This is a genomic window from Veillonella sp. 3627, assembly GCF_003992195.1.
Lineage (GTDB): Bacteria > Bacillota > Negativicutes > Veillonellales > Veillonellaceae > F0422.
This window is the reverse complement of sequence record NZ_RQVG01000005.1, coordinates 1-115,343: the sequence shown is the minus strand read 5'-3', so window position 1 is coordinate 115,343 and position 115,343 is coordinate 1. Positions and strand designations below refer to the sequence as shown.

Below are 115,343 nucleotides of genomic sequence, written 5' to 3'. Positions count from 1 at the left end.
TTTAAGTTAGTGATGCAAACTATGTTCCCTCATGCACATATTGTGGCAGATCGTTACCATGTGTGTCGCTTGGTAGATTGGGCTCTCGAGCGAGTACGTAAGCGTGAGCAAAAGCAATTAGTAGCACACTCTAGGATGCTCAAATATAACCGAAGGATCCTTATGAAGAATCCGGATACATTAACTGAAAGCGAGCGAGTAAAGCTGCTAGAAATATTGCATATATCCGATGACTTACGACAGGCGTATGGGTTTAGATTAGCCTTTAGAAAGATATTTAAGATATACAGCATACCTAACATAGAAAGATATATACAATTATGGTTAAAAGCAGTAGAAAGCAGTCATCTACCAGAGTTTAGTAATTTTAAAGTCTCCTTTATTAGTTGGTTCCCTCAAATTGTTAATGCCTTTGTATTACCCTATTCCAATGGTTTTACAGAAAGATGTAATAATAATATTAAGGTGTTAAAGAGAATAAGTTATGGGTTACGTCATTTTGAACGCTTCAGAGTTCGTATACTTCTATTAAGCAAAAAGAATAGCACCAGCTATTTGAATAGCTAGTGCTAAGAACTTTTTATATGAGTAGCCCCAACATTTGACAAAGAGCCTATAAAAATAGAGAATGATTGCCATCTGACAAATCATTCTCTATCACTTCAAACAGGATCCTGCGATCCTATAAATCTCTCAAATTATTTTAAAACATGAGATAATTGTTTATTTGTTTCTTTTGCTGTTTGTTTTGCTGTGTACCAAACAAGTTCGTTAATATAAAAACGAAGCTCTTCACTATTCACAGTTAATGCATTTTTTTCTGCCGCATGTTTCATAGCGTTAACAATGTCTTCACCACGTGTGTCTTCACCTTTTTCGTCAAACACAGCTTTTACATTATCTAATGCATCTTGACGGACAGCACGCAATACATTCCAGCCATAGCTGTTGCTATATCCATTTACCGCTTCTTTCGCATGTTTATTGTGTTTGTTCAAGAATACTTGATAGTTCGCAGTGTGTTCGTATTTATTGTCCCCATTCCAATTATGAGCACGTTTAAAGAACTCCACGCGGTTTGTCAAGTTGCGATCTAGAACACGCAAGAACTCATGGTTCACATCATGTTCCGCATAACGATGTTGGCGATCTGTCAAACGCTCACCACGCTCGTGACGATACACCAAGTCTTTGTGTACTTCGTACACACGCTCTAAGGTAACACCTAATTCTTCTAAGGCTTCCACTGTTTCTGGTGTAGCCACTTCAATTTCGTAGCCTGCTGCTGGTGTTACGATATGAGCTGGGTTCTTTTGATCGAACAACGTATCTCCCATCGCAAAGCCAGATGTTGCTGTTGCTAACAACGCTGCTGTTAATACTAGTTTCTTCACGGTTCTATCTCCTATCTAATATACCTATTCATTTCTATAAGTACATACCTCTGTATTTTTTCATTATACAACAAGTGTAGTTATGTATACAATATCGAATCGATTCAATACCCATGGTAGGTCCTGTGAAAGCAAATGCTTTCACAGGTTCTACGCATAGGAACATCTATCTATTACCCTTTTTTAATATATTGAAGTACTTCCGCCAATTGCGCTTTTAATGTGTTAATTTCATCTTTTTGCACTTGGTTTTGTGCTTCTAAGGCTGATACTTTATCTTGTAAAGTATAAGAAGAACTGATAGGACCTTGACGGAATGTGTCTTTTACTGCCGTTTCATCTGCACGGGATCCAAATTTCCAGCTCACACCTGCGTTCGCCATTAATTCATCACCACGGCTACCGATAGATGCTCCTGCATGGAATAAGGTAGACTCATTTTTGTAATGTGCAATACCTAATGCTAAGGCAGCTTCACCTTTATATGTACCCACACCAGCCATAATTGTTGTTGGCTCTAATGGATCATATTGTAAGTGACGTAATGCACCCATAGCTGCAGCTTGCGCACCCATACGGTTCATACGCATATTGATGTTATTCGCTACACCTTTCAACTGAGATACGTTAACCGCATCTGTATCAAGGACACCTGGTGCCACATTCGCCATCACTTGACCACCTGCAGAGATGCCAGATTTCATCACTGGATCCCCAGTTTTTGGATCTACCATTGGTTTTCCTGTTTTAGGGTCAACCACGATAGTTGGAGAGCCGAAGGATACTACTTTCGTAGGATCTACCACTTCTCTACCATCTTTATCAAGGACAGGGTTGCCATTCGCATCTCTTACTTTAGCCGTTTCTGGAGTTACCACCAATCCATCTGGAGTAAATGCAGTAGATTGTGCCGGTTTTACAGGTTCAGGTTTTGCATCAGCTTTTGGTTTACCATTTTCTAAATTATCAGCTTTATAGTATTTGCCATCCACTAATACTAATGGGTTACCCTTTTCATCCTTAGGTGTTGGTGTATTGAAAGTCAATCCTGTACCAGTCAATCTAGATGTAGGACCGTCTTGTACTTGTTTACTATCGATTGGGTTAATCGGTGTTGCTTCTGTCGCCGGTTTACCGTTGTTCACCACTTTACCTGCTGCATCTTTTGTAGTGCCTGCTGGATATGGTTTGTTATCGATAATCACAGTACCTTCAGGATATACTTTGCCTTCTTTTACCACAGCCTTTTCAGGATAGTATTTACCGTCCACAACTTTCAATGGGTTGCCTGCTTTGTCAGTTTTACTTTCAAAGTTAGCGCTGTTCAATTTATCTAAGTCTTTTGCTAATTGAATAGACAATTTACCATCTGTATTGAATACGCCGATGTTGCCTGTTGTTGTAGCAGCTTTCGCTACTGGTTTACCAGTATCTTCACGGTTACCACCTGTAAATTCCATAGTAGAATTCAACGGTTTACTGATAGTTTCCCCATCATCACCTACAAAACGAAGGCCATCATCCATAGTAGCTACATTACGAGGTTTACCATCTGTACCTGTGTATTGGATACGATCCATAGTTGGTGCATTTGGAATCGGAGTTTTACCTGCTTTTGGTGTTACTACAGTTTTTCCATCTTTTACTTCTACTGTAACATCTGCAGGTGCATACCAGTTACCATCATTTGCACGAACTGCATCTTTTGGTGTATTTTCCAAATCAGCTGGTGCTTTTGCTGTAGAAATATTTACTTGAGAAGCATCTTTGCCATCTTTGCCAGCATCTTTCAATGTTAAAGTACCTTTACCATCTTTAGCTGTAGCAGATACGCCATCGTTACCTTTAGCGTCTTTCACAGTCATAGCACCGTCTTTACCAGGTGCCACGTTATCTACGTCTGTCGCTGTTAATGGTGTAACAGGTTGTACTTCTGGAGCTGGTTGACCGTCTTTCACAATTGCATTTGTTTTAGGATCTTTTGCAGAGCCTGCTGGATATGCTTTACCATCAATCATCACTGTATTTGCTGGATATGGTTTACCATCGATGAAAGTAGTACCTGCTGGATATACTTTTCCATCTTCTACCAACGCGTTTTCAGGATAGTATTTGCCATCTACTAATTTCAATGGGTTACCATCTTTATCTTTCGCTGGACCACCAGTTGTTACACTGTCAATATGAAGGTCACGGTTTACATCTACTTTCACATACGTTGTAGTAACTGTAGTACCATCTCTATCCTTTGCTGCATCCACTGCCATAGATACTGTTGTATTCGCACCATTTACATATTTTACGTTATCCTTAGGGTTAACTCTTTCATAAGTTTTAGCCTTTTCACTGAAAGCTTTATCTGTAGAGCCAATACCAATATTCCAACCAGATTTTTGGATAGCTGTCGCTACAGAATTACCAGTTACATACGCATTACCATCATTAGTTACAGTATCTGTAGGAGCTATTGTGATTTCAGTCTTCGTAGCTTTACCAGTTTTAGGATCTTTTGTGTAAATTTTACCATCTTCACCACGAACAGCATGTGTTTCAGTACCATCTGCATTCGTAATAATTACATCGTTTGTTACACGACCTTCTTTTAAAGCTACTGTAATTTCACGAGTACCATCTTTTAATGTTTTACCTGTTATTTGTACGCCGTTGCTACCTTTAAACTCAACTTTATTAGCATTACGCATTTGTTCAACATAGCCATTGTCATGCGCGGCTACTACAAAGCCTAAGTTTTGTAAATCACCTACTGTAGCTGCATTGTTAGGATTAGAGTTTTCAAAGTTTACGAGACCAGCTTTTTCAGTATTGTCTGGTTTCACCACTGGAGTTTGTGCATCAACATTAGGCTTAGGTTCACCATTTTCTAGATCACTAGCTTTGTACCAGTTACCATCATTACCTTTTTCAAGAATATCACCAGCTTTATTTTTAGTGGACAACGGGTTAGCTACTGGAGTTGGTTCTTTTCCATTGTTTTCTTCTGCTGTTTTTGGTGCTCCATTAGGTTTTACATCTGCTGCATTATACCATTTACCATCATTCGCTAATTTTACATCATCAGCAGGTTTGAATGTTTCCGCACCATTCGCTACATTACCTAATTGTGTTGGAGTCGTAGTTTGGTTATTTGGTGCACCTGCTGTATTAGCCACATTAGGGTTAACCATATTAGATTTCAATGGATTTTTTGCTGTATCAATTGGTTGAATTACATTACCCGCTTTATCCAATAAGTCACCATTTGGAGCTGTTTTAACAGCTGGTTTACCGTCTGGACCAATTGGTTGACCTTTTTCATTTACTGGGTAGAATTTATCGCCCACTTTAGATACTGGTTTACCATCTGCTGTTGTATATGTAATTGGTAAGCCTGTCACATTGAAAGTCACATCGCTTGTTGTGCCATCTGCTGCTGTAGTTACCACTGCAGTTGTATTGCCACCGTTTACGAAATTTACAGTATCAAATGGTTTTACAAAATCACGAGCTTCGCCGTTATTTTGTAAGTTCCAACCAGCATTTAATACATCGGATACTGTGGCTGCATTGTTACCAGCAAAGTTAGGATTTGGTTTTCCATCTTTTGTTGGGTTCAATAAATCAGCTGCTTCCGTTGCTGTCAATGGAGCTTTGTTGATATTGTTTACATCTCCTGCAGTTCCTTTTTCTGTACCATCAGGGTTTGTAACTTTTTTATCAGCATCATTCACTGCTGGGATATTGTTTTTCACATTATTCAATGTTGTTGGAGCGGTTGTACCTTCAGGACCATTTAGAGATGTAATCACATCACCTGCTGGTACTGTTTCATCTCCTTTACCTTTTCCATCTGGAGTTGTATGGTAAGTCACATTGCCATTTTCATCTTTTACTGGATATACTTTTTTACCATCTTTATTAGTATAGTTTACAGGTGTTTGTGCATTATTCGTAGATACTTGGTCGTCCACTTTCACAGTGATTGTACGTACACCATTCTTATCTGTTTCACCAGTGACTGTAGCTGTACCTTTACCTACGAATTTCACTTCATTAGCATTACGTACTTGATCAGAGTAGCTATTACCTTCTGCAGATACAATCCAACCTAAGTTTTGTAAATCACCTACCGTAGCTGCATTATTAGGGTTAGATTTGCTGAAGTCAATCAAACCTGCTTTACCAACATTATCTGGTTTGGCTACTGGTTGTACATTCTCTTTCAGTTGACCATTTGGAAGTACGTCCGCTGCATTATACCATTTACCATCATTACCTAATTTTTTATCCTCTACTGGATCGAATGTATTAGCACCATTCGCTACATTACCCAATTGTGTTGGACTTGTAGTTTGGTTATTTGGCTTCTCTTTTGTATTTTCTACATTAGGATTCACCAAATTAGATTGCAATGGATTTGCTTTTGTATCAATTGGCTCAATAACAGTACCATCTACTGTAACTGGTTTACCTTCTGCATTAGTTTTTACAGCTGGTTTACCATCTGGAGTAACCGGTTGACCTTTTTCATTCACTGGATAGTATTTATCACCAATTTTAGATACTGGTTTACCATCTTTATCTGTGAACGTTACAGGCAATCCTGTTACATTGTAGGTAACATTGCTTGTTGTGCCATCTTCATTAGTAGTTACTACTGCTGTTGTATTAGCACCGTCCACAAAGTTTACAGTGTCATATGGTTTTACGAAATCTTTCGCAGTACCGTTGTTTTGTAAGTTCCAACCTGCATTCAATACATCAGATACTGTAGCTGCATTGTTACCAGCAAATTTAGGATTTGGTTTTCCATCTTTTGTTGGGTTCAATAAATCAGCTGCATCTGCTGCTGTAATAGGAGCTGCTGTATTGTTTTTGCCATCGATTGGGTTACCATCTACATCATATGCTTTTTTATCAGCATCATTTACAGTTGGTAAATTACTTTTCACATTATTCAATGTTGTTGGAGTTGTTGTTTGGTTGTTTGGAGCTGCTTCAGAGTTAGCCACATTAGGGTTTACTAAATTAGATTTCAATGGATTTGCTGCTGTATCAATTGGTTTGATTACATTTCCATCTTTATCTACCAAATCACCATCATCATTTTTACCTACAACTGGGTTACCTGCTTCACTTACTGGTTCACCTTTTTCATTTACTGGGTAGTATTTATCACCAATTTTAGATACTGGCTTACCATCTTTATCTGTAAACGTCACAGGCAATCCTGTTACATTGTATGTAACATTGCTTGTTGTACCATCTTCATTAGTAGTTACTACTGCTGTTGTATTCGCACCATCTACAAAGTTTATAGTATCAAATGGTTTCACAAAATCACGAGCTTCGCCGTTATTTTGTAGGTTCCAACCTGCATTTAATACATCGGATACTGTAGCTGCATTGTTGCCCACAAAGTTAGGGTTTGGTTGTCCATCTTTTGTTGGGTTCAGCAAGTCAGCTGCTTCCGTTGCTGTCAATGGAGCTTTGTTGATATTGTTTACATCTCCGGAAGTTCCTTTTTCTGTACCATCAGGGTTTGTTACTTTTTTATCAGCATCATTTACTGCTGGAATGTTGTTTTTCACATTTTTCAATTCTGTTGGACTTGTTGTACCTTCAGGACCATTGATAGATGTAACAACATTATTATTTGGTACAACTTCATCATTATCACCTTTTCCATTTGGAGTTGTGTGATATGTTACAGTACCATCATCACCTTTAATTGGATATACTTTCTTACCATCTTTATCTGTGTAAACTACAGGTGTTTGTGCATTATTCGTAGACACTTGGTCGTCCACTTTTACAGTGATAGTACGTACACCATTCTCATCTGTTTTACCAGTAACTGTAGCTGTACCTTCACCTACGAATTTCACTTCGTTAGCATTACGTACTTGATCAGAGTAGTTGTTTCCTTCTGCAGATACAATCCAACCTAAGTTTTGTAAATCACCTACAGTAGCTGCATTATTAGGGTTAGAGTTGCTGAAGTCAATCAAACCTGCTTTGCCAACGTTTTCTGGTTTTGCTACTGGTTGTACATTCTCTTTTGGTTGACCATTTGGAAGTACATCCGCTGCATTATACCATTTACCGTCATTACCTAATTTTTTGCCATCTACTGGATCAAATGTGTTAGCACCATTCGCTACATTGCCCAATTGAGTTGGACTTGTCGTTTGGTTATTTGGTTTCTCTGTTGTATTAGCAACATTAGGGTTAACCATATTAGATTTCAATGGATCTTTTGCTGTATCAATTGGTTTAATTACATTTCCATCTTTATCTACCAAATCACCATCATTATTTGTACCTACAGCTGGATTACCTTTTTCACTTACTGGTTGACCTTTTTCATTCACTGGATAGTATTTATCACCAATTTTAGATACTGGTTTACCATCTTTATCTGTGAACGTCACAGGCAATCCTGTTACATTGTATGTTACATCACTTGTTGTGCCATCTGCTGCTGTAGTTACTACAGCTGTTGTATTAGCACCATTTACGAAGTTTACTGTATCATATGGTTTTACAAAATCACGAGCTTCGCCATTATTTTGTAAGTTCCAACCTGCATTTAATACATCAGATACTGTAGCTGCATTGTTACCAGCAAATTTAGGATTTGGTTTTCCATCTTTTGTTGGGTTCAATAAATCAGCTGCATCTGCTGCTGTAATAGGAGCAGCTGTATTGTTTTTACCGTCGATTGGATTACCATCTACATCAGATGCCTTTTTATCAGTATCATTTACAGTTGGTAAATTATGTTTCACATTGTCCAACGTAGCGGGAGTTTTTGTACCTTTTGGTCCGTTAATGCTTGTTTTCACTGGACCAGTTACAGTATCGCCAGTACCATCTGGATTTTTCTTGAAGATTGGGTTACCTTGTGGATCTTTTTCACCAGTAGGATATACACGATCACCATTTTCATCTGTGTATACTACAGGAGATACCGCATTATTTGCAGATGCTTGATCATCCACTTTTACAGTGATAGTACGTACACCTTTCTCATCTGTTTTACCAGATACTGTGGCTGTACCTTCTCCTACGAATTTCACTTCGTTAGCATTTTTCACTGTATCTGTATAAGGTGTATCTAGACTACCAGTTGTTTTATCAGAAGATACAATCCAACCCATATTACGTAAATCACCTACAGTAGCCGCTGTGTTATCGCTAACTTTTGGCTCACTACCATCTGCTGGTTTAGATAAATCTACTAATCCATTATTCGCCGGTGTAGATCCTGGTACTTGTGCACCATCAACTGTATCACCATATTTATTCAAACCAGATGTTACATTATTTAATGCTGTTGGATCTGTTGTATTTGTTTTATCTCCTGCTGGAGTTGGATTTACTAAGGCAGTTTTTAATGGTTTTGTAGTATCTACTGGCTCAATAACAGTGCCATCTTCTGTAACTGGTTTACCTTCTGCATTAGTTTTTACAGCTGGTTTACCATCTGGAGTAATAGGTTGACCTTTCTCATTCACTGGATAGTATTTATCACCAATTTTAGATACTGGCTTACCATCTTTATCTGTGTATGTTACAGGTAATCCTGTTACATTGTATGTTACATCACTTGTTGTTCCATCTGCAGACGTAGTTACTACTGCTGTTGTATTAGCACCATTCACGAAGTTTACAGTGTCATATGGTTTTACAAAATCTTTCGCAGTGCCATTATTTTGTAAATTCCAACCTGCATTTAATACGTCACCTACAGTAGCCGCATTATTAGGATTTACATAGTTAGGAGCTGCTGCATCTGTTGTATTAACAGGAGCATGTTCAGTAGTTGGCGCTTTTGTATCTTTTTTAGCACCATCCAAGTTACCTGCTACATTAGATAATGTAGTTGGTGCCTTAGTGCCTTCTGGACCATTGATAGATGCAATCACATTCTCTTTAAGAATCTCAGTGCCTTTTCCATCTGGCTCAGAATAGTATTTAACATCTTTAGTTCCATCTGGTTTTGTTACCGTCTTAGGATATACTTTCGTACCATCTGCAGTTGTATAACTTACAGGTTGCTCAGGCATTTCTTGAGCCTCTGCTTTCACAGTAATAGTACGAACACCATTTTCTGTTTTACCAGATACAGTAACGCCACCTTCTCCTACGAATTTTACTTCGTCAGCATTTTTTACTTGGTCTGTGTAGGCTTTTGTTAATTCACCTGTCGTTTTGTCCGAAGATACAACCCAACCCATATTACGTAAATCACCTACAGTAGCCGCTGTAGTATCAGGAACTGGAGTACCTGTAGCTGGTTTACTTAAATCTACAAGACCTGCTTTTGGTGTTCCAGGATCATAATTTGTCAAACCAGATGTAACATTTTTAATTGTTTTGCCACCATTATCTAAGCCATCTTTTGTTAAAGATACTGGCTTTGCTGACGCATCTTTTGGCGTGATTGTCATGCCATTGCCATCGATCACAGTGGTATCACCAGCAGTATTTTTGAAACCAGCACTCGTTAAACCTGTCAATTCAGGTTTTAAGGAATAGATAAAGTTTTTACCATCTTGTTTAATAGCAAGGTTGTCACCAGCTTTGAAAGTAACTACATCGCCAGCTTTAATCTTTTCTTCTGATTTACCTGTTTCTGTACCAGAATCAACGCTTCCAGCAGTTGCTTTCCAAGCAGCATTATTCACAGCATTTACCACTGTATCTACAGTGGCTAATTTATTTCCATCTCCTGTCTTAGGAGCTGCTTTTCCGTCATCACCAGTATTAATAGTACCAGTATTAGCTTTTAGTTTGCCATCTGTTGTTTTGCCAATTGTATCACCATCTGTATTCACAGAAATACCATTTGCATCTGATGTAATAGATCCATCTGCAGCGTTAACATCGAATTTTACATTCGCACCTTTAGCTGTAGTTACAGTATTACCATTTTTTACTTCTTCTTGTTTCGTAACAGTCACTGTTGTACCATTACCATTTACAAAGTTTACTTGGTCTTCTGTACCAATACCAGCCACTTTAGTTTTAGGATTACCAGCAATGTTCCAACCTGTAGCTAATTTTTTAGAAATAGAATTTAACTGAGAACCATTGATAGCATCTGTAGAATCATCTGCTACACGACCAGCTGCTACGTTTTTCAATTGACGTTCTGCCCCAGAACTACCAAAGGATACTACGTCACCTTCAGATGTGTTGGTGCCACCAGCCCAGTTGAACGTATACGCCTTATTTGGTGAGTTATCGTCAACAACATTGCCATCTTTATCGTAGCTTACACTTAATTGACGTGTACCTACTAAATCAGTAGTAGAACCAGTACCAATAGCCACCGCATTTTGACGATTAGCACGAGCGCCTACGCCTAAAGCTACAGATCCAATTGAGTCAGCACGAGAACCAGCACCAATAGCTGTACCTAAATCACCTCTAGATAATGCATGTACACCTAAGGATGTGGAGGCGTGACCATTTTTATATTTATCCTCCGCGAACTTAAGCTCACTCGTATCCATATCACGGCCAGTTAGTTCTTTAAAAGCTTCCGCTACGGTACCAGTAGTTTTAGTTGTACCGGCAAATGTGTATTTCCGTTTTACATCTTTACCATTGATTTTTTCAATGACTGTTTTTTCAGTTACTGCGCCATTGCTTTTTTCAAAGCTTGTATTTTGAGCCGCTGCAGAGGCGATATTTGCACCACCGATCATGATGGAAGAGTCACCTTGTGCATTCGTAGCACGACCCATAGCAATAGCACCATCTTTACCGCTTGCTTTCGCTTGGTAACCTAAGGCAATATCACCATATTCCGCCCAAGATGCTGTACCACCTGCTAACGCATAGGCACCATTCGCTACGGAACCCATACCGACAGCTACTGCGGCTTCTGCATTTGCTTGTACCGTAGAACCAGCACCGATAGCTGTGGCACCAAAAGCACCCATACGTACTACGGAGTTAGTACCGATAGCTGTACCCAAAGCCGTTGTGGAATGGGCTTCCATACCGATAACTACGGAACCAGATTGACCATACGTGGATCGATATCCAGTTGGCATATCACGATTTACAAGTTTTTTGAATTGTCCTGCTACTGTTGTAGTGCTTTCAGTATAGGCTAAATTATAGTCATCAATGGTATTTACATTCGTTCTGTTCACTGCATCGTCTGTTACCACCTGGTATTTATTATTACGCAATTGATCTGTATCATTACCACCTAAGGCAACAACACCGTCACCAGCAACCACTTGTCCACCGATAGCAATAGATTGGTCACCGATGGCACGAGCCTCCGCACCTATGGCAGTCGCTTCATTGATATCACTTTTACGATAGAAACTTAAACCGTTTGCTATATCAGTGCTTTTTCCACTATCCCCCGTTTTATCAAGTCCATTATGTGCAAATCCAGCTTGTAAAAAGGCTTTGGTTTTATCCATCTCAACCTTTTGAGCTGCATCTTTAATATCTTGAAGCCCATAGCCTGCTTTTACCAATACATTTTCATTACTATCGGCATTTGTATTATTGTCAACTAGTTTATTATTAGCTTTACTATCCACACGAATACCTGAACCGGCTTGGAAACCAAGAGCTGTAGACGCGTTCATACGATACGTCCCATTTGCACCAAATGCTGTGTAGGCACCACGACCCACTACTGTATTAGGGCGATCCGCTTTACCAGATCCTTCACTGAATGCATCACGGCCGATAACCACAGTACCTTCCGCATTATTTGTGGTTTTAGCATTTTTACCGATGACAATACTAGTGTTACCTTGTGCCTTAGTCTCAGTACCAATCGCAATGGTATCTTGACCACTACTAATTGTTGCCCCTTTACCTATAGCGACAGCACGTGCCTGATTCGCATTTGCCGCTTCACCAAGGGCTACAGCGTTATCAGAACCTGTACCAGCCTGATTCAGAGCTGCACCTACTGTACTTGTTAAAATAGGGCTTACTGCCATAGCCATAGCAGCAGAGCTAATAACAATCGCTTTCGCCTTATTACGACCTACACGCTTTGCTAATTCAGACACTACTACATAGCATCCCTTAGTTTTGTTCCAAACTACTTTATAAATCCGATTTAATCCCATATAAATCTCCTTTACAACATTACTTATAAACTAAGTCCTATACATCGACTACATAGAATAACTTATATTCCTCTCACCCAGTATTCTTCTACTATCAAAATAAACCTTCAGCTTCCTAAAGGTTCTTTCGTGGAAAGTAATATTTATACACGAACCATACACTCTACATACACTTGTTAGCCACGACCTAGCAAATAATCTGTTGTGTAAATCTAGTTCAAATTATTTCGATATCATTATACATGAATTTGTATACATTATCAACAACTAATTAAAAAAACTTTCACAATTTATCTGTAATCTATAGAATAACAATATTCTTACTATCTACCATTATCTTCATATACTATTTATTTATTACATATTAATTCATTTAAGTTTTAATTTTATGTATAAATAATCAATTTTAAGCAATAGTTCGCATTTTTATTCCTAAGTAAAATTAGACATCAACAGATATGTATTATTACATCCTAAGCTAACAATTTTACACCATTTATTCAAAATGTTTATAATTGAATTATTGTGTATATTATTGTAGAAGAATTTAGATATTATGTTTCTATTTTGCTGAAATTTCTTCATCAATTTACACGATTAAAATTTGCACAATATATTGTATATTGCATTCAAAAAAACTGTGTATTTATATAGTATAACTAGAGAAAACATTTATTGTCTTCCTTGAGGAACGCCATTACGAGTAGTAGCCTTTGTGGCGGGCCTTTCTACCTAAATCACACAAACGCAAGAAACCGCAACATGTTCCTGAACAAACCTAACCACTGTATCAGTTTGAGAAGGAGTATGTTGCGGTCTTCCCTTTTCCCTATTTAGTTACTAACGCCACAAGCCTGCATAGCGGAACAAAAGACGATTGTATTGTACCTATAACCTGTGCTATAATAAAGGCAACAAAAGAAGAGCCATCGACGTCTGCTAGCGTTAGGCTCATCTCAAAATAACGAAATCTGATAATGCCTAACGTGTATAAGTACTGGTTATACTTATCTTTACGTTAGGCATTTTCATTATCTATTTAAATAGATCTTTAAACAGGTCAATGATACTTACTATTACAGAAATTAGATAAAGCAATAAAGTATACTTTTCATACCTTCTCATAGTATCACCTCCTCCTAAATTAGGAAGAGACAAGCCTAACTCACATTAGTGACTCTCATACCACCATTATACACCTAGATATACATTATGCGAATTAACAATATTATGAATATCATCTTAAGGAACGCCGTTACGCGTAGTAGCCCTTTGTGGCATTTGTAATATTCCTATTAACTGTGCTATAATTAAACCAACAAAAGAAGAGCCATCGACGTCTGCTAGCGTTAGGCTCATCTCAAAAGAATAAAGAAAAATGGCCTAACGTGTATAAGTACTGGTAATACTTATTGTTACGTTAGGCTTTTTCATTTCTATTGAAAGAAACGATAAATATCTATAATCAACTTAAAAAACTTTATCAATAAAGATAACTTTCTAAAATTTGTCATAGCAACCACCTCCTCCCATAATAGGAAGAGATGAGCCTAACAACACGTTAATGACTCTTGTAATTTCAATTATAGCACAATCTATTTGTACTGTTTATATGAACTAAATACTCTGAGGAACGCCGTTATGAGTAGCAGCCTATGTGGCGTTCCTTTTTACCTAAATCATACAAATGCAAGAAGAGCACGACATGTTCCGGAGCAAACCTAACCACTGTATCAGTTCGGGTCGGAATATGTCGTGCTCTTCCCTTTGCTTCTATTTAGTTACAAACGCCACAAGGCTACATAGCGAAACAAGTTCCGTCACAAAAAGCCCCCAAAAGTAAATAGCCTTCTTTTCCTCTAAGTATTCTGTAAGCAAAAAGCACGCAACATGCTCCTGAGCAAACATTATGAAATACCGTTTGTGAAGGAGTGTGTTGCGTGCTTTCCTTATACTACTTCATGATTTATATGAAGGCTATTTACTTTTTACTTTTTGATCCAAGGCATCAATTTACGTAATTCGCCGCCCACTTCTTCTACTTGATGTGCTGCAGATTGTTTACGTTGTTCGTTAAGGTATGGGTAGCCTGCTACATAGTCACCAAGGAATTGATCAGCAAATTTGCCATCTTGGATATCTTTTAATACACCACGCATAGCTTCTTTTGCAGATGCTGGGATTACTTTTGGTCCTGTAATATAGTCACCGAACTCAGCTGTGTTGGAGATGGATTTACGCATTGTTTCGAAACCACCTTCGTAGATCAAGTCGATGATTAATTTCATTTCATGAACACATTCAAAGTATGCGTTAACTGGGTTATAACCAGCTTCTACCAATACTTCAAAACCAGTTTGCATCAATGCACATACACCGCCGCAAAGTACTGCTTGTTCACCGAATAAGTCAGTTTCAGTTTCTTGACGGAAGTCAGTTTCCAAAATACCGGAACGGCCACCGCCTACACCAGATGCCCATGCTAAGGCCACTTCTTTAGTGTCTCCGCTTGGATCTGCATATACAGCGTACAAGCAAGGAACGCCAGAACCTTCTTGGAATGTACGACGTACTAAGTGACCAGGTCCTTTAGGAGCTACCATGAATACGTTTACATCAGCAGCTGGTTTAATTTTACCGAAATGAATGTTGAAACCATGAGCAAATGCCAAGTACGCACCTTTTTTAAGATTAGGAGCGATGGATTTTTCGTAAGTTTCTGCTTGCAATTCATCTGGAATCAAGATCATCACAACGTCTGCACCTTTTACAGCATCCCCTGTTTCTTTTACTACGAAACCAGCTTCTTCCGCTTCTTTCCAGGATTTGGAACCTTCACGAAGACCGATTTGTACGTCCATGCCGCTTTCTTTCAAGTTCAATGCATGCGCATGACCTTGGGAACCGTAGCCAAGAACTGTAATTTTTTTACCTACTAATGCTTGTAGATTGCAATCTGCATCATAAAATACTTGTGTGCCTAAAATGTTACCTGCCATTGTGATAACCTCCTACTTTGTAATACATGTGTTAATGTTTATAATTTACTAGATTTTCTAGTGAAATTCAACTGATTTTCAACCTTTCGGCTTACTGATTTACCATACTTAGTATGATAAATTGGTATAATTAAAAATATCTTTGTACACTCTATAAAAACATTTTATAAAAGTACTTGTAGCCAAGGTCGATCTTGGACCCAAGTCACTTTCACAGACAAACCATAGAGCGCCGATAAAATATCATCGGTAATGACCTCATATTTCGGCCCCGATTGAAAGATTTTACCTTCTTTTAATAGTGCCACATGGGTCACTGTGGGAAGGATTTCCTCGATTTGGTGCGTCACATAGATAAACGGACAAGGACTGTCCTGAGTCCCTCGTTGATTGAGATGACGGAGCAATTGTTCTCGGCTCGGTACGTCTAACCCATTGCATGGTTCGTCTAAGATGAGCAAATCTGGTCTCGTCATCAAAGCACGACCGATTAAAACACGACGTTGCTCCCCTGTGGAAAGTACCCCAAAGTGGCGATGTTGTAAATGTTGTAATCCCATACTTGCTAGGACCATATCACAGCATTGTTCTTCTTCCTCTGTCACTTCTCGATACACACCGATGGTACCATGCGCTCCAGATAGCAAAATTTGTCGCACCGTTTCATCTCGCATAGTACGTTCAAATTGCCCCAAGGTAGAGCTGACAAATCCAATACGATCTTTCACATCTTTCCAGACGCATTGTCCAAAGGTATGTCCTAGGACACGCACCTCACCGCGGGTGGCACAGGTGTAGGCCATAATCATGCCTAGCAAGGTGGACTTGCCTGCTCCATTAAGGCCGAGTAATGCCCAGTTTTCCCCTGTGTTCACATGCCAGTCCACACCTTGCAAAATCGCTTCCCCATTGCGGACAAAGGTAACTCCTTCATAATGTAACAACTCACCTTGCTTTGGTATAACCATTACATTTTTTCTCCACGACTCATAGCGGTGCAACCTGTTTTTGCAATTTCCAGAATACCATATTCTTTCATAATTTCTATGAAAGCATCTAGTTTCTGCGTTTCTCCTGTAATTTCCATCATGATAGAGTTAGGACCTACATCGAGTACATTACCACGATACACATCTGCTAATTGGATAATCTGCGGTCGCACAGACACATCTGCTTTCACCTTAATAAGCATCAATTCACGGCGCACCACTTGTTCTGGAGAGAAAATTTTGACCTTAATGACGTCAATCAATTTATAGATTTGTTTTTGAATTTGGTCTAATTGCACTTCGTCTGTTTCTACGGTCAATGTGATCCGTGCATGATGATTAGGAATAGATATGCCAGATGTCATTTGTGTAACGGAGTACCCACGACGATTAAAGAGGGACAGGATACGAGCCCCGATACCTGGTTTATTTTTTGTAATGACTAGCACTTGGTGTTGTCGTACTTTACTCATTGTCAGGGCCTCCTTTCAATCCAATCATATCTTTGGCACTGCAACCTGCTGGAATCATTGGGAACACATTTTCTTCTTTTTCCACAATGCAGTTAATCACCACTGGCTCATCGGATAAGATAAGGTCTCGTAATTGACTACGCAAGTCTTCGATGGTGGACAGTGTCACCCCTCGCACGCCATACGCTTGTGCCAACACTTCAAAGTCTGGACTAATGGATAAATCCACGAAGGAATAGCGATGGTTATTAAAGAGTTCTTGCCATTGGCGAACCATGCCCAAGAAACCATTGTTGATGATGACCACTTTCACAGGGATATTGTAAGCTTTTAATAGGAGCAATTCTTGGCTATTCATCTGTAGGCCCCCATCCCCTGTGATGAGCACTACTTTTGTATCTGGTTGTGCTACTTGCGCACCGATAGCTGCTGGCAAACCAAAGCCCATCGTACCAGCTCCACCAGATGTAATGATGGTATTCGGTTTCGAATAGGTGATGAATTGAGATGCCCACATTTGATGTTGCCCTACGTCTGTGACCACGATGGCATTGCCCTTCACAATATTATCGATTTCTTGAATTACTTTTTGTGGTAATAAAGACTCTCCCTCATGAGGACGAACGCGAATTGGGTATTCCTCACGCCATTCACGGATGCGTTCCAACCAATCTTCATGGGTTTGTGGTATTAGTTCATGATTCATTTCATTCAACACATGTTTCAAGTCCCCTACGATAGGTACGTCGATTAATTTATTTTTTTCAATTTCTGCTGGGTCAATGTCTACATGTACAATTGTTGCCTGTGGGCAAAATTCTTTTGGCACTCCTGCAATACGATCATCAAATCGTATACCCAATGCCAAAATTACATCCGCTTCATTGGTAGCATAGTTCGCATATACGGTGCCATGCATACCTAGCATTCCTAAGGATAATTGATGTTCTCCTGGGAAAGACCCCAATCCTAGTAAAGTATTTGTGACTGGAATTTGACAGGTAGTGGCTAATTTATATAACTCTTCTGTAGCGCCTGATATTAACACCCCATGGCCAGCGATAATCAACGGTCGTTTCGCTGCTTTTACAATTTCGATAGCCTTTTTGATTTGCTTTTTATGTCCAATATAATTTGGATCATAGCCTTCTAGGGAAATCGGTTCATTAAAGATTGCTTCAAATTCTTCATAAGAGATTTCTGCTAATTGCGCATCTCGTGTGATATCTACTAGCACAGGGCCTGGACGACCGGTTGTGGCCAAATAGTAAGCTTCTTTCACCGTTCTCGCAATATCTCGGATATCCTGTACCAAGTAATTATTTTTCGTCACTGGCATGGTAATCCCAATGATATCGGATTCTTGGAACGCATCTTTTCCTAGCAAGTGGCTAGCCACCTGACCTGTTATGGCCAAGAGAGGAATAGAATCCATATGCGCCGTCATAATGCCTGTCACAAGGTTCGTCGCCCCTGGGCCAGAGGTAGCTAAGCACACACCACATTTGCCAGAAGCACGAGCATAGCCGTCTGCCTCATGAGCCGCCCCTTGTTCATGGCGTGCTAAGTAATGGTTGATTCCCTCAAAATCATAAATTTCATTGTATATAGGAATTACGGCGCCGCCGGGATAACCAAATATGTCTGTCACTCCCAAGCGCTTCAATGTTTCTAGGAGTATGCGAGCTCCTCGAATCATCTTCTGTTCACTCATAGTTTATCCTCTTTCTATATCCATCTCATCCATTAGTCATGTTCATTAAATTCATTAGAACTGATACGGTGAATCGTATATCCACGGTCCGCCATGGCAGCCGTAATTTTTTTTATATGATCTTCCCCATTCGTTTCTACAGTCACCACCAACTCCACTTCATGGAAGCGATCTAGATTCTTAAACTGATTATGTTCTAGTTTAATGACATTCGCATTTTGTTCTGCTAAGATTTCAGATACTGCCACTAATTGACCTGGTTTATCTGATAAATTCACAGCAAATGTAAAAATACGACCTCGTACGACTAAGCCTTTAGTAATCATGGACGCAATGGTCAATACGTCGATGTTACCACCGCTCAAAATACTAACCACAGTTTTGCCTCGCACCCGTAATTTTTTCAAACCTGCCACTGAAAGTAAGCCAGCATTTTCACCGATGATTTTATGTTTTTCCGCCAATAATAGGAAAGCTTCCATCAATTCATAGTCCGATACGGTTACGATTTCATCCACATAATTTTGGATGTATTCCAAATTCTTGGAACCAATTAATTTTACGGCTGCCCCATCTGCAATTGTACTCACCGATGGAAGTGCTACTGGTTTTCCCTCTTCTACAGCAGCTCTTGCACTGGCTGCGCCCTCTGGTTCTACGCCTATAATCTTTACTTGTGGATTTTTTAGCTTAGCTGCTGCTGCCACGCCGGAGATCAATCCGCCACCACCAACTGGTACTAAAATAATATCTGCATTTGGTAATTCTTCTAAAATTTCTAAGGCAATGGTCCCTTGCCCTTCAATGACATCTTCATCATCGAAAGGATGGACGAACACATAGCCGTGCTTCTCTTGTAGTTCACAAGCCTTTTCATAAGCTTCGTCATAGACTTCGCCAGCGAGCACTACTTCTGCTCCGTATTGGCGCGTCGCCTCTACTTTAATGAGCGGTGTATGGCGTGGCATAACGATAACTGCTTTAATGCCCAATCGTTGTGCTGCTAGCGCCACACCTTGCGCATGGTTACCTGCAGAGGCGGCGATAACGCCACAGGCTTTTTCTGCTTCTGTTAATTTGGAAATTTTATTGTATGCGCCCCGTAATTTGAAAGACCCTGTGCGCTGTAAATTTTCCGGTTTAATATATACATGATTGCCTGTTTCTTGCGAGTACACAGAGCTATGAATTAATTTTGTTTTCACGGCGATAGTAGCCAATCGCTCCCTAGCCTCCATGAAATCGTATAATTTATGCATATAAACGTCCTTTCCTAAGTATATATTCTATCTACGGACCTGTACTTCCCTCATAGATATGTATTCTGACTGCATTCCCTCTTATGCTTCGTCTAAGATTTCGATGGCACCTTGTGCTGCAGAGGATACATGCATAGCATATTTTTTCAAGTATCCTGTGACATCTGATTTGTACGGTGCTAAGTTTGCTTTTCTTCGTGCAATTTCTTCCTCTGAAAGTTTCACATTCAAGGATCGATTTGGAATATCGATTTCGATGATATCTCCATCTTCTACGATGGCAATAGTGCCACCAGATGCTGCTTCTGGAGATACGTGACCAATGGATGCACCACGGGTAGCACCAGAGAAACGACCATCTGTAATTAAAGCTACGTCTTTACCAAGACCCATGCCTGTGATTGTCGCTGTTGGTGTCAACATTTCACGCATACCTGGACCACCTTTTGGACCTTCGTAGCGAATGATGACTACATCGCCTTTCACAATTTTATGACCCATAATTGCTTCTACTGCTTCTTCTTCACTGTTGAAGACTTTTGCTGGACCAGAGTGAACGAGCATTTCTGGATCTACAGCACCTTCTTTGACCACGGAACCGTCCGGAGCTAAGTTACCTTTCAATACAGCGATACCACCTGTGGTGTACACTGGGTCACTCCAAGGATGGATCACATCTTCGTCTAGGACTTTCATAGTTTTAGCAATCGTACCTTGATCCACCAGGCTCACAGATTTTGCACTTTCATGTAAATGTCCTTGTTCTTGCAAACGATGCATTACCGCATACACACCGCCTGCAGCATGTAAGTCTTCGATGAAATATTTACCAGATGGAGACAATTTAGCCAATTGTGGTGTCTCTCCTGCAATGCGATTGAAATCGTCCAAGGTTAAGGATACACCCGCTTCATGAGCAATGGCTGGTAAATGTAGCGCCGTATTAGAAGAGCCACCCAATGCCATATCTACAGCTACCGCATTTTCAAAAGCTTCTTTCGTCAATACATCTTTTGGACGTAAGCCTTCTTGCAAGACTTCCATTACTTGCATGCCCGCACGTTTTGCTAGACGCAAACGCTCGGAGTATACTGCTGGGATCGTACCATTACCAGGTAATGCCATACCCAATGCTTCTGTTAAGCAGTTCATCGTATTCGCTGTATACATACCAGAGCAAGATCCGCAAGTTGGGCAAGCTACGTTTTCAATATGTTCTAATTCTTCTTCGGAAATGAGGCCTGCTTCAAATTTACCCACCGCTTCAAACACGTCGGATAAACCTATTTTTTTGCCATTGTGCACGCCTGCTAGCATCGCACCACCAGAAACGAATACAGATGGTAAGTTCAAACGAGCCGCCGCAATCAACATACCTGGCACGACTTTATCGCAGTTAGGAATGAATACCATTGCATCGAATGGCGTGGCCATAGCAGAGGCCTCAATGGAGTCAGCGATAATATTGCGTGTCACCAAGGAATATTTCATACCGATGTGGTTCATCGCCAATCCATCACAAATACCGATGGTATTAAATTCCATAGGAATACCGCCAGCCTCGCGAATACCATCTTTCACAGACTGTACAAGATTTTTCAAATGCACATGACCTGGAATGATTTCGTTGAAAGAATTGGCAATCCCGATGATTGGTTTTCCAATTTCCTCGTTGATGAAACCTAATGCTTTTAATAATGAACGATGAGGAGCTCTTGTAGCTCCTTTTGCTACTCTATCACTGCGTACCATATAATGATCCTTTCTACTTATATAAACATGATTTATAACACTTGTTATAGTCGCATATTGTTGTCTATATACTATGTGCATAACACTGAAATAATTGAATGGGATTTCTATTGGATAGTTCTATGATTTTATATCCAACATGTTCCCAATCCACATCTAGTATTCTGACATACTATGTTAGACATAAAAAAGGGCGATCCCTGAGGAATCGCCTTTTCATATATATGTATGCACGTTAATCAAATAGACTACAACACCCTAGATTCCTTATGTTGTACACAAAGAAACCTAAGATGGTAGCTCTACCGAAGAAAAGGCGACCTCTATGGAATTGTTAGTTCTAATGACGTTCACTAAAATGAACAGGACGAGCACGAGAATTGCTAACAATGCCATGATAATCTCCTTTCTGTACGATATGCGTACGAATCTTAACTATAAGTGTAATACTTTAAAAATAAAATAACTGTCTACTATTGTAACACCTTTGTCCACTGTGTGCAAGTAGATATCTATATTTTTTTACTCTTTCAGATGTGTTATTTTCCACAATCTGTTATACTATAGGTGTTACTTCCCCCATACTGGTAACAGAAAGGGGGTGAACTTAATGTTAACATTAATTATTACACTTTTTATCTCGATTACGGCAAATGTTCTCGCTTATTACATTTGTAAATGGTTAGATCGAGTATTTAAGAAGTAACTAGCCTAGCCTTGTCAGCTATATAGACAAATAAAAACACCCAGGTCTCGCCACCTGGGTGTTTTTTGTGAACCTAATGTTAACTATTTTCACACTTTTTTCGCTTGCCAACATTATATCATAATTACAAAAAAATTAAAACCCCACGGTTGGCAGACCGTGGGGTTTCTTTTGTTTGCAATTAGAAAATCCTCAAATTTATCCAAATCCATTATATCACTTTCCTAGTATATTTTCTAGTATATAAGAAACACCCAAGTCTCGCCACCTGGGTGTTTTTTTTGGTGAGCTTTATGGAATCACCATTACTCTTTTTCGCTTGTCTTTATTATAGCATAGTTAAGTAAAGAATAAAACCCTATTCCCCTAAAAAGCGTTTTGCCTCGCAGTAGTTTACGATACCTTCTACTACTTTTTTAGCTTCACGCATAGCCAATACTACGGTAGCTGGTTTATGCACTACGTCACCGCCTGCGAATACACCTTGACGGCTTGTCATACCATATGGCATATCTCGTGTCACCACATAGCCAGACTCATTCACTTCAATACCATTACCAGGACCCACTAAGCGTGTGTTTGGTTTGTGACCGATGGCCACGATGATTTTATCCGCTGGTAACGTAAAGTCTTCGCCAGTGCTTTTCACAGATCCATCTTCTTGTAATTCTTGTCGTGTAAATGTCAACCCTTCCACGATATCTGAACCAGTTACTTCTTTTGGAGCGGCTAAGAATTCAAAATGAACGCCTTCTTCTTTTGCTTCTTCAAATTCAGATGGGTTTGCTGGCATTTGTTCTTCTCCACGGCGATACGTCACTGTTACACTTTCAGCACCAAGACGAACACAAGTACGAGCCGCATCCATCGCCACATTACCAGCACCGATGATGAGAACTTTATCACCTTTATATACAGGAATTAATGATTCTTCAGCTCTACCATTTTGTACTAATTGTACAGATGTCAATAATGCCATCGCCTGTAACATACCTGCTTTGTCATCACCTGGTAAAGAAATTTCCATTGGCACATGAGTACCGGTAGCAATAAAGATAGCATCAAAACCTTCTTCAAACAGAGCATCTAAGTTACGATCTGGACCGATAGTGACATTACATTCAAAAGTAACACCTAATGTTTCTAAACGCTTCACTTCACGACGTACAATTTCTTTGCCTAAACGGAACTCCGGAATCCCAAACAATAGGATACCACCTGGCTCATCTTGGCGTTCAAATACTGTCACATCATAGCCTAATTTTGCCATATCTCCAGCCACTGTTAATCCAGCAGGGCCAGAACCAATAATAGCGATTTTACCTTGGTCTTTACGATTTGGTTTTATCTTGCGAAGATTATTATTGCTTTCAAAATCTGCAGCAAAGCGCTCCAATTTACCGATATTAATGGGTTTGTTCGCACGATTTAAAATACATGCCCCTTCACATTGTTTTTCACGAGCACACACACGGCCGCACACCGCTGGCAAACTGCTACGCTCTGCAATAATATCGTTGGCTAATCCAAAATTACCATGTGCAATAGCTTGGATGAAACGAGGAATTTCATTTTCAATAGGACAACCTGTACGGCACAATGGCTTCGCACAGTTCAAACAACGCTTTGCCTCTGCAAAGGCCTCTTCCATCGTATAATCTTTATCAAATTCTAGTTCATGTCTTAACTCCATAAAGACCTCCTTGCACCACTCTGGTGACACACTTTTCCTTTATATACTCTATGTATAGGTTCTTATTGATTCCGATATCATATCTATAGTATACCATAGGCAACTATACTTCACTGTAACAATGGCTACACCCTTGCTATATCTATGACTATAAGTGCTCCTTTTCTTAGTGAAAGTACTAAAAGATATATTCTATAGTATATCATATGTGCGCACTGTGTGTAACTATGTATTTTTATATATTATGAAACGATACGCCTATCGTTTCACTATCCTTGCAACGATGCAAAAAAGAGGTCCACCTCATGGGTAGACCTCTATATTCATAGTGATTAGTTTGCAGATGTAATGGTTCCTTTGAAAGTTTCTGCAATGAATTGTTTAATGGCCTCAGACTGATAAATCTCTGCAATTTTTTTGTATGTTGCGTTGTCTTTATCTTGTTCACGTGTAGCCAAGATCATCACTGCTAATGGCTCATCTTTTGGTTCTAAGTACAATCCTTTTTCACCTACGTTGATACCTGCGCTTTGCACGTAGTTCATCGGAATCGTCGCTAATGTCACATCATCTAAGCTACGAGGTAATTGTGCTGCCTCTAGCTCTTGAATTTTTAGGTTCTTAGGATTTTCCACAATGTCTGCTACTGTAGCTTTAAAACCAACGCCTTCTTTCAATTTAATAAGACCTGCTCGTTGTAACAAGGCTAAGGCACGTCCACCATTCGTTGGATCATTTGGAATTGCTACTGTGTCGCCGTCTTTCACATCGATAGGAGATTTTACAGAATTACTGTAGATACCCATTGGCATTAAAATGGTTTTGCCGATTGGCACTAGTTTAGAATTATTTTGCTTATTAAAGTTTTCCAAAAACGGCACATGTTGATATGCATTCAATTGGATATCTCCGTCTGCCAAGGCTTTATCTGGTGTGATATAGTCAGAAAATTCCACCACTTTCAACTGGATGCCTTGCTTTTGTGCTTCCTTCGCTACCGCCTCAGCCACTTGTGCATGAGGACCTGCCGTAGCGCCAATTTTAATTTCTTGCGTTGTTGTCGATGTACTACAGCCCGCAATACCTAACGCCAATATACCCACTAATAGGGGTGTGAATAGTGATTTTAATTTCATAATTCTATCCTTTCATAACTACAAATATTACTAATAAAAATTATATTTCAATTCTGAGTATACAGAATATCATAAGAATCTTCTCTTGCCCAATATAATTTTTATTACACTATTAATAGGTAAAAACTATAAATTATATACATTGAAACTTTTTTTCATAGTCACAAATAATTGAATTTCTAAAATATTTGAGTTATTATAATCATGTTTTTATACGAAAGGAGTAACTATATGTCAACTTTTTACAAATGGCATAAGAGAATATCTATCTTTTCTATTATATTTTTTCTTATGTTTTGCATTACCGGTTTATTATTATTATTTAGAAACGAATTAAATGCTTGGTCTTTAGGACAAACCTCTCATAGTACATCTACTATGACAATGAGTCCATCCTCATCCTCTATATTTGATGCAGCAGATGCGGGTGCTGCATTGGTAAAACAACAATATCCATCAAAAGATATTTTGAATATTTCTCCAACTATGAATAGATCTAACCTATTACGCTATAGAATTATTGATTCATCAGCCACATCTGCCCCACCTGCACGAATGGGTATGGGAGGAGACTATACCTTATATAATCCAAATTCTAATACACTTGTTGAATCTCATCGTGTCACCCCTACGCATCCATGGGTACGAAGTGCACTACACACAATTCATGAATTACATACTCGATTAGCCTTAGGAAAATTTGGTATTTATCTTGTAACTATTCTATCTATGATATGCTTCTTATCCATCCTTAGTGGTATCTTTTTATACGGCCCTTTCAGTTCCGCCTATAAACGAAGTACACAAACATCAAATCGATTACAAATCAGCGCTCTGCATCGTGAATTTTCTATGATTGCTTCTGTTTGGGGAATTATATTATCACTAACAGGTGTATGGATTGGAGGTTTTTTTATTGCTAATGATTATTACACAAAAAATGTAGCCTCTATAGCAACACAAGAATTAGCTAATCATACATCCGAAATTTTATCTCCTTCTGAAGCAATTCAACGAATCCTATCAACCTATCCTAATCGTCAACTTATTTCTATGGATTATCCTTCAAGATTTAATAATTATCACTATGCCTTTTATTTAGGTAGCCAAAATGATGACGATCCTGCCATGTTTTTAGGTCAGCCTGTATATGCCAATTTATATAGTGATTCAACCCTCGATCAATATGCAACAAAAGAAATTCCTTGGTATTTCACCGGAATGAAAACTATGATAAACTTACATATTCATAATCATAATTCCATGGTATTAAAAATATTATGGGCCATCTGGGATACTATTATCATCATTGGTATGTTATTAGGCATTATCCTAACGATTATGAAACGATATCATATCCCTATGAAAACTACATCTATAAAATCTACCTTATCTCCTACTCATATTTGGAGAATTCCTGCTATATCTAGTGTATTAATTGCTTGTGGTCTTATCATTCCAATGTGGCCTAATTCTATGACAGAAACAATTGGTGCTATTTGCTTATTGATTCCTTTAGTACTCTTAATATACTCTTTATATCAGCACTATACTCGAATCAAATAAACTCTATAATATATTCATGATAGTCTTTCTTATAAACCCATGAAAAAACCGATGTCACAGATATATCTTTCTATGACATCGGTTTTTATCTATGGTGCGCCCAGAGGGAATTGAACCCCCGACCTGCAGTTTAGGAAACTGTCGCTCTATCCTACTGAGCTATGAACGCAAGTATACATCTATTATAGTCTAACTCTACTATACCTAGCAATATGAAATCCAAATAAGATTCGATCTGTATCGTATGTGCATATCCACAATACAGAACATTTTTTCTAACTCTTTAAGATTCAATAAAGCCTTATAGTACAAGGGTTATTCACTTTTTGTGTATAAATTGTGGATAACTATAGAGTTATTAACACTAAATTCACAAGGTATTAACATCCTACTCACAGTCTATACCCATAGTTATACACTGAGTTATCCACAGTTTAGTGGATAACTGTTCCATATGTACGATAAAAGTATCTTTTTTGTTCTATTTTTACACTATATCCACTAGTATTGTCTATCTACCCATGACATAGATGTACTATTGCTTACATATACGATAAAACAAAGCTATATCTCATCATCTACTACATACACAATAAGCCTATAGAACATAGCTAACCTGTTCTATAGGCTTTATCATATACATGGTATATATCAGATTTTCTCTTACCAGGATACTTTCAGTATGCACCGCATCGTATCTTGCAAGTACTGACTATCCACCATATGCTCTCACTTATTCAGCAAAGTGTAATTGACCATCTACTTCTACTGGAATCCCCCAGTCAACTTGCACGCCATTTTTGTTCCACATGCGAGTTAAGGCTAATTTTAAGTTATCGTAGGAGTCCAATGGTTGCACTGTCAACTCATCATATGTATTTAATCCTGTGGCATGCATTACTGTTTGTTCTGCTTGCAAATAGGATTCTACTTTCTCTTTCCAAGTTACATCCTCTAATACCACTTGGCATTCTTTTGTTTCTTTGTTATACGCAATATGACCACGCTCATTATCTCCATAATGAATTGCTAAATATACCCATTCCATGGTGTACCCTCTTTCATGACTAACATAAGTTATGATGTATACTATACTCATACTTTGATGTATTCTGTTTCTATTATATCGTATCTTTCCAAGTAGTGGCAATATAGATACTTCTAATTCTATTGCAGTTTACTCCAAATGATTACAATACTTTCAATATCCATACCATTGCTTTTTATTTTTACGTACATTATAATGTACATAAAGAGGTGATACACATGGCAATTATTAATATTACAAATTTTAGAAAAAATATTTTTGAGTATTTAACACAGACTATTAAATACAATGAACCACTCAGCATCAGCACTAAAGATGGTAATGCCGTCCTATTAAGCGAAGATGATTATTTATCCTTGTTAGAAACTTTATATTTAACATCCAAATCTAGTATGAAAGAAATTTTACTAGAAGGAAAAAACACTCCATTATCCGAATGTATTTCAGAAGAAGAGGTTATTTGGTAATGTATACGTTAACTTATACAAAATCTGCTATAAAAGATATACCTAAGTTAAAATCTGCAAAACTTGATACAAAAGCAAAGGCATTACTAGAGATTATTAAAGTAAATCCTTACCAAACACCGCCAAGGTATGAAAAATTGGTGGGCGATTTAGAAGGTCTATATTCACGTCGCATTAATATCCAACATCGACTTGTGTATGAGATTTTTGAGGAAGAAAAAGTTGTTAAAATAATTAGTTTATGGACACATTATGAATAGAATAAAACGGAGGAAAGTTGTACTATATCATCAACTTTCCTCTGTTTTATTTATATTCATTGTTTGTATTCAATAATTATACTAGTCTGAACTACTCTCCACCGCTACTTTCCGTGTCACCATTACTTTATCCACCCGCGTGTTATCCATATCCATGACTTCAAATTGCAATGGCCCATAGTGACAGCGGTTGGCTTCTTTGGGAATACGACCGATTAAGTAGGTCACGAATCCCCCTAATGTTTTATACAGATCGTCTTCTTCTCCTGGCAATAGTTCATCTACTTCAAAGTATTCTTTCAGTTCTTCAATGCTAATAAGACCATCTACAAGATACGTACCATCTTCTCGTTGGACGATGCGATTTTCTTCTTCTTTCTTTTCCTCTTCCCCAGATGGCATCAATCCCACGATTTCTTCCATAATGTCGTGGAACGTAATCATCCCACTCATACCACCATATTCGTCTAGCACAATGGCTTCATGAGTACCTTCTTCTCTGAAAGTAGATAATACTTTCATTAAGGACAAGGATTCTGGTACGAGCACTGGTTTACGCATGCAATAAGCTAGAATATCTTTCATCGGACGATGACTTTCTTTCATCTGTTGTGCCAACACATCCACGGAAGATACTAAGCCTTTCAGCTCATCTAAGGAATCGTCACCTACTGGAATACGATGTTCGTTACATTCCATAATGGTCTCTAGGATGTCCTCATCACTAGCGTTAATATCAATCCACGTCAACTGCGTACGAGGTGTCATAATATCGCTGGCATCGAGGTCAGCTAAGCGGAAAATATTTTCTACTAACACTGGCTCTTCCTCTTCATAAGCGCCTAATTCCACACCTTGTACAAGCATTTTATTAATTTCCGATTCCGTCACCGGTGCTTCTTCTTTGTGTTTGACGCCTAATACTTTCAGTAGCACCGTTGTAGACATACTGAGAAGTGCCACAAATGGTTTTGTAATCGTGGCAAAGTATTTCATAGGAATTGCCATCATGATGGCAATGGATTCTGGAGAATTGTAAGCCAATCGTTTTGGTACTAATTCCCCTATGACTAAGGATAAATAGGTTGTTAAAGATACGATAAAAATAGGGCTCACTGTATCGGCATAATCAGCTAGCCACAAGATATGTTCTTTGATATAGGTCGCCATAGGATCGGAAAAAATAGCCCCTGAATACAAACCAGTGACGATACTAATTAAAGTAATACCAATTTGTATAGTGGAAAACATTTCATTCGGATCTTCTGCGAGCTTAATGGCCATGCGAGCTCCACGATTACCGGCTTCTGCCTTTTCTTCTAATAATCCTTTACGAGCATTAATAATGGCTAATTCCGTCATGGAAAATAAACCATTTAAAATGATGAGTATGACTACAATTAAAATTTCTATACCTATGTCACTGCCCACTGATTCTATCTCTCCTTATCGATTCCTATCTATAAAACTATACTATATGTATCTAACTAATCATCTACTAACTTTAAATAGTTATGTATTCTAGTACAATACTTACTGTCTATTTTTACTAAATTATATTTCAATACTTAAAAATATATTGAAATACTTCTGCATTCTTATATAATACTTGTTTGCTATTTGTAAAAGTAACTCTAATACATACTAAATAACAACCGCTGTTCCTGTGCATGTTACCATGAGCATACCATTCGTTTCACCTAATGTTTCATAACTCACAGATACACCTACGATCGCATTAGCTCCCATATCTTTCGCACGTTTACTCATTTCTTTTAAAGATGCCTCACGAGCGCTAGATAAAGATGATTCATAACTATTACTACGACCCCCTACAACATCTCGAATAGAAGAGAAAAAGTCTTTCACAAAGTTACGACCTTCTACAACTTCTCCAAAGACGATTCCTTTATATTCTTTAATTGGTTGTCCTTCAATTTGCATCGTTGTTGTAATAATCATAGGTGTCTCCTTTATTCTCATATTGATATGATTTAAACCTTATTATTCGTATTATATCATATTTAGAATACTTCCATATAACACTATATAAATACTTGTTGAATCAGTACCATATACAGAATTGTTCCACCCCCAATGGATAGGAACATATTTCCTTTCCATAGGTGTAGTAATACTGTCACAGCTATAGCGATTATATCCGACATACCATGATATACACCAGATATATCCACATGGCGCAAAGAAAAGACCACCAACAAACTCATCGTTGCCGACGGCAATACTTTCCCTAAATACTGCACATAAGCAGGTGTTTTTGTTTTCGAAGTAAAAATTAAAAATGGTAAAAATCGTGTTGCCATAGTACCAAGCACAACAATGGCAATGGTTATGATTTGTTCCGTGAAAGTCATTGCTCTCCCTCCATTGTTCTACGTAACAGACTTAATATGACTACGATTCCAATCATAGCAGGAATCATAAAGTGTTCACTGCCAAAGACAATCAAGGCAACGCCAGGAATCACTAATCCTATGCCAGAGCTAATCAAATTTCGTTGCATTTTATATTGCTCCAAAGCCAATACAATAAAGAGTGCAGTCAGTACAAATTCTAGTCCTTTTGCATTAAAAGATAATACAGATGCAAAAAGATTACCTATGACAGAACCCACAACCCAATATAACTGATTCAATAAAGTTACAAAAAAATAACACCATTTCTTGGAAATTTCAGCAGGAATTTGTGATGTATAGTTAATGGAAAAACTTTCATCCGTCATTCCAAATATGAGATATGGTGTTAGCCATCCCATATGTCTATATATAGTTAACATAGAAATTCCATAAAATATATGACGCCCATTGACCATGAGTGTAATTAAAAAAGCACCTACTGGATCGAAAGGAGATAGTAACATAGCTACTGTTACAAATTCCATAGATCCTGCATAAATGAGAGCACTCAATGCCAATGTATAGCCCCAGGAAAATCCCATAGAATGCATATAAATGCCATAGGATAGTCCTAAAAATAAAAATCCCAATAATAACGGTGTTGTTTTAAGAAAACCATATCGTAAGGCAGATATTATTGTATTTTTTGTTGGTTTAGGTTCCATATATACCATCCTTTCTTTCATCGTGTATCATTAGTATTACTAGATTATCAAATTTTATAAAATACTGACAATTATTTTATATAAATGATTAAATACATATATATTCAAAATATGTACATGGATACAAATAACTTAGTGCCACTTTTACTATACTATCAAATTCTAGAATACTTATATATTTATATAATATATAATAGGTTAATAAAAGATTATTTTTTAACCTATTTCCTTTAGTATCCTATTTTAATTATAAAATTAATGAACAGAAAAACAGCCCATGGGAACTTCTTCCCATAGGCTGTTTCTATTAGTCCTCAAAATCGCGAGATAAATCCACTTCTTTTAGAGGAACTACTTTTGTTTTATATTTTGCTTTATACCATAAGTATACAGCGAAGAATACTGGAAGACCAATATAAGCAACGGATACTCCGTACCAGTCAATACTTTCACCCATGAAGGCTGTATAGTTTTGACCAGCAATAATGATCAAACACAATGCTAAGGCAAACAATGGACCAAATGGGAACCAAGATGCTTTGTAAGGCAATTTGGATACATCATGACCTTGTGCCACATAAGCACGTCGAAAACGATAATGTGCAATCGCAATCCCCACCCATGTGATGAATCCACTCATACCACTGATATTAATCAACCAAGTATAGGCTTGACCTTCCCCAATTAAGGATGTTAAGAAAGCAAACAAACCAAAGGCTGCTGTTGCTAACAATGCCGGAATTGGCACACCACGTTGGTTAATAGAGCTAAATAATTTTGGTGCATCTCCTGATTTAGATAATGCATATAACATACGTGTAGAGGAGAATAAACCAGAGTTACCAGCCGATAATACAGCGATCAACAAAATAGCATTGATGAAATGTGCCGCCCAGTCAAATCCAAAACGGTCAAATACCAATGTAAATGGACTGATGGACACATTTTCCACAGAACTGTTCAATAAATTTGGATCATTATAAGGGATTAAGAAACCGATGACTGTGAAAGAACCAATATAGAACAATAAAATACGCCAGAAAATAGAGTTAATGGCTTTAGGAATATTTTTTTCTGGATCCTCAGACTCACCAGCAGCAGTACCAATTAATTCTACCCCTTGGAAAGAGAAACCAGCAATCATAAAGATAGCTAAGATAGAGGAGAATCCCCCTACAAATGGAGCCTCTTCGATAGTCCAGTTATGGAATCCTGGAGATTCAGTACCAACCCCAAGAATCAATAAAGATCCTAATAATAAGAATACAATAACAGTAATAACCTTGATGCTAGAGAATAGATATTCACTTTCACCAAAAGAACGAGCTGATAAATAATTCAACACAAACAGAATCAATAAGAACAAAGCAGACCAAATGATAGCTGGCACATCAGGGAACCAGTATTTCATAATAAACGCACTCGCTACGAGTTCCGCCGCTAATGTAATGGCCCAGTTGAACCAAAAATTCCAACCCAAGGCAAAGCCTAAAGCTTTATCTACATAGCGAGAAGCATGGGTACCAAAGGAACCAGATACTGGTAAATAAGTGGTCATTTCCCCTAAGCTAGTCATCAAGAAATATACCATGATACCGATGAAACTATAGGCAATTAAAGCACCACCAGGACCTGCTGTACTCACTACTTCACCACCGGCTACGAATAAACCTGTACCGATGGCACCGCCCAATGCAATCATATTCATATGGCGGGATTTTAAACTTCTTTTTAATTTATTATTTTCCATAGGACTTCTCCTTATAAGTCAAGATTTCGTACATATTCAGCATTATCTTCGATAAACTTTCGACGAGGTTCTACCTTATCCCCCATCAAAACACTAAATATCTTATCTGCTGCAATACTGTCTTCCATGCTAACTTGTAGGATTGTTCGATGTTCAGGGTTCATCGTTGTATCCCATAATTGTTCTGCATTCATTTCACCAAGACCTTTGTAACGTTGGATGATAATATTTTCACGTCCAACTTCGTCCAATCTATCTGAAAGTTCTTGGTCACTGTAGGCATACCACTGTTTTTGACCTTTTTTAATTTGGTACAACGGTGGTTGTGCAATGAATACATGACCTTCTTCAATCAATGGTCGCATATAGCGATAGAAGAATGTCAATAATAAAGTACGAATATGCGCGCCGTCCACGTCCGCATCGGTCATGATGATAATTTTATTGTAACGGCTCTTCGTAATATCAAAGTCTTGTCCGATACCTGTACCAAAGGCAGTAATCATGGAACGAATTTCTGCATTGGCTAAAATTTTATCAAGACGAGCTTTTTCTACGTTTAGAATTTTACCGCGCAATGGCAAAATCGCTTGGTAACGACGATCACGGCCTTGTTTTGCAGTACCACCCGCAGAATCACCTTCGACGAGGTAAATTTCCGTCATAGTCGTATCTTTTTCAGAGCAATCTGCCAATTTACCAGGTAAAGAGCTCACTTCTAAAGCATTTTTACGGCGTGTCAATTCACGAGCTTTACGGGCTGCTTCACGAGCACGACTCGCATTGGTTGCTTTTTCGATGATTTTCTTAGCTTCTGCTGGATGTTCTTCTAAGAATACACGCAATCCATCAGACACGATAGTATCTGTAATCCCTTTGACTTCGCTGTTGCCTAATTTACCTTTTGTTTGACCTTCAAATTGTGGTTCCAATACTTTTACGCTTACTACAGCTGTTAAGCCTTCTCGCACGTCTTCTCCAGTCAAGTTGCTTTCATTTTCTTTTAAAATGCCAGCCTTGCGACCATAGTCGTTCAAGGTACGTGTTAAAGCAGTACGGAAACCGCTGAGGTGCGTACCACCATCGATGGTGTTGATGTTGTTAACGAAGGATAAAATCGTTTCACTATAGCTATCGTTATATTGTAACGCCACATCTACCACCACATCATCACGGGTATTATCAATAGAGATAACGCTCGGTGTGATGGCTTCCTTCGCTTCATTTAAATACTCAATAAATTGTACTAAGCCACCTTCGTAATGAAAACTTTCACTGCGACCTTCCCCACGTTTGTCCGACAAGGTAATACGCAATCCTTTATTCAAGAACGCTAATTCTTGTAAACGAGTTTTTAATACATCAAACTCGAAAATGGTAGTTTCAAAAATTTGTGCATCTGGTTTGAATCGTACGGTAGTACCTGTACGATCCGTCGTACCGATTTCTTTCAAATCAGATGTTTTATTACCACGTTCAAAAGAAATTTCTTGAATTTTTCCATGTTGGTATACATCAACGATAGTCCATCCACTTAAGGCATTCACTACGGAAATACCTACCCCATGAAGACCACCAGACACTTTGTATCCACCACCGCCAAATTTACCACCTGCGTGAAGTTTAGATAATACGAGTTCTACCGCAGGCATACCTGTTTCATGCATCCCGGTTGGAATCCCACGACCATCATCGATAACTTCGATACTATTATCTTCACAAATGGTCACTTCAATATGCGTGGCATACCCAGCTAAGGCCTCATCCACACTATTATCTACAACTTCATACACCAAGTGATGTAATCCACGGGCAGATGTGCTACCAATATACATACCAGGTCGCATACGAACAGCTTCTAAGCCTTCGAGGACCTGTATATTACCGGCATCATAATTCGTTTGTTCTGCCATCTGACATCCTCCTACTATTTATATAATGACATCCCATACTGGTCACCATATTCTATATAATACATTCTATTATACAATACTTTACTATGTCTGTGAAAGTCTCAGCCTTTATTTCACTTGCATTTTGTCTGCTTCGTTCCAACGATACTTATTAGTAATATTCACAACTTGTTCATAAGACAATTCATCTTGTGGTTTTGATGTAATTAACATCGTCGCCCAGTACATATCGTTCGCATCCGTAGAACCTTGAAACAAGCGAGTTAAGTAATAGTAAATACTTTCTTCTTTCGCCACTTCATACCATTCATAGGTGCACCAAGGAGCAATTGCTTTCATTTGGTCATACTTATAATGAGGATAATCCTTCAATAAACCTTTTACCGTACGAATGATATGTCTATACTTTTTATATTCACACTGAGGGCATACCTTCGCAGAACCTTCCGATTGCCAACGACCACAGGTAGGACATTGATGAAAATGCTCTTGCTGTAGTACAAATTCTTTCTTCGCTTGCTCCATGCGTGTTTGTAATACTTTTTTTCGAAGTTCCTCATGGCGAATTACACGAACAGAATCTTCTATACTTTGCACAATCTCAGAGGGCAATACAATTTGTTGAAAGTCTATGATTTCCTCATAAACAGGTGTCATATCTAAGGCATCCCCTGATACAAGCTGATCTTGTAAAGCACGTCGTGGGAGCTGTACTTTGATATCTGTAATAATAGATTCTCCATAATACTCATGCAATGCTTCCAATAACTGTGGTTTGCGCATAGTCATCTCTTGCATCCATACAGTATGACCAATTTCAACTATGATAACAGGTGGCTTTATGTGCATTAATTTTGCTTGTCCACTCACCATAGGTCCTACGACAGATTCCCAATCATGATAGAGTTTCATAAGTCGATACATTTCATAAATGCCTAGTTCTTGTAACATAGCATCACGAAGATCCATTACTCCTGTAAAAGATTCTAGATTACTATCCATGTATCATTTCCTCCGTCAAGTCTATATACTGCACCTTGTCTAAGTCCATTGTATCTGTTGTATCAGTAGTAGTAATAATTGTCTGTACACGTTTATGAATGAATTTGATTAAATTAGATCGACGTTCCTGATCTAATTCACTGAGTACATCATCTAATAGTAAAATAGGATATTCTCCTACTTCCGATTTAATATATTCTAATTCACTTAACTTAACTGATAAAATTGCTGTCCGTTGTTGTCCTTGTGAGCCGAATCGTTTTAAATCCATAGAACCTGAATAAAAGATAATATCATCACGATGAGGTCCCACTGATGTTTGTAACCGTCGCCGATCCTCTGATAAATTTTCTTGTAAAGCCTGTAATAGAGCATCTTTTGTTACTAATAGTTGTTTCTCACTATAAGGTTGAGTATATTGCAATCGCAAATCTTCTTTACCATTGGTTAGTTTCCGATTCATTAAATCCATTAATTGATTTAATTTTTTTAAACTTTCCAATCGTTTTTGGATAATTTGTGAACCTAACGTAGCAATTTGTTCATCCCAATCTTGTACTGGTACCTTACTCGTATGACTATATTCTTTAAGTATACGATTTCTCTGTTGCACAGCACGTTGATACATCGTAAGTTGATGATAATATTGAGGACTAGTCTGACTAATTTCCATATTCAAAAAACGACGACGTAAGGAAGGAGTTCCCTTAATTAAATCTAAATCTTCTGGAGAAAAAATGACTGTATTTAAAGTGCCTACTAATTCTTTTTGCGATAGAGGATTATCATGCAAACGAATGACTTTTTTTCCTTGACGCCCCCATTTAATCTGCAACGTATGAGGCGTATCAGCTTTCATAAAGTGAACGATAATACTAGCCTCATCCTCATTCCAAGAGATGACATCTTTCATATCCGATGTACGATGACTATGTCCCATCGTGGCAATATAAGCAGATTCTAGGATATTTGTTTTCCCTTTTCCATTAGGACCATGGATGACAATGATTTCTGGTGTGAAAGTAATAGTTTTATGACGATGATTGCGAACATGTATGAGTTCCAATTCAGTCACATACACAATTAAGCCTCCTTCACCACAGTAATTCTTATTTCATTAGCAATGGTTACTACATCATTAGGATAGATTTTTTTACGTTTTTCTGTAACTACTACATCATTTAAAGTGATTTTATTTTCTTCTAATAACACTTTAACTTGACCACCTGTTGATAATACATTGGCATATTTTAACAGTTGATCTAATTGAATATACTCTGTATGAATGGATACAGTTTCTTGATTCATAATTTCCTCTTTTCTCTTAATTATGTGTATGAACTGGTGTTACCACATAGGTATAATGGTCATTATTATCTTGACGAATTACCATAGCCCCTTGTTCTTGTAAGTACATATGAATTCTTTCACCTGTGCTATGTTTCAATAATTCATCTATATATTTACCATTAAAATTAATAGTGAAAGGATTTCCTTCAAAGGTACATAAAACAATATCTTTTACCATACCAATATCAGCACTTTGAGAACTTAATGTAACTTGATTCTCTTCCCAGTCATAGCGAATGGCAGAATAACTCATATCTTTCGCCATAAAATAGACACGATCTAAGGAACTAGCAAATTCACGACGATTTAAAATAGCACTAGCATCGAATTTAGCAGGAATAACACGTTTATAATCAGGATATGTACCTTCAATTAATCTTGAAATAATATATACAGTATCAAATACAATAGCTACTTGATTTCTATTCCAAATTAATTTAACCATAACAGGTTGATCCGATGGTAATACTCTGGATACTTCTTCTACAGTGCGTTTTGGAATGACAATACGCATTGGGTTTTCAAGAGCTGCATCTAAGGTTATTTTTTTAACAGCCATACGATGTGTATCAGTGCCTACCATAGTAAGCTCATTGCCTTCAATTTCCACTAAGGTACCACAGAAGATAGGCCGATCTGTATCCGTAGAAGTAGCATATACAGTTAAGTCGATTAATTGTTTTAGCTGTTCTCCGTCAATCATAATACTATTATCATCTTGGATTTGTTCCACCAAGGAAAAATCTTCTACTTGCATAGTGACTAGTTTAAATTCAGAATGATCGGATTTAATCTGTAATTGATTAGAATTGTCTGGCTTATATAATTCTACTTGTTCACCTGGTAATTTTTTTAAAATTTCTTGAAAGTATTTAGAACCTACTACAATAGTACCAGGTTCAAGAATAGTAGCATCTACTTGGGATCGCATTCCAATTTCAAAATCGTTAGCTTGTAATTCTACGTAGTTATCTTTTGTAGAAATGTAGATAGATCCTGGTAAATTAGAGCTTGTTTTATTACTTGCTACACGTTGGAATAGTGACATGGCTTTCACTAATTCATGTTTGTTAAATTGAAGTTTCATTATTAACTCCTTATGACTAATATAACTATGTTAAAGTTTTTTTATTTAAAGTAGTAGACGTAGTAGTAGGACGCGTGTATAAGTGGATAGGTCCATAAAACTTATAAATTTCAATGTTTTACACATGTTTACAACATTGGGATTAGAAAATTTTATATATCCACATAGTAACAGGTCTATAAATACCTTGTGTGTAAGTGTATGTTTGTTAACAATGTAATCACAAAATGTAAACAAGTTAAACACATACTTATACACAAATTTAATATTACTTTGCTTCTTCTAATTCTTTGCGAATGCGATCGATAGTATGTCGTAAATCTTGGTCTTTTTCTATTTCTCTAGAAATTTTTTCATATGCATGTAATGCGGTAGTATGGTCTTTTTTACCAAAAGCAAAGGAAATTTGAGGGTAACTTTCATTGATTAATTCACGAGCTAAATACATAGCAATTTGGCGTGGATGAGCATATTGCTTATTTCGTTTTTGACTTACTAAATGTTCTAGCTTGATTTTAAAGTAATCTGCTATAAATTCTTGAATATACTTAATGGATAATACAATTTTTTCTGTATGGATGATAAAGTCTTTAATTGCCTTATTTGTAAATTCTACATCAATTGTTTCTAATCGATTTGTAATAGCCGCTTGTGTAATTAATGTTTCAAAGGCGCCTTTTAGTTCACGAATATTTCGCTTATTAAAATACTGTGCAAATAGGTGGATAACCTCTTTTGGAACATATAAGGTTGGGTATTCACTACGACGATGATCGATTTCCTCATGGATGATGGCTTCAATCATCTCAGGATTTGGTGCTTCAATTTCTACAGTAAGACCACTGTTGAATCGTGTGATTAAGCGTTCTTCCATTTCTTTATAATCTTTTGGTGGTTTATCGCTAGACAGGATAACCGCTTTATTGTGACTCAATAAATGATTGAAGGTATTAAAAAACTCTTCTTGCGTCGTTTTCTTATTTTTTTCTTCTAAGAATTGTACATCGTCAATGATGAGTACATCGATATCTCGGAAGTTACGACGGAATTGATCCGGTGTTTTTGTCCGTAATGATTCAATAAAACTATTCATAAAATCTTCACTGGTAATAGACATAATTTTAGCAGATGGATTGAGGGCTAAAATTTCATTGCCAATAGCATGCATTAAATGGGTTTTACCAAGACCAGATTGACCGTGAATATATAGTGGATTGTAACGAAGTCCTGGATTTTCAGCTACTGCTTTCGCAGCACTGAAAGCCATACGGTTAGAATTAGATTCGATATAATTATCAAAAGTGAAAGCACGATTTAGATGTGATTTTGAAGAACTACTCATGTTTCGTTGTACAGGTGGTGCTGGTGGTATAGGAGAGGTTGTTTTAGAAGCAAATAAATCGGCAGGGACTGGTCTTTGAATGCCTTGTGAAGGAGAAGTATTTCTTTGAATGATGACAGGAGAATCATAACTAGGACGGCTTACTCCTTCTGGTAATACTTCATTATACTCTTCTGCATCCCAAGGAGGAGGGATGATAGGAGATGGAGAGCTTTCCATTGTTGTATCTTCAATAGAAGGCATATCGATAGGAGGCATAGGGGGAATCTCTGTAGGAGGTGTACTCATCTGTTCCGCAGGAGATGCATTTACCGTTGCCGTATCTGTTAAATAGTCGATGGTCTGCAAGGTAGGGAGTAAACTTTTTGCTGCCTCTACGATTTGGTTATGGACTAATGGGGTTTGAATATATTTTAGCTTGCTAGGATCCATAACAAATAAGGTCAAAATAGTAGATGTCATAGAATAGGGCATCAATGAATTAACAACCAAGGAATCCCACATTTGCTGGGGCATTTTCGTTTTTGTTTTTTGCATCACTTGGTCCCATAGGGAGTAAAGATCTAAGTCACTCATAATAAACCTTCCTGCATGTGTATAAGAATTATTTGTCCACATCATCATAATGTGGATAACTAAAAATTAGACAAAGAAAAAGAGTTCATAAACAAGATAATAAGTAGAATTGTTTCTATCCACAATAATGTGAATAAGTCAGTGGATAACATGTGAAAAATAAAAATACTTGTTTATAACCCTTCGTTGGTGTATATCATTATTATACCAAAAACTTTTTTGCTTTACTATGCATTCTCTGGGATTCATTTTTACTTTTCTATAGTTCTTCCCAAAAATCTTTACTTATTACTATAAAAGTTATAATGAAAGTAAAGAATTTAGCATAAGGAAATAAAGAGTATCATAAAAGATATGAGATATTTATAGATGTATATAGATATCTATTACAATAATATTACATATCGTTTATATATATGCTATTAAAAACAAGGTTTATATTGACAGAATTAGGGTTTATACATATAATTACTATGTTATGGTATACGAAAAAATAAACCTATCATGAGGAGGTGTTGTTGTAATGAAACGTACTTACCAACCAAATACACTTTGGAGAAAACGTACTCATGGTTTCCGTGAACGTATGAAAACCATCGGTGGCCGTCTAGTATTAAAACGTCGACGCGCTAAAGGCAGAAAACGCTTATCTGCATAATCAAATATACAGCTAGAGAACTTGGCCGTACAGCCAAGTTTTTCTGTATGTACGGTATTAAAGGATAACTATGAATAGTTTAACAAAAGATAGAAGAATACGGAAAAACAATGAATATCAATTAGTGTATAAGCACGGTCGCTATGAAGTGGGACGTCTTTGTGTGGTCTATCATATGCCAGTGGCAAAGCAAAAAAGTAAAATTGGTTTCGTCACAGGTAAAAAAGTAGGTGGCGCAGTACAGCGCAACAGAGCACGACGTTTGATGAAAGAAGTGTATCGTCTGCATCAACATGAATTGCGCGAAGGTCATCATATTGTAGTTGTAGGTCGAGGTTATTTAGCCAATGCTATGTATGAACAAGCAGAACGTGAAATGATGCGTCTATTCAAAAAATGTAAATTATTAAAGGATAGAAACTAATGGGTATTAGTAAACTTGTAAATTACTTGTTAATTGGATTAGTTCAGTTCTATCGATATGCTCTATCTCCTTTAAAGCCAAGTACTTGTCGTTTTTATCCCACCTGTTCGATGTACATGTTGCAAGCATTGCGACGGTATGGACCTTTAAAAGGTAGCTATTTAGGCATAAAACGGATTTTGAAATGCCATCCCTTTCATAAGGGTGGATATGATCCTTTGCCGTAGCACAGTTTTGGAAATACCTGAGTACCTGTATGGATGAAATATAGACCATACCATAACGTATATGGGTACATAAAGGTGTATACTACAGAGAACAAAAAAAGGAGTAGACATGGAAATCTTTCAATATTTAGTAGATTTTATGAGAAGCCTTGTGGAATATTCGTTTTTGGCAACAAAATCGATGGGCTTCCCAAGCTATGGTATCGCGATTATTTTGCTTACCATTGTTATTAAACTTATATTAGCACCGTTAACACAAAAACAAGTGCAGTCTATGAAAGGTATGGCTGATTTACAACCAAAAATGAAAGCCATCCAAGACAAATATAAGGACAATCCACAAAAAGCACAGCAAGAAATTATGAAAATGTATAAAGAATTAGGTATCAACCCATTAGCTGGTTGTTTACCACTTCTTGTACAAATGCCATTCTTGATTGCTATTTTCTATGCATTACAAGGATATCCATATGATCCTCAATATGCACAATTCTTATGGTTACCAAATTTGAGTGATCCAGATCCAATCTATGTATTACCAGTATTGTCTGCGTTGTCTACGTATATTATGAGTAAACAAACATCTGCTAGTGGTAATAATCAACAAGCAAAGATTATGAACATCTTTATGCCACTATTCATTGGCTATATCAGTTTAAACTTTGCTAGTGGATTGGTAATTTACTGGGTAGTTTCAAATCTATTCCAATTAGCACAACAAACATTAATTTATCGTAATAACAAATAGGAGGCTAGGCATGGATTACATTGAAGTGTCAGCAAAAACGATTGAAGAGGCAACTTCACAAGCAACAGCGCAAATTGAATCTCAAGGTCGTGTTGTTACGTCTGTGAAAGTGTTAGAAGAACCATCAAAAGGTTTCTTAGGATTTGGTAAAAAAGATGCTCTTGTTCGCGTATACTTTGAAGAAGGAACAGCAGAGAATATTGCTGTTGCAGAAGAAGTAGTATCAGTTGTGGAAACTGTTACAGAATCAATGGTAGACACTGTGGAAACAGAAACTACTGAAATTCCTGTGGTAGTTGAAGATGGTATTACAAAAGCAGAACAAGATTTCATTGCCGATACAGGTAAAGAATTTTTATTAGGTATGTTTGGAAAGATGGGCTTATCTGTACAGATTGAAAAATTGACTACTAAAGATAAGATTACATTCCAAGTACATGGGGAAGACTTAGGTATTTTAATTGGTAAACATGGTCAAACATTAGATGCTATCCAATACTTAACAAACCTTGTGGCTAATAAAGAAGTTCGCCGTCGTTGCCAAATTGTTGTGGACGTGGAAAATTATCGTTCCCGTCGAGAAGAAACTTTAGTTCAATTGGCACATCGATTAGGAGCTAAAGTACGACGTACACGTCAAAAAATTGCGTTAGAACCAATGAATGCATTTGAACGCAAAATCATTCACTTAGCTTTGCAAAACGAAAAAAATATCAAAACAGATAGCGAAGGACAAGAACCATATCGTCATATTGTAATTTATTACAAACGATAGACTTCTACTATATATCATCAACTTTTATATTGATGTATATGCATATCTGTAGAGATGACAATAGATGATTTGTGGCATATAGTAACAGATTATCTATAACTATGAAGAGGGCCCTTCGGGGTCCTTTTTCTTAGAAATATAGAAAAAAGCTATGAGTTGAATATATAAAATCAACTCATAGCTTTTTTAGTTTAAGGGGCTGTTTTGTTACAGCCCCTTTTTATATGGTGTATATATTAAAAAGAAATAATATAGTTATTAGGTTTTATATAGCTATTTAGTGGTTCAGTTATATCCACGGTTATTAATTTCCCATAGGGTGATACTGATATTGTCAAGATCAGTTCCTACTGTCTACAGACTCTTTACGGCTCGATGGGGAAATAATCCGCAGGGACGGGGGCAAGGATGCCAACAAAGACAAAGTCCTTCGTGCCTGTATTTTTCATCCCGTGGCACATGCCCTTCGCTGAGACGATGACATCGCCCTTCGCGATGGGGTGCTCCTCTCCGGGGGTAGGGTAAAAGACGCCCTCTCCCTCAATGCAAATCCATATATCATCTGCATTGGCGTGACCGTGCGGCTGAATCGTCTGCCCAGGCTTTATGACCCAGACGACACCGCTCGTTGACTCCGTGCTGTAGATTGGCGTGCGCGTTGCGACATTGCCCGCCTTTGCCACATTTGCCACGCGAAAACGTCGCGTTGCAAAATCGTTTGTGATTTCATTTACCATGATGTTTGCTCCTTTCAAAAATTCGTATTTTATATCGTTTTAGGGTGCTCAGTTAAAGTAATCATCGTCATATCCTTCGCTATTCAACTTCATTTTACAACAAACCAATCCTTATGACAACAATGGGATTTGATATTGTCAAGATCAGTTGACAAATTTTCTTTAGAAGAATACAAATGCTGTAACTCTTTATAGTCTAATTCCTTCAATACAGCATCGAGTAACCGCATAGGAGCTGTTTCTTTTATCATCAACATGCCATAATCCAATGGTAAAACTAGTTGGCGAGGCATTACTAGTTTAGTATAATTAAATTCATTGGTATATTATTTCTTCACATAAAAGGTGGCTTTCCCTTTTCCGTGTCGTTCAATGTACTTTTCTTCTACTAATTGTTTCAACATATTTTCTATGGTGGATTTACTTAGGATTGGAACTGCATTCAATACTTTGAATCTTTGCAATTTCCACTAGTGTATTTAGCACAGCAGGCTTTTGTTGTATAAATAGTTCCTGTTTTCCTTTGTGTTCATGGATCTGTACTAATAAATTAATAATTTCACTATCCCATAGAGTATTTTTATAGAGTGAATAATTAAAGGTTTTCATTCGCCTACTCCTTTCTGTATTCGCCTAATTATACCATATTTTTAGGCGATTTAATATTATAATAGGCGAATCAATAGCAAATTCTAGTAACTTTCAATACAACTCATATTGCACGATAGAATCGTTAAGCAAACAAAAAAAGCACGGCATAAACCGTGCTCTTTTTTATAAGATTCAATTATACATTCATGTTAGCTGCTTTACGAACGTAGAACCAGTAACATACGAATACTGTTACGATATTGAAAGCTAGTAATACTGCGAATGCTGGGTGGATACTTCCAAATGTTGTGTATACATAGCCAAAGATTTTTGGTGTAATGAAGGCACCGTACGCCGCTACAGCTGCTACGAAACCAGCAATTAAGGAAGATTGTAATCCATCTGTGAAGATGTGAGGAATCATACGGAATGTAGATCCTGTTACGAAACCGCAGGATACGAACATTAATACAGTCATTCCAAAGAAAAAGTCGAAGTGATGCATATCCACGCCTACAGCGATTAATACAGTAGTGATACATAAACCAATCAAACCGATGAAAGTAATTTTTGTACCGCTATTGATTTTGTCAGCTAACCAACCACCTACTGGACGAAGGCTGGCAGATACTAAAGGTCCCACGAATGCGATGTGAGCAAATGGAATTTCAGGGAACTCTGTTTTAACAAGTAGACCAAGTGCTGCTGCATATCCAGAGAAGGCACCGAAGGAACATGTATATAACAATGTCATAGCCCATGTGTGTTTGTTGCTAAAAATTTGAGCCAGCGCTTTAGGATTAGGTTTTGCTAGTGGCAAGTTATCCATGTAACGAGTCATGCACGCTAAGATAATTACTAAAGGCACAATCCACATAAACGCCGCGTTGGCTAAGTATACTGCATTGCCTTTAACGATAGCTGGTGTGACACCGAAGATATTACCTAATGTAGCAGAACCCATAGCGAATGGAGCTAAGAAATAGATAACGGAGATCCCAAGGTTACCAATACCACCATTAATGCCAAGAGCGGTACCTTTTTCAGATTTAGGGAAGAAGTTACCGATGTAAGCCATGGAGGAGGAGAAGTTACCGCCGGCTAAACCGATCAAAGCTGTTAAGATCATGAATGTTTCATAGGATGTGGTTGTATCTTGTACAGCATAGCCTAACCATACTACAGGTACTAATAAAATAATTGTAGAAATAAAAGTCCAGTTTCTACCACCTATTAAAGCTGGCATGTAAGTATAAATAAAACGGAATGTAGCACCTACTAAACCTGGGAAGGCAGCCAGTGTAAATAACTGTTCTGTTGTGAAATGGAATCCAGCTCCATTTAATTGTGCTGCGATGGTTGACCATAAATACCATACGCAAAATGATAACGTTAATGCAATGGTAGAAACTACCAAGTTTTGTTTAGCAATTTTTTTGCCAAACTTTTCCCAAAATTCGGGATTTTCTGGTTGCCAGTTCGCAATAATTTCTTTGCGGCTCGCACCCACTTGAGGCATTTTCATCTCTGACATGAGAACACTCCTTTAATCCTTTCAACGTACAACTTGTGATACTTTTTGTATCACAGTAAATCGAAGACACAAATTAGTATAAAAAAATATTGACTTATGCCATACTTTCATTATAATATGTGCCTAAAATCACACACTTATTATATAAGATATAATATAATGTGAATGTGATAAAAAGCACAACTTATATAATTATTAATAAGTTATAATAGTAACATACGCAAAATTTAAAATGTAATTGAGAAATTGATATAGCTAAGTTTATATCAACTTCATAAGTATGGGATGTTACTGAAAGATGTATGGTGACAGTATGGAACAGGAGTTAATCAATCAATTGCTAGCATTGCCAGGTGAAGTAATTCATCTGAAAAAAGGAGAATTTTTATTTCACGAAGGCGATAAGGCAGAACATTTTTATATCGTTCAGAGAGGGCGCCTCAGTATTAAGAAATTTGAATCCACAGGACATATTTTTGCATTACGATTAGTAGGTAAGAATAATGTGCTTGGGGAAATTCCTTTGTATGAGACGAATACGAGATCGTATGTATTTAATGCCATTGCAAGAGAAGATTGCTCAGTCTATTGTATACGTTACGATGTATTAGAACCTGCCATTGCTAAGGATCATTCCTTAGCCATTGCGATGATGAAGATTTATACGCTTCATATGCGTCGACAACAAGCTAAGTATAGAGACTTATTATTATACGGTAAGAAAGGTGCATTTTATTCTACATTATTGCGTTTAGCTAATAGTTATGGTGTTAAGCGGGATGACGGTATTTATATCGACATTGCATTAAGCAACCAAGAGTTAGCTGAATTTACTGCCACATCACGGGAAGGTTTAAACCGCATGCTAAGTGAGTTACGAAAGTTAGGCTATGTAGCCTATGATAAACACCATCTGGTAATCTGTGACTTTGATGCATTAATCGATTTGCTAGATTTAGATATAGAAACTATCGATCCTAATATTAGCAATATCGAATGATTAAGGTTATCCCCCCTTGCTGTGAGCACTACGAAGGCAAGGGTTTTTTTGTATTTTTAAGGAGGACATGAGATGAGTCTTTTATCTCAAAAATTTAAGTTTCTTCGCAAGAAGGACGTATCTCCAACAGGCCATCAAATCACAGAAGAAGGTGGTCGTGAATGGGAAAATTTTTATCGTGACCGTTGGTCCTACGATAAAGTAGTCCGCACCACACATGGCGTAAACTGTACTGGTTCTTGTAGCTGGAATATTTACGTAAAAAATGGTGTTGTAGCGTGGGAAAATCAAGCAACTGATTATCCTAAAACACCAGATGATATGCCAGATTACGAACCACGTGGATGCCCTCGAGGATCTACTTTCTCTTGGTATTTATACAGCCCACTACGCGTAAAATATCCATATGTACGTGGTGAATTGATCGAGCTTTGGAGAGAAGCGAAGAAAACTGCTAAAAATCCTATCGAAGCATGGAAATCTATTGTAGAAGATCCTGAAAAAGCAAAACGTTATAAATCTGCTCGTGGTATGGGTGGCTTTGTACGTTCTACTTGGGATGAATCTACAGAAATCGTAGCAGCTTCCTTATTATATACAGCAAAAACATATGGTCCAGACCGCAACGCAGGATTCTCTGTAATTCCAGCTATGTCCATGTTGTCCTATGCAGGTGGTGCGCGTTTCTTGAACCTTATGGGTGGTACTCCACTTTCCTTCTATGACTGGTATGCTGATTTGCCGCCATCAAGCCCACAAGTTTGGGGTGAACAAACTGATACACCAGAATCTGGTGACTGGTACAATGCAGGTTACATCATTACATGGGGTTCCAATGTACCATTGACTCGTACACCGGATGCTCACTTCTTGGCAGAAGTACGTTATAAAGGTACAAAAGTAGTCTCTGTATCTCCTGACTATGCAGAATCTACTACATTCTCCGACACTTGGTTGAATGTAAAAGCAGGTACAGATGCAGCGATGGCAATGGCAATGGGTCATGTCATTCTGAAAGAATACTATGTAGATAAAGAAACTCCATATTTCAAAGAATATGCGAAAGAATTCACTGACTTACCATTCTTAGTACGTGTAGAAGAAATCAATGGTGCTTTACAAGCGGGCCGTTTCTTGAACAATCAAGATTTAGGTAGCACAGAAGATGGCGCTGATTTCCATACAGTAGTTATCGATGAAATTACGAATACAGTAGTGGCACCAAATGGTACATTAGGTGATCGTCATACAAATCCTAAAAAATGGAATTTACGTCTTGAAAACCGCGCAACAGGAGAAAAAATCTCTCCTCGTTTATCTGTTATCGACCAACGTGATTCCGTAGCATTAGTTAAATTACCATATTTCGGTGACGAAGCTCATGAAGGTATTATTGAACGTGCTATCCCTGTTATGACAGTACAAACTAAAGAAGGTCCTGTACAAGTAACAACAGTTTACGACTTGATTCTTGCTAACTATGGTATCGATCGTGGTTTAGGCGGTGAAGTGGCGACTAGCTATGAAGAAGACACTCCATATACACCAACATGGCAAGAAAAAATTACTGGCGTGAAAGCAGACGTAGTGATTCGTACAGCTCGTGAATTTGCAGACAACGCAGAACAAACAAAAGGTCGCTCCATGATCATCATGGGTGCTGGTATCAACCACTGGTATCATGCTGACATAATTTACCGTACGATCCTTAACTTGATCATGTTCTGTGGTACAGAAGGCGTTAACGGCGGTGGCTGGGCTCACTATGTAGGACAAGAAAAATTACGTCCTGTAGAAGGTTGGGCTGGCATTATGACAGCGAACGACTGGAGTAAAGCACCTCGTTTACAAAATGGTACATCTTGGTTCTACTTTGCTACAGAACAATATCGTTCTGACTGCATTGACCTGGCAGACCGTGTATCTAAATTAGCCACACCTCGTTACAGACACCCTGGTGACTATAATGTATTGGCTGCTCGTTTAGGTTGGTTGCCGTCCTACCCTACTTTCAACCGTAACTATCAAGATTTAATCAATGATGCTCGTGCGACAGGTGCAGGTACTGAAGCTGAAATTAACCAATACATCGTACAAGCATTGAAAAATAAAGAGTTGAAATTCTGCGTAGAAGATCCTTCTGCGAAAGAAAATCATCCACGCAACTTGTTCGTATGGCGTTCGAACTTGATTGGTTCCTCCTCTAAAGGTCATGAGTACTTCTTAAAATATTTATTAGGTACAAAAAATGGCGTATTAGAAGATGAAGATGCACCAGTACGTCCAGAAGAAATCAACTGGCGTGAAGCTCCTGAAACAGGTAAATTAGACTTGTTGATCGACATCGATTTCCGTATGGCTTCTACGGCGTTATATTCCGATATCGTATTCCCTGCAGCAACATGGTACGAAAAACAAGACTTATCTTCCACAGATATGCATCCATACGTGCACGTATTCCAAGCGGCTGTTGATTGCGCATGGGACACTAAATCTGACTGGGATACATTCCGTACTTTGGCAGAAACTGTATCTCGCGTAGCGAAAGAGTCTGGTTTCACTGAATACGAAGATATCGTAGCACAACCATTGGGTCATGACAGCCCAGGCGAAGTGGCTCAACCATTGGGTAAAGTATTAGACTGGAGCAAAGGCGAATGTGAACCAATTCCAGGTAAAACTATGCCAAATCTTGTACACGTAAAACGTGATTACAGTAAAATCTTTGAAAAATTCATCGGCTTAGGTCCTAATATTGAAAATAAAGTAGGCGCTCATGGTTTAGCATGGGATGTAACAGATGAATATCAATCCTTATATGAACAAAATGGAACGATCGACCAACCAGGTTTCGTATCTCATGGTCGTCCTAGCATCTACGAAGCACGTGAAGCTTGTAATGTTGTGTTAACCTTGTCCTCTTGTACGAATGGTAAATTAGCAGTTCGTTCTTGGCAGGCTATGGAAGAAAAAACAGGCTTAACAGATCTTCAAAAGAATGCAAAAGGTCGTGAAGAAGAACGCATTACCTTCGACGATATGGTACGTCAACCACGCTTTATCATTCCATCTGTGACAAGTACAGGTAAAAATAATAAAGACCGTCGTTATTCTCCATTTACCACATCTACTGAGGATAAAGTTCCATTCCGTACGGTTACGGGTCGTCAATCCTTCTATTGTGACCATGAAATGATGCGTGACTATGGTGAGGCTATGGCGCTTTACAAACCAGTCTTGTCCTACGCACCAGTGAAAGGTGATTATGCACAAGAGGGTGTTCCTCAAATCACATTGAAATACTTAACACCACATCATAAATGGTCTACACATAGTATGTACTTCGATAGCCAACAATTGTTAACATTGTTCCGCGGTGGACAAACAATTTGGTTGAACGAAGATGATGCGAAAGAAATCAATGTCCAAGACAATGATTGGGTAGAAGCTTTCAATAAAAACGGTATCGTTGCAGCCCGTGCTGTAGTATCCCCACGTATTCCTCGTGGTATTTCCTACATGCACCATGCCCAAGACCGTCACATCAACGTACCTGCTGCACAAATTAAAAAACAACGCGGTGGTACACACAATGCACCAACTCACATTCATTTGAAACCGACACATATGATTGGTGGTTATGGTCAATTAAGTTATGGATTCAATTATTATGGCCCAACTGGCAACCAACGGGATATGACTATTGTGGCTCGTAAAATGAAGGAGGTAGATTGGCTTGAAGATTAAGGCTCAAGTATCTATGGTCCTAAATTTAGACAAGTGTCTAGGCTGTCACACATGTTCTATCACTTGTAAAAATACATGGACAAACCGCGAAGGTGCGGAATATATGTACTTTAATAATGTGGAAACCCGCCCAGGTGTTGGCTACCCTCGTCATTGGGAAGACCAAGAAAAATGGAAAGGCGGCTGGACTGTTGGTAACGATGGAAAATTAGCATTGGCTACAGGTTCTAAAACAAATCGTCTGATGAAATTGTTCTATCATCCAGAACAACCTGAGTTGAAAGACTACTTTGAACCATGGACATATGACTATGAAACATTGATCCATTCTGGTCGTAAAAATAACCAACCAGTAGCACGTCCACGTTCGTTGGTAACAAAAGAAAAAATGGAAATCAAATGGGGTCCTAACTGGGATGACGATTTGGCTGGTGGTGAACACGCTCGCTCTGATGTTAACTTAGCTAAAATGGGCGAAGATATTGTGTTTGACTATGAAAAAGTATTCATGCGCTACTTACCTCGTCTATGTAATCACTGTTTGAATCCAGCATGTGTGGCAGCGTGCCCATCTGGTGCGATTTACAAACGTGATGAAGACGGTGTAGTTCTTGTTTCTCAAGACGTATGTCGTGGCTGGCGCCATTGCGTACCATCTTGTCCATACAAAAAAATCTTCTACAACTGGGAAACAAATAAAGCTGAAAAATGTGTATTTTGTTACCCACGTTTGGAAAATGGTTTACCACAAATTTGTGCGGAAACTTGCGTAGGTAGAATGCGTTATGTAGGCGTTGTTTTCTATGATATGGATAAAGTAGAAGCAGCAGCGGCTTCCAAAAACGATACAGATATTTACGAAAATACAGTGGATTTAATCTTAGATCCTCATGATCCAGAAGTAGTAAAAGCGGCTCGTGCAGAAGGTATTGGTGAAGCTTGGATTAAAGCAGCACAAAAATCTCCAGTTTACAAATTGATCAAGGAATGGAAAGTGGGCTTGCCACTACATCCAGAATATCGTACATTACCAATGGTTTGGTATGTGCCGCCATTGAGTCCAATCGTACAACGCATTACATCTGAAGTATACTTACCAGATGCAAACGAAATGCGCGTGCCTGTACAATATCTTGCGAATCTATTTACAGCAGGTAATGCAGATGCACTAGCTCGCGTATTACAACGTGTATTAGATATGCGTGAATATATGCGTCGTCGCGATGTAGGTGGAGAGGCTCCTGAGCATCCAATCGATTTAACAGAAGATCAAATGTACGAAATGTACAAATTATTAGCATTATCTAAATACAATGATCGTTTCGTGATTCCTACAGATATTAAAGCGTCTCGTGAAGGTCGTGCAGATATGCAACATAAACGTGGTTTTGCCTGTCCTACAGGGGGATGTCAATAATGAATGATGCTCAGAAAATAGCGCTTATCGCGTCATTTCTGCTTCGCTATCCCGATGCCACTTGGTATGATGAATTACAAGAATGGAAGGGGGACGCAACATCTGTTGCGCACCCTCAACTCCGTCAAGCCTTGGTAGAATTTTTCGACTATGTGGAAGAAACACCTCGTAAAGAGTTTGAAGATCAATATGTGCGTACCTTTGACTTTAGTCAGAATACAAATATGTATTTATCTACTTATGAATTACAAGGTACAGGGGAACAAGCAGAAGAACTTGTTAAATACAAAGCATTTTTCCTTGAAAATGGCTATGACTTACCAAAAGAAATGCCAGACTTTGTCCCAGCTATTCTTGAATTATGTGCGCTTATCGAAGAAGAAAAAGCAAAAGAAATTTATGAATACTGTAAACCAAAATTAGAATATATTCGGGAGCGTTTCATTGAAGCGAAATTACCGTATGCATTCTTATTTGATGTTATTTTATCTGTTGCTAATGGATTGGAGGACGGTGTACTATGAGTTTATTTCTATGGGGCGCCCTGCCTTATATCGCTTTCACCTTCTTTGTCGTAGGGACTCTTGTTCGTTTCTTTTACTTTGAAAGAAACTGGACCACAAAATCAAGTCAATTTTTAGAAAAGAAACAATTGCGTATTGCGAACCCATTGTTCCACTTTGGTTTGCTTTGCGTTATCGGTGGCCACGTGGTAGGGGTATTAATTCCTAAAACTTGGACTGCTATGATCGGTATTGATGACCATATGTACCATCAAGGCGCGTTGTATATGGGGGCTGTGGCTGGTTTCCTATTTATCGTAGGATTCTTAATGCTCATGAAACGCCGGTTCACAACACCTGAATTACGTGCTAACACATCTAAAATGGATGTATGGTTGTACTTGTTCTTTACACTGGCTATTGTAAGTGGTATGGCTGGTACCTTATTGAATGCGTCTGGATTCTTTGACTATCGTGTATCTATTGGACCTTGGTTCCGTAGCGTATTGATGGCGATGCCAGACCCATCCTTAATGGAAAATGTTCCTGGTATCTTTAAGTTCCATATGCTATCCTGGATGATTGTGGCTATCGTATTCCCATTCAGCCGTTTAGTACATTGCTTAAGCGTACCATTTAATTACTTAGCACGACCATTTATCGTGTATAGAAAAAGAGACCGTCGCTAGGTCGTCACTTGTTCCGCTATGTAGCCTGTGGCGTTCGTAACTGAATATGATAAAGGGAAGAGCACGGCATACCCCCTCTCAAACGGTATTTCATAATGTTTGTTCGGGGCACACCGTGCTCTTCTTGTGTTTGTGCAATTTTGTCAGTAAGACCCGCCACAAGGCTACTACGCCTAACTGCGTTCCTCAGGGGATTCTGTGTTTATGTCATTTAGATAGTAAGGGAACGCCACAAGGATTTCTACGATAAAGGGGCGCTCCTTAGAGTTGTCTCTTGTTTCGCTATGTAGCCTGTGGCTATCGTAACTAAATAGGGCAAAAGGAAGCCCGTAACACACCCCTTCTCAAACTATACAGTGGTTATGTTTGTTCAGGGGTATGTTACGGGCTTCTTGTGTTTGTGTGATTCGGGTAGTTAGGGAACGCCACAAGGCTACTACTTGTAATGGCGTTTCTTAGGGATAGTAATATGTACATGATATATTTTATCTAATATGAATACATAAAAGTTCTATATAGAATGATAAATCTATACTATGAATTACTTTACAGTGAGAATTAATATTGTTATACTATTAACAATATTAAATTTTTTAATTTTGGTATTATTGGATAAGGAGTGTCATGTGACGATGGAAAGTTCAGGACAAAAACAGTTTAAGAGTAAGTGTCATATTTTAGTGTGGATTACTCTGTTAGCATTAGCTTTGATTGGTATGGTTGAATATGGTTATTTCTTGCAAAATAGACCTCCATTCAAATGGCAGATTTATTTAGGATTATTTCCATATGCAGCTTGGATAGTGTTGACCTATCTTGCAACAAAACCAAAATGGTTCACTGCACGTTATAATGTAGGTGAAATGTATAAAGTGCATCGCATTGTAGGTGTTGTGGCTACTGCCTTGGTAGGTGTTCATTGGTATGTATATTTTGGTAAAGCCTTAAAAAGTCCGTTAGGCTGGTGGGGAGGCTATACATCCTTAATTGCAATGTTTATTGCATTTGCGGTAGGTATTTTCTTCTTAACACCATGGTTTAAAAGTTTGGCTACTGCGATGCCTCGTAAAGCAGCTGTATGGATTCATAGATTGAATTTAGTGGCGTTAGTTGCTGTGGATATCCATGTACATGGATTTAAACGACTAGCAGCTATGGTTCCATTTATGCCAGTCTTTGATATCCTTACATATGGATTAGTGATCTATTACATCTATTGGATGTTTAAGAAAAGAAACTAAGTCGTCACTTATTCCGCTATGTAGCCTGTGGCATTTGTAACTGAATAGGGCAAAGGAAAGAGCACGGTATACCCCTCACAAACGGTATTTCATAATGTTTGTTCGGGGCACACCGTGCTCTTTTTATGTTTGTGTGATTCGAGTAGTTAAGGAACGCCACAAGGCTACTACTCGTAATGGCGTTCCTCAAGGAGTTTTCTCCTATCTATCATTGATGTTACTTTGGTTGCGTGATATAATTTATATAAGGCCACAAGGCCTTTTCTTTTTATATGAAATGGTATTACTCGATGTCAGGAATATTTTTACTAGTATCATAATGATATGTTACTGATACTATGTATATATGGTATCCCTATAAAGGATATGTACTAGATATACCTTAAAATGACGGCATTGATGTAGACAGGAGATACTATGTTTTTAGATGACACGATTGCAGCGATTGCGACGGCTCCGGGGATTGGCGGTATTGGTATTATCCGCGTCAGTGGTCCTGAGGCTTGTGATGTTGTGAATCGTATCTTTCACAGTAAACAATCTATCCCACTGGGTGAGCGCCAGACACGAACGATCCATTATGGACATATTGTTCACCCTAAGACGGGTAAAACCTTGGATGAGGTTATTGTAGTGTTGATGAAAGGCCCTCATTCCTATACGGCAGAGGATGTGGTAGAGATTCAATGTCATGGCGGTTTTGTGTCAGTCCGTGAAATACTGAAAGTTCTGCTTTCAGAGGGTGTACGTCAGGCAGAAGAAGGGGAGTTTACGAAGCGAGCGTTCTTGAATGGTCGCATTGATTTAACCCAAGCGGAAGCTATTATCGACATTATTGATGCGAAGACGGAGCAATCTTTGGAAGTGGCAGTCAATCAATTAGATGGCACCTTGTCCAAGTATATTCGTGCCTTACGAGATGAGTTAATTGCTATGATTGCTCATTTAGAGGTAACTATCGATTACCCAGAGGAAGATATTGAAGACGTATCAGCTCAAGAGGTACGGACGGAATTAGCGCCAATTCTTGAGAAGATGGATACCTTATTGGCGACGGCACAGCGTGGTAAATTATTGCGTGATGGTGTGATGGTGTCCATTATTGGTCGTCCTAATGCAGGGAAATCTAGTTTGATGAACGCTTTACTTCGTGAAGACCGTGCCATTGTGACGAATATTCCAGGCACGACCCGTGATAGTATTGAAGAATTTCTGACCATCCAAGGGATTCCCGTGCGCTTAATTGATACCGCAGGGATTCGTGAGACCGAAGATATTGTAGAAAGTATGGGCGTTGAAAAAGCACGTCAATACTTAGATAAAGCAGATGTAGTGGTCCTTGTCATTGATGGGTCTAAACCATTGGAGCCAGAAGAACAAGAGTTGCTACAGCTCATTACGAATCGTCCAAGTATTATCTTCTTGAATAAAGCAGACCAAACGCAGTGCATTACGAAGGAAGAGATTGCGGCACTGGGGACTTTCACAGAGATTGTCACCATCAGCGCAGCCCAAGGGGAAGGTATGGATGAGATGGCGAGGGTCATTACATCCTTGGTGCAAGGCGGTTCTGTGCAGGCCAGTCATGAGGCGATGCTCAGCAATGTGCGCCACATCACCTTGATGGAACAGGCGAAAGTTAGCTTGGATCAATCCATTCTTGCCATCGATAGCGGTATGCCTATCGATTTAATCGTCACGGACATTCGCGCCGCTTGGGAATTACTGGGCGATATTACTGGTGAAAGTTTACGTGAATCCATGGTGGATGAATTATTTAAACGATTCTGTTTAGGAAAATAGGAGAATACATGTATTTAGTAGATACGTATGATGTGATCGTCATTGGCGGTGGTCATGCTGGTTGTGAGGCTGCTTTAGCCACAGCTCGCATGGGGCACCGCACGTTGATGGCCACATTGAATTTAGATAATATTGCTCTTATGCCATGTAACCCAGCCATTGGGGGACCTGGTAAAAGTCATCTAGTATGTGAATTAGATGCCTTGGGCGGTGAAATGGGCATCAATGCGGATGCGACAGCCATCCAAATGCGCATGCTCAACACAGGGAAAGGTCCTGCGGTTCATTCCTTGCGGGCTCAATCTGATAAAGTAGCTTACCAACGCCGTATGAAAGAAGTTTTAGAAAATACAGAGAACCTTAATGTGAAGCAAATCATGGTCAATGAATTGCTCATTGAAGACGGTATGGTACAAGGTATTGTGTCTGAATTAGGCGAAGTATACCAAGCAAAGGCCATCATCTTATGTACAGGTACGTACTTAAAAGGTAAGATTATTACTGGAGAATTGGCGTATACAGGTGGTCCTAATGGACAACGGACAGCGGAATTGTTGTCTCAATCGTTATTGAACCATGGCATTAAGTTAATGCGATTCAAAACAGGTACACCAGCTCGTGTCGATAAACGAACCTTGCACACAGAGAATATGGAAATGCAACCTGGTGACTCTCACCATAGAGCCTTCTCCTTTATGTCTGATTGGATCGACCGCAATGAACAAGTATGTTGGTTGACTTTCACGAATCAAAATACACATGATATCATTCGTGGCAATTTACATCGTGCCCCTATGTACACGGGCGTCATTGAAGGGACGGGCCCAAGATATTGCCCATCCATCGAAGATAAAGTGGTTCGTTTTGAAGATAAACAACGCCATCAATTATTTGTGGAACCAGAAGGCAATCACACCAACGAAATGTACGTCCAAGGTATGAGCACAAGCTTACCAATCGATGTGCAATATGCGTTCCTACGAACTATCCCTGGTTTGGAAGATGTAGAAATCATGCGTCCAGCTTATGCTATCGAGTATGATTGCTTAGATCCATTGCAATTGACACCTGCTTTACAAGTGAAGCATATCCAAGGTTTGTATTCTGCAGGTCAAGCCAATGGTACATCTGGCTATGAAGAAGCGGCCGCACAAGGCTTGATGGCAGGTATCAATGCAGCCTTATGGTTAGAAGGAAAAGAGCCATTTATCTTATCTCGCTCCGAAGGCTACATCGGTGTACTCATCGATGATTTGGTAACGAAAGGAACGAAAGAACCGTACCGCATGATGACGAGCCGCAGTGAATATCGCTTGTTACTTCGTCAAGACAATGCAGATATGCGCTTAACAGAAAAAGGCTATGAAATTGGACTTGTTAAGGAAGAACGATATAAAGCTTTCAAAGAGAAACAAGGTAAGATCGAAGAGGCGATTCAATTACTAGCGGATACACCTGTAAATCCTAGCGAAGAAACTCAACAAATATTAGATCGTATTGGTACGCCTCGTATCAAAACGGGCATCAAGGCTTACGATTTGGTGAAACGTAACGAACTATCCTATGGAGTAGTGGCAGAGGCATTCGGATTGCCTCGCTACGAAGCGCCTGTGGAAGAAGAAATTGATATTACTATCACCTATGATGGCTATATTAAAAAGCAGCTCGAACAAGTAGAAAAGGTTCGCAAGTTAGAGGCGAAAATTATTCCTCAAGATTGGGATTATACAGCGATGAAAGGTATATCTTTAGAAGCCATTCAAAAATTGAACGCTGTACGCCCCCATTCCATTGGTCAAGCGAGCCGTATTTCTGGGGTGTCCCCTGCGGACATTTCTGTGCTCTTAGTGCAAATTGAGCAGTACTACCGTGAAAGAGGTTAATATGATATTTTCAGACTATGTGAAAGCCCACACCAACACTTATGGTTTGGACCTCACAGATACACAAATTGACCAACTGCAACGGTTTTATGAACAAGTAGTGACCACCAATGAGCATATGAATTTGACGGGAATTACTGACCCAGAAGAATTTGCTTTAAAACATGTGGTTGACTCTCTATCTTGTTATGACCCTAAGTATTTTACAAAAGGTGCAACGGTCATCGATTTAGGGACTGGTGCAGGTTTTCCAGGTGTTCCCCTAGGCATCTATGATCCGTCCTTGCAAATTACTTTATTTGACTCTTTACAAAAGCGACTCCGCTTTTTAGATGGTGTTATTGAGGACTTAGACTTACAAGGATTACAAACTTTACATGGCCGTGCAGAAGATTTGGCACATCAAGAGTACCGGGAATCTTTCGATCTTCTCACTAGCCGTGCGGTGGCTCGCTTATCCATCTTATTGGAATGGGGACTTCCCTATGTGAAAGTAGGGGGTTATATGGTGGCATTAAAAGGCTCTATCGTGCAAGAAGAATTAGAGGAAAGTAAACGTGCTGTATCCATCTTGGGCGGTGAAATTGTAGAGGTCAAAGAAGTGACGTTACCGACCTTAGAGGATAAACGAGCTATTGTGTATATCAAAAAGGTAAAACCTACGGCTAAGAAATACCCTCGAAAACCAAAAGAGATTAAAATAAAACCTTTATAGCTATGCACTATAACTCATAATAAAATATAGAAAAATGCTTATAAGTTATATCTATGATATACTTAATGAGTACTCTTTACATGTGCGGTCACGTTGTGTTCGCACATGTTTTATATTTGCAATACAAGATTGAGGTGAGACAATGGCAATCTATAACGGACGATTACCAAAACTCAATGAAGATGAAATAAAACGATACTCCGGATTAAAACATGCGGAGGGATTTCCAGAGCAGTATGTGAAAGAAGCTGCCCTAGAAGTACAATTAGTGGCAGAACCTCGTGGTGTGTACCAATGCTATGATTACGATGCAGACACACATACAATTCTTAGTAACCCGCCTATGGTGCTGGATGCTACAGGCATCATTCGTCATTTAGGGAATGCTAAAAAAGTATATGTTCTCGCTGTCACAGTAGGAGAAGCCGTAGAAGAACGCAGTTCTGCTTTATTTAAAGAAGGCAAATCTACACTAGGTCTTCTCGTGGATGCAGCGGCTACAACCGCTGTAGAACAAGTGGCAGATCAGGTAAATGAACTCATCGACAGAGAGGCAAAAAAACAAGGTTTTAAAACGACATGGCGCTTTAGCCCAGGCTATGGCAATTGGCCTGTCACAGTACAACAAGAATTTGCTAAGATTATTAAGACAGAAGAAATTGGATTGACGGTGACAGACACAAGCATGCTATTTCCACGTAAATCAGTAACGGCTATTGTGGGCTGTCAAACAGTAGATGAAGAAGGACCAAAAACACAACGAGGTTGCACATCTTGTAGCCAAGTAGAGTGCGCATCTCGTAAGTTGCCAGAGAAGGGGAGAACGTCGTGCATTTAAACAAACGTATCGTTTGTGATAGATAGTACTGAAAAGGTATCCTATGTGGGATATCCTTATGATAGTTATACTTTTTTTAAATAATAAATTGATGTATAGATAAGTAGCGTGATGTACTGATACAGGGGAAGAGTATAGTCATCGTTATACGAAGTATATTGCCTTGGGCGAGCAATGTGCCTGATACATAAGTGAGGGACATATGGTATATATTATAGATGGCGGCATGGGTACCATGCTGCAAGCGGCAGGTCTTGGTGACGGGGCTTGTCCAGAATTATTTAATGTAGAACATCCGGACGTAGTGGAGCATATCCATGCAGAATATTTACGTCATGGTAGTGATATTATTACGACTAATACCTTTGGTGGGACAGCGTTAAAACTGGATGAATACCAATTGGGTCATCGTATGGATGAAATCAATCGTGCTGCTGTGAAAGTAGCACAAGCGGCTCGTGATAAGATTAATCCGAATGCAAAAATCGCAGGTGATATGGGTCCTAGTGGTCGTTTTATGGCGCCATTAGGGGTGGCTCAATTTGATGAGATTTATGAGACTTTCAAAGACCAAGCAAGAGCCCTTATCGATGCAGGGGTAGATTACCTGATTATTGAAACGATCATTGATATCCAAGAAATGCGTGCTGCCTTGTTGGGGGCTAAAGATGCTCGTGACGAGTTAGGAAAAACAAAAGAGGATGTAAAAATTATCTGTCAGTTCTCTTTCAGCGAAGATGGACGTACTATTACAGGCACACCACCAGAAGCAGCAGCTATCTTGATGGATGCTATGGAAGCAGATATCGTAGGTATTAACTGTTCCTTAGGACCTGAACAATTATTGCCTCTGGTAGAACGCATGGCAGCAGTAACGAACTTGCCAATTAGTATTCAGCCGAATGCAGGTATGCCACAACTCGTAGGGAAAGAAACTATCTTCCCATTAGGACCAGAAGAGATGGGCGAATATGCACCTCGTTTCCTCGATGCAGGGGCAACGTATTTAGGTGCTTGTTGTGGTAGTACGCCAAAACACATTGAAGCTATTGCAAAAGCGGCACGAGCACATACACCGGCAGAACGACCACATGTAGAACCGTTTACGGCTTTCACAAGTCGTACTAGCGTAGTGAAAGTAGGCTTGCAAGAAAAACCAATCATCATCGGGGAACGCATTAATCCAACAGGCCGTAAAGTGTTGGCAGAAGAAATTCGCAAGGGTAGCTTCTTAATGGTGAAAAAAGATGCGTTAGCCCAAGTAGAAGCTGGGGCAGACGTGTTGGATGTTAACATGGGTGTCACAGGCGTTGATCCAGGGGAAACGATGAAACGAGCTATCGAAGAATTAACGATGCTTGTAGAGGTTCCTTTATCCATCGACACATTGGATCCAGTAGCGATGGAAGCTGGTTTAAAAGCTTACCCAGGTCGTCCATTATTGAACTCTGTGAACGCAGAGCCAGAACAATTGGAAGCGGTATTACCATTAGCAAAACGTTATGGTGCAGCGTTATTATGCTTGCCATTAGGTAAAAAAGAATTACCAGAAACGGCAGAAGAGCGTGTGTCTTTAGCAAAAGAAATTGTCTTAGAAGCGTACAACTATGGATTGCGACCAAATGATTTATTGCTTGACCCATTAGTATTGACCTTAGCAAGTAGCCAACATGCAGCAAGAGAAACATTAAAAACATTAAAACTCTATGCAGAAACTTTTGGATTCCCAACAGTGATGGGTTTATCTAATATATCCTTTGGCTTGCCACAACGGGCGTACTTGAATGCACAATTCTTAACGATGGCATTGAGCAGTGGTTTGACTTGTCCTATCATGAACCCAATGAATGAAATCGTACGAAAAGCTTTTATTACAGGCCGCACATTTATGGGCTTTGACCCAGCTGCAGCGGATTTTATTGCTGAATATGGTGATGACGATGAAAATGCAGTGGTGACGAAAAAGGTAAAAGCTACAGCAGAAGCTTTCCATAGTGATGATCCTATTGAATGCATTAAACATGCCGTAGAACAAGGGGAAAAAGAGGCGGTTGTGCCATTGGTAAAAGAAGCCTTAGCACAAGGCTTAGACCCATTGGAAGTGACTCGTAGAGGTTTATCCGATGCCATGGCGGTAGTAGGTGAAAAGTTCGGATCTGGTAAAGCCTTCTTGCCACAGGTTATGCTAGCGGCAGAAACGATGCAAGCGGCTTTTACAACGATTAAAGAAGTGTTGCCAGAAGGTACTGCAGAGAAGAAGGCTACTATTATCTTAGCTACGGTAAAAGGTGATATCCATGATTTAGGTAAGAATATCGTATCTGCCTTGTTAGAAAACAATGGATACCAAATCGTGGACTTAGGAAAAGATGTATCTCCAGAAGAAATTGTAGCAGCAGCAAAAGAGCATAATGCCCCGATTATTGGGATTGCCTCTTTGATGACTACAACGATGCCGATGATTAATGAAACCATTGCAGCCATCCGTGAATCAGGAGTGGATGCGAAGGTACTGGTAGGTGGAGCTGTATTGTCACAAGCCTACGCAGATGAAGCCGGGGCTGACTCCTATGCCAAAGATGGTATCTCCGCAGTGAATATAGTGAAAGGCTTATTAGGTGATGAATAGTTAGCATACTATAACACTTAGTAGGCAGAATTCTCAGAAGAGTTACTCCATGAGATGAGGTATCTAGAAGGATTAGATGGCTTAAAATTCTTTATAAAAATATATAAAAAGGAACATGGCAGAAGAAATGCCATGTTCCTTTTTATTTGTATGTAGATATGCGTTGAATACGGACTCCACCGCACGTGTATTGTGATTAACCTGTAGGATGTTTCACGTGAAACATTACTGAGAAATACCGCTGAGTATTTTAATTCTTATGATAGAATTTCCGTTTGTAATAAACTCGATTCCTTTTCTATAATCGTAAGTTGGCATATATACGCCATAAAAAAGAACGTGAACGCCTTCTTTATTATATACCATACTAGGTTGACCATATTTTGTGTAAATGTCTGCTATACTATCTCCGACAGCGATACCTCTAGCAGTGACAGCATCTCGGTTGTCTATAGTTGTCATTGTTGTTTCCGGAAAGTGTTTGTTACTTACATGGAAGGTGATGCCTCCGTAAATTACTCTATTTGGTTTAAGAGCAGTAGCCCCCCCAAACTTTTATAAATAGCATCGGTAGTAGATCCTGCAGGGATACCTGCTACTACTAAGTCTGTTGCTGGTAGTTCATTTCCTTTTACATGCATCGCTTCTAATTGTGAAGTGGAAAAGAGAGAGAATAAAAAGGCGATAACAAGTATCCAAGGACGTAGTTGTTTCATCATGAGCCTATCCTTTCATAGTTACTATAAATCATATGAAAATCGTACTGTATATAAAACTATTTGTCAATGATTAAAAGTGTCTATATAGTGAGTTCATAGAGGGATTGTTTCACGTGAAACAATTAATTAGATAGAGGTCATAATATTTCACGTGAAACATAAAAAAATATATAAAAAGATGAAGAAATACCCATAGCTTTCATATAAAATACGAAAATATATGTTATAATGTGATAAGATTATAAGAAAGAGGTGAAATAATGGCTAGAATTATTGCCGTAGCTAACCAAAAAGGTGGCGTTGGTAAAACGACAACTGCTGTAAATTTAAGCGCATCTTTAGCCGTAGAGGGAAAACGAGTACTCTTATTAGATTTAGATCCTCAAGGAAATGCTACAAGTGGATTAGGAATAGATAAAGAAAACATTGAACAAGGCGTATATGAAATGCTTGTAGATGATGTATCTATCACAGATATCATAGAATCTACAGTAATAGATACCTTGCAAATTGCGCCAACAACGATAGATCTAGCTGGGGCTGAGGTGGATTTGGTAGCTATGGAAGATAAAGGCTATACTTTGAAACAGTGTATAGCACCTATCGTAGAGGACTATGATTATATCCTTATAGACTGCCCACCATCTTTAGGTATGCTAACCATTAATGCCTTAACCGCTTCTAATAGCGTGTTAATTCCTATACAAACAGAGTTTTATGCTCTGGAAGGGGTTAGCCAATTAATTAAAACAATCGAACTTGTACAAGACGAATTAAATGAAGATTTAGAACTAGAAGGTGTGGTTCTTACTATGTACAATGGACGCACCAAACTAGCCGTACAAGTGGCAGAAGAAGTAACAAATTACTTTGGAGAGTCTGTATATACAACAACAATACCACGAAATGTGAAATTGGGAGAGGCTCCTAGCCATGGTTTACCAGTTGTTATCTATGATAAACGATCCAAAGGAGCTGAAGTATATTGTGCTTTAGCGCGGGAGGTAATAGAACGTGGTGCTTAAAAAAACAAAAGGTGGACTTGGTAAAGGCCTAGGGTCTTTTGGATTGTCTGGTTCTTTTAAAGATGGACATAAAAGTGGCTATGAAATTGATATTACTAAAATAAAGCCTAATCCTAATCAGCCTCGTAAACGCTTTTCAGAAGAAGATATGGAGACTTTAGTAGCTTCTATTCAGGCTCATGGATTGATTGCGCCTATTGCGGTTCGCAAGGTAGATGATTATTATGAAATTGTAGCTGGTGAAAGACGGTGGCGTGCCTGTCAGAAGGCGGGACTTACTAAAATTCCTGTGGTGGTGCGAGACTACACCACAGAAGAAGTGAGTGAAATTGCTTTAGTAGAAAATTTACAGAGACAGAACCTAAACCCTATCGAAGAAGCTTTTGGGTATCAATATTTAATGGATACTTTCAAAAAAACACAAGAAGAAATTGCTACTATTGTAGGTCGCAGTCGTTCCTATGTAGCCAATATTGTGCGACTATTACAATTACCGGAGTTTTTACAAGAAGAATTGGAAATAGGGACGCTAACAGTGGGGCAGGCTAGACCTTTATTGGCATTAGCTGAAGAACATTTGCAACTACAAGCGCTGGAACGCATTAAGGAAAAAGGCTTAAATGCTCGTCAAATAGAACAACTTGTGAAAGAACTACAATCTGGGAAGAAACGTTTAACATCTACACAACCAAAAGCAACGGCGGAGTTACGAAAGTTAATGCAAAGGCTCAAACATAGTTTAGGTGCTCCTGTAGATATTCGCTTAAAGAACACTAAAAAAGTACAAGGTACTATTGAAGTTTCTTTTAAAAGTGAAGAAGAACTAATGCGTTTAATTAGCTATATTGAAGGTGAATAGAAAGGAAGTCTATGGTATTAGAAACAACTAAAGGGAATCGCTTGCACATAGGCTTTTTTGGGCGTTGCAATGCAGGTAAATCTACTCTGATTAACACGCTGACAGAGCAACAGATTTCTTTGGTATCTCCCATTGCGGGGACTACGACAGATCCAGTGTCTAAAGGGATGGAATTGTTGCCCTTGGGCCCAGTGATGATTGTAGATACAGCGGGTATTGATGATACATCGGAACTAGGTTTGTTACGGGTAGACAAAACGAAACAAGTATTATCAACGATGGATCTAGCAGTGTATATGATGCGTACTGATGTTGAGCCGATTCCGGAAGATATAGAGTGGTTACAACAATTAGAAAGTAGACATATTCCTACCTTAGTAGTGATTAACGAAGTAAAAGGATGCAAGGGATCTGATTTTATTAAATCCCATGGGGAATTACAACCTTATACATCACAGGTCATAGTAGCAGACGTGAGTGATAGTACAAGCCGAATGGCATTATTAGAGGCATTAAGTAAATTAAAACCAGTTGATGAAGAGGTACAATCTTTGTTAGGTGGTTACATTGAAGAAAAGGATGTATTTGTCTTAGTATGCCCTATTGATGAATCAGCTCCTAAAGGTCGTATTATTTTGCCACAAGTGCAAATGATTCGTGAAATTTTGGATCATCATGGTATGGCTATGGTGTGCCAAGTAGAGGAGCTGGCCACTACATTGCAGCAATTGCAGAAATCACCTAAATTGGTTATTACTGACTCCCAAGCCTTTGAGGCGGTGAGTCAAATTGTGCCAAAGGATATAGCTTTAACAAGCTTTTCTATTTTGATGGCACGATTTAAAGGAAAATTAAAAGATTTAGTGGCAGGTGTACATGCTATAGAGCAATTGCGAGCGGGTTCACATGTATTGATCAGTGAAGGCTGTACACACCGCCAACAATGTGAAGATATTGGAACAGTAAAAATTCCAAGATGGCTAACAGCAAAAGGCTACACAGACTTACAGTTAGAGTGGACCAGTGGTGGACATTTTCCTCATGATGTATCTAAGTATGATGTTATCATTCATTGTGGGGGGTGTATGTTGACACGTCGAGAGGTGTTACGACGTATTGATGTAGCCACTGTCCAAGGGGTGCCAATTGTTAACTATGGTGTTTTGATAGCCTCCTTACATGGCATCTTACAACGTGCTATACAGCCATTTGAACATGAATTAGAATAGAAAGGATTATTGTGTTAGAACAACTATTACCTTGGTTACCATGGATACTAGGAAGTATTGTTTTATTGTTAGTATTACATGCGTTCAGTTTACATATACGAGTAAGTCGCCTTACCAAACGGTATCGATATTTTATGGATGGAGAAAATGGACAAAGTATTGAGCGACGTCTTGCTATTGAAGTGAAAGAATTACGAGATATGGCAAGTACTTGGGAAACCATTTTATCAGAACAAAAAGTGATTCAATCTACACAAGCACAAACATTTCAGCATATTGGATTTGTGAAATATAATGCTTTTGAAAATATTGGCAATGAATTGTCCTTTTCCTTGACGTTATTAGATGGAAATTTCAATGGTATTGTCATCTCTAGTATATATGGACGAAATGAATCACGTATTTTTACAAAACCAATTGTAAATGGTAAAAGTTTAGCCAGTCTTTCACAAGAAGAGTTAGCTAGCTTGCAATCTGCTATGGGACAACGAAGCAATGGAGATGTGTTAGCAAGTTCTTCTGTGTCAGCATAGAAAGGATGTTATATGCAAATACCTAAGTGGTTGCAGTCACATCTGAAACAAGATGGTAATGACTGGAATTTGCAGTTTACAAAACAACAAATAAAGACGATAGCCATTATATTAATTGCCATTTTAGTTATCTTTTTGGGATTTGGTATCTGGGGGATAGCGCGACAAGTAGAAGTGTTGCAATTGCGCCAAGAAAATCAATTACAAAAAGAGCAATTACGATTATTAGACCAAAAAGTAGAAGTCTTGGATAAAAAAATGAAAACTCTTGATGAGCTAGATCAAAATATTAGAAATATGATCAAAGGCACAGAGTCTGGTACACTGCAGAAAGCAGATGGAACCACCCAAAATAAAGAAGAGAAAGAGGACCCTTCTCCCAAAAGCTCAAATAAGACTTTCACAACAACTCATCTATCTGCACGTATATCTAGCTTAGATCGTCAAGCACAACGTCGTATGGTATCTATGTATACCTTATATAATGTGCTAAGAGAAGGGGTAGGCAAAGATATTAGAGAATTACAATCTTTGCTAGCCATGGAAGGAGATGCTAGTGATGCTAATAGCCACATGCCATCAATCTGGCCGGCTAAAGGCGTCATCAGTTCTACCTTTGGGGCGCGACAAGATCCTGTTTATGGTGGTGGTGCCTTCCACGAGGGGTTAGATATTGCTAATGATACAGGAACAACAATAGTAGCTACGGCGGCAGGTACTGTAACTTATGCAGCCTATGCTGGAGGGTATGGCAATTTAATAGAAATTGATCATGGTAATGGATTTATTACAAAATATGGGCATAACTCAGCACTCTTAGTACAAGCGGGAATGACTGTGAAAAAAGGACAATCCATTGCACTTATGGGTAGTACTGGTAAAAGTACAGGTAGTCATGTTCACTACGAAGTGAGGGTGAATGGTGTGGCTACGGATCCATTATTATTTTTGCCCATTCAATAGGAGGCAATTATGAAATCCTATGTACAAGTTTATACAGGTGATGGCAAAGGGAAAACAACAGCAGCCATCGGCCTAGCAGTGCGTGCTGCAGGAGTAGGAAAGAAAGTGCTACTACTTCAATTTATGAAATCTAAGGTGTACTCAGAACATGCTGTATTAGATCAATTAGACCCTATCACAGTAGAAACAGTAGGAAAACCTTTTTTTATTATTCCTGAAGGCATGAAAAGCGATGAAGAGTTGCGTCGATGGGGAGATGATGTAGTCGTGTTTCCTAAGGGGCAGCCGCCACAAGAATATAAGGATTTGATTCACATAGGTCAAGAAAGAGCTCTACAGGCTGTGGCAACAGGCGATTTCGATATTGTTATCTTAGATGAATACAATATGGCTTTGTTTTTTGGATTAATTGAAGAAGCAGAAGGGCGTGATCTCCTAGCAGCTCGAAATCCAAATGTAGAAGTGGTATTTACAGGCCGTGGTGCCCCACAATGGCTTCTTGACGAAGCGGATTTAGTCACTGTCATGGAGTCATATCGTCATTATTATGATCAAGGCGTAGAAGCACGTCTTGGTATTGAGCATTAAGGGTAAAGAATGTTATAATTTAAGTATTAACATCGTATAACATACTGAAAGGTAGGTGGTATCGTGTCACTATGGATGATTCTATTGCTATTGGTAATAGCTGTCATCATAGCCATTCTATGTATTCCTATCACATATAGTCTGAAAGTAAGTTCACGCAAGCCCTATGAATTTGACTTCCGATTAGAATGGATGTACCGAGTGTTAAAGGTGCATCTCGCCTATAAGCAAGGCCATTCCTTGTTTAAGGAAGTTTATGTATTAGGGTCTATGAAAGTCGGCTCTGCCCGTGATTACGAGGATTGGTTAAATCGTAGGGTAAAAGAAGAGCTAGATCCCTTAGCGACAGACGACGAGCAAGATGATGTAGACACAAAACACGTGGAAGAAGAAAGAGATCCGTATCCATTATCTGGATATACGGGCCCAGAGCCAGTAACATCTGTACGATTTGATGCGAATGGACATGTCTTGGATTCAGTAGATTCTACATCACCACAAGAAGAAACGACGGAAGAGAAAGAAGATACAAAAGATTTACCAACATTTTGGTGGTGGAAACATGTATCAAACCCTAAACTCTATGAAGCACTGTTTATAGTTAGTAAGCAATGTGCTAGTCATGCTAGTCCTAGAGTATTCCGATTAGAAGGGGATTTTGGAATTCCTAAACCCTATGAAATGGGTCTCATTACTGCAACAGCCTATACAGTGTGCCCCAAACAAGTGGAACAGGTTAATTTCACTTATACGGAATTTGCCTATACAGGTAGTTTAGAAGTAAAAGGACATATGCAGCTAGGTGTATTTGCTTTCTATGGAACTCTATTTATAGTAAAAAAAGCAGTTAGAGAGTGTCTACTGGACAGCGTAAAAGCATTTGTACAGTATCGACGTCGTAAGCAAAGTGCAAAATAAAAACTTTCAGAAGTTGAAGAATAGTAGGAGGTCATGATGGATACTAAACTTACAAACTTAAAAGACAATTTAGAGCCTTTATTTGAGCAATTTAAAGAAATGATTCGTGTAGAAACAGTAGTGGGTGAACCTGTGCAGTTAGGGGATACTACGATTGTACCATTTGTGGATGTATCCCTTGGTTTAGGGGGATGCCAAAAAGCTGGCGGTGGCGGAGCAAAAGTTGAGCCAACAGCTGTGCTTGTAATCAAAGGGGAACGCATTGAATTATTCAATATTAAAGGATCTGCTAAATATACTGGCTTTGATCGTTTAATCGGCATGGTTCCAGAAATTATCAGTAAATTGAAAAAAGAAGAATATGTCTATGTAAGTGAGGATAAATAATAATTAACTTATCATATGGATGTGTAGAATATATTTCATTTAGATTTCATATATATAAAGTATAGTAAGGGGGCAAGGTGATTTGCTAATTGGAAATAACTTTGCTATACTAGATAAATAGATGAAAATATTTCTCACAGGGAGGCTTATACATGAACTTAACTAAAAAGATTGCAACTTTAGGTGCACTAGCTGTAGTTGGTGCTTTCACAGTATCTAACGCTGCTAATGTAGGCGTAATTAACGAAGAAGCTATCTACACGGGCTATAATGGCTTTGGTGCTATCCAAATGCAAATTGATAAATTACGTGCTGAATACGGTCCTAAATTAGAAGGTGAATTCAAGAAACTAAATAACTTTAAAACAGATGCAGAAAAACAAGCATATTTTGATAAAAGTGTTCGTGGCATCCAAGAAAAATATAATCAAGAAGAAGCAAGTGTATTAGCTCCATTGGATAAAAAAGTAGCAGAAGCAATTCAAGCTATTGCAAAAGAAAAAAATATCGATGTATTAGTGGCTAATCCAACATCTGCTGGCGCTGTTAAAGAAGGTAATCAAGTTATCGACTTAACTCCAGATGTAGTAGCACGTATCAACAAATAAGATATAAAGAAAACCCTCAGATCGCAAGGTCTGAGGGTTATTTTTATATTGGCTTATTTATGAATTAGGTTTACAACGAACTCGCTATCTTCTACTAATGTAGCTTGGATGTAGTTGTTGCCGTCGAAGTGTAATACTTCGCCTGGTGTTAAGATATGGGATTCTGTTTCGTTAAGGAATACGTTCACTTTACCTTTTACCACAGTGAAGATGACGTTAGCTTCTGGGTGATTGTGTTTTTCCACTTTGTCACCAGCGACGCCGCCTTTTTTCACAATTTTGTAGTTTGGGCCATCAAAAATTAAACCTAGTTCTTGTTTTACAGTTCCTGCCATAGTAGAACCTCCTATTCTGGGGACTTTCACAGTGGTGAAAGTCAATCACTGCAGCGAATGTGCTGCCATATATAATATAAAAAGGATAAGCTACTTAGCTTTTAGCAATTGTATATACAGGAATATCACCATCAAGGTTCACGCTGAACGCAAAGTCCGGTGCTACGTGACTGACGAAGGCACTGAACCATGCTTGGAAGGCAGCGGCCATAATAATTGGATTCACGCCCGCTGTTTTCCAATAAGAAATTTGATTTTGGTGATTTCCGTACCAACTAAAGGTAGTATCGGTTTGCTCGATCACAGTATCACTTGGGTCACAAGGCATACCGTTCACATAGTAGTCTTGCATCACAGTGTAGATCGCTGGTGCTGTTTGAGCTGTCAGCTTTTCTTTCGCTTCTGTACCGCACATTGCACCTTGTTTGATAAAAGCTTCTAATACAGCGTCAATGCCATCATCGCCACCACAATCAGTTAAATCTTTGATAAAAGTAGCTTCACGAACAGAAGATGTTTGTAATTGGTTGTGTAACCAACCATGAATATTATTATGGTCGATGATACGATCCAACTGGCGATCTGGAGGAATTGGTTTTCCATACAAATCGATAGCGGTTGCATATAACTCATCTGCTAAATCGTCGAGGCGAGTGTGTGCCTCTTTTTTAATCAATTGTTCGCGTTCAGCGATAAGCTGAATTTTTTTGTATAACCAGAAATGAATGTGTCCCAGTACTGCTGACATGTTAAGCTCCTTTTCGTGCGACTTCTAATTTGGAAACAAGTTCATCCACATCCATGCCGTGAATGCTAGCGGCTTGCCATAATGGTTCTCCTGTCGAGGAAGGACAGCCTAGACAACCCATACCGATGGATTGCAACACAGGCACCGTTTGTGGATACATATCTATAATATCACGAATGATGGAATCTTTTGTAATAGCAATTTCAGATACATTACGACCTGCATTGAGTTTTGCTACTAATTCATCGATATCCATGCCGTGGATATTTGCCGCTTGCCATAGAGGTTCCCCTGTGGAAGAAGGACAGCCTAGGCAACCCATTCCCATGGATTGTAAAATAGGAATCAATTCTGGATATACGTCGACGATATGACGAACGATAGTATCTTTTGTAATGAGTTGTCCCGGTGAAAGTGGAGTAGCTCCTTTGTCGTTAGCAGGTGCAGCAGCTTCTGCAAGTCCTGCATTACCTTGACCTGGTAATTTGACCACTGGTTCAGCCGATGCTTTAGCAGCAGATGTTGGGGAATCCACTGTATCTAACACAGCAGCTCGGAATGCGTCGAGACCGATGCGGTCAATGAATTGGCCGATACGCTCGATTTGGGCATTTTCTTTGTAGTAGGCAATCATGCGATCGATGATAGTGAGTACTTCTTCTTCAGTAGCTACTTCTGTGATTAAATCGCCTAAGCGTGGATGAGCGCCAGCACTACCACCTGCATAGATTTGCCAACCCTGATCGTTGCCAATAACGCCGATATCTTTGGTAATCGCTTCGGAGCAAGAGTTAGGACAGCCAGATACGCCAATTTTCATTTTGGACGGCATTTCTTTAGAAATGTATTTTCGTTCTAATTGCATACCCAAGTGAACACTGTCTTGTTTTGCCCGTTTACAGAATGTTGTACCAGGGCAAATTTTTACAGAACGCACACGATTGGATACAGTGTGTGCTGGTTCCATACCTAGCATTGCCCATGCTTTGTCCACATCTTCTGCATTTAGGTTGGTAATCATGATGCGTTGTGCACCTGTAATTTTTAAAGTTGCGTGGAATGTATTTGCCACATCGATAAATTTTTGTAACATTTGTGGTTGTACGAAACCACCAGGTATGCGAGGGGTAATCGCATAGGTGCGTTTTCCATTACGGATACGCTGTAAATTGCCTGCCACTTGTGCCATGTGTATCTCCTTAGTATCGAGTAAATGTTGATAATTTTTATGTATGTCAAAGTTATGAAATATTATATATGACTAGGCGAAAGCCTATGCTCTTAGTATACTATAAGAAGTGAATCTTGTATGTAGCCGAGGCAACTGTTTTTATTCACAAATAATACACGGCTTATACACTGAAAATTTAAAGTTACACACAGAATTATCCACAAAAAGTGATTAAGTTAAGAGAAAAATAAATGTAAAATATAGTTAGTTACGTATTACACACAGAATATACACAAGATAATCACATGGTTATCCACAGTTTGGTATAATAGTTGCAATACTTAGAAGTTGCACACAGAGTATACACAAGATACCCACAGAATTATCCACAAATAGTGTATATATGGTTGGTAAAAAATATTTATAGAGTGTTTTATTCAAGTTAGTTATAGCATCTTAGTATGTGGTTTAATTTATATATAAATAGTTGAAAATACATTAGCTAAATACCTTATGAAGCCCATAAATGTTATAAGGAATTCACTATTGTATATGAAGTGATAGAAAAGAAAGATAAGGATATATATGAAAGTATTATATGAAAATGTACAGACTGCTACCTTTGTAGAGAGACCTAATCGATTTGTGGTCCATTTAGAATTACAGGGACAAATCATAGCTGCTCACTTACCGAATCCAGGTCGTATGTGGGAACTTCTTTTTGTAGGGGTGAAGATGTATGTGGTGCATCATCCAAAAGAAGGTGCGAAAACACAATATCGTGTCATCGGTATTGAACGAGAGGGTGTTCCCATTATGTTGGACACTAATTATTGTAATGACATGGCAGAGTACATGATCGAGGAACAACTGATTCCTGGATGGGAAGAATGGCGAGTGGTACGACGAGAGTACACAGTCGGTCATAGCCGCTTTGATTTATTGCTCACTAATGATAAGGGCGAATATTTTTTACTGGAAGTAAAATCTTGTACATTATTTGGCGATCAAGGGGCGATGTTTCCTGATGCGGTGACAGAGCGAGGTCGAAAGCACTTACTACATTTGCAAGAATTACAGCAAGAGGGATATCGTACAGGTATTTTATTCTTAGTGCAATGGGGACGAGCTCTGTGGTTTTCCCCAGACTTTCACACGGATTTGGAATTTACTAAGACATTTATTGAGGTGGCACCACAATTAGATTGGAAGGCCATGGCATTACAGTGGACTTCAGAGTTTCACAGGCCTACGGTGGTACGAGAGTGCCTGTACAATGATGTGGCTGTGCGCATAGAAGCAGAGGACCGAGGCGATTACCTCATGGTGTTGCAGGTGGAAGAGCCAGTGACCTTAACTATTGGAAGTAAAGGAGATATGTACTTTGAACCCGGTTATTATGTGTATGTAGGGTCAGCGAAAGCCAATTTAGAAAAACGCATTGAACGTCACAAACGGAAGCGAAAAAAGAAACATTGGCATTTAGATTATTTGCGAAGTGTTAGTACTGTCATTGCTGCGTTACCGATTCGTAGTTCCAGTGATTTAGAATGCGAATTGGCGAAGGCGATGAAGGCTATTAGCGTAGACGAGGTGAAAGGCTTTGGCTGTAGCGATTGTCATTGTGATTCACATTTATTCAAAATGGATGTGAATCCTATCCATGATGAACGATTTATGATCGAGGTGGTAGAGCAATTTCGTATGAATCGATTGAATACGATGATGTTGGACAGGTAGCTACAAAACTGTGAGAATATTTATTCAATATATACGTTCACAAGTGTTTATATTTGAGCATATTGAAATTTTTATGTAAAAAGATAGAAAAAAAGTGCATAAAATGGTATAATAATTTAGTTAATAGATTCGTTTTTAAAAATGAGGTGATACAATGGAGGAAAAGGCTTGGAGTCATGGCAAGATTGTGCCAGTCCAAATCGATAAAGAAATGCGTAGCTCCTACATCGATTACGCCATGAGCGTTATCGTTATGCGCGCCCTTCCAGATGTACGTGATGGGTTGAAACCTGTACACCGTCGTATTCTATATGCGATGCATGAAACAGGTATGACACCGTCGAAACCGTACAAAAAATCGGCTCGTATCGTCGGCGACGTACTTGGTAAATACCACCCACATGGTGATAGTTCTGTGTATGATGCAACGGTGCGTTTGGCCCAAGATTTTAATACAAGATATCCACTGGTAGATGGTCATGGTAACTTTGGTTCCATTGACGGCGACTCTGCAGCGGCTATGCGGTATACAGAAGTTCGTATGTCTCGTATTGCTACAGAAATGCTAGCAGATATCGAGAAGAAAACAGTGGACTTCATGCCGAACTATGATGAATCTTTGGAAGAACCAACCGTGCTTCCTGCAAAGATTCCGAACTTGTTAATCAATGGTTCCGCCGGCATTGCCGTTGGGATGGCGACAAACATTCCGCCTCATAACTTAGGGGAAGTGGTAGATGGTCTAGTGATGCTTATCGACGACCCAGAAGTAGATGTGAACCAATTGATGACAGCTATTAAAGGTCCAGACTTCCCAACAGGGGCGTCTATCCTTGGCCGTGAGGGCATAAAAAAAGCCTATGCCACAGGTCGTGGTAGCATCAAAATGCGTGCGAAAGCTCATATTGAGGCTATGACGAAAGGTAAACACCGTATCGTGGTCACAGAAATTCCGTACCAAGTGAACAAAGCGCGCTTAATTGCAACCATTGCAGATTTAAGCCGTGATAAAGTGGTGGACGGCATTACGGCCCTTCGTGATGAAAGTGACCGTCGTGGTCTTCGCATCGTCATCGAATTGCGTGCAGACGTACAACCAGATATTGTGTTGAATAAATTATATAAACATACACAATTACAAGATACATTTGGCGTAATTATGCTAGCATTGGTGAAAGGCCATCCAAAAGTATTGACTTTGAAAGAAGTACTAGGTCATTACTTAACGCACCGTCAAGAAGTGATTGTACGCCGTACAGAATTCGACTTGGCGAAAGCAGAAGCTCGTGCCCATGTATTGGAAGGTTTGTTGATTGCTTTAGATCACATTGATGAAGTGATTCATACTATCCGTAGTTCTCAAACTACAGATATTGCTCGTGCCGCTTTGATTGAAAAGTTCAGCCTTACAGAAATTCAAGCGAATGCTATCTTAGATATGCGTTTAGCTCGTTTAACAGGTTTGGAACGCGAAAAAATCGAAGAAGAACATGCAGCATTGTTAGTGTTGATTGCAGATTTAAAAGCAATCTTAGCCTCCGACGAACGTCAACGTGAAATTATCAAAGAAGAATTGATTGCCATGAAAGAAAAATATGGCGACAAACGCCGTAGTGAAATTACGATTGATACGTCTGACTTCGATGTAGAAGATCTAATTGCTGATGAAGAAATGGTTATCACATTAACTCGTCAAGGTTATATTAAACGCATGAATGCTAATGTGTATCGCAACCAACATAAAGGTGGCGTAGGTGTTGTGGGAATGAAAACAAAAGATGATGATTATGTAGCACAAATTATGCATGTACGTACACATAATACATTGTTATTCTTTACATCCACAGGTCGTGCGTACCGTTTAAAAGCCTACGAAGTGCCAGAAGCATCTAGTCGTAATTCACGGGGTACAGCCATCATTAACGTATTACCTCTTAATGTAGGGGAAACAGTGACGAACATGATCGACTTAGAACGCATCTCTAGCGATGTGAACCTGTTTATGGTTACAAAACAGGGCGTTGTAAAACGTACGGCTATTGATGAGTATCGCAATATTCGTCGCGGTGGTTTGAATGCAGTGGCATTGGATGAAGGAGATCAGTTAATCTCCGTAGGATTAACCTATGGTAACCAAGATGTATTGCTAGGTACGAAAAAAGGTATGGCTATTCGCTTCCATGAATCTGATGTACGTTTAATGAAACGAGCAGCTCGTGGTGTGAAAGGTATTAATCTCAATACTGGTGACGAAGTTGTAGGCGCTAGCATCATCCACGGCACTGGCGAAGAATGCCAAGTCTTTACTATCAGTGAAGAAGGATATGGCAAACGCAATGTGGAAAGCTCCTATACAGTACAAAAACGTGGTGGTAAAGGGACGAAAAACTTTAAAATCACGGAAAAAACTGGTGAAGTAGTGGCCGTAGAAATCGTGAATGACAACGATGAAATGATGCTTATTTCTGAACAAGGTAAAATCATTCGCTTTGATGTAAATGATATTGCGGTGAAGAAAAGTAAAGCTATTTCTGGCGTGAAAACACAGAACTTAGACGAAGGAGATAAAATTGCCTCTGTAGCGGTTATTTCTGGAGAAGATCTAAAAGAAGATGAAAGCTTGTTTTAATATCGGCTTTCTTGCCATTCTTAATTGAGTAGAAGGGAAGAGCACGACACATTCCTCCGCAAACTGATACAGTGGTTAGGTTTGCTCCGGAACATGTCGTGCTCTTCTTGCGTTTGTGGAATTTTGTCAGATAAGGGGACAAGAAAGGCCGATTCTACAATGGCGCTTTTTCTGCATTGAATTTTATCGATGAATAGCATATAATAGTAATGTTATATCATAAAATCAGAGTATTAGGAGGCGAGTCCTATTTTAGACTTTAAGCGTTTTACCTTAGAAGATAAGCCCCGTATTGATGCGTACTTTGGAGAGCATCATTATGAAGCGTCAGATAATAGTTTTACTACATTGTTTATGTGGCAAGATATTTATGGCATTACTTGGGCAGAAGAAGAAGGTGTGTTATTTATTAAAGGTGGTGGAGTGACAGAATCTCCATTTATGTTACCACCGTTTGCTGGAAAAGATGCCAAGTTTGTAGATGGATTACAAATGGCGAAAGAGTGGTTCAAAGAGAACCAAATTCCATTTTTATTAAAAGGTGTTAATCCAATCATGATGGAACGGATGCAAAAGTTGTGTCCAGATTGTTATGAATTTACACCTGACCGTGATAACTTTGAATATATCTATCGTACAGAAGATATGATTACCTTAGCAGGTAAAAAGTTACGTCAAAAGAAAAACCATTTAAATCAATTCCGTATGCAATATTCTAATTATGAATATATGCCAATTGATGAGAATACAATTCCTTTATGTCGTGAAGCGGCAGAACAATGGGTGGAAACACATCATGAAGAAGGCATTGAAGATGAACTAACAGCGATTAATTTACTCTTTGACCATTGGGATGCATTAGGCCTTGTAGGTGGTTGTATTAAATTGTTCGGACGAGTAGAAGCTTTCACCATTGGAGAAATGTTGAATGAACATATGGCGCTGATTCATATTGAGAAAGCAAATCCAACCATCCGTGGTTTATATCAAGCCATCAATAATGAATTTATTCGTCATGAGTTCGTAGATACACAGTTTATCAACCGTGAAGAAGATATGGGATTACCAGGGCTTCGCATGGCGAAAGAATCTTACAACCCAGATCATTTTGCTGAAAAATATGATGCTCGTTGTATCAAACAAGGCGCCTGTGAGGATAACGTGTAGCGAATAGTATATAATTCCTAGGGACATATGATAAGTTCCTAGGAGTTTTATTTTCTTTCTGACCAAGGAATCGTTTGTTCTTGCGATGTGGCCTTGCGTTCGCTTGCTGATACTGTGCAAGACCCGCGTCAAGGTATATAATGACTAGACAGTAACGGGATTGATGTAGAGAATGAAAGGAGCCAATATGACCTATTTTTGGGAAGGCTTACTGATTGGGTTTGCTGTGTTGGCGCCCATAGGGATGCAGAATCTATTTATCATTAATACAGCACTGGTACAAAAGGCATCACGTATTATTACTACCATTCTAATCGTGGCATTTTTCGATCTTACCTTAAGTGTATCGGCGTTTTATGGCATTGGTGCTATCTTTGATATATGGCCTTTTTTGAAAGGCATCGTACTTCTTTTGGGAGGAGCGGTTATCTTTTACATGGGCTATACCGTGTTTAATTCAGAGCCGAATGTATCTCATGTGGATACGAATGTGACAATTTGGAATATTGTGACTACTGCCTTTGCGGTAGCATGGCTGAACCCTCAGGCACTTATCGATGTGACGATGATGTTCGGTGCTGTGAAAGCCAGCATTCCTGAGGAGTCATCCATCTATTTCTTACTGGGATACATCGTGTCTGCTTTTGCTTGGTTTGGAGCATTATCGACTATTATTCACAAATTAGCAAAGCGTATCAAAATTTCGCAACTCGTATGGATCAACCGTATCTGTGGATTGATTTTATTCGGATATGGAGCGAAATTGTTTATAGATGGAGTATTGCTGTATATATAGTAAACTTTCAGAAAAGAAGTGCATAAAGGGTCTAGCAGTAGACCCTTATTTTTTTATATAATACTAATATAAAGTATTCGAACTATTTTCAATGTACCATAACGATGGAAGAGGGATTATTTTGAAATTTAGAATAGCAAAAGATACGGACACAAAAGATGTAAAGCGTTTGTGGGCCTATTGTTTTGAGCCAGAAGGTCATCCATTTTTTAACTATTATTTTGATACTGCTTATGAACCAGAAAATACGATGGTTGGTATCGATCGTAGTTATTTGGTGAGTACCGTCCATTTACGACAAAATATTATACGTGTTCGTGGTGTGGACCTGCCTATGTCTTACATGGTGGGAGTTGCCACAGACCCTATTGTACGTCGTAGTGGGGTAGGCAAAAAATTACTGAAATTAGCATTAGGCGAATTAAAACAACGTGGACAAGGAGTCACTATTTTAATGCCATCGTATGCTGGGTTTTACCAAAAATATGGATGGGATTTATATGCCCATCAATGGGTACAAACTATGAAGCTAGATGATTTGGCCCCACTAGTAGAAACTACAGATAAAACGATGTCCTTTGGTATGTTACGGTCTCCACGGGAGTGGAAACGTTTAGCAGGGGTATATGAGACATATACTAAACCATTATCTGGCTATGCTGTGCGTAAAGAAAAAGAATGGGTTCGCTTATTAGAGTCTATTTTTGCAGAAGGCGTGCAAGTAGGGTATGTGAAAAATGATTCTGGACAATTAGAGGGTTATTGTTTTTATCGCTTAGGGGAACCTGAGATTGCTGTGACAGAATTTGTGTATACTACGCGTCGTGCGCAAAAAGCATTGTTGAACTTCTTGTACAACCATCGTTCCCAAGGTGACAGTGTACGGTGGAATGAAGGTATGCTGGATCAAGGCTATATCTTTCATCCTAATGGGAAAGTAGGGCACAGTACTATGCCATTTATGATGAGTCGTATTGTAGATGTCAAACTAGCTATGGAAAGTATTCCTGTACCAGTAGCATTAGAAGGGGCTATTCAGTTCGGTGTGAAAGATCCATTATGTGAGTGGAACCATGGTACCTATGTAGTGTCTTATAAAGAAGGTAAGGCGCAAGTAGTAAAACATAAAGAGCATGTAGATATTAATGCTAAATTAGTATTCTCTGTAGGTGCTTTGAGCTTACTTCTCATGGGTCGTATGAGTGCTACAGAACTTGCTTTTGAAGAAAAATTAGAAGGACCAGATGATATATTAGAAGTATTGAATCGGGCCTACCCAAGACAAAATACATATATAAATGAATGGTGGTAAGATACTTTTTAAAGTTGATACAATCACCATAAAATAAGAAAGAACGCTATGCATTTCTTGACAAGCTATGAGAATATTTTAGTTTGCTATAGGATGTGTAGTGTTCTTTTTATTTTTCTATTGATCTTATGTATAAGAGCTGGTACAGTGATCTTATATACATGTATATAGGAGATAGAGATGAGTGCGATAAATTTTACGAAATCATTACAATATAGTGGACCAGAGTTTGTATCGAATAATGCAGAAGAAGGGCGGAAGGTAATTTCCGCTATAGAGAGCGAATTAAAACGGTGTGAATCCTTTTTTATCAGTGTAGCTTTTATTACAGCAGGTGGATTAAGTCCATTATTAATGACGTTAAAAGAGTTGGAAGGAAAAAATATTCCAGGTCGTATTTTGACAACAAATTTCTTGATGTTTAATGATCCTAAAATACTAGACAAGTTAAGTCAGTTTAGTAATATAGAGCTCCGCATATTTGATGCACAAGGATCTGATGTAGGTTTTCATACAAAAGGATATGGATTCCATTTAGAGGATGAGTTTACTATTATCGTGGGCAGCTCTAATATGACGCTCCACGCATTGACAAGAAATAAAGAGTGGAATGTGCATTATAGTTCTCATAAGCAAGAATCTTTTGTGATGTCTGTCTTAGAAGAGTTTGAAAGCTTGTGGGCAGCAGATGAGACAAAGACTTATGTAGACTATATTGATACGTACAGAATGTTATATGAGCAATATAATGATTCTACTAAAAAACAATTACCAGCGGTGGTAGATACAAATATAAATGAATCTAATCAAGTCCCAAAAGTATTACAGCCGAACAGCATGCAGTCCTATGTGATGGAAAGGTTTACAGAGTTGTATCAATCAGGTGCTAATAAAGGATTGTTGATTTCTGCCACAGGAACAGGTAAAACTTATGCATCAGCCTTTGCTGTCAGTAGTGTAAAACCAAAGCGAGTACTATTTTTAGTGCATCGTGAACAGGTAGCGAGACAGGCGATGGAATCGTATCAACGGGTAATTGGCGACTCTGTGACATATGGTGTGTTATCGGGTGCAGCAAAAGGTTTTTCTGAAACCTATTTATTTGCGACCATGCAGATGATGTCTAAGCCAGATTGTTATGAACGATTTTCCCCTACAGATTTTGATGTGATTGTTATCGATGAGGCACATCGAGCAGGATCTGAAAGTTATCATAGAATTATGGAATATTTCAGGCCTAAGTTTTGGTTTGCTATGACTGCTAGTCCAGAGCGTACAGATGATTTCGATATTTATAAGCTATTTGATTATAATATTATTCATGAAATACGATTACAACATGCATTAGAGGCAGATTTACTATGTCCATTTCACTATTTTGGTATCGGACAATTATCTGATGGCATCACAACCTATGAGGGTGATGAAGCACAGAGCATTTTTGCCAATGAATGGGATTACCAAACAAGAGCTAGATTAATTCTAGAGCAATGTAATTTTTATGGATATTCTGGAGAGCGAGTAAAAGGGTTAGTATTCTGTCATAGTATTGAAGAAGCACAAGAGTTATCCAAGGCTTTTAATCAACTAGGGATGAGAACTATTAGTTTAAGTGGTGCAGATTCGCAAGAAATTCGGGAAGAGGCTATTCAACGATTATCAGGACTGGATGCGAATGATGCGTTAGATTATATTATGACCGTAGATATTTTTAACGAAGGTATCGATATGCCAGAGGTCAATCAAGTTGTTATGGTTCGTGGTACAGAGAGTCCCATTGTGTTTGTGCAACAGTTAGGTCGGGGACTACGTCGTCATAACAGTAAAGATTACGTGGTCGTTCTTGATTTTATTGGAAACTTTAATAATAACTTTATGATTCCTGTAGCTCTGTCCGGAGATGTAAGTCATAACAAGGATAGTTTGCGGTATTATGTGCAAGAAGGGACGCGAGTGATTCCGGGTGCATCTACGATTCATTTTGATGCGATTGCTCAAGAACGTATTTTTAAATCTATTGACACAGCTAAATTCACACAGATTAAACATATTCGGCAAGCCTATAAAAACTTAAAATATAAATTAGGTCGTATTCCTAAATTGATAGATTTTGAAAACTATGGAAGTATCGATATTTCATTAATCTTTAATAGTAATGCAAAAACATATTATAAGTTTTTGGTAGACTATGAAAAAGACTACACGCATAGGTTTTCGTCGGTAGAAGCGAAAATACTAGAGTATATGGGCCAGTATATGGTACTTGGCAAACGAGTACATGAACTCTATGTATTGGAAGGTTTGTTGAAAGGTGAAGTTAATCCACTGACGTATATGAGAACAAAGTTACTAGGATTAGGTATTCCTTGTACAACTCATACGGAAAGAAATATCATCAATTTATTTACAGGTCAGTTTAAGACAGGATCCTCCAAAGCTGGATTTAAGGATGCCCTGTTGTGCGATGAAGTGGTAGATGGATTGCAGATATCAACGGTATTCCGTGAAGCTTTAGAAAATGAAGGGTTCCGTGATATGGTCGAGGACTATGTGAAAGTGGGCTTTCAAAGAAATCAAAAATACTATAGTCAAAGATATGAGGAAGCCTCTTTTACGCTGTATCAAAAATATACCTATGAAGATGTATGCCAGTTAATGGAGTGGGAAACGAGTATCGTACCATTAAATATTGGTGGTTATAAATATGATGAGGCTACCAAAACATATCCGGTATTTATCAATTATGATAAGGGCGAAGATATTGCAGATACTATTAGATATGAAGATAAATTATTATCTCCACAACAATTAATTGCTATTTCTAAAAGTGGTGTGGACCTTAGTAACAATTTGGTACAAAAAGCGTTACATGCAAAAAAAGAAGGTATTACTATGCATTTGTTTATCCGAAAAAATAAGAATGATGAAGATGGGGCAAAAGAGTTTTATTATTTAGGTCATATACATGCAACAGGGGAAGCAGAAGTATTTACCATGCCAGGTACAACGAAAAAAGCTGTTCGTATTATGTATGATTTGGAAACTCCGATACGTGAAGATTTGTACGATTATTTTGTGAATCATTAAAGGAGATATGGATGAAAACGATAGAAGTAGTAGCGGCAGTTATTTTGAAAGATAACCAAGTATTAACTACACAAAGAGGTTATGGAGATTTACAAGGACGTTGGGAATTTCCAGGAGGTAAAATTGAGTTTGGAGAAGATCATAAAGCAGCTTTATCTCGTGAGATACAAGAAGAATTAGATGTGCAGATTACAGTAGGAGATTTTTTAACAACCGTAGAGTATGACTATCCTAACTTTCATCTTATTATGCATGCCCATCAATGTGAGTTATTAGGAGAATTTCATTTACAAGAACATAGTGCAGCTCGTTGGTTAAACTTAGAAAACTTATATGATGTAGATTGGTTAGAAGCAGATTTACCTATCGTGGAATGTGTGAAAAGTTTAATTGCTTAGGTAGGACGTATAGAGGTATAAATGATATACTAATAATTAAATATGACAATATTAGAATAGTATATGATTCACAATGAAAGAGAGAGAGACCATGAAAAAACTAACTACATCTATTCTAGTAGCATTATTCAGTGTCACCATCTTCACACCAACCCATGTAGAGGCGAGTTGGTTGTCTAAAACGTGGAAAAAGGTTGAAAAATCATGGAATGAAGCGGGGAAACAAAGTGGTTCTACTGGAATGAGTGGAACATCTACGAGTGCGATTCGGTTGCCACAACGGTCTGAGTATCCAAGTAGTTTTAGGCACGGACAAGTAGTAGGACAAAGTATGGATATACAAGACCTTACCATTGCAGGAGTACCAGTGAATGCGAAATATAGCGAAATACGAAAGGCGTTGGGGGCGCCGACAGAAGAAAGAATGTACGATCCTTCTTCATATACTGGTCCAAATACATTTATGAGATATGGTGGAATTAAGTATTCTAGTCTTATGGGAGACCTAGATAGAGCCGGTATGATAACTATAGAGAATAGAGATGCCGTGACTTATCGTGGTATTGCAGTCGGTGACTCTTTAGAAGCTGTGTATCAAGCATATGGTAGACCTAATTATATTAATAGTAAAAATGATTGGTTCTATGGATATTTTGTGTGGTCTTCAGATGCAATAAGGGGTATATATTTTGAGAATGATGGAGAAAAGGTAACTAAGATTAGAGTAGTAACCTCCTAATATAATTGGAATACTAGTTTCCATCCATACATAATGTTTCTACTACAAAGGAGGTCCCAACATGAACACAACTAAATCATTCCAAACTTCCTCCTCTCTTCGACACGCACCATTTTCTCAGGATAGCTCCACCAGTATTACCTATGAATACAGTCCGCTGTTAGAGGGTTTTCCCCTCGCTCATGGTGTGACCTACCGATATGGTGGTGTCAGTGAAGGTAACTTTAATAGTTTTAACATGGGTCTGCATGTAGGTGATGATCCGAAAGCGGTGGCAGAGAACCGCAAACGCTTAGCGCAGGTGTTAGGTGTGGATTCAAATCATTTGACTTGTGGTGAGCAAGTGCATGGGGTAGGCGTGACGAGGGTGACGGAAGAGCTTATCGGTCGAGGCGCTTTCAGTTGGGAAGACAGTATCCCAGATAGTGATGCGATTCATACGAATTTGGTGAATGTGCCACTCTTGTTGCTCGTGGCAGACTGTGTGCCTGTGCTTATCTATGATGCGGTGAATCATGCGGTGGCAGTGGTTCATGCAGGTTGGCGTGGTGCCATCGCTCACATTGTGGAGCGCACGATGGATAGTATGCACGATGCGTACGGAACGTTGCCAAAAGATTGCTACCTCTTCATCGGTCCCTCTATTGGAGCAGACTCCTTTGAGGTGAGTGAAGAGATTGCTGAACAATTTCGACAGGATATGGGTAATTTGGGACTTTCACAGGTAAATGCAGTCGTGCGTTATCTCCAACGGTTAGAACAAGCGACACCTACTCCACATATAGATCTGAAAGGATATATTGCAGCTTGTGTCGTACAAAAAGGTGTGCCTATAGATCAAGTGATTCTGTCTGCTACGGACACGATGATGACAGAAGGATGTTATTCATACCGAGGGGATGCAGGCAAAACGGGACGAATGGCTATGTTTGCAGTATTACGAAATCAAGGTTAATAGATGCGAGAGTTTCAATAGTTTTGTATATCATAAGACCTTGTGTAGAACATGAGTAGTACGGAATTTAGAGATACATTTTTAAGTATTGTTTGAGAATAGAATAAAAAATATGACAAAGAATAAGAAAATCTTAAGAACTAGGCTTGAAATCATGCTTTTTCTATGTACTTTTCTTATTCTTTCGTTTATAATAAAAAAGATAAAGTATTATTTTTTTTGTGAAGACCTTTCAGAGTGAAATGTAACGACGAAAAAAGGACTGACATATATGATTGCAACAGCATTACATAACGTGCAAGAACGCATAGAAGCGGCTAAGGCACGAGTGGGGAGAAGGGATTCTGTTACACTTGTAGCAGTAACGAAGAATCATCCTGTAGAGGCTGTACAAGAAGTAGCTCAACTAGGTGTAAGAACTGTAGGCGAAAATCGTGTACAAGAAGCAAAAGAAAAAATGGAACTCTACCAGGGACCGGAACTCCAATGGCATTTAATTGGACAATTACAAAACAATAAAGTGCGTAATGCAGTGGGTAAATTTTCTTTAATTCATTCAGTTCATAGCGTGAAATTGTTGGATGAAATCCAACGTATTGCTGCTAGAGAAGGACTTATACAAGAAGTATTACTACAAGTGAATGTGGCACGAGAAGAAAGCAAGTCTGGGATGGATGTGGAAGAGTTTCCAACTATACGGGAATATGCCAAATCATTACCCAATGTACGGGTAAAAGGGCTTATGTGTATGGCACCATTTTTTGATAATCCGGAAGAGGCTCGCCCTATATTTAGAGTCGCTCACGCTTTATTTGAAGATATGAAACTTCATTTTAATGAAGGTCAGATTGAATATATATCCATGGGGATGACCCATGATTTTGAAGTAGCAATTGAAGAAGGTGCAAATATTGTTCGTGTAGGAACAGCAATATTTGGAGAACGCCACTATAATGAGTAATGGAGGAATTAACGATGGCACTGAAAGATAGCTGGAATTCTGTAAAAAGTTTTTTTGGTAGTAATCAAGATGATCAATATGAATTTGATGAATATGATAATGAGATGTATGAAGAAGAGTCTCAACAACCAGTAGTAACAGCACCAGTAGCAGGTGGCAATGGACCAGTAGCATCTGCAGCACGACCAAAAACAGGAGGATATAATACAGTGGCACAACGTTCTAGCGGTATGAAAGTAGTCATCGTAGAGCCAAAAGCATTCGATGATTCTGAAAATATTACAAATCAATTGCGCGATATGCGTCCAGTAGTGATTAACTTTGAAAATACAGACCCTCATGAAGCAGCACGTATTGTGGACTTTGTAAGTGGTGCTACATTTGCATTAGATGGCAAATTAGAAAAAATTGGCAAAGATATTTTCATCTGTGTACCAGTGAATGTAACAGTAGATTATACAGATAAAGAGTACACAGAAATATCTGACAAATTAGCTTGGAAAGAACCACAAGCCTAAGCATTAGGAGGTAGCCATGCAAAAAATACTACTAATTGGTGTAGGATCGATGGGTGGTGCTATTTTACAGGGGGCTTTGGAACAAGGTGTTTGGGGCCCTGAGGAAGTAGATGTACTAGTGCGTCGCAGTGAGCAAGCATCAGAATTAGAGCGCACGTTAGGTGTCACAGCCTTCACGGACTGTGATGCCATACCTGCTTTTGATGAGTACAGAACCATTGTATTTGGCGTAAAACCTCAAGTCTTACCGTCTCTTATGGAAGAGGTGGGACCACAAATCGAGGCGAGAACATTATGTATTTCTATTGCGGCAGGCATTACATTGGATACATTACAATCCTTTGCACCCCATGTACATTGGTTACGAGCTATGCCGAATACTCCAATTTTGGTAAAAGCTGGCTTTACAGCGATTGCTAGTAGTGAACAAGTGACACCAGGTGAGCGAGAACAAGCTTTGCGCATTTTCGAAGCCTTAGGTGAAGCCGTGGTATGTTCAGAAGCTGATTTAGACCGTATTGGCGCTCTAGCAGGGGCAGGTCCAGGCTATATGTATACCATTTTAGATGCTATGGCAAATGCAGGTGTTCGGATTGGTCTCACTAGGCCATTGGCGTTGCAAGCGGCGGTACAGACGATGTATGGCTCTGGCTTGATTGCCTTAGAAACAGGCGCTCATCCAAGTGTGCTTAGGGATCAAGTGACATCTCCCGGAGGTACGACTATAGCAGGTATTGCAGCCATGGAAAAAGAAGGGTTGCGTTCTTCTATTATGGAAGGCATCTTAGCTTGTTATGAACGGTCAAATGAAATAGGAAAACAACGTGAAAGATAAAGAAAAGTTAATTCGATATTTTGAAGCATCTGGTAATGGCGAAGAGGCTAGACGTATGATTGATCTAGCGGAGCAAGTACAAGCAGGCCGACCTTACCGTGTGACAGATTTTATGTCACCTGCAGGCCTTGTCATTGCAGATGCAGTAAAAGCGAATTTTGGTGGTATTAATATCATTTCCAGTGGTGGTTACGAAGGAGCAGAACGCCTTCGAGTGGCCTTTGTAGACCCTCACTTTCAAGGAACAGTAGACTTACAAATTGCGGTGTTGAAAGTATCTTGGGATCCACGATTTCGACTGTTGACACATCGTGATGTGTTGGGTTCCTTAATGGGACTTGGTATTGATCGCACTCATTTTGGAGATATTATCGTCACTAGTGGTGGGGCGCAGGTAATCGTAGATGCAACGATAGCAGATTTTGTGATTCAAAACTTTACAAAAATTGCTATGGTCACGGTTACAGTATCACAGATGGAATTGAGTGAATTACAACCGAAAGAAGAAAAAATAAAAGAAGTGCGAACTACTGTTGCGTCTATGCGGTTGGATTCTATAGCTTCTTCAGGTTTTAGTACATCTCGTACAAAAGTTGTGGAGGCCATTAAGGCAGGATTAGTACAAGTGAATTGGCAACCTGCGAAAGGACCAGCGCAAGAAGTAAAAGAAGGAGATATTATTTCTCTTCGTGGCAGAGGTCGTATGCAAATAGAAAGTATTACAGGCACGTCTAAAAAAGGGCGTATTGGAGTACATCTAAAACGATTTATGTAAGGAGGCTGATCCTATGTTAACACCAATGGATATTCATAATAAAGAGTTTGGAAAAAGTATTCGTGGCTTTGATTGCGATGAAGTAAACGAGTTTTTGAATGAAGTGGTACAAGCTTATGAAATCTTGTATCGTGAAAACCGTGAAATGACTGATAAAGTAGAGCAAATGGAAAAACGTTTGAATCAATATGAATCAACGGAAGAAACTATGCGCAATACATTGGTGCTTGCTCAAGAGACTGGTGAAAATGTAAAAGAGGCAGCTCGTAAAGAGGCTGATTTAATTTTACAGAATGCGGAACAACAACGATCTACGATTTTAGAAGATGCCAATCGTGCGTTGCGAGAAGCAGAAGCTAAATATGCTACCATTGCGAATGAAATGGCCGTGTTCCGTGCAAAAGTAGAATCAATTTTAACAGCGCAACTACAATTATTAGATGGTATTGCTTTAGAGGAAACAAAACCTGTAGAGACAGAAACAGAAGTATAAGGTGAATTTCGGCTTGAGTATTCAAGCCGTTTTTGCCATTGTAGAGACATATAAGGATAGTAGGATGATAACAGTTGGACTTTCACTTAAAGACAGGCCTTGTCTTGTAGTCGGCGGAGGGCAAGTAGCGCTGCGTAGAATTGAAAAGTTAATAGACGAAGAGGCATCTATTATAGTAGTCAGTCCTGATGTATTGCCTGACATTGTAACATACCATAAAGCAGGTGTATTACAATGGATAGAGAAGCCTTATAGCTCAGAATATATGGTAGGGCAACAGTTTGTCATTATTGCTACGGATATTCCTGCTGTGAATGCGCAAGTCATGGAAGATGCTCAAGAAGTACAAGCTTTCATTAATCGGGCTGATGTGAAAGATGATTCTACTTGGGTATTCGGCAGTGCTACGGAGATTGGTGATTTAGAGATTTCTATATTTACCAATCAAGTGAGCCCACGAGTGAGTCGCTTGCTTAGACAGGATATAGAAACCAGGTACGGCATATTAGCCGAGTGGTTACCTCAGATTCGTCTATGGAGACAAGAATTACAGCATATATTAAATACGCCAAAAGAACGAGAGCAGTTCTGGCGTACAAATTTAGGAGAATCGGAGTTTATACAAATATTAGAGGGTCAAGGAGACTCAGTGAAGGAGAATATTGTACATGCAATTAGTCGTATTAGGTCTGAATCATAGAAGTGCACCTGTAGATGTACGAGAGAAATTTTCTTTTTCCAAAGAAGCTCTCGATCATGCTATGGATCACATCTATGCTCATGAAGAAGTAGAGGAATGCGTCCTTTTATCGACGTGTAACCGCACAGAACTCTATGTCGTCCTAAATGACATGGAGAATGTAAAAGAATATATGATACGTTTACTACTGCATCTGAAAGGTGAAGAAACGGTAGACGTAGATGAGAAATGGTTTTTCCTGTATGAAGGGAAGGCATGTATTTCTCATTTATTTAGAGTGGCATCTAGTTTAGATTCTCTTGTGTTAGGAGAAGGTCAAATTTTGAGCCAATTAAAAATGGCCTATATTTCTTCCTATAGTAAGGGATTAACAGCGTCTGTGTTTAATATTATTTTCCAAAAAGCCATTGCTGTAGGGAAACGTGTGCGTACGATGACGGGGATTGCGAATACGCCAGTATCTGTTAGTTATACAGCAGTCAATTTAGCGGAAGATAGTTTAGATATTCCTATCAGTGAGGCAAAGGTTCTCATTTTGGGAGCTGGTCAAATGAGTGAGCTCACAGCTCGTCATTTACAAGCTAAAGGGGTAAAGAGTATTTTCGTGTCCAATCGGACGTTCAAAACAGCAGAAGAATTGGCAAAGCAATTCAATGGTAAAGCCGTTGATTTTGACAATTTTGTAGAAGAAGCCAAAGTAGCAGATATTATTATTACATCTACTGGTGCACCTCATTATGTGATTGAATGGGAAGAAGCGGAAGAAATCATGGATGGCCGTGGTGGTAAACCAATTGTCATGATCGATATTGCTGTTCCCCGTGATATCAACCCAGATGTAACAGAAATTCCCGGAGTGTATTTGTTTAACATTGATGCCTTGGAAAGTGTAGTAGAAGCGAATAAACACCAACGAGAAGAAGAAGCTCAAAAAGCAGAGCCTATCTTAGAAGAAGCCTTACAAGAAATTGAAGAAAAATTACAATATTTATCGGTTCGTCCTATTATGGTCTTGCTTAGTGAAAAAGCAGAAGCCATTCGTAAACGTGAAGTACATCGCGCGATGGCAAAATTACCTAATGCCACAGAGCTAGAACGTAAGATTATTAGCAATATGTCCCGCATGTTGGTACGTAAATTATTGCGTGATCCAATGATTCATTTTGGTGAAGTAGCGGGTAAAGAAGAAGAGCGAGATTATTGGAAGTTATTCCAAGATATGTTTGCTTTGGAAGTGGAGGACGACACACTATGAGAGACATAATTCGTATAGGCACCCGTAGTAGTGCCCTTGCTTTATGGCAAGCCAACTATGTAGCAGATGCATTGCGCAAACATTACCCAAAGTGCAAGGTGGAGTTAGTCCATCACAGTACGAAAGGTGATCGTATTTTAGAAAAACCATTGGCTGAAATCGGTGGTAAAGGTTTATTTACAGAAGAACTAGAAGCATCTATGCGTGATGGGAGCATCGATTTGGCTGTACACAGCTTGAAAGATATGCCTACAGAATTACCAGAAGATTTGGTACTAGGTGCGATTACAGAGCGTGAAACACCATGTGATGCTTTGGTATCACCAAAATATAAAACACTAGATCAACTACCACAAGGTGCTAAGGTAGGGACTAGTAGTTTACGCCGTCAAGCACAATTGTTGAATCAACGACCTGATTTGCAGATTTCTGTACTTCGTGGGAATGTGCAAACGCGACTGAACAAATTAGAAACAGAAAACTTTGATGCCATTGTATTAGCAGAGGCAGGGTTAAAACGATTGGGGCTGGAATCTGTTGTTACACAGACTTTCACTAGCGATGAAATGATTCCTGCTGTAGGGCAAGGGGCATTGGGCATTGAATGTCGCAAGGATGATACAGAAATGCTAGATATGTTATCTGTATTGCACGATGAAAATACTATGTGGGCTACTCGTGGAGAACGTAGTTTCCTTCGTCAACTCGAAGGTGGTTGCCAAGTACCGATGGGTGTACATGGGACGATTTATAAAGGACAATTAACGTTGAAAGCTATCATTGCTTCTTTAGATGGAAAAAATTGTTTTGAAGGTGAATTGTCAGGACCAAAAGAAAAAGCAGATATGTTAGGTCGTAACTTGGCGAAAGCTCTCTATGAAGAAGGGGGCAAAGCCATCATTGACGATTTAGTAGAAAGAGGAGTATTGAAATGACAGGCATTGTATATTTAATTGGTGCCGGACCGGGTGATCATAAATTAATCACTCTAAAAGGTAAGGAATGTATTGAAAAAGCAGATGTTATTGTCTATGACTATTTAGCAGATGCTCATTTCTTGTCCTATGCGAAAGAAGGAGCAGAGATCATTTATGCAGGTAAAAAAAGCAACAATCATACGATGCATCAATGGGAAATCAACGAACTTCTCGTAAAATGTGGCTTAGAAGGTAAAGTGGTGGCTCGTCTTAAAGGGGGAGACCCTCTAGTATTTGGTCGTGGTGGTGAAGAAGCGTTGGCTTTGGTAGAAGCGGGCGTGCCATTTGAATTTGTACCTGGTATTACATCTGGTATTTCTGCGCCAGCCTATGCTGGGATTCCTGTTACCCAACGTGCCATGGCGACGTCTTTTGCTATTGTTACAGGTCATGAAGATCCAACAAAACCAGAATCTGGTATGAATTGGGATGGCTTAGCCAAATCTGTGGATACGATCTCCTTTGTGATGGGTATCTCGAATTTGCCGAGCATTGCCACAAACTTAATCAAATATGGTCGTCCTAAGGAAACTCCAGTGGCAGTCATCCGTTGGGGAACAAAACCAATCCAAGAAACGTTGGTCTCTACCTTGGAGCATGTCGTAGAAGATGTAGAAAAAGCGCAATTGAAAGCACCAGCTATTGTTATCGTTGGGGAAGTAGTATCTTTGCGGGAGCAATTACGTTGGTTTGATAATAAACCATTATTTGGTAAAACTATCGTGGTCACACGAGCTCGTAGTAAAGCTAGCGCCTTATCTGAACGATTACTAGAATTGGGGGCCCATGTTATCGAAGCATCTGCTATCAAAACACAGGCATTACCTCGTACAGAGGAGATGGATGTGGCTTATGATAGCTTATCTTCCTACGATGGATTAATTTTTACATCTGCCGAAGGGGTGCGGTTCTTCTTTGATGGTTTATTAGACCGTGGCTTAGATAGTCGTGCGTTAGGTTCTATGAAAGTATGTGCTATCGGCAGTGCTACCGCAAAATCTTTATTAGATCGAGGCATTCGTGCGGACATCGTGCCACCGAATTACCAAGCGGAATCTGTGGTGGAAACCATTACAGTAGAACAGAGTCGTGTATGGCCAGAACGAGCGCTAGGCGATTTGCGCTTTGTGCTAGTACAACCAAAAGTGGCACGCGATGTGATTTATAAAGGACTTTCACAGGCAGGATGCGATGTGACGGTATTGCGTTTGTATGAAACGGTACAAGATACGTCCCATAAAGAATATTTAGAAGAAGCCTTGCGAGCAGGTGAAGTAGATTACATTACGTTCACAAGTTCTTCTACGGTGACGAATACAAAAGATATGCTTGGCTTCGATGCAGTGAGTTTATTAGGAAACACGAAGGTTGTTTGCATTGGACCGATTACAGGCGCTACCTGCGTGGAAGAAGGGATTCAACCAGATTTAATTGGTGAAACTTTTACAATCCCTGCGATGGTGGATCTAATCTTGAACGATTGCAAATAGAAAGAGGCATAATATGGAATTACGAAATCGACCAAGACGATTGCGCATCAGCCCAGCTATGCGTGCGTTGGTTCGTGAAACAACATTACAAGTAGAAGACTTAATTTATCCTATATTTATTGTTCCCGGAACAGCGGTGAAAGAAGAAATTTCTTCTTTACCAGGACAATATCATGTGTCCGTGGACGAGGCTGTAAAATTGGCGAAAGAAGCCTATGACTTAGGTATTAAGGGAGTCGAAATTTTCGGCATTCCTACTTACAAAGATGAAGATGGTTCTTCTGCGTGGGATATGGAACAACCGGTACAGCAAGCGATTATGGCGATCCGTAAAGAAGTGCCAGAGTTGATCGTGATTTCCGACGTATGTCTTTGCCAATACACATCTACAGGCCATTGCGGTCATGTGGAACATCATGAAGTCATTAATGATGCTACGTTGCCATTATTGTGTAATGTAGCAGTAAGCCATGCGAAAGCGGGTGCTCACATGGTGGCACCATCTGACATGATGGATGGACGTATTGCTGCGATTCGTGAAGCCTTAGATGCAGCGGGATTTAGCCATGTATCCATCATGAGTTATGCGGCGAAGTATGCGTCCGCCTATTATGGACCATTCCGTGATGCGGTCCATTCTGCACCGGGATTTGGGGACCGTAAAGGATACCAAATGGACGAGGCGAACCGTTTAGAAGCATTGCGTGAAGTGGAACAAGATATCATCGAAGGGGCGGACATCATTATGATTAAACCAGCTCTATCCTATTTGGATATCGTTCGTGAAGTGCGAGACAACTTCGATTGTCCTTTAGCCGTTTACAATGTCAGCGGTGAATATGCCATGATTAAAACAGCTGCGGCAGCGGGACTGGTGGATGAAAAACGCATTACCTTGGAAACCTTGCTATCTATGAAACGAGCAGGGGCGAAGATGATTATTACCTATCATGCCTTGGATGTGGCACGTTGGCTACAAGAAAATAGTGTGGAAATATAGGAGCCATTATGTTTAGTTTAGAAAAATCAAAACAAGCCTTTACAGAGGCTCGTGAATATATGCCAGGTGGTGTGAACAGTCCCGTTCGCTCTTACCGCAGTGTAGGGGGCAATCCTCCTTTTATCAGTTCTGCTAGTGGATCTCGCATTTACGATATTGATGGCAATGAGTACATCGATTACGTATTGTCTTGGGGTCCTATGATTCTAGGTCATGCGAATCCTGAAATCGTGGCGTCTATTTTGGAAGCCATCCCTCGTGGTACTAGTTATGGAGCACCAACACTGCTTGAAACAGAAGTGGCGAAAAAAATTCAAGCTTTCTATCCATCTATGGAAATGGTACGCATGGTGAACTCTGGTACAGAATCTACTATGAGTGCCTTGCGTTTGGCTCGTGGCTATACAGGTCGTGACAAAATTGTGAAATTTATCGGCTGTTACCATGGTCATAGTGATAGCTTGTTAGTGAAAGCTGGTTCTGGCTTAGCTACCTTTGGCGTGCCAGATAGTCCCGGCGTGCCAACTGGTGTGGCAGAGGATACGATTACATTGCCATACAATGATTCTGATGCAGTTCGCCAATTGTTCGAGGCTCATGGTGAAAGTATTGCAGCCATCATCGTGGAACCAGTAGCAGGTAATATGGGCTGTGTACCTCCTGTGGAAGGATTCTTGGAGACTTTGCGTGAAGTAACGACAGAGCACGGTGCAGTCCTCATCTTTGATGAAGTGATGTGCGGATTCCGCTCCAGTTCTGGAGGGGCACAAAAATATTACAATGTCATTCCAGACTTAACATGCTTAGGTAAAATCGTAGGCGGTGGCTTACCAATGGCGGTATTCGGTGGCAAGAAAGAAATCATGTCTTCCATCGCTCCATCCGGTCCTGTGTACCAAGCAGGTACCTTGAGTGGTAATCCGGTAGCCATGGCGGCAGGTCTTGCTACCTTGTCTATGTTGCAAAAATATCCGAATGCATTCCGTCAAGTAGAGGAATCTACAGAAGCCTTATGCCAAGGATTAGAAGCAGCAGCGAAAGAAGTAGGTGTACCTGTAGTAGTACAACGAGTAGGATCTATGTTTACTCTCTTCTTCACAGATAAAGCAGTGCATAACTTCGATGACGCCAGCGCTTGTGATATGGAAGCGTTTAAAACATTCTTCCACTACAACTTGGAACGTGGCATCTATTATGCAGCCAGCCAATATGAAAGCAACTTCTTATCTACGTGCCATAGCGATCAAGATTTGGCATACACATTACAAATTGCAAAAGAAGCGTTTCAAGCTATTAAAGGGTAATATGAGTATTAACCTTTCTTATGAAGAGTAATGAAAACCGATAAAAACTAATAGTATGTCATAGCATACATGTATGAATAGAAAGGCCATACACATCGAAGATAATCTATGTTACACTAGATTATATAGAGTGTATGGCATTCTAGTTTATATATAGGAGGTGTAATGATGAGTGTTTTAATTTCTCCGAAAGAATTACAAGAGCAATTAGATAGAGTGGTAGTCCTCGATGCTCGTGGCTTTGATGCCTATGCAGCAGCCCACATTCCGGGATCCTTTGCTATTGATATGGACGCACACATGAGTGGTCCTTTAGGGGTACACGGTGGTCGCCATCCTTTGCCAGACATGGCAGTATTAGCACAACGGTTGAGTGAATGCGGTGTGACCATGGATTCTCACATCGTGGTGTACGATGCGTGGATTTCCTTTGCCGGTCGGTTGCGGTTCTTGCTACTATACATGGGTTTCACCAATGTGAAAGTCCTAGCCGGTGGTATTGAGCGCTGGCATCGGGAAGGGTATCCGTTGACCCAAGAGGAGACACCAACAGTGGCAGATTCAAAACCGTTGGCCTATACATTACAAGACCATTTAGTGATGAGCCGTGATGAAGTGTTACACGCTAGCCATACTGACAGTCATGTCATCATCGATGCGCGGGCTCCACAGCGATATGATGGATCGGTAGAGGATACGATGGATGGCATGACGGGACATGTACCAGGAGCAATCAATCATTTCTATGAATGGGGATTTACAGCTGATGGTGTACGTCCAATTGCAGAATTACAAACAGCTTATGGTGACTTAACTAAGGTGGAAAAACCTATCGTTGCCTATTGTGGTTCTGGTGTGACAGCAGCAAACTTAATGATTGCGTTAGCAGAAGTGGGTGTGGAACCAGCTATGTATGTAGGCAGTTCTAGCGATTGGGTAACTTATGAAGGGTTCCCGTTGGAAACAGGGGTTAATACATTATAGGTTTACACTGTCAGTATAGTAGATAGTGATTCAAAATGTTTTCAATATAATACGATAAAAAACAGAGGCCTTGATGATAGGACCTCTGTTTTTATATTCTATGTATTTTGTCATATGTGCATCATCATAAAGCATATATAATGCATAGTAATAGGATGGAAAATTATCTTGTAGTTTATAAGAATGATGCTAATGACTGGCTGTTGTAGTACGCCCTAATGTTACTTTCAAGAAGACCCCTGTTAATGCAATAATCATACCTGTCACGATAAACATGGTACTAAATCCCCATTGCGATACGATGGCTGAACCACCTACAGCGCCCATAAAGTAGCCGAAGAATAGAGTGGATTGGTTGTAAGCAAAAATTTGTCCAGCTAAATGTTTTGGTGTAATGCTCGCAATATAGGTGTTGATTCCTGGCAATAGTCCGCCTAATCCAAAGCCTAGTAAAAATCGAATGATACATAAGACGATAATAGAATCTGTAAAGGCTTGTGGAATTGTTAGGCATCCTACATAAATAAAGCTTGTCCAAAGAATGAATTGAGGGCCTAGTTTATCGATGTAGCGACCGAGTACAGAGCTAGCTAACATTTGAGCAATTCCTGTAGAGGTGAAAGCTAAACCAGCTAGTAATGCGATGTGTTCGTGGCCACGGCCTACAATATGTTGCACGAATACAGAAAGTATAGGGGCTGATGCCATAGTAGTGAAGGCAAAAATGAAAGAAGCGATAGATACGAAGATAAGACCTTTCCAATTGGAGATAGATTGTTGTAAGTCTTTGAAAGAAGGAGCTGGGCCCTTTACTTTAGGAGTAAAGTCTTCTTTTATGAATAATAAGGAAGATAAAAAAGCTATGCCTAGTAAAGCGGATACGACAAAAAAAGCATACCGAATACCAAAGGTACTTCCCATATAACCACCAATCATAGGTCCTAATAAAGAGCCTCCCAAGTTGGCAGCGGATAATAGACCTAAGGCCCAACCAGTTCTGGACTCTGGAGTTTGGGTGGCTACTAACGTAATAGATCCAGAAAAAAATCCAGATACCATACCATTTAGAATGCGGATCATCACAACATGTTCAGGGCTTTGTGCGAATCCAAGAAGTGCATTGGTGACCATCATTCCAAAACTAGCCCGTAGTAAAATTAATTTTCTTCCTTTTCTATCAGCTAGTTTTCCCCAAAAAGGTGAGACGAGAGCCACCATAAGATAGGTGACACCCATGGCGATACCAGACCAATTGGCAAGAGATCCTTGATCGTGGACTCCTAGGTCCTGTAAATATAAGGGAATGAGGGGAGCTGCTTGACTGAGCCCCACCGATGCCATGAAGGCCCCGAATAAACAAACGTATAAGGTGCGTTTCCAAAGTTCCATACTGACTCCTATGTACGTGTAGGTGACCCTACTATAAAATTCCAACTATGTATGTATCTATGGTAGCATATCAGTGAGATTTATTATACCCCTAATCTAGGTATACCTCTAATAGTTTCTTGTAGGATTCCGAGTAGATTTTTATACATATGGTTCTAGCATTTATGATGTATGAGGAAGTACGACCGTTTGACTATATAATAGTGTCACAGTCAGAGGATATACGTTTCTAACATGGATAGAATGTGATAGGGTCTATTGCAACTACTCTGCAGATAGTATATAATTGTATCTGTATTTGACAACGATATATGTTAATACGTTGATAAAGACGGTCATGCAAGGTAGCTCCGAGCGAGTGAGGGATGGTGAAAGCCTCATGGGTGAATGCATGGCGGATCACTTTTGAGTATATGTTGGGGAGCCCGTACTGGGGGTACTCACATCGGTGGACACCGTTATATGTTTGAGCGATGATTCGTTGGGGGTATCTTTCACAAGAATCATCAGTAGGGTGGTACCACGGATTTGCATTCGTCCCTTCGGGGAGCGGGTGCTTTTTTTATTGAGAGGAGAAATAGAATGTCTAATGAAGTGGATTATGGTAAGACCTTGCACTTGCCTGAAACAGAATTTCCTATGCGCGGTAATTTGCCAAAGCGCGAACCAGAATTTATCAAGTTTTGGGAAGATAATAAAATTTATGAAAAACGCTTAGCTAAAAATAAAGGTAAAAAATCTTTTATTTTGCACGATGGCCCTCCCTATGCGAATGGTAAATTGCACATCGGTCATGCCTTGAACAAAACATTAAAAGACATTGTGATGAAATATAAAACAATGCAAGGCCATTACACACCATACATTCCTGGTTGGGATACACATGGTCTTCCTATCGAGCATGCAGTTATCAAAAACACTGGCTTGAATCGTCATGAAATGAGTCCATTGGATCTTCGCAATCAATGTCGTGAATACGCATTGAATTGTGTAGAAGAACAAAAGAAAGATTTCATCCGTTTCGGTGTGCTTGGTGAATGGGATCGTCCCTATTTAACATTGCGCCCTGAGTTCGAAGTGAAACAAATCGGCGTATTTGGTGAAATGGCGAAACGTGGCTACATCTACAAAGGTTTGAAAACTGTGTACTGGTGTACGCATTGTGAAACTGCTTTGGCGGAAGCGGAAATTGAATATGCTGAGAAAAAATCTTTCTCCATCTATGTTAAATTTGCTTACGTAAACGGTGCTGACAGCACATTGCCAGCAGGTTTTGACACTAGCAAATTGTTTTCCGTCATCTGGACAACAACTCCTTGGACAATGCCTGCCAACCAAGCTATCTCTGTGAACCCAGAATTAGATTACTCTTGGGTGAAAATCGGCGATGAGGCATGGTTATTAGCGAATGGTTTAATCGAAACAGCTACCAAAGAAATGGGCGTAGAATCCTATGAAGTGTTGAATACGTTCAAAGGTAGCGCATTAGAATTGGCGAACTTTAAACATCCATTTGCAGATCGTAATGCTCCTATCTTGTTGGGTTCTCACGTGACATTAGACGCTGGTACAGGTTGCGTACATACAGCTCCTGCTCATGGTGAAGATGACTTTAATGTAGTAAAAGCATACAAAGATGCGGGTAAAATCGACTTTGAAATTTTATCTTTAGTAGATGCTACTGGTCGTTATATTGCCAAAGTAGATGAACCTCGCTATGGTGATACAGAACAACCACTAGCGGGCGTTGAAATCCATGATGCAGAAGTGCCAGTGATCAAAATCTTGGCTCACAATGGTGCATTGGTGCAAAAAGGCAATATCCGCCACCAATATGCTCATTGCTGGCGTTGTAAAAACCCTGTTATCTATCGTGCTACAGAACAATGGTTCTCCTCTGTGGATGGCTACCGTCAAGAAGCTTTGAAAGCCATCGATGAACAAGTACAATGGATTCCTAAATGGGGTCATGACCGTATTTATAACATGATCGCAGATCGTGGGGACTGGGTTATCTCTCGTCAACGTGCGTGGGGTGTGCCAATTCCTATCTACTATTGCGACCATTGCGGAGAGCACATCATCAATGATGATACTATCTCTTCTTTACAAGAATGGTTTGCTAAAGAAGGCTCGAACGCTTGGTGGGCTCATGAAGCGAAAGAATTATTGCCAGCAGGATTCACATGTCCATCTTGTGGACATGATTCTTTCCACAAAGAAACAGACATCATGGACGTATGGTTCGACAGCGGTAGCTCTTGGTCTGGCGTATTGGAACAAAATGAAATGGATGTGCCTTGCGCTATGTACTTAGAAGGTTCTGACCAACATCGCGGTTGGTTTAACTCTTCTTTGTTAACAGGTATCGCTACACGTGGTCATGCACCATACAATGCTGTATTGACTCACGGTTTCGTAGTGGACGGGGAAGGCCGTAAAATGTCTAAATCTGTAGGCAATACAGTGGCTCCTTCTGATATCATCGATGTACACGGTGCTGACGTAATGCGTTTATGGGTATCCTCTGCAGATTACCAAGCAGACGTGCGTTTGTCCAAAGACATCGTAAAACAATTGGCAGAAGTATATCGTAAAATCCGTAACACATTCCGTTTCTTGTTGGGTAACTTAGATAACTTTAACCCTAACACTGATAAAGTAGCTTATAAAGAGTTAACAGAATTGGATCGTTGGGCGTTGCATCGTTTAGAAGAAGTTCGTCAAAAAGTAACAAACGCTTACGAAAACTATGAATTCCACATCTTGTATCACACAATCCATAATTTCTGTACTGTAGATTTATCTTCCTTCTACTTAGACGTGTTGAAAGATACAATGTATGCAGAGAAAGAAAACAACGTAGCTCGTCGTAGTGCGCAAACTGCCATCTACGAAATCTTGACAACATTAGTTAAAATGGTGTCCCCAGTTCTTTCTTTCACAGCTGAAGAAGTATGGCAATACATGCCAAAAGAAGATGGTATGGAAGAAAGCGTGATGCTAGCAGATTGGCCACAAGGTCATGCAGAGCATGTGGACGGGGAATTGTCTGCACGTTGGGCAACGATGTTAGACCTTCGTAGTGAAATGACAAGAGCTTTAGAAGGCGCTCGCCGTGATAAAGCGATCGGTCACTCCTTGGATGCATCCATCACTGTGTATGCAGATGGCGATGCGTACCAAGCATTGATTGGATTCGGTGCTTCCTTAGCTAGCTTGTTGATCGTGTCTGAAGCGCATGTAGTGGAAGGCCGTGACAAAGCACCAGACAACGCAGTAACAGTAGAAGATGGAGCATTATCCATCGTGGTAACTCCATCTGAGTTAGAAAAGTGCGAACGTTGCTGGATTCATCGCGACACAGTTGGTCAAGATACAGATCATCCAACATTATGTGCTCGTTGTGCTGACGTAGTAAAGGGATAATGATAATAGCATAAGTAGTCAAAGGTTTAAGTACTATCAATTAGGTAAGGCAAGGGAATGTATCATTTCCTTGCCTACTTTCTAACAAAGGAGATGCCCTATGAACGTATTGATTGTGATAGATATGCAACATGATTTTATTGATGGAACATTAGGTTCGCCGCAGGCGCAGGCTATTGTACCGGCGGTACGTGAAAAAATCCGCAATTTTACTGGTCCTATGGTGTTCACTCGTGATACACACGATAGTAGTTACCTTGAAAGCCAAGAGGGTAAACATTTGCCAGTGGAACATTGTGCCCGTGGCACCAAAGGTTGGGAGATTGCTGATGATCTATTGGAAGTGGCTCGTGAACGAGGTCAACGGGTGGATGTACTAGATAAACCTAACTTTGGGTCCTTAGATTTGTTGGCTCATCTTAAAGGAATGCACGAAGAGGAACCTATCGAATCTTTAACCTTGATTGGTTTATGTACGGATATTTGCGTGGTTTCCAATGCTTTGATTCTAAAAGCAGGATTGCCAGAAATTCCACTTCATGTGGATCCGAAATGTTGTGCAGGGGTGACACAAGAATCCCATGAAGCGGCACTATTGACTATGAAGATGTGTCAGTGTATTGTGGAAGAGTGACATGTGGGGAGCCTCGTAGTATACTAAGGCTAGGAGGCTTGCTTATGTATTTTTATATTAATGATACCTGTGTTTGTTGTGCAGGGTGTGCTATGGATTGCCCTGCAGAGGCTATTACACGCAAAGGTGATCGCTATGTCATCCATCAGGATATGTGCATTCACTGTGGTGACTGTTATGCCATATGCCCAGTAGGGGCCGTGCAGATGGTAAAGAAAAAGGACTTGGATACGAACGAATAAAATGTTTGTGTATCAAGTCTTTTTTTGTCGTTAATGATATGGAGTATTACATGGTATTCGTACTATGGAGAACTTTCAGTATAATAGCTATTGACAAATAGATATAAGAAGATTATAATATTTAATTGCAAAAAAGTAACTATAACATTGAATTGATGAAGGAATATATCCAAGGTTGTGCTGAAATGAGGAAAGCAAGGTTCACAAGAAAAAATTACGAGCCTTGCTTATTTTGTCATTGGTCAGCAGGAAAACTGAGACCTGGAATCGTCTGCAGTCATACCGTTATAGAATATGTAAGCCAATTTTTATGAGGGGTGAAAAGAACATGTTCAAACCTGAGCAGGTGGGTAAGCGTACTCGATATACCTACGCTAAGATCAACGAAGTTCTCGAAATGCCACATTTATTAGACGTGCAACGCAAGTCTTATGAGTGGTTTTTAGAGAGCGGTTTACAAGATATTTTTAACGATATTTCTCCGATTAAAGACAATTCAGGAAAGCTAGCTCTTTCCTTTGAAGGTTTCAGCCTTGGAGAACCAAAATATGACATTAACGAATGCAAAAACCGTGATGCTACCTATGCAGCACCATTGCGTGTCAATGTTCGTCTCGTTAACAATGATCCAGAGAATCCAGATATTAAAGAACAAGAAGTATTCATGGGCGATTTCCCATTGATGACAGATACAGGAACTTTCATCATCAATGGTGCGGAACGTGTTATCGTATCCCAATTAGTTCGTTCTCCTGGCGTATACTACGGTGGCAGCATCGATACTATGGGTAACCGTTTGTATGATTCCACAGTGATTCCGAACCGTGGTGCTTGGATTGAGTTAGAAAAAGATGCGAACGACATTGTGTCCGTACGTATCGACCGTAACCGTAAATTACCAGCTACAGTATTAGTACGTGCATTAGGTTGGGAAACTAACGAATCCATCTTGGAATTATTTTGGAATGGACAAGTGGACGAAAATGGTCATCCTGAATACGATGAACGTTTACTTCGTACATTAGAAAAAGATAGCACTCAATCCTCTGATGAAGCATTAGTAGAAATCTACAAAAAACTTCGTCCAGGCGAACCACCAACTGTGGAAAGTGCTCGTAACTTATTCGATAACTTATTCTTTGATCCTCGTCGCTATGATTTAGCTCGTGTAGGTCGTTATAAATTAAATAAAAAATTAGGCTGGCGTCAACGCATGTTCGGTCAAACTTTGGCAGAACCAATCGTAGACGAAAATGGCGAAATCATCGTAGAAGCGAATACCTATGTGAACGAAGAAGTTCTTGACGTAGTGGCTAATAGCGGTGTGTACAGTGGTGATGTAGTACCTGAGTTCTTCGTAGTGAATACAGATGGCACCGTAGTAAAAGTGATTTGTAACAATAGCAATTTGCCATTTAGTCATCGTACTGTGACTCGTGAAGATATGATTGCTAACGTAAGTTACATGATGAACTTGATCGAAAATATTGGCCAAACTGATGATATTGACCATTTGGGTAACCGTCGTCTTCGTTGCGTAGGCGAATTGTTACAAAACCAATTCCGTATCGGTTTAACTCGTATGGAACGTGTGGTGAAAGAACGTATGACAATCCAAGACGTATCTGTTATTACACCACAAGCATTATTGAATATCCGTCCAGTTGTGGCAGCGATCAAAGAATTCTTTGGTTCTTCCCAGTTGTCTCAGTTCATGGACCAAACTAACCCATTGGGTGAATTGACACATAAACGTCGTCTATCCGCGTTAGGACCTGGTGGTTTATCTCGTGAGCGTGCAGGCTTCGAAGTTCGTGACGTGCATCATTCCCATTATGGTCGTATGTGTCCAATCGAAACTCCAGAGGGTCCAAACATCGGTTTGATTAACTCCTTGTCTAACTATGCGAAAGTGAATGAATTTGGTTTCATCGAAGCACCATACCGTAAAATTGAAAAAGTATATGGTACAGGCGAAGATGCTAACAAAGTATTGAAAGTTCGTGTTACAGACCAAGTTGTATATATGACAGCAGATGAAGAAGAAGGCATGACAATTGCCCAAGCGAACTCTCGCATTGATGAAGAAGGTTACTTTGTATCTGAGAACATTGCATGTCGTCGTGGTCATGATGTATTAGAAGTATCTCCAGATAAAGTAGACTACATGGACGTAAGCCCAAAAGAAGTAGTATCTATCGGTACTGCTATGATTCCATTCTTAGAAAATGACGATGCGAACCGTGCCTTGATGGGTGCGAACATGCAGCGTCAAGCGGTACCTCTACTTCGTGCACAAGCACCTTTAGTAGGTACAGGTATGGAATACAAAGCGGCAACAGACTCCGGTGTTTGCGTATTAGCAAAAGAGGCTGGTATTGTTACACGTTGTTGGGGTAATGAAGTCCATGTACAACGTGATAATGGTCGTGTAGACGTATATAAAATGAACAAATTCATGCGTTCTAACCAATCTACATGCTTTAACCAAAAACCAATCGTATACCGTGGTCAATCCGTGGTGAAAGGTCAAGTATTGGCAGATGGTCCAGCTACAGATGGGGGCGAATTAGCATTAGGTTTCAACGTATTGGTAGCGTTCATGCCTTGGGAAGGTTATAACTACGAGGATGCGATCTTATTAAGTGAAGAACTTTGTAAAGAAGATATCTACACATCCATCCATATCGAAGAGTACGAATGTGATGCTCGTGATACGAAATTAGGTGCCGAAGAAATCACTCGTGAATTGCCAAATACTGGTGATGATAACCTTAAAAACTTGGATGAAAATGGTATTATCTGCATCGGTGCAGAAGTTAAACCTGGTGACATCTTAGTTGGTAAAGTAACTCCTAAAGGGGAAACTGAATTAACTCCAGAAGAACGCTTATTACGCGCTATTTTTGGCGACAAAGAACGTGAAGTTCGCGATACTTCCTTGCGTGTACCACATGGTGAAGCAGGTAAAATTGTGGACGTTAAAATCTTCACGCGTGAAAACGGTGATGAATTACAACCAGGTGTTAATAAAGTAGTTCGTGTATATATTGCGCAAAAACGTAAAATCCACGAAGGCGATAAAATGGCGGGTCGTCATGGTAACAAAGGTGTCGTTTCTCGCGTTATGCGTCAAGAAGATATGCCATTCTTACCAGATGGTACACCAGTACAAATCGTATTGAACCCATTAGGCGTACCGTCTCGTATGAACATCGGACAGGTATTGGAAACGCATTTAGGTTGGGCAGTACAAGGATTAGGTATGCAAATTAAGGCAACTGATCTAAAAATCAAAGAAGTACTGAAAGAAGCTAAATTAAACGGTACATATTGGGATGAAATTGATGGCATCAAAGATATCTATGCAGAAATTGAAAGTTTAGAACAAGCCATTGCAGATCCTATGATTGCTAACTACCTTGAAACAGATAAACAAATTGATAGTCAAAAAGTAGTAGCCTTAGATAAAATTTTACATCGAGCTCAAGAAAAATTTGAAGAGCTTGGTGGAGAAAAACGCTATAACTTCTTATTGGCTGAAGAAAAACGTATCTATGAATTAGGCATTGAAACATTTGATGATGTAGAAGCCGAACGTCCAGAAATGGAGCCAGCCTTAGAAGAGGAATTGCGTGCAATTCGTCGTGTAGTATATGTGATTGAAACGATTCAGCAAGTTCGTGAAAAACGTAGTCATTTACGTACTGAATTGGAAAAATTTGGTTATGACTATGATATGTATGGTATGCCAAAACCTGACGTGGCTGGTATTCATATTGCGACACCAGTATTTGATGGTGCTCATGAAAGTGACGTGTTCGATACACTTAGCATAGCTGGTCGTGATGATGATGGTAAAACTGTATTATACGATGGCCGTACAGGCGAAAAAATGGATAACAAAGTTACCGTTGGTTACGTATACATGTTGAAACTTCACCATCTAGTAGATGATAAAATCCATGCTCGTTCTACTGGTCCGTACTCTCTTGTTACACAACAACCATTGGGTGGTAAAGCTCAATTCGGTGGACAACGTTTCGGTGAGATGGAAGTGTGGGCTCTTGAAGCGTATGGCGCAGCGTATACACTACAAGAGTTGTTAACTGTGAAATCTGACGATGTTGTGGGCCGTGTAAAAGCTTATGAAAAAATCGTTAAAGGTGAAAACATTCCTGAACCTGGTGTACCTGAATCTTTCAAAGTATTGTTGAAAGAATTGCAAAGTATTGGCCTTGACGTAAAAATCTTGAATGAAGATCAAGAAGAAGTTCTTATCAAAGAATTAGATGATGAGGATGTACCGCGTCATGATGATATTCGTGAAGTGATGGAAGAAGGTACTACAGAAGCGACTACAGAAGGAGAAGCTTCCACAGTAGAAGGAACACCTGACGGATACATTGTAGAAGAAGAGCCTGTAACAGCAGGTGAAGAAGATGATATTATCAGCCAAATCAGTGGCTATGTAGAATCTTCTGATAATGAGTAAGTACCACTATCTCGTAAAGGAGGGAGCATACAGTGCTAGACGTAAATGAATTTGATTCCATGCGAATCGGTTTAGCTTCACCACAACAAATTTTGGAGTGGTCTCATGGAGAAGTTAAAAAACCTGAAACAATTAACTACCGCACCTTAAAACCAGAGCGAGATGGTTTATTCTGTGAGCGCATTTTCGGACCAACAAAGGACTGGGAATGTCATTGTGGAAAATATAAACGCATCCGTTATAAAGGTGTTGTCTGTGATAAATGTGGTGTAGAAGTTACTCGTGCTAAAGTGCGTCGTGAACGTATGGGCCATATTGAATTGGCTACACCAGTGTCTCATATTTGGTATTTCAAGGGTATCCCATCTCGCATGGGATTGATCCTTGACATATCCCCTCGTTCCTTGGAACGTGTATTATACTTTGCTGCGTATATCGTGGTGGATCCAGGTCAATCTCCATTGTCTAAACAACAATTGTTATTTGAAACTGAATTCCGTGAATACGAAGCCATGTTCAATGATGCTGACTATAAAATCGGTGGTAAAAGTGTCATCATTGAAACCATTGCACAACGTCGTGAACGTTTGCAATTAATCAACTCTGCAAAACACAAAGAAGAAGTGAATGCAGAGCTTGCGGCGAATACAGAAATTCCAGAAGAAGAAAAAGAATACGAAGTATTAACTCGTGAAGAAAAATTAGAGCTTGGTGCCTTAGAAGAGAATACATTCGTGTGTATCGATATGGGTGCAGAAGCGATTAAAGAATTACTTTGCGAATTAGACTTAGAAGCATTGAATGATGAGTTGCGCAGTGAATTAGAAACTGCTACAGGTCAACGTAAAGTTCGTGCCGTTCGCCGTTTAGAAGTAGTAGAAGCATTCCGTCAATCTGGTAATCGCCCAGAATGGATGATTATGGATGTAGTGCCAGTTATCCCACCTGAATTGCGCCCAATGGTGCAATTAGATGGTGGTCGTTTCGCTACCTCTGACTTGAATGATTTGTATCGTCGTGTTATCAATCGTAATAACCGTTTAAAACGTTTACTGGATTTAGGCGCTCCTGATATTATCGTGCGCAACGAAAAACGTATGCTACAAGAAGCTGTGGATGCGTTGATTGACAATGGTCGTCGTGGCCGTCCTGTGACAGGTCCTGGCAACCGTCCATTGAAATCCTTATCCGATATGTTAAAAGGTAAGCAAGGTCGTTTCCGTCAAAACTTGTTGGGTAAACGTGTTGACTATTCCGGCCGTTCCGTTATCGTAGTTGGTCCAGAATTGAAAATGCATCAATGTGGTCTTCCAAAAGAGATGGCATTGGAATTATTCAAGCCATTCGTTATGAAACGTTTGGTAGAACGTGGACAAGCTAGCAATATTAAAGCCGCAAAACGTCAAGTAGAGCGTATCGGTGCTGGTGTTTGGGAAGCTTTAGAAGAAGTTATTAAAGAACATCCAGTATTACTAAACCGTGCCCCTACATTGCATAGATTAGGTATCCAAGCCTTCGAACCAATCCTTTGGGAAGGCCGTGCTATCAAATTGCATCCATTAGTATGTACAGCCTTCAACGCCGACTTTGACGGTGACCAAATGGCGTGTCACTTACCATTGTCCGTAGAAGCACAATCAGAAGCACGTACCTTGATGCTTTCATCCCATAACATCTTATCTACTAAAGATGGTAAACCAGTAGCAGTTCCATCTCAGGATATGATCTTGGGTACTTACTACCTAACAGTAGTTCGTAAAGGTACAGAAGATAAGGCAAAACGTTTTGCAAATTACGATGAAGTGATGTTGGCATATGACTCTGGTGCCATCGGCTTACAAGACGTTATCTACATTCGTATCGAAGGATATGGTCTAGTTAAAACAACAGCAGGTCGTTTGATATTCAACGAAGCTTTATATCCAGAAATCCGTCAATTTGTGAAAGAAGAAGACGGCACATGGTCCTTGGGTAAAGTCATGGATAAGAAAATGGTTGGTAAATTAGTCGACCAATGTTTCCAAGCGTTCGGCAACGAAAAAACTGCAGAACTATTGGACCGTATTAAATCCTTGGGCTACTCCTTCGCTCGCCGTGCTGGTATGACAATTGCTATTGCGGATATCAAAGTACCAGAAGTAAAAGCTGGTATCGTAGAAGAAGCAGATACAGAAGTTAATAAAGTATCCCGTCTATATCGTCGTGGTTTAATTACAGAAGAAGAACGTTACCGTAAAACGATTGAACTTTGGAATGAAGCTATCGACAATGTAACAGAAGCCATGATGGATAATATGGCGGCTGACCAAGATGGGTTCAATCCAGTATATATGATGGCGATTTCCGGAGCCCGTGGTAACAAACAACAGATCCGTCAGTTGGCGGGTATGCGTGGTTTGATGGCGGACCCATCTGGTCGTATCATCGACTTGCCTATTAAAGCAAACTTTAAAGAAGGTTTGACTGTATTGGATTACTTTACGTCCTCTCACGGTGCTCGTAAAGGTTTGGCCGATACAGCCCTTCGTACAGCTGACTCCGGTTACTTAACGCGTCGTCTTGTTGACGTATCTCAAGACGTAATCGTTCGTGAGGAAGATTGCGATGTGGTAGGTATCGACTTAGCTCGTGAAAGAGCTCGTTTAGCGCGTAATACAAAAGATGCGTTAACATACTTAAAAGATGATTTAATCGGTCGTGTGTTAGATCGCGATGTAGTAGATCCTATGACTGGGGAAGTGATTGCTGATGCTGAAAGCATCGTAACAGAAGCAACTATTGAAGCATTAGCAGAATCTCAAGTGAAATCTATCGCATTACGTGGCGCACAATTGGGTAGCGATAGCGACATAAACCATACTAACATTGTTCAAACCATTGCGTTAGGTGAAGTGGACGATACCATTCGTACGACATTACGCAATACAATGATTGAAAATATGTTGGGTAAAGATACTGTGTATCCTGTTATTGATAGTGAAGGTGTAGAAATCTTCCCTGCCCATACAGCATTAACAGAAGAAGCTATCGAAGCTATCTTGAACTCTGATGTAAAAGAAGTTCAAGTACGCAACAATGAAATTCATGGCATTGAAGTAGAAGCTATCGTGGAAGGTACTGGCGTTATCGAACCATTGAAAGATCGTATCGTGGGCCGTACAGCGGCAGAAGAATTAATCAATAAAGAAACTGGTGAAGTCATCGTTCCATTGAATGGTGAAATTACTGATGAATTAGCTGATGAAGTAGTAAAACATTACGACACAGTGAAAATCCGTTCTGTATTGACTTGTCGTTCTCCATATGGCGTATGTATGAAATGTTATGGCCGTGACTTAGGTACTGGTGGACAAGTACAAGTTGGTGAAGCAGTAGGTATTATTGCGGCACAATCCATCGGTGAACCAGGTACACAGTTAACAATGCGTACATTCCATACAGGCGGTGTTGCCGGTGATGATATCACACAAGGTTTGCCTCGTGTCGAAGAATTGTTTGAAGCACGTCGTCCAAAACGTAATGCTATCATTGCAGAAGTAGAAGGTACTGTACGTGTCGTTCCTAACGATAATAAAAAAGGTACCAATACGATCTTCATTACTACAGCTGAGGGTGAAGAGTTTGATTACTTAATCCCTTATGGATCTCGCATCATTGTGAAAGATGGTGACGTAGTATCTTTAGGCGCACGTTTAACAGAAGGTTCCATTAACCCTCATGATATTATGCGTGTAATGGGTACAGAAGCAACGCAACGTTACCTAGTATATGAAGTACAAAAAGTATACAAATCTCAAGGTGTAGAAATTAACGATAAACACATCGAGGTTATCGTTCGTCAAATGTTACATAAAGTGAAAATTGAAGATGCTGGCGATGCAGATGTATTACCAGGAGATTCCATCGATGTAAATACATTTGAAGATGAAAACCGTCGTTTACGCTTAAATGGTAAAAAAGAAGCTACTGGTGTTCGTACACTATTGGGTATTACCAAAGCAGCCTTGGCAACCGACAGCTTCTTGTCAGCAGCTTCCTTCCAAGAAACAACACGTGTTCTTACAGAAGCAGCGATAAAAGGTAAAATTGATCCATTACTTGGCTTAAAAGAAAATGTTATCATTGGTAAATTAATACCAGCTGGTACAGGCATGAGCCGCTATCGTAAAATTAAGGTAGTAAAACATACGCCTGAATTAGAAGATCTAGTAGTGGATACAGAAGTAGTCAGTGCAGATGTAGCAAGTGAAACTACAGATGTAGAGACAGCAGAATAATATAAGACAATCAGACGAGCATAGATAGCTAGTTAACATTGTTGGAAGGTATAGCGGATAACAACCTGCAGGAAGTTATCCGCTTATTTCTTTATGTCATATAAAAAAATAATTTTATTATATCAATTTTGCATAGATAAAATACAAAAAAGAAAATGCAATGCATATACATACAAATAAAGCGCGATAACTGTATAAAACCAACTCAAAATATACAGAAAAACATATTTTTGAACCGCACGGAAGCATGTACATATAAAATGCTTTATTCTAGCGATTTGTAAGGGATAAAATCGTTTGACAGGGCATATAAACAATGGTAAACTAGTAAAGTGCTTAAGGAGCAGTGCGCCCTAAAGCAAGTAACGAATAAGAAGGAGACGCATATGACAATCGATATGCTTTCAAATGCAAATCTCATAATAGGAGCGAAACAAACCCGCAAAGCCGTGGGACGCGATGAAGTAGAGTGTGTATTTGTAGGTCTTGATAGCGATGACCGAATTATCTTGCCGATTCTGGAAATTTGTTTAGAGCACAATGTGCCTGTAGATCGAAATCATACGATGGAAGAACTTGGGCAAGCTGCTCATATTAAAGTAGGAGCTGCCGCAATCGGCGTGCTTCGCTAGTTTTGGTAATATCCGAACGATATATTATCGAGCGGATCAATTATAAATCTAATTGTTTGGAAAGGAGGTGCCCACATGCCAACTATTAACCAGTTAGTACGTAAAGGCCGTAAAACTTTAGTGCGTAAATCTGACTCTCCAGCTTTGAAAGAGTGTCCACAAAAACGTGGTGTTTGTACTCGTGTATACACAGCTACGCCTAAAAAACCGAACTCCGCGCTTCGTAAAGTTGCCCGTGTTCGTTTGACAAACGGTATTGAAGTAACTGCATACATCCCAGGCATTGGTCACAATTTACAAGAACACAGCGTTGTACTTATCAGAGGCGGTCGTGTTAAGGACCTTCCTGGTGTGCGTTATCACATCGTTCGTGGTGCATTGGATACAGCTGGCGTACAAAATCGTATGCAAAGCCGCTCCAAATATGGCGCGAAACGTGCTAAAAAATAATTTAGCATAAGATTAGAGAACACACATCGTTAAAGGAGGAATTGACATGCCAAGAAAAGGCCCTGTTGTGAAACGCGATGTACTACCAGATCCGGTGTACAATAGCAAATTAGTAACACGTTTCATTAACAAAGTAATGTACGATGGCAAAAAAGGCATTGCTGAATCCATCGTATATGATGCATTTGAAATTATTCGTTCCAAAATGGGTCAAGACCCTATGGAAGTTTTTGATCAGGCTTTAAAAAATGTAATGCCTGTGTTAGAAGTACGTGCTCGCCGTATCGGTGGTGCTAACTACCAAGTGCCGGTTGAAGTTCGTGCTGATCGCCGTTTATCTCTAGGTATTCGCTGGATGGTAAACTATGCTCGTCTTCGTGGTGAACGCACTATGAAAGAACGTTTAGCAGGCGAATTAATGGACGCGTTCAATAATACTGGCGCAGCTATTAAGAAAAAAGAAGATACTCATAAAATGGCAGAGGCTAACAAAGCATTTGCTCATTACAAATGGTAATTAGTTAAGGAGAAATATAGTGGCAAGAGAAGTTTCTTTAGAGAAAACTCGTAATATCGGTATCATGGCTCACATCGATGCTGGTAAAACAACCACAACGGAACGTATCCTTTACTATACTGGTCGAGTTCACAAAATCGGTGAAGTACATGAAGGTGCTGCTACGATGGACTGGATGGAGCAGGAGCAAGAACGTGGTATCACTATCACGTCCGCTGCGACTACTACTCAATGGAAAGGTCATCGCATCAACATTATCGATACTCCTGGTCACGTAGACTTTACAGTAGAAGTAGAACGTTCCCTTCGTGTATTAGACGGTTCCGTAGCTGTATTCAGTGCGAAAGGTGGCGTAGAGCCTCAATCTGAAACAGTATGGCGTCAAGCGGATAAATACGGCGTACCTCGTATCGCTTATGTAAATAAAATGGATACAGTAGGTGCTGACTTCTTCCGCGTAGTTGATATGATGAAAGCTCGTTTAGGTGCTAATAGCGTAGCTATCCAAGTGCCTATCGGTGCAGAAGACACTTTCAAAGGTATCATTGACTTGGTAACTATGAAAGCTGAAATCTACATCAGTGATGACGGAAAAGAATACGAAATCACTGAAATTCCAGAAGAATATGCTGATGTTGCAGCAGAGCGTCGTGAAATGTTAGTTGATGCAGTTGCTGAAACTGATGACGAATTGATGGAAAAATATTTGGAAGGTGAAGAAATTTCTGAAGAACAAATTAAAGCAGCTCTTCGTAAAGCTGTGTGTGAAAACACATTGTTCCCAGTTCTTTGCGGTTCTTCCTACAAAAACAAAGGTGTACAAATGTTGTTAGATGCTGTAGTTGACTACATGCCAGCTCCAACAGATGTACCAGCGATTAAAGGTATCGACCCTAACACTGGTGAAGAGACAACTCGTCCTTCCACTGATGACGGTCCTTTCGCTGCGTTAGCTTTCAAAATCATGGCTGACCCTTATGTTGGTAAATTAGCGTTCTTCCGCGTGTACTCCGGTACATTAGAGTCTGGTTCTTATGTGTTCAACTCTACAAAAGGTAAAAAAGAACGTATCGGCCGTATCTTGCAAATGCATGCTAACAGCCGTCAAGAAATCGACCGCGTGTACGCTGGTGACATCGCTGCAGCAGTAGGTCTTAAAGATACTACTACTGGCGATACACTTTGCGATGACAAAGCGCAAGTTATTCTTGAATCCATGGAATTCCCAGAACCAGTTATCTCTGTTGCTGTGGAACCAAAAACTAAAGCGGACCAAGAAAAAATGGGTATGGCGTTAGCTCGTTTGGCTGAAGAAGATCCAACTTTCAAAGTTCGTACTGATGAAGAAACTGGTCAAACAATCATTTCCGGTATGGGTGAGCTTCACCTTGACATCATCGTTGACCGTATGAACCGTGAGTTCAAAGTTGACTGTAATGTAGGTAAACCTCAAGTAGCATACCGCGAAACAATTCGTAAAGCAGTTAAATCTGAAGGTAAATTCGTTCGCCAATCTGGTGGTAAAGGTCAATACGGCCATTGCTGGTTGGAAATCATTCCTCAAGAGCCAGGTGTTGGTTTCGAATTTGAAAATAAAGTTGTTGGTGGTTCTATTCCTCGTGAATACATTGGGCCAGTTGAGAACGGTGTTAAAGAGGCTATGGAATCCGGTGTTATCGCTGGTTATCCAATGGTTGACATCAAAGTTATCGTATTTGACGGTTCTTACCATGATGTTGACTCCTCTGAAATGGCCTTCAAAATTGCAGGTTCCATGGGCTTCAAAGAGGGTGCTCGTAAAGCTGACCCAGCATTACTTGAACCATACATGGCTGTTGAAGTAGAAGTTCCTGAAGAATACATGGGCGACGTAATCGGTGATTTGAACTCCCGTCGTGGCCGTATGGATGGAATGGAAGCTCGCAACGGCTCCCAACATATCAAAGCATATGTTCCATTGAGCGAAATGTTCGGATATGCTACTGACCTTCGTTCCAAAACACAAGGTCGCGGTAACTACTCCATGACATTCGATCATTATGAAGAAGTGCCTAAGAAAATTGCTGAAGAAATTCAAGCTAAGAAAAATGGCTAATCAAAAGTGTATCTAGTGGGGCGTATAGCCCCACAGGATTACTATATATAAAGTTTTAATTATCCGGGAGGACAATTCAAAATGGCAAAAGCAAAATTTGAACGTAATAAGCCACACGTTAACATTGGTACTATCGGTCACGTTGACCATG

Annotated in this window: 90 protein-coding genes and 1 tRNA gene (1 of these 91 running past the window's edge); 59 read left to right on the top strand and 32 right to left on the bottom strand. The window is 39.4% G+C overall.

Features of this window, described 5'->3' with window-relative positions; translation table 11 throughout:
* A protein-coding gene (locus tag EO114_RS03995) for an ISL3 family transposase (protein WP_127061673.1) crosses the window boundary here: on the top strand, window positions 1-567 show its 3' end. 645 nt of this gene lie to the left of the window's left edge; the window shows 567 of its 1,212 coding nt (coding positions 646-1,212); its start codon lies beyond the left edge, outside the window; its stop codon occupies window positions 565-567.
* Between the two features lie 131 nt (window positions 568-698).
* On the opposite strand, the gene EO114_RS03990 is transcribed toward EO114_RS03995, so the two are convergent.
* The 10 genes from EO114_RS03990 to EO114_RS03945 form a co-directional block, all read right to left on the bottom strand.
* Window positions 699-1,394 carry a hypothetical protein gene (locus EO114_RS03990; protein WP_127061671.1) on the bottom strand — a complete coding sequence of 232 codons (696 nt, stop codon included), beginning with the start codon at window positions 1,392-1,394 and terminating at the stop codon, window positions 699-701.
* Between the two features lie 173 nt (window positions 1,395-1,567).
* On the bottom strand, window positions 1,568-12,511 hold the full coding sequence (locus EO114_RS03985; protein WP_127061669.1) for an ESPR-type extended signal peptide-containing protein: 10,944 nt from the start codon (window positions 12,509-12,511) through the stop codon (window positions 1,568-1,570).
* A gap of 1,988 nt (window positions 12,512-14,499) precedes the next feature.
* A complete protein-coding gene (ilvC, locus tag EO114_RS03980; protein WP_127061667.1) occupies window positions 14,500-15,510 on the bottom strand; it encodes a ketol-acid reductoisomerase in 1,011 nt (336 codons plus the stop codon).
* A gap of 164 nt (window positions 15,511-15,674) precedes the next feature.
* A complete protein-coding gene (locus EO114_RS03975) occupies window positions 15,675-16,478 on the bottom strand; it encodes an ABC transporter ATP-binding protein (RefSeq protein ID WP_009353958.1) in 804 nt (267 codons plus the stop codon).
* Window positions 16,478-16,972 (bottom strand): acetolactate synthase small subunit, encoded by a 495-nt coding sequence (ilvN, locus tag EO114_RS03970; protein ID WP_009353959.1) that lies wholly within the window; start codon window positions 16,970-16,972, stop codon window positions 16,478-16,480. The genes EO114_RS03975 and ilvN overlap by 1 nt, the downstream gene beginning before the upstream one ends.
* Window positions 16,965-18,686: a biosynthetic-type acetolactate synthase large subunit gene (ilvB, locus tag EO114_RS03965; protein WP_009353992.1), complete on the bottom strand. Its 1,722-nt coding sequence runs from the start codon at window positions 18,684-18,686 to the stop codon at window positions 16,965-16,967. The genes ilvN and ilvB overlap by 8 nt, the downstream gene beginning before the upstream one ends.
* Before the next feature lie 32 nt (window positions 18,687-18,718).
* A complete protein-coding gene (gene ilvA / locus EO114_RS03960; RefSeq protein WP_062402280.1) occupies window positions 18,719-19,945 on the bottom strand; it encodes a threonine ammonia-lyase in 1,227 nt (408 codons plus the stop codon).
* Window positions 19,946-20,026: 81 nt separating this feature from the next.
* Complete coding sequence (gene ilvD / locus EO114_RS03955; RefSeq protein ID WP_127061665.1) at window positions 20,027-21,697, bottom strand: dihydroxy-acid dehydratase; 1,671 nt, start codon at window positions 21,695-21,697, stop codon at window positions 20,027-20,029.
* A gap of 1,064 nt (window positions 21,698-22,761) precedes the next feature.
* A complete protein-coding gene (locus EO114_RS03950) occupies window positions 22,762-24,096 on the bottom strand; it encodes an NAD(P)-dependent oxidoreductase (RefSeq protein WP_126941370.1) in 1,335 nt (444 codons plus the stop codon).
* 332 nt (window positions 24,097-24,428) lie between these two features.
* Window positions 24,429-25,232 (bottom strand): MetQ/NlpA family ABC transporter substrate-binding protein, encoded by an 804-nt coding sequence (locus EO114_RS03945; protein ID WP_062402273.1) that lies wholly within the window; start codon window positions 25,230-25,232, stop codon window positions 24,429-24,431.
* Window positions 25,233-25,463: 231 nt separating this feature from the next.
* Between EO114_RS03945 and EO114_RS03940 the strand changes: the two genes are divergently transcribed.
* Window positions 25,464-26,798 carry a PepSY domain-containing protein gene (locus tag EO114_RS03940; RefSeq protein WP_127061663.1) on the top strand — a complete coding sequence of 445 codons (1,335 nt, stop codon included), beginning with the start codon at window positions 25,464-25,466 and terminating at the stop codon, window positions 26,796-26,798.
* A gap of 92 nt (window positions 26,799-26,890) precedes the next feature.
* Here the strand turns inward: EO114_RS03940 and EO114_RS03935 are convergent.
* Window positions 26,891-26,967, bottom strand: a tRNA-Arg gene (locus EO114_RS03935).
* 564 nt (window positions 26,968-27,531) lie between these two features.
* Window positions 27,532-27,846, bottom strand: coding sequence for a hypothetical protein (locus EO114_RS03930; protein WP_127061661.1), 315 nt, complete (start codon window positions 27,844-27,846; stop codon window positions 27,532-27,534).
* A gap of 218 nt (window positions 27,847-28,064) precedes the next feature.
* Between EO114_RS03930 and EO114_RS03925 the strand changes: the two genes are divergently transcribed.
* The gene (locus EO114_RS03925; protein WP_127061659.1) at window positions 28,065-28,313 is read left to right on the top strand and encodes a type II toxin-antitoxin system Phd/YefM family antitoxin; all 249 of its coding nucleotides are present in this window, start codon (window positions 28,065-28,067) and stop codon (window positions 28,311-28,313) included.
* Window positions 28,313-28,573: a Txe/YoeB family addiction module toxin gene (locus EO114_RS03920; RefSeq protein ID WP_127061657.1), complete on the top strand. Its 261-nt coding sequence runs from the start codon at window positions 28,313-28,315 to the stop codon at window positions 28,571-28,573. The genes EO114_RS03925 and EO114_RS03920 overlap by 1 nt, the downstream gene beginning before the upstream one ends.
* 81 nt (window positions 28,574-28,654) lie before the next feature.
* Here EO114_RS03920 and EO114_RS03915 read toward each other — a convergent pair whose 3' ends face one another.
* The 11 genes from EO114_RS03915 to dnaA all read right to left on the bottom strand — a co-directional run bounded on the left by EO114_RS03915 (window position 28,655) and on the right by dnaA (window position 40,675).
* Window positions 28,655-30,004: a hemolysin family protein gene (locus EO114_RS03915; RefSeq protein ID WP_127061655.1), complete on the bottom strand. Its 1,350-nt coding sequence runs from the start codon at window positions 30,002-30,004 to the stop codon at window positions 28,655-28,657.
* Window positions 30,005-30,217: 213 nt separating this feature from the next.
* Window positions 30,218-30,535, bottom strand: a complete 318-nt coding sequence (locus EO114_RS03910; RefSeq protein WP_062402264.1) for a YbjQ family protein — start codon at window positions 30,533-30,535, stop codon at window positions 30,218-30,220.
* Between the two features lie 83 nt (window positions 30,536-30,618).
* On the bottom strand, window positions 30,619-30,948 hold the full coding sequence (locus EO114_RS03905) for a branched-chain amino acid transporter permease (protein WP_127061653.1): 330 nt from the start codon (window positions 30,946-30,948) through the stop codon (window positions 30,619-30,621).
* The gene (locus EO114_RS03900) at window positions 30,945-31,655 is read right to left on the bottom strand and encodes an AzlC family ABC transporter permease (protein ID WP_127061651.1); all 711 of its coding nucleotides are present in this window, start codon (window positions 31,653-31,655) and stop codon (window positions 30,945-30,947) included. Before EO114_RS03900 ends, EO114_RS03905 begins: the two co-directional genes overlap by 4 nt.
* Window positions 31,656-31,962: 307 nt before the next feature.
* Complete coding sequence (locus tag EO114_RS03895; protein WP_127061649.1) at window positions 31,963-33,405, bottom strand: amino acid permease; 1,443 nt, start codon at window positions 33,403-33,405, stop codon at window positions 31,963-31,965.
* An 11-nt stretch (window positions 33,406-33,416) separates the two neighbouring features.
* On the bottom strand, window positions 33,417-35,318 hold the full coding sequence (gene gyrB / locus EO114_RS03890; RefSeq protein WP_127061647.1) for a DNA topoisomerase (ATP-hydrolyzing) subunit B: 1,902 nt from the start codon (window positions 35,316-35,318) through the stop codon (window positions 33,417-33,419).
* A 108-nt stretch (window positions 35,319-35,426) separates the two neighbouring features.
* Entirely contained in the window at window positions 35,427-36,320 is an 894-nt protein-coding gene (locus tag EO114_RS03885) for a DUF721 domain-containing protein (RefSeq protein ID WP_127061645.1), read from the bottom strand.
* Window positions 36,313-37,401, bottom strand: coding sequence for a DNA replication/repair protein RecF (gene recF, locus EO114_RS03880; protein WP_127061643.1), 1,089 nt, complete (start codon window positions 37,399-37,401; stop codon window positions 36,313-36,315). Before recF ends, EO114_RS03885 begins: the two co-directional genes overlap by 8 nt.
* Before the next feature lie 2 nt (window positions 37,402-37,403).
* Complete coding sequence (locus tag EO114_RS03875; RefSeq protein ID WP_126941295.1) at window positions 37,404-37,628, bottom strand: RNA-binding S4 domain-containing protein; 225 nt, start codon at window positions 37,626-37,628, stop codon at window positions 37,404-37,406.
* Between the two features lie 16 nt (window positions 37,629-37,644).
* On the bottom strand, window positions 37,645-38,757 hold the full coding sequence (gene dnaN, locus EO114_RS03870; RefSeq protein ID WP_009353983.1) for a DNA polymerase III subunit beta: 1,113 nt from the start codon (window positions 38,755-38,757) through the stop codon (window positions 37,645-37,647).
* A gap of 268 nt (window positions 38,758-39,025) precedes the next feature.
* Entirely contained in the window at window positions 39,026-40,675 is a 1,650-nt protein-coding gene (gene dnaA / locus EO114_RS03865; RefSeq protein ID WP_164723759.1) for a chromosomal replication initiator protein DnaA, read from the bottom strand.
* Between the two features lie 523 nt (window positions 40,676-41,198).
* Between dnaA and rpmH the strand changes: the two genes are divergently transcribed.
* The 5 genes from rpmH to jag all read left to right on the top strand — a co-directional run bounded on the left by rpmH (window position 41,199) and on the right by jag (window position 43,507).
* Window positions 41,199-41,333 carry a 50S ribosomal protein L34 gene (rpmH, locus tag EO114_RS03860; RefSeq protein WP_004692946.1) on the top strand — a complete coding sequence of 45 codons (135 nt, stop codon included), beginning with the start codon at window positions 41,199-41,201 and terminating at the stop codon, window positions 41,331-41,333.
* Window positions 41,334-41,403: 70 nt separating this feature from the next.
* Window positions 41,404-41,757, top strand: a complete 354-nt coding sequence (gene rnpA, locus EO114_RS03855; RefSeq protein WP_127061639.1) for a ribonuclease P protein component — start codon at window positions 41,404-41,406, stop codon at window positions 41,755-41,757.
* Window positions 41,757-41,984 carry a membrane protein insertion efficiency factor YidD gene (gene yidD, locus EO114_RS03850; protein WP_009353977.1) on the top strand — a complete coding sequence of 76 codons (228 nt, stop codon included), beginning with the start codon at window positions 41,757-41,759 and terminating at the stop codon, window positions 41,982-41,984. The genes rnpA and yidD overlap by 1 nt, the downstream gene beginning before the upstream one ends.
* Window positions 41,985-42,093: 109 nt before the next feature.
* Window positions 42,094-42,732: a YidC/Oxa1 family membrane protein insertase gene (locus tag EO114_RS03845; RefSeq protein WP_127061637.1), complete on the top strand. Its 639-nt coding sequence runs from the start codon at window positions 42,094-42,096 to the stop codon at window positions 42,730-42,732.
* Between the two features lie 10 nt (window positions 42,733-42,742).
* On the top strand, window positions 42,743-43,507 hold the full coding sequence (gene jag / locus EO114_RS03840) for an RNA-binding cell elongation regulator Jag/EloR (protein ID WP_009353995.1): 765 nt from the start codon (window positions 42,743-42,745) through the stop codon (window positions 43,505-43,507).
* Window positions 43,508-43,872: 365 nt separating this feature from the next.
* Here jag and EO114_RS03835 read toward each other — a convergent pair whose 3' ends face one another.
* From EO114_RS03835 to EO114_RS03820, 3 genes are all read right to left on the bottom strand, one after another.
* Window positions 43,873-44,244 carry a cupin domain-containing protein gene (locus EO114_RS03835; RefSeq protein WP_038145013.1) on the bottom strand — a complete coding sequence of 124 codons (372 nt, stop codon included), beginning with the start codon at window positions 44,242-44,244 and terminating at the stop codon, window positions 43,873-43,875.
* Between the two features lie 420 nt (window positions 44,245-44,664).
* Window positions 44,665-44,853, bottom strand: a complete 189-nt coding sequence (locus EO114_RS03825) for a hypothetical protein (RefSeq protein ID WP_127061635.1) — start codon at window positions 44,851-44,853, stop codon at window positions 44,665-44,667.
* Window positions 44,854-45,031: 178 nt separating this feature from the next.
* Complete coding sequence (locus tag EO114_RS03820; protein WP_009353948.1) at window positions 45,032-46,369, bottom strand: MFS transporter; 1,338 nt, start codon at window positions 46,367-46,369, stop codon at window positions 45,032-45,034.
* Window positions 46,370-46,682: 313 nt separating this feature from the next.
* Between EO114_RS03820 and EO114_RS03815 the strand changes: the two genes are divergently transcribed.
* The 11 genes from EO114_RS03815 (at window position 46,683) to EO114_RS03765 (ending at window position 62,834) form a co-directional block, all read left to right on the top strand.
* Complete coding sequence (locus EO114_RS03815) at window positions 46,683-47,369, top strand: Crp/Fnr family transcriptional regulator (protein WP_370447303.1); 687 nt, start codon at window positions 46,683-46,685, stop codon at window positions 47,367-47,369.
* A 72-nt stretch (window positions 47,370-47,441) separates the two neighbouring features.
* Window positions 47,442-51,116 carry a nitrate reductase subunit alpha gene (locus EO114_RS03810; RefSeq protein ID WP_062402219.1) on the top strand — a complete coding sequence of 1,225 codons (3,675 nt, stop codon included), beginning with the start codon at window positions 47,442-47,444 and terminating at the stop codon, window positions 51,114-51,116.
* A complete protein-coding gene (gene narH, locus EO114_RS03805) occupies window positions 51,106-52,533 on the top strand; it encodes a nitrate reductase subunit beta (protein ID WP_009353956.1) in 1,428 nt (475 codons plus the stop codon). Before EO114_RS03810 ends, narH begins: the two co-directional genes overlap by 11 nt.
* Window positions 52,533-53,057, top strand: coding sequence for a nitrate reductase molybdenum cofactor assembly chaperone (gene narJ, locus EO114_RS03800; protein WP_009353985.1), 525 nt, complete (start codon window positions 52,533-52,535; stop codon window positions 53,055-53,057). Before narH ends, narJ begins: the two co-directional genes overlap by 1 nt.
* On the top strand, window positions 53,054-53,725 hold the full coding sequence (gene narI / locus EO114_RS03795) for a respiratory nitrate reductase subunit gamma (RefSeq protein ID WP_009353966.1): 672 nt from the start codon (window positions 53,054-53,056) through the stop codon (window positions 53,723-53,725). Before narJ ends, narI begins: the two co-directional genes overlap by 4 nt.
* A gap of 632 nt (window positions 53,726-54,357) precedes the next feature.
* The gene (locus EO114_RS03790; RefSeq protein ID WP_127011183.1) at window positions 54,358-54,966 is read left to right on the top strand and encodes a hypothetical protein; all 609 of its coding nucleotides are present in this window, start codon (window positions 54,358-54,360) and stop codon (window positions 54,964-54,966) included.
* Window positions 54,967-55,383: 417 nt separating this feature from the next.
* A complete protein-coding gene (gene mnmE / locus EO114_RS03785; RefSeq protein WP_127061631.1) occupies window positions 55,384-56,769 on the top strand; it encodes a tRNA uridine-5-carboxymethylaminomethyl(34) synthesis GTPase MnmE in 1,386 nt (461 codons plus the stop codon).
* 8 nt (window positions 56,770-56,777) lie between these two features.
* On the top strand, window positions 56,778-58,652 hold the full coding sequence (gene mnmG / locus EO114_RS03780) for a tRNA uridine-5-carboxymethylaminomethyl(34) synthesis enzyme MnmG (protein ID WP_127061629.1): 1,875 nt from the start codon (window positions 56,778-56,780) through the stop codon (window positions 58,650-58,652).
* A 1-nt stretch (window position 58,653) separates the two neighbouring features.
* Complete coding sequence (rsmG, locus tag EO114_RS03775) at window positions 58,654-59,367, top strand: 16S rRNA (guanine(527)-N(7))-methyltransferase RsmG (protein WP_127061626.1); 714 nt, start codon at window positions 58,654-58,656, stop codon at window positions 59,365-59,367.
* A 142-nt stretch (window positions 59,368-59,509) separates the two neighbouring features.
* Window positions 59,510-60,205 (top strand): vitamin B12 dependent-methionine synthase activation domain-containing protein, encoded by a 696-nt coding sequence (locus EO114_RS03770; protein ID WP_062402199.1) that lies wholly within the window; start codon window positions 59,510-59,512, stop codon window positions 60,203-60,205.
* Between the two features lie 202 nt (window positions 60,206-60,407).
* Window positions 60,408-62,834 (top strand): homocysteine S-methyltransferase family protein, encoded by a 2,427-nt coding sequence (locus EO114_RS03765; protein ID WP_127061624.1) that lies wholly within the window; start codon window positions 60,408-60,410, stop codon window positions 62,832-62,834.
* 225 nt (window positions 62,835-63,059) lie between these two features.
* Here EO114_RS03765 and EO114_RS03760 read toward each other — a convergent pair whose 3' ends face one another.
* Window positions 63,060-63,296, bottom strand: a complete 237-nt coding sequence (locus EO114_RS03760; RefSeq protein WP_127061622.1) for a hypothetical protein — start codon at window positions 63,294-63,296, stop codon at window positions 63,060-63,062.
* Between the two features lie 53 nt (window positions 63,297-63,349).
* Window positions 63,350-63,553, bottom strand: a complete 204-nt coding sequence (locus tag EO114_RS03755; RefSeq protein WP_127061620.1) for a hypothetical protein — start codon at window positions 63,551-63,553, stop codon at window positions 63,350-63,352.
* 260 nt (window positions 63,554-63,813) lie between these two features.
* On the opposite strand from EO114_RS03755, the gene EO114_RS03750 reads away from it, so the two are divergent.
* From EO114_RS03750 to EO114_RS03710, 9 genes are all read left to right on the top strand, one after another.
* Window positions 63,814-64,578, top strand: coding sequence for a ParA family protein (locus tag EO114_RS03750; protein WP_127061618.1), 765 nt, complete (start codon window positions 63,814-63,816; stop codon window positions 64,576-64,578).
* A complete protein-coding gene (locus tag EO114_RS03745) occupies window positions 64,568-65,437 on the top strand; it encodes a ParB/RepB/Spo0J family partition protein (protein WP_164723758.1) in 870 nt (289 codons plus the stop codon). The genes EO114_RS03750 and EO114_RS03745 overlap by 11 nt, the downstream gene beginning before the upstream one ends.
* Before the next feature lie 11 nt (window positions 65,438-65,448).
* A complete protein-coding gene (gene hydF, locus EO114_RS03740; protein WP_009353581.1) occupies window positions 65,449-66,666 on the top strand; it encodes a [FeFe] hydrogenase H-cluster maturation GTPase HydF in 1,218 nt (405 codons plus the stop codon).
* 11 nt (window positions 66,667-66,677) lie between these two features.
* Window positions 66,678-67,199 carry a DUF4446 family protein gene (locus EO114_RS03735; RefSeq protein WP_127061616.1) on the top strand — a complete coding sequence of 174 codons (522 nt, stop codon included), beginning with the start codon at window positions 66,678-66,680 and terminating at the stop codon, window positions 67,197-67,199.
* A gap of 12 nt (window positions 67,200-67,211) precedes the next feature.
* Window positions 67,212-68,162: a M23 family metallopeptidase gene (locus EO114_RS03730; protein ID WP_127061614.1), complete on the top strand. Its 951-nt coding sequence runs from the start codon at window positions 67,212-67,214 to the stop codon at window positions 68,160-68,162.
* A 9-nt stretch (window positions 68,163-68,171) separates the two neighbouring features.
* Complete coding sequence (locus tag EO114_RS03725; protein ID WP_009353587.1) at window positions 68,172-68,750, top strand: cob(I)yrinic acid a,c-diamide adenosyltransferase; 579 nt, start codon at window positions 68,172-68,174, stop codon at window positions 68,748-68,750.
* Window positions 68,751-68,813: 63 nt separating this feature from the next.
* Window positions 68,814-69,668, top strand: coding sequence for a hypothetical protein (locus tag EO114_RS03720; RefSeq protein WP_127061612.1), 855 nt, complete (start codon window positions 68,814-68,816; stop codon window positions 69,666-69,668).
* Between the two features lie 36 nt (window positions 69,669-69,704).
* On the top strand, window positions 69,705-70,055 hold the full coding sequence (locus EO114_RS03715) for a GerW family sporulation protein (protein WP_009353763.1): 351 nt from the start codon (window positions 69,705-69,707) through the stop codon (window positions 70,053-70,055).
* Between the two features lie 152 nt (window positions 70,056-70,207).
* Window positions 70,208-70,663 (top strand): OmpH family outer membrane protein, encoded by a 456-nt coding sequence (locus tag EO114_RS03710; RefSeq protein WP_009353765.1) that lies wholly within the window; start codon window positions 70,208-70,210, stop codon window positions 70,661-70,663.
* 53 nt (window positions 70,664-70,716) lie between these two features.
* Here the strand turns inward: EO114_RS03710 and EO114_RS03705 are convergent, their stop codons facing one another.
* From EO114_RS03705 to EO114_RS03695, 3 genes are all read right to left on the bottom strand, one after another.
* Complete coding sequence (locus EO114_RS03705) at window positions 70,717-70,998, bottom strand: cupin domain-containing protein (protein WP_127061611.1); 282 nt, start codon at window positions 70,996-70,998, stop codon at window positions 70,717-70,719.
* 94 nt (window positions 70,999-71,092) lie between these two features.
* Window positions 71,093-71,746: a hypothetical protein gene (locus EO114_RS03700; protein ID WP_009353762.1), complete on the bottom strand. Its 654-nt coding sequence runs from the start codon at window positions 71,744-71,746 to the stop codon at window positions 71,093-71,095.
* Between the two features lies 1 nt (window position 71,747).
* Window positions 71,748-72,935 (bottom strand): DUF1858 domain-containing protein, encoded by a 1,188-nt coding sequence (locus EO114_RS03695; protein ID WP_127011163.1) that lies wholly within the window; start codon window positions 72,933-72,935, stop codon window positions 71,748-71,750.
* A gap of 567 nt (window positions 72,936-73,502) precedes the next feature.
* Between EO114_RS03695 and sfsA the strand changes: the two genes are divergently transcribed.
* The 21 genes from sfsA (at window position 73,503) to EO114_RS03590 (ending at window position 97,032) form a co-directional block, all read left to right on the top strand.
* Window positions 73,503-74,657, top strand: coding sequence for a DNA/RNA nuclease SfsA (gene sfsA / locus EO114_RS03690; protein ID WP_127061610.1), 1,155 nt, complete (start codon window positions 73,503-73,505; stop codon window positions 74,655-74,657).
* Between the two features lie 154 nt (window positions 74,658-74,811).
* Window positions 74,812-77,286 carry a DNA gyrase subunit A gene (gene gyrA / locus EO114_RS03685; RefSeq protein ID WP_009353770.1) on the top strand — a complete coding sequence of 825 codons (2,475 nt, stop codon included), beginning with the start codon at window positions 74,812-74,814 and terminating at the stop codon, window positions 77,284-77,286.
* Window positions 77,287-77,535: 249 nt separating this feature from the next.
* Window positions 77,536-78,453: a DUF2156 domain-containing protein gene (locus EO114_RS03680; RefSeq protein ID WP_052847073.1), complete on the top strand. Its 918-nt coding sequence runs from the start codon at window positions 77,536-77,538 to the stop codon at window positions 78,451-78,453.
* Between the two features lie 187 nt (window positions 78,454-78,640).
* Window positions 78,641-79,249 carry a LysE/ArgO family amino acid transporter gene (locus EO114_RS03675; protein WP_127011165.1) on the top strand — a complete coding sequence of 203 codons (609 nt, stop codon included), beginning with the start codon at window positions 78,641-78,643 and terminating at the stop codon, window positions 79,247-79,249.
* A gap of 121 nt (window positions 79,250-79,370) precedes the next feature.
* On the top strand, window positions 79,371-80,561 hold the full coding sequence (gene eis / locus EO114_RS03670; RefSeq protein ID WP_127061609.1) for an enhanced intracellular survival protein Eis: 1,191 nt from the start codon (window positions 79,371-79,373) through the stop codon (window positions 80,559-80,561).
* Between the two features lie 180 nt (window positions 80,562-80,741).
* The gene (locus EO114_RS03665; RefSeq protein WP_127061608.1) at window positions 80,742-83,648 is read left to right on the top strand and encodes a DUF3427 domain-containing protein; all 2,907 of its coding nucleotides are present in this window, start codon (window positions 80,742-80,744) and stop codon (window positions 83,646-83,648) included.
* Window positions 83,649-83,659: 11 nt separating this feature from the next.
* Complete coding sequence (locus EO114_RS03660) at window positions 83,660-84,046, top strand: (deoxy)nucleoside triphosphate pyrophosphohydrolase (RefSeq protein WP_127061606.1); 387 nt, start codon at window positions 83,660-83,662, stop codon at window positions 84,044-84,046.
* Between the two features lie 91 nt (window positions 84,047-84,137).
* Window positions 84,138-84,785: a TonB-dependent receptor gene (locus EO114_RS03655; RefSeq protein ID WP_127061605.1), complete on the top strand. Its 648-nt coding sequence runs from the start codon at window positions 84,138-84,140 to the stop codon at window positions 84,783-84,785.
* Window positions 84,786-84,846: 61 nt separating this feature from the next.
* A complete protein-coding gene (gene pgeF, locus EO114_RS03650; protein WP_127061603.1) occupies window positions 84,847-85,740 on the top strand; it encodes a peptidoglycan editing factor PgeF in 894 nt (297 codons plus the stop codon).
* A 271-nt stretch (window positions 85,741-86,011) separates the two neighbouring features.
* The gene (locus EO114_RS03645; RefSeq protein ID WP_127061601.1) at window positions 86,012-86,701 is read left to right on the top strand and encodes a YggS family pyridoxal phosphate-dependent enzyme; all 690 of its coding nucleotides are present in this window, start codon (window positions 86,012-86,014) and stop codon (window positions 86,699-86,701) included.
* 14 nt (window positions 86,702-86,715) lie between these two features.
* Complete coding sequence (locus EO114_RS03640; RefSeq protein ID WP_009353917.1) at window positions 86,716-87,219, top strand: cell division protein SepF; 504 nt, start codon at window positions 86,716-86,718, stop codon at window positions 87,217-87,219.
* Window positions 87,220-87,235: 16 nt separating this feature from the next.
* Window positions 87,236-88,054 (top strand): pyrroline-5-carboxylate reductase, encoded by an 819-nt coding sequence (gene proC / locus EO114_RS03635; protein ID WP_127011171.1) that lies wholly within the window; start codon window positions 87,236-87,238, stop codon window positions 88,052-88,054.
* Window positions 88,044-88,829 (top strand): RNA-binding protein, encoded by a 786-nt coding sequence (locus EO114_RS03630; RefSeq protein WP_127061599.1) that lies wholly within the window; start codon window positions 88,044-88,046, stop codon window positions 88,827-88,829. Before proC ends, EO114_RS03630 begins: the two co-directional genes overlap by 11 nt.
* Window positions 88,830-88,842: 13 nt before the next feature.
* Window positions 88,843-89,322 carry a DivIVA domain-containing protein gene (locus EO114_RS03625; protein WP_009353901.1) on the top strand — a complete coding sequence of 160 codons (480 nt, stop codon included), beginning with the start codon at window positions 88,843-88,845 and terminating at the stop codon, window positions 89,320-89,322.
* Between the two features lie 64 nt (window positions 89,323-89,386).
* The gene (locus tag EO114_RS03620) at window positions 89,387-90,022 is read left to right on the top strand and encodes a bifunctional precorrin-2 dehydrogenase/sirohydrochlorin ferrochelatase (protein ID WP_083818426.1); all 636 of its coding nucleotides are present in this window, start codon (window positions 89,387-89,389) and stop codon (window positions 90,020-90,022) included.
* On the top strand, window positions 89,991-91,277 hold the full coding sequence (hemA, locus tag EO114_RS03615) for a glutamyl-tRNA reductase (RefSeq protein ID WP_127011174.1): 1,287 nt from the start codon (window positions 89,991-89,993) through the stop codon (window positions 91,275-91,277). The genes EO114_RS03620 and hemA overlap by 32 nt, the downstream gene beginning before the upstream one ends.
* A complete protein-coding gene (gene hemC / locus EO114_RS03610; RefSeq protein WP_127061597.1) occupies window positions 91,274-92,212 on the top strand; it encodes a hydroxymethylbilane synthase in 939 nt (312 codons plus the stop codon). The genes hemA and hemC overlap by 4 nt, the downstream gene beginning before the upstream one ends.
* A complete protein-coding gene (gene cobA / locus EO114_RS03605; RefSeq protein ID WP_127061595.1) occupies window positions 92,209-93,744 on the top strand; it encodes a uroporphyrinogen-III C-methyltransferase in 1,536 nt (511 codons plus the stop codon). The genes hemC and cobA overlap by 4 nt, the downstream gene beginning before the upstream one ends.
* Before the next feature lie 13 nt (window positions 93,745-93,757).
* On the top strand, window positions 93,758-94,744 hold the full coding sequence (gene hemB / locus EO114_RS03600) for a porphobilinogen synthase (protein ID WP_127061593.1): 987 nt from the start codon (window positions 93,758-93,760) through the stop codon (window positions 94,742-94,744).
* 8 nt (window positions 94,745-94,752) lie between these two features.
* Window positions 94,753-96,048, top strand: coding sequence for a glutamate-1-semialdehyde 2,1-aminomutase (gene hemL / locus EO114_RS03595; protein ID WP_127061591.1), 1,296 nt, complete (start codon window positions 94,753-94,755; stop codon window positions 96,046-96,048).
* A 168-nt stretch (window positions 96,049-96,216) separates the two neighbouring features.
* The gene (locus EO114_RS03590; RefSeq protein WP_127061691.1) at window positions 96,217-97,032 is read left to right on the top strand and encodes a sulfurtransferase; all 816 of its coding nucleotides are present in this window, start codon (window positions 96,217-96,219) and stop codon (window positions 97,030-97,032) included.
* Between the two features lie 189 nt (window positions 97,033-97,221).
* On the opposite strand, the gene EO114_RS03585 is transcribed toward EO114_RS03590, so the two are convergent.
* Window positions 97,222-98,421 (bottom strand): MFS transporter, encoded by a 1,200-nt coding sequence (locus EO114_RS03585; RefSeq protein WP_009353873.1) that lies wholly within the window; start codon window positions 98,419-98,421, stop codon window positions 97,222-97,224.
* A gap of 594 nt (window positions 98,422-99,015) precedes the next feature.
* Between EO114_RS03585 and ileS the strand changes: the two genes are divergently transcribed.
* The 9 genes from ileS (at window position 99,016) to fusA (ending at window position 115,192) form a co-directional block, all read left to right on the top strand.
* The gene (ileS, locus tag EO114_RS03580) at window positions 99,016-101,850 is read left to right on the top strand and encodes an isoleucine--tRNA ligase (RefSeq protein WP_127061689.1); all 2,835 of its coding nucleotides are present in this window, start codon (window positions 99,016-99,018) and stop codon (window positions 101,848-101,850) included.
* A 100-nt stretch (window positions 101,851-101,950) separates the two neighbouring features.
* Entirely contained in the window at window positions 101,951-102,484 is a 534-nt protein-coding gene (locus EO114_RS03575; RefSeq protein ID WP_127011180.1) for a cysteine hydrolase family protein, read from the top strand.
* A 44-nt stretch (window positions 102,485-102,528) separates the two neighbouring features.
* The gene (locus EO114_RS03570) at window positions 102,529-102,726 is read left to right on the top strand and encodes a DUF362 domain-containing protein (protein WP_009353935.1); all 198 of its coding nucleotides are present in this window, start codon (window positions 102,529-102,531) and stop codon (window positions 102,724-102,726) included.
* A gap of 328 nt (window positions 102,727-103,054) precedes the next feature.
* Window positions 103,055-107,221: a DNA-directed RNA polymerase subunit beta gene (gene rpoB / locus EO114_RS03565; RefSeq protein ID WP_127061589.1), complete on the top strand. Its 4,167-nt coding sequence runs from the start codon at window positions 103,055-103,057 to the stop codon at window positions 107,219-107,221.
* Between the two features lie 32 nt (window positions 107,222-107,253).
* Window positions 107,254-111,498: a DNA-directed RNA polymerase subunit beta' gene (rpoC, locus tag EO114_RS03560; RefSeq protein WP_126941079.1), complete on the top strand. Its 4,245-nt coding sequence runs from the start codon at window positions 107,254-107,256 to the stop codon at window positions 111,496-111,498.
* Between the two features lie 386 nt (window positions 111,499-111,884).
* Complete coding sequence (locus tag EO114_RS03555) at window positions 111,885-112,130, top strand: ribosomal L7Ae/L30e/S12e/Gadd45 family protein (RefSeq protein WP_009353939.1); 246 nt, start codon at window positions 111,885-111,887, stop codon at window positions 112,128-112,130.
* A 75-nt stretch (window positions 112,131-112,205) separates the two neighbouring features.
* Complete coding sequence (gene rpsL / locus EO114_RS03550; protein WP_009353904.1) at window positions 112,206-112,580, top strand: 30S ribosomal protein S12; 375 nt, start codon at window positions 112,206-112,208, stop codon at window positions 112,578-112,580.
* Between the two features lie 46 nt (window positions 112,581-112,626).
* Window positions 112,627-113,097: a 30S ribosomal protein S7 gene (gene rpsG, locus EO114_RS03545; RefSeq protein WP_009353884.1), complete on the top strand. Its 471-nt coding sequence runs from the start codon at window positions 112,627-112,629 to the stop codon at window positions 113,095-113,097.
* 19 nt (window positions 113,098-113,116) lie between these two features.
* Entirely contained in the window at window positions 113,117-115,192 is a 2,076-nt protein-coding gene (gene fusA / locus EO114_RS03540) for an elongation factor G (protein ID WP_127061587.1), read from the top strand.
* Window positions 115,193-115,343 lie beyond the last annotated feature (151 nt).

What these genes read in the sequence shown, in the direction of transcription:
- EO114_RS03985 (WP_127061669.1), bottom strand. Translation starts at nt 12,511, where the DNA reads ATGGGATTAAATCGGATTTATAAAGTAGTTTGGAACAAAACTAAGGGA.
- ilvC (WP_127061667.1), bottom strand. Translation starts at nt 15,510, where the DNA reads ATGGCAGGTAACATTTTAGGCACACAAGTATTTTATGATGCAGATTGC.
- EO114_RS03975 (WP_009353958.1), bottom strand. Translation starts at nt 16,478, where the DNA reads ATGGTTATACCAAAGCAAGGTGAGTTGTTACATTATGAAGGAGTTACC.
- ilvN (WP_009353959.1), bottom strand. Translation starts at nt 16,972, where the DNA reads ATGAGTAAAGTACGACAACACCAAGTGCTAGTCATTACAAAAAATAAA.
- ilvB (WP_009353992.1), bottom strand. Translation starts at nt 18,686, where the DNA reads ATGAGTGAACAGAAGATGATTCGAGGAGCTCGCATACTCCTAGAAACA.
- ilvA (WP_062402280.1), bottom strand. Translation starts at nt 19,945, where the DNA reads ATGCATAAATTATACGATTTCATGGAGGCTAGGGAGCGATTGGCTACT.
- ilvD (WP_127061665.1), bottom strand. Translation starts at nt 21,697, where the DNA reads ATGGTACGCAGTGATAGAGTAGCAAAAGGAGCTACAAGAGCTCCTCAT.
- EO114_RS03950 (WP_126941370.1), bottom strand. Translation starts at nt 24,096, where the DNA reads ATGGAGTTAAGACATGAACTAGAATTTGATAAAGATTATACGATGGAA.
- EO114_RS03945 (WP_062402273.1), bottom strand. Translation starts at nt 25,232, where the DNA reads ATGAAATTAAAATCACTATTCACACCCCTATTAGTGGGTATATTGGCG.
- EO114_RS03940 (WP_127061663.1), top strand. Translation starts at nt 25,464, where the DNA reads ATGTCAACTTTTTACAAATGGCATAAGAGAATATCTATCTTTTCTATT.
- EO114_RS03930 (WP_127061661.1), bottom strand. Translation starts at nt 27,846, where the DNA reads ATGGAATGGGTATATTTAGCAATTCATTATGGAGATAATGAGCGTGGT.
- EO114_RS03925 (WP_127061659.1), top strand. Translation starts at nt 28,065, where the DNA reads ATGGCAATTATTAATATTACAAATTTTAGAAAAAATATTTTTGAGTAT.
- EO114_RS03920 (WP_127061657.1), top strand. Translation starts at nt 28,313, where the DNA reads ATGTATACGTTAACTTATACAAAATCTGCTATAAAAGATATACCTAAG.
- EO114_RS03910 (WP_062402264.1), bottom strand. Translation starts at nt 30,535, where the DNA reads ATGATTATTACAACAACGATGCAAATTGAAGGACAACCAATTAAAGAA.
- EO114_RS03905 (WP_127061653.1), bottom strand. Translation starts at nt 30,948, where the DNA reads ATGACTTTCACGGAACAAATCATAACCATTGCCATTGTTGTGCTTGGT.
- EO114_RS03900 (WP_127061651.1), bottom strand. Translation starts at nt 31,655, where the DNA reads ATGGAACCTAAACCAACAAAAAATACAATAATATCTGCCTTACGATAT.
- EO114_RS03895 (WP_127061649.1), bottom strand. Translation starts at nt 33,405, where the DNA reads ATGGAAAATAATAAATTAAAAAGAAGTTTAAAATCCCGCCATATGAAT.
- gyrB (WP_127061647.1), bottom strand. Translation starts at nt 35,318, where the DNA reads ATGGCAGAACAAACGAATTATGATGCCGGTAATATACAGGTCCTCGAA.
- EO114_RS03885 (WP_127061645.1), bottom strand. Translation starts at nt 36,320, where the DNA reads ATGGATAGTAATCTAGAATCTTTTACAGGAGTAATGGATCTTCGTGAT.
- EO114_RS03875 (WP_126941295.1), bottom strand. Translation starts at nt 37,628, where the DNA reads ATGAATCAAGAAACTGTATCCATTCATACAGAGTATATTCAATTAGAT.
- dnaN (WP_009353983.1), bottom strand. Translation starts at nt 38,757, where the DNA reads ATGAAACTTCAATTTAACAAACATGAATTAGTGAAAGCCATGTCACTA.
- dnaA (WP_164723759.1), bottom strand. Translation starts at nt 40,675, where the DNA reads ATGAGTGACTTAGATCTTTACTCCCTATGGGACCAAGTGATGCAAAAA.
- rpmH (WP_004692946.1), top strand. Translation starts at nt 41,199, where the DNA reads ATGAAACGTACTTACCAACCAAATACACTTTGGAGAAAACGTACTCAT.
- rnpA (WP_127061639.1), top strand. Translation starts at nt 41,404, where the DNA reads ATGAATAGTTTAACAAAAGATAGAAGAATACGGAAAAACAATGAATAT.
- yidD (WP_009353977.1), top strand. Translation starts at nt 41,757, where the DNA reads ATGGGTATTAGTAAACTTGTAAATTACTTGTTAATTGGATTAGTTCAG.
- EO114_RS03845 (WP_127061637.1), top strand. Translation starts at nt 42,094, where the DNA reads ATGGAAATCTTTCAATATTTAGTAGATTTTATGAGAAGCCTTGTGGAA.
- jag (WP_009353995.1), top strand. Translation starts at nt 42,743, where the DNA reads ATGGATTACATTGAAGTGTCAGCAAAAACGATTGAAGAGGCAACTTCA.
- EO114_RS03835 (WP_038145013.1), bottom strand. Translation starts at nt 44,244, where the DNA reads ATGGTAAATGAAATCACAAACGATTTTGCAACGCGACGTTTTCGCGTG.
- EO114_RS03825 (WP_127061635.1), bottom strand. Translation starts at nt 44,853, where the DNA reads ATGAAAACCTTTAATTATTCACTCTATAAAAATACTCTATGGGATAGT.
- EO114_RS03820 (WP_009353948.1), bottom strand. Translation starts at nt 46,369, where the DNA reads ATGTCAGAGATGAAAATGCCTCAAGTGGGTGCGAGCCGCAAAGAAATT.
- EO114_RS03815 (WP_370447303.1), top strand. Translation starts at nt 46,683, where the DNA reads ATGGAACAGGAGTTAATCAATCAATTGCTAGCATTGCCAGGTGAAGTA.
- EO114_RS03810 (WP_062402219.1), top strand. Translation starts at nt 47,442, where the DNA reads ATGAGTCTTTTATCTCAAAAATTTAAGTTTCTTCGCAAGAAGGACGTA.
- narJ (WP_009353985.1), top strand. Translation starts at nt 52,533, where the DNA reads ATGAATGATGCTCAGAAAATAGCGCTTATCGCGTCATTTCTGCTTCGC.
- narI (WP_009353966.1), top strand. Translation starts at nt 53,054, where the DNA reads ATGAGTTTATTTCTATGGGGCGCCCTGCCTTATATCGCTTTCACCTTC.
- EO114_RS03790 (WP_127011183.1), top strand. Translation starts at nt 54,358, where the DNA reads ATGGAAAGTTCAGGACAAAAACAGTTTAAGAGTAAGTGTCATATTTTA.
- mnmE (WP_127061631.1), top strand. Translation starts at nt 55,384, where the DNA reads ATGTTTTTAGATGACACGATTGCAGCGATTGCGACGGCTCCGGGGATT.
- mnmG (WP_127061629.1), top strand. Translation starts at nt 56,778, where the DNA reads ATGTATTTAGTAGATACGTATGATGTGATCGTCATTGGCGGTGGTCAT.
- rsmG (WP_127061626.1), top strand. Translation starts at nt 58,654, where the DNA reads ATGATATTTTCAGACTATGTGAAAGCCCACACCAACACTTATGGTTTG.
- EO114_RS03770 (WP_062402199.1), top strand. Translation starts at nt 59,510, where the DNA reads ATGGCAATCTATAACGGACGATTACCAAAACTCAATGAAGATGAAATA.
- EO114_RS03765 (WP_127061624.1), top strand. Translation starts at nt 60,408, where the DNA reads ATGGTATATATTATAGATGGCGGCATGGGTACCATGCTGCAAGCGGCA.
- EO114_RS03760 (WP_127061622.1), bottom strand. Translation starts at nt 63,296, where the DNA reads ATGACAACTATAGACAACCGAGATGCTGTCACTGCTAGAGGTATCGCT.
- EO114_RS03755 (WP_127061620.1), bottom strand. Translation starts at nt 63,553, where the DNA reads ATGATGAAACAACTACGTCCTTGGATACTTGTTATCGCCTTTTTATTC.
- EO114_RS03750 (WP_127061618.1), top strand. Translation starts at nt 63,814, where the DNA reads ATGGCTAGAATTATTGCCGTAGCTAACCAAAAAGGTGGCGTTGGTAAA.
- hydF (WP_009353581.1), top strand. Translation starts at nt 65,449, where the DNA reads ATGGTATTAGAAACAACTAAAGGGAATCGCTTGCACATAGGCTTTTTT.
- EO114_RS03730 (WP_127061614.1), top strand. Translation starts at nt 67,212, where the DNA reads ATGCAAATACCTAAGTGGTTGCAGTCACATCTGAAACAAGATGGTAAT.
- EO114_RS03725 (WP_009353587.1), top strand. Translation starts at nt 68,172, where the DNA reads ATGAAATCCTATGTACAAGTTTATACAGGTGATGGCAAAGGGAAAACA.
- EO114_RS03715 (WP_009353763.1), top strand. Translation starts at nt 69,705, where the DNA reads ATGGATACTAAACTTACAAACTTAAAAGACAATTTAGAGCCTTTATTT.
- EO114_RS03710 (WP_009353765.1), top strand. Translation starts at nt 70,208, where the DNA reads ATGAACTTAACTAAAAAGATTGCAACTTTAGGTGCACTAGCTGTAGTT.
- EO114_RS03705 (WP_127061611.1), bottom strand. Translation starts at nt 70,998, where the DNA reads ATGGCAGGAACTGTAAAACAAGAACTAGGTTTAATTTTTGATGGCCCA.
- EO114_RS03700 (WP_009353762.1), bottom strand. Translation starts at nt 71,746, where the DNA reads ATGTCAGCAGTACTGGGACACATTCATTTCTGGTTATACAAAAAAATT.
- EO114_RS03695 (WP_127011163.1), bottom strand. Translation starts at nt 72,935, where the DNA reads ATGGCACAAGTGGCAGGCAATTTACAGCGTATCCGTAATGGAAAACGC.
- sfsA (WP_127061610.1), top strand. Translation starts at nt 73,503, where the DNA reads ATGAAAGTATTATATGAAAATGTACAGACTGCTACCTTTGTAGAGAGA.
- gyrA (WP_009353770.1), top strand. Translation starts at nt 74,812, where the DNA reads ATGGAGGAAAAGGCTTGGAGTCATGGCAAGATTGTGCCAGTCCAAATC.
- EO114_RS03675 (WP_127011165.1), top strand. Translation starts at nt 78,641, where the DNA reads ATGACCTATTTTTGGGAAGGCTTACTGATTGGGTTTGCTGTGTTGGCG.
- EO114_RS03665 (WP_127061608.1), top strand. Translation starts at nt 80,742, where the DNA reads ATGAGTGCGATAAATTTTACGAAATCATTACAATATAGTGGACCAGAG.
- EO114_RS03660 (WP_127061606.1), top strand. Translation starts at nt 83,660, where the DNA reads ATGAAAACGATAGAAGTAGTAGCGGCAGTTATTTTGAAAGATAACCAA.
- EO114_RS03655 (WP_127061605.1), top strand. Translation starts at nt 84,138, where the DNA reads ATGAAAAAACTAACTACATCTATTCTAGTAGCATTATTCAGTGTCACC.
- pgeF (WP_127061603.1), top strand. Translation starts at nt 84,847, where the DNA reads ATGAACACAACTAAATCATTCCAAACTTCCTCCTCTCTTCGACACGCA.
- EO114_RS03645 (WP_127061601.1), top strand. Translation starts at nt 86,012, where the DNA reads ATGATTGCAACAGCATTACATAACGTGCAAGAACGCATAGAAGCGGCT.
- EO114_RS03640 (WP_009353917.1), top strand. Translation starts at nt 86,716, where the DNA reads ATGGCACTGAAAGATAGCTGGAATTCTGTAAAAAGTTTTTTTGGTAGT.
- proC (WP_127011171.1), top strand. Translation starts at nt 87,236, where the DNA reads ATGCAAAAAATACTACTAATTGGTGTAGGATCGATGGGTGGTGCTATT.
- EO114_RS03625 (WP_009353901.1), top strand. Translation starts at nt 88,843, where the DNA reads ATGTTAACACCAATGGATATTCATAATAAAGAGTTTGGAAAAAGTATT.
- EO114_RS03620 (WP_083818426.1), top strand. Translation starts at nt 89,387, where the DNA reads ATGATAACAGTTGGACTTTCACTTAAAGACAGGCCTTGTCTTGTAGTC.
- hemA (WP_127011174.1), top strand. Translation starts at nt 89,991, where the DNA reads ATGCAATTAGTCGTATTAGGTCTGAATCATAGAAGTGCACCTGTAGAT.
- hemC (WP_127061597.1), top strand. Translation starts at nt 91,274, where the DNA reads ATGAGAGACATAATTCGTATAGGCACCCGTAGTAGTGCCCTTGCTTTA.
- cobA (WP_127061595.1), top strand. Translation starts at nt 92,209, where the DNA reads ATGACAGGCATTGTATATTTAATTGGTGCCGGACCGGGTGATCATAAA.
- hemB (WP_127061593.1), top strand. Translation starts at nt 93,758, where the DNA reads ATGGAATTACGAAATCGACCAAGACGATTGCGCATCAGCCCAGCTATG.
- hemL (WP_127061591.1), top strand. Translation starts at nt 94,753, where the DNA reads ATGTTTAGTTTAGAAAAATCAAAACAAGCCTTTACAGAGGCTCGTGAA.
- EO114_RS03590 (WP_127061691.1), top strand. Translation starts at nt 96,217, where the DNA reads ATGAGTGTTTTAATTTCTCCGAAAGAATTACAAGAGCAATTAGATAGA.
- EO114_RS03585 (WP_009353873.1), bottom strand. Translation starts at nt 98,421, where the DNA reads ATGGAACTTTGGAAACGCACCTTATACGTTTGTTTATTCGGGGCCTTC.
- EO114_RS03575 (WP_127011180.1), top strand. Translation starts at nt 101,951, where the DNA reads ATGAACGTATTGATTGTGATAGATATGCAACATGATTTTATTGATGGA.
- EO114_RS03570 (WP_009353935.1), top strand. Translation starts at nt 102,529, where the DNA reads ATGTATTTTTATATTAATGATACCTGTGTTTGTTGTGCAGGGTGTGCT.
- rpoB (WP_127061589.1), top strand. Translation starts at nt 103,055, where the DNA reads ATGTTCAAACCTGAGCAGGTGGGTAAGCGTACTCGATATACCTACGCT.
- EO114_RS03555 (WP_009353939.1), top strand. Translation starts at nt 111,885, where the DNA reads ATGACAATCGATATGCTTTCAAATGCAAATCTCATAATAGGAGCGAAA.
- rpsL (WP_009353904.1), top strand. Translation starts at nt 112,206, where the DNA reads ATGCCAACTATTAACCAGTTAGTACGTAAAGGCCGTAAAACTTTAGTG.
- rpsG (WP_009353884.1), top strand. Translation starts at nt 112,627, where the DNA reads ATGCCAAGAAAAGGCCCTGTTGTGAAACGCGATGTACTACCAGATCCG.